Source organism: Ciceribacter thiooxidans (genome assembly GCF_014126615.1).
Classification (GTDB): domain Bacteria; phylum Pseudomonadota; class Alphaproteobacteria; order Rhizobiales; family Rhizobiaceae; genus Allorhizobium; species Allorhizobium thiooxidans.
Genome location: NZ_CP059897.1, coordinates 1,090,996 through 1,201,458, shown reverse-complemented (window position 1 = coordinate 1,201,458; position 110,463 = coordinate 1,090,996). Strand labels below are relative to the sequence as shown.

Annotated in this window: 117 protein-coding genes and 6 pseudogenes (1 of these 123 only partly in view); 69 read left to right on the top strand and 54 right to left on the bottom strand. The window is 64.0% G+C overall.

All coding sequences use genetic code 11. From position 1 onward, the window contains the following. Together H4I97_RS23690 and H4I97_RS23685 are read left to right on the top strand one after the other, a co-directional pair. Window positions 1-762: the 3' portion of an IS30 family transposase gene (locus H4I97_RS23690; RefSeq protein WP_182308134.1), read on the top strand. 243 nt of this gene lie to the left of the window's left edge; the window shows 762 of its 1,005 coding nt (coding positions 244-1,005); its start codon lies beyond the left edge, outside the window; its stop codon occupies window positions 760-762. A gap of 124 nt (window positions 763-886) precedes the next feature. After that, entirely contained in the window at window positions 887-2,257 is a 1,371-nt protein-coding gene (locus H4I97_RS23685) for an ISNCY family transposase (protein WP_182309056.1), read from the top strand. Window positions 2,258-2,536: 279 nt separating this feature from the next. Here the strand turns inward: H4I97_RS23685 and H4I97_RS23680 are convergent, their stop codons facing one another. The 11 genes and pseudogenes from H4I97_RS23680 to H4I97_RS23630 all read right to left on the bottom strand — a co-directional run bounded on the left by H4I97_RS23680 (window position 2,537) and on the right by H4I97_RS23630 (window position 11,458). Beyond that, a complete protein-coding gene (locus H4I97_RS23680; RefSeq protein WP_182308133.1) occupies window positions 2,537-2,875 on the bottom strand; it encodes a hypothetical protein in 339 nt (112 codons plus the stop codon). 90 nt (window positions 2,876-2,965) lie between these two features. Beyond that, window positions 2,966-3,630, bottom strand: a pseudogene (locus tag H4I97_RS23675) (L,D-transpeptidase). Window positions 3,631-3,657: 27 nt separating this feature from the next. Further along, on the bottom strand, window positions 3,658-4,695 hold the full coding sequence (locus H4I97_RS23670) for an EscU/YscU/HrcU family type III secretion system export apparatus switch protein (protein WP_182308132.1): 1,038 nt from the start codon (window positions 4,693-4,695) through the stop codon (window positions 3,658-3,660). Continuing rightward, complete coding sequence (locus tag H4I97_RS23665; protein WP_182308131.1) at window positions 4,692-5,540, bottom strand: tetratricopeptide repeat protein; 849 nt, start codon at window positions 5,538-5,540, stop codon at window positions 4,692-4,694. Before H4I97_RS23665 ends, H4I97_RS23670 begins: the two co-directional genes overlap by 4 nt. Next, a complete protein-coding gene (locus H4I97_RS23660; protein ID WP_182308130.1) occupies window positions 5,537-5,977 on the bottom strand; it encodes a hypothetical protein in 441 nt (146 codons plus the stop codon). Before H4I97_RS23660 ends, H4I97_RS23665 begins: the two co-directional genes overlap by 4 nt. Next, window positions 5,967-7,309 (bottom strand): annotated as a pseudogene (locus H4I97_RS24950) (type II and III secretion system protein family protein). Before H4I97_RS24950 ends, H4I97_RS23660 begins: the two are co-directional and overlap by 11 nt. Before the next feature lie 81 nt (window positions 7,310-7,390). Next, window positions 7,391-9,544, bottom strand: coding sequence for a type III secretion system export apparatus subunit SctV (sctV, locus tag H4I97_RS23650; protein ID WP_182308129.1), 2,154 nt, complete (start codon window positions 9,542-9,544; stop codon window positions 7,391-7,393). Further along, window positions 9,541-9,876 (bottom strand): type III secretion protein, encoded by a 336-nt coding sequence (locus H4I97_RS23645; protein WP_182308128.1) that lies wholly within the window; start codon window positions 9,874-9,876, stop codon window positions 9,541-9,543. Before H4I97_RS23645 ends, sctV begins: the two co-directional genes overlap by 4 nt. Then, a complete protein-coding gene (locus H4I97_RS23640) occupies window positions 9,873-10,247 on the bottom strand; it encodes a hypothetical protein (RefSeq protein ID WP_182308127.1) in 375 nt (124 codons plus the stop codon). Before H4I97_RS23640 ends, H4I97_RS23645 begins: the two co-directional genes overlap by 4 nt. A 24-nt stretch (window positions 10,248-10,271) precedes the next feature. Then, a complete protein-coding gene (locus H4I97_RS23635; RefSeq protein ID WP_182308126.1) occupies window positions 10,272-11,174 on the bottom strand; it encodes a SctD/MshK family protein in 903 nt (300 codons plus the stop codon). 122 nt (window positions 11,175-11,296) lie between these two features. Further along, window positions 11,297-11,458 (bottom strand): hypothetical protein, encoded by a 162-nt coding sequence (locus H4I97_RS23630; RefSeq protein WP_165351027.1) that lies wholly within the window; start codon window positions 11,456-11,458, stop codon window positions 11,297-11,299. 404 nt (window positions 11,459-11,862) lie between these two features. Here H4I97_RS23630 and H4I97_RS23625 point away from each other — a divergent pair, with 404 nt between their 5' ends. The 13 genes from H4I97_RS23625 to H4I97_RS23565 all read left to right on the top strand — a co-directional run bounded on the left by H4I97_RS23625 (window position 11,863) and on the right by H4I97_RS23565 (window position 23,130). Next, window positions 11,863-12,483 carry a type III secretion protein gene (locus H4I97_RS23625; RefSeq protein WP_182308125.1) on the top strand — a complete coding sequence of 207 codons (621 nt, stop codon included), beginning with the start codon at window positions 11,863-11,865 and terminating at the stop codon, window positions 12,481-12,483. Beyond that, on the top strand, window positions 12,484-12,669 hold the full coding sequence (locus H4I97_RS23620; RefSeq protein ID WP_182308124.1) for a hypothetical protein: 186 nt from the start codon (window positions 12,484-12,486) through the stop codon (window positions 12,667-12,669). 29 nt (window positions 12,670-12,698) lie between these two features. Beyond that, complete coding sequence (locus H4I97_RS23615; protein WP_182308123.1) at window positions 12,699-13,130, top strand: hypothetical protein; 432 nt, start codon at window positions 12,699-12,701, stop codon at window positions 13,128-13,130. Next, window positions 13,127-13,927: a type III secretion system inner membrane ring lipoprotein SctJ gene (sctJ, locus tag H4I97_RS23610; RefSeq protein WP_182308122.1), complete on the top strand. Its 801-nt coding sequence runs from the start codon at window positions 13,127-13,129 to the stop codon at window positions 13,925-13,927. Before H4I97_RS23615 ends, sctJ begins: the two co-directional genes overlap by 4 nt. After that, the gene (locus tag H4I97_RS23605; protein WP_182308121.1) at window positions 13,924-14,595 is read left to right on the top strand and encodes a type III secretion protein; all 672 of its coding nucleotides are present in this window, start codon (window positions 13,924-13,926) and stop codon (window positions 14,593-14,595) included. Before sctJ ends, H4I97_RS23605 begins: the two co-directional genes overlap by 4 nt. After that, on the top strand, window positions 14,592-15,197 hold the full coding sequence (gene sctL / locus H4I97_RS23600; RefSeq protein WP_182308120.1) for a type III secretion system stator protein SctL: 606 nt from the start codon (window positions 14,592-14,594) through the stop codon (window positions 15,195-15,197). The genes H4I97_RS23605 and sctL overlap by 4 nt, the downstream gene beginning before the upstream one ends. Continuing rightward, window positions 15,194-16,540, top strand: coding sequence for a FliI/YscN family ATPase (locus tag H4I97_RS23595; protein ID WP_182308119.1), 1,347 nt, complete (start codon window positions 15,194-15,196; stop codon window positions 16,538-16,540). The genes sctL and H4I97_RS23595 overlap by 4 nt, the downstream gene beginning before the upstream one ends. Continuing rightward, entirely contained in the window at window positions 16,537-17,019 is a 483-nt protein-coding gene (gene sctO / locus H4I97_RS23590; protein ID WP_182308118.1) for a type III secretion system stalk subunit SctO, read from the top strand. The genes H4I97_RS23595 and sctO overlap by 4 nt, the downstream gene beginning before the upstream one ends. A 1-nt stretch (window position 17,020) precedes the next feature. Further along, complete coding sequence (gene sctQ, locus H4I97_RS23585; protein ID WP_182308117.1) at window positions 17,021-18,073, top strand: type III secretion system cytoplasmic ring protein SctQ; 1,053 nt, start codon at window positions 17,021-17,023, stop codon at window positions 18,071-18,073. Further along, window positions 18,066-18,719, top strand: coding sequence for a type III secretion system export apparatus subunit SctR (gene sctR, locus H4I97_RS23580; protein ID WP_182308116.1), 654 nt, complete (start codon window positions 18,066-18,068; stop codon window positions 18,717-18,719). The genes sctQ and sctR overlap by 8 nt, the downstream gene beginning before the upstream one ends. Before the next feature lie 5 nt (window positions 18,720-18,724). Beyond that, window positions 18,725-18,994, top strand: coding sequence for an EscS/YscS/HrcS family type III secretion system export apparatus protein (locus tag H4I97_RS23575; RefSeq protein WP_182308115.1), 270 nt, complete (start codon window positions 18,725-18,727; stop codon window positions 18,992-18,994). Window positions 18,995-19,002: 8 nt separating this feature from the next. Next, a complete protein-coding gene (gene sctT, locus H4I97_RS23570; RefSeq protein ID WP_182308114.1) occupies window positions 19,003-19,824 on the top strand; it encodes a type III secretion system export apparatus subunit SctT in 822 nt (273 codons plus the stop codon). Window positions 19,825-20,010: 186 nt separating this feature from the next. Beyond that, on the top strand, window positions 20,011-23,130 hold the full coding sequence (locus H4I97_RS23565; RefSeq protein ID WP_182308113.1) for a LysM peptidoglycan-binding domain-containing protein: 3,120 nt from the start codon (window positions 20,011-20,013) through the stop codon (window positions 23,128-23,130). Window positions 23,131-23,196: 66 nt separating this feature from the next. Here the strand turns inward: H4I97_RS23565 and H4I97_RS23560 are convergent, their stop codons facing one another. The 7 genes and pseudogenes from H4I97_RS23560 to H4I97_RS23530 form a co-directional block, all read right to left on the bottom strand. Continuing rightward, window positions 23,197-26,784, bottom strand: a complete 3,588-nt coding sequence (locus H4I97_RS23560) for a hypothetical protein (protein ID WP_182308112.1) — start codon at window positions 26,782-26,784, stop codon at window positions 23,197-23,199. A gap of 113 nt (window positions 26,785-26,897) precedes the next feature. Beyond that, a complete protein-coding gene (locus tag H4I97_RS23555) occupies window positions 26,898-27,608 on the bottom strand; it encodes a hypothetical protein (protein WP_182308111.1) in 711 nt (236 codons plus the stop codon). 360 nt (window positions 27,609-27,968) lie between these two features. Beyond that, window positions 27,969-28,166, bottom strand: a pseudogene (locus H4I97_RS23550) (tyrosine-type recombinase/integrase); the annotation flags it as partial. A gap of 309 nt (window positions 28,167-28,475) precedes the next feature. After that, window positions 28,476-29,027, bottom strand: a complete 552-nt coding sequence (locus tag H4I97_RS23545) for an iron transporter (RefSeq protein WP_182308110.1) — start codon at window positions 29,025-29,027, stop codon at window positions 28,476-28,478. Window positions 29,028-29,167: 140 nt separating this feature from the next. After that, window positions 29,168-30,016, bottom strand: a complete 849-nt coding sequence (locus H4I97_RS23540) for a YihY/virulence factor BrkB family protein (protein WP_182308109.1) — start codon at window positions 30,014-30,016, stop codon at window positions 29,168-29,170. 262 nt (window positions 30,017-30,278) lie between these two features. Next, window positions 30,279-30,914: an NrsF family protein gene (locus H4I97_RS23535; protein ID WP_182308108.1), complete on the bottom strand. Its 636-nt coding sequence runs from the start codon at window positions 30,912-30,914 to the stop codon at window positions 30,279-30,281. Next, window positions 30,901-31,467, bottom strand: coding sequence for a sigma-70 family RNA polymerase sigma factor (locus tag H4I97_RS23530; RefSeq protein WP_182308107.1), 567 nt, complete (start codon window positions 31,465-31,467; stop codon window positions 30,901-30,903). The genes H4I97_RS23535 and H4I97_RS23530 overlap by 14 nt, the downstream gene beginning before the upstream one ends. A 216-nt stretch (window positions 31,468-31,683) precedes the next feature. Between H4I97_RS23530 and H4I97_RS23525 the strand changes: the two genes are divergently transcribed. The 5 genes from H4I97_RS23525 to H4I97_RS23505 all read left to right on the top strand — a co-directional run bounded on the left by H4I97_RS23525 (window position 31,684) and on the right by H4I97_RS23505 (window position 34,481). Then, entirely contained in the window at window positions 31,684-31,950 is a 267-nt protein-coding gene (locus H4I97_RS23525) for a BufA1 family periplasmic bufferin-type metallophore (protein ID WP_182308106.1), read from the top strand. A 46-nt stretch (window positions 31,951-31,996) separates the two neighbouring features. Next, on the top strand, window positions 31,997-32,278 hold the full coding sequence (locus H4I97_RS23520; RefSeq protein WP_182308105.1) for a BufA1 family periplasmic bufferin-type metallophore: 282 nt from the start codon (window positions 31,997-31,999) through the stop codon (window positions 32,276-32,278). A gap of 82 nt (window positions 32,279-32,360) precedes the next feature. Further along, window positions 32,361-33,215: an MNIO family bufferin maturase gene (gene bufB / locus H4I97_RS23515; protein WP_182308104.1), complete on the top strand. Its 855-nt coding sequence runs from the start codon at window positions 32,361-32,363 to the stop codon at window positions 33,213-33,215. 7 nt (window positions 33,216-33,222) lie between these two features. After that, window positions 33,223-33,987: an HvfC/BufC N-terminal domain-containing protein gene (locus H4I97_RS23510; RefSeq protein WP_182308103.1), complete on the top strand. Its 765-nt coding sequence runs from the start codon at window positions 33,223-33,225 to the stop codon at window positions 33,985-33,987. Continuing rightward, window positions 33,984-34,481 carry a DoxX family protein gene (locus H4I97_RS23505; protein WP_182308101.1) on the top strand — a complete coding sequence of 166 codons (498 nt, stop codon included), beginning with the start codon at window positions 33,984-33,986 and terminating at the stop codon, window positions 34,479-34,481. The genes H4I97_RS23510 and H4I97_RS23505 overlap by 4 nt, the downstream gene beginning before the upstream one ends. A gap of 32 nt (window positions 34,482-34,513) precedes the next feature. On the opposite strand, the pseudogene H4I97_RS23500 reads toward H4I97_RS23505, so the two are convergent. The 7 genes and pseudogenes from H4I97_RS23500 to H4I97_RS23470 all read right to left on the bottom strand — a co-directional run bounded on the left by H4I97_RS23500 (window position 34,514) and on the right by H4I97_RS23470 (window position 38,925). Further along, a pseudogene (locus H4I97_RS23500) lies at window positions 34,514-35,337 on the bottom strand (DUF2182 domain-containing protein). Then, window positions 35,334-35,969 (bottom strand): DUF1326 domain-containing protein, encoded by a 636-nt coding sequence (locus H4I97_RS23495; protein WP_182308100.1) that lies wholly within the window; start codon window positions 35,967-35,969, stop codon window positions 35,334-35,336. Before H4I97_RS23495 ends, H4I97_RS23500 begins: the two are co-directional and overlap by 4 nt. Before the next feature lie 20 nt (window positions 35,970-35,989). After that, on the bottom strand, window positions 35,990-36,628 hold the full coding sequence (locus H4I97_RS23490) for a DUF1326 domain-containing protein (RefSeq protein WP_182308099.1): 639 nt from the start codon (window positions 36,626-36,628) through the stop codon (window positions 35,990-35,992). Window positions 36,629-36,793: 165 nt separating this feature from the next. Continuing rightward, a complete protein-coding gene (locus tag H4I97_RS23485; protein ID WP_182308098.1) occupies window positions 36,794-37,420 on the bottom strand; it encodes a hypothetical protein in 627 nt (208 codons plus the stop codon). 84 nt (window positions 37,421-37,504) lie between these two features. Beyond that, window positions 37,505-38,059 carry a cupin domain-containing protein gene (locus tag H4I97_RS24710; protein WP_244658844.1) on the bottom strand — a complete coding sequence of 185 codons (555 nt, stop codon included), beginning with the start codon at window positions 38,057-38,059 and terminating at the stop codon, window positions 37,505-37,507. A 38-nt stretch (window positions 38,060-38,097) separates the two neighbouring features. After that, window positions 38,098-38,556, bottom strand: a complete 459-nt coding sequence (locus H4I97_RS23475) for an RrF2 family transcriptional regulator (RefSeq protein ID WP_182308097.1) — start codon at window positions 38,554-38,556, stop codon at window positions 38,098-38,100. Between the two features lie 93 nt (window positions 38,557-38,649). After that, a complete protein-coding gene (locus H4I97_RS23470) occupies window positions 38,650-38,925 on the bottom strand; it encodes a hypothetical protein (protein WP_244658843.1) in 276 nt (91 codons plus the stop codon). Between the two features lie 439 nt (window positions 38,926-39,364). Here H4I97_RS23470 and H4I97_RS23465 point away from each other — a divergent pair, with 439 nt between their 5' ends. The 3 genes from H4I97_RS23465 to H4I97_RS23455 all read left to right on the top strand — a co-directional run bounded on the left by H4I97_RS23465 (window position 39,365) and on the right by H4I97_RS23455 (window position 41,343). Then, on the top strand, window positions 39,365-39,922 hold the full coding sequence (locus tag H4I97_RS23465) for a CBS domain-containing protein (protein ID WP_182308096.1): 558 nt from the start codon (window positions 39,365-39,367) through the stop codon (window positions 39,920-39,922). A 301-nt stretch (window positions 39,923-40,223) separates the two neighbouring features. After that, window positions 40,224-40,649: a nucleoside diphosphate kinase regulator gene (gene rnk / locus H4I97_RS23460; protein ID WP_182308095.1), complete on the top strand. Its 426-nt coding sequence runs from the start codon at window positions 40,224-40,226 to the stop codon at window positions 40,647-40,649. Between the two features lie 163 nt (window positions 40,650-40,812). After that, complete coding sequence (locus H4I97_RS23455; RefSeq protein ID WP_182308094.1) at window positions 40,813-41,343, top strand: GreA/GreB family elongation factor; 531 nt, start codon at window positions 40,813-40,815, stop codon at window positions 41,341-41,343. Window positions 41,344-41,355: 12 nt separating this feature from the next. Here the strand turns inward: H4I97_RS23455 and H4I97_RS23450 are convergent, their stop codons facing one another. From H4I97_RS23450 to H4I97_RS23435, 4 genes are all read right to left on the bottom strand, one after another. Beyond that, complete coding sequence (locus H4I97_RS23450) at window positions 41,356-41,685, bottom strand: DUF982 domain-containing protein (RefSeq protein WP_182308093.1); 330 nt, start codon at window positions 41,683-41,685, stop codon at window positions 41,356-41,358. 102 nt (window positions 41,686-41,787) lie between these two features. Next, window positions 41,788-42,471 carry a PfkB family carbohydrate kinase gene (locus H4I97_RS23445; RefSeq protein ID WP_182308092.1) on the bottom strand — a complete coding sequence of 228 codons (684 nt, stop codon included), beginning with the start codon at window positions 42,469-42,471 and terminating at the stop codon, window positions 41,788-41,790. Between the two features lie 17 nt (window positions 42,472-42,488). Next, window positions 42,489-42,629, bottom strand: coding sequence for a hypothetical protein (locus H4I97_RS23440; protein ID WP_182308091.1), 141 nt, complete (start codon window positions 42,627-42,629; stop codon window positions 42,489-42,491). Next, complete coding sequence (locus H4I97_RS23435; protein WP_182308090.1) at window positions 42,629-43,645, bottom strand: substrate-binding domain-containing protein; 1,017 nt, start codon at window positions 43,643-43,645, stop codon at window positions 42,629-42,631. Before H4I97_RS23435 ends, H4I97_RS23440 begins: the two co-directional genes overlap by 1 nt. A 363-nt stretch (window positions 43,646-44,008) precedes the next feature. Here H4I97_RS23435 and H4I97_RS23430 point away from each other — a divergent pair, with 363 nt between their 5' ends. The 16 genes from H4I97_RS23430 (at window position 44,009) to H4I97_RS23355 (ending at window position 60,066) form a co-directional block, all read left to right on the top strand. Continuing rightward, the gene (locus H4I97_RS23430) at window positions 44,009-45,268 is read left to right on the top strand and encodes an ABC transporter substrate-binding protein (RefSeq protein WP_182308089.1); all 1,260 of its coding nucleotides are present in this window, start codon (window positions 44,009-44,011) and stop codon (window positions 45,266-45,268) included. A gap of 63 nt (window positions 45,269-45,331) precedes the next feature. After that, the gene (locus tag H4I97_RS23425; protein ID WP_182308088.1) at window positions 45,332-46,318 is read left to right on the top strand and encodes a carbohydrate ABC transporter permease; all 987 of its coding nucleotides are present in this window, start codon (window positions 45,332-45,334) and stop codon (window positions 46,316-46,318) included. Then, a complete protein-coding gene (locus tag H4I97_RS23420) occupies window positions 46,318-47,145 on the top strand; it encodes a carbohydrate ABC transporter permease (RefSeq protein WP_182308087.1) in 828 nt (275 codons plus the stop codon). Before H4I97_RS23425 ends, H4I97_RS23420 begins: the two co-directional genes overlap by 1 nt. An 11-nt stretch (window positions 47,146-47,156) precedes the next feature. Further along, a complete protein-coding gene (locus tag H4I97_RS23415; protein WP_182308086.1) occupies window positions 47,157-48,182 on the top strand; it encodes an ABC transporter ATP-binding protein in 1,026 nt (341 codons plus the stop codon). 59 nt (window positions 48,183-48,241) lie between these two features. Beyond that, window positions 48,242-49,027 (top strand): ThuA domain-containing protein, encoded by a 786-nt coding sequence (locus tag H4I97_RS23410; RefSeq protein ID WP_182308085.1) that lies wholly within the window; start codon window positions 48,242-48,244, stop codon window positions 49,025-49,027. Next, window positions 49,027-50,079 (top strand): Gfo/Idh/MocA family protein, encoded by a 1,053-nt coding sequence (locus H4I97_RS23405; protein WP_182308084.1) that lies wholly within the window; start codon window positions 49,027-49,029, stop codon window positions 50,077-50,079. The genes H4I97_RS23410 and H4I97_RS23405 overlap by 1 nt, the downstream gene beginning before the upstream one ends. A 190-nt stretch (window positions 50,080-50,269) precedes the next feature. Then, a complete protein-coding gene (locus H4I97_RS23400) occupies window positions 50,270-50,467 on the top strand; it encodes a hypothetical protein (RefSeq protein ID WP_182308083.1) in 198 nt (65 codons plus the stop codon). 3 nt (window positions 50,468-50,470) lie between these two features. Next, window positions 50,471-51,058 carry a Fic/DOC family protein gene (locus H4I97_RS23395; RefSeq protein WP_244658842.1) on the top strand — a complete coding sequence of 196 codons (588 nt, stop codon included), beginning with the start codon at window positions 50,471-50,473 and terminating at the stop codon, window positions 51,056-51,058. 232 nt (window positions 51,059-51,290) lie between these two features. Beyond that, window positions 51,291-52,604, top strand: a complete 1,314-nt coding sequence (locus H4I97_RS23390) for an ABC transporter substrate-binding protein (RefSeq protein ID WP_182308082.1) — start codon at window positions 51,291-51,293, stop codon at window positions 52,602-52,604. Window positions 52,605-52,762: 158 nt separating this feature from the next. Continuing rightward, the gene (locus tag H4I97_RS23385; RefSeq protein WP_182308081.1) at window positions 52,763-53,635 is read left to right on the top strand and encodes a carbohydrate ABC transporter permease; all 873 of its coding nucleotides are present in this window, start codon (window positions 52,763-52,765) and stop codon (window positions 53,633-53,635) included. 10 nt (window positions 53,636-53,645) lie between these two features. Continuing rightward, window positions 53,646-54,470 carry a carbohydrate ABC transporter permease gene (locus H4I97_RS23380; protein ID WP_182308080.1) on the top strand — a complete coding sequence of 275 codons (825 nt, stop codon included), beginning with the start codon at window positions 53,646-53,648 and terminating at the stop codon, window positions 54,468-54,470. A gap of 12 nt (window positions 54,471-54,482) precedes the next feature. Further along, window positions 54,483-55,481 (top strand): ABC transporter ATP-binding protein, encoded by a 999-nt coding sequence (locus H4I97_RS23375; protein ID WP_182308079.1) that lies wholly within the window; start codon window positions 54,483-54,485, stop codon window positions 55,479-55,481. Continuing rightward, window positions 55,478-56,254, top strand: a complete 777-nt coding sequence (locus tag H4I97_RS23370) for an L-iditol 2-dehydrogenase (protein ID WP_182308078.1) — start codon at window positions 55,478-55,480, stop codon at window positions 56,252-56,254. Before H4I97_RS23375 ends, H4I97_RS23370 begins: the two co-directional genes overlap by 4 nt. Before the next feature lie 35 nt (window positions 56,255-56,289). Further along, on the top strand, window positions 56,290-57,771 hold the full coding sequence (locus H4I97_RS23365; RefSeq protein WP_182308077.1) for a mannitol dehydrogenase family protein: 1,482 nt from the start codon (window positions 56,290-56,292) through the stop codon (window positions 57,769-57,771). An 18-nt stretch (window positions 57,772-57,789) separates the two neighbouring features. Then, complete coding sequence (locus H4I97_RS23360; protein WP_182308076.1) at window positions 57,790-58,467, top strand: HAD family hydrolase; 678 nt, start codon at window positions 57,790-57,792, stop codon at window positions 58,465-58,467. An 18-nt stretch (window positions 58,468-58,485) separates the two neighbouring features. Beyond that, window positions 58,486-60,066 carry an FGGY-family carbohydrate kinase gene (locus H4I97_RS23355; protein WP_182308075.1) on the top strand — a complete coding sequence of 527 codons (1,581 nt, stop codon included), beginning with the start codon at window positions 58,486-58,488 and terminating at the stop codon, window positions 60,064-60,066. A 27-nt stretch (window positions 60,067-60,093) separates the two neighbouring features. On the opposite strand, the gene H4I97_RS23350 is transcribed toward H4I97_RS23355, so the two are convergent. Continuing rightward, entirely contained in the window at window positions 60,094-60,285 is a 192-nt protein-coding gene (locus H4I97_RS23350) for a hypothetical protein (RefSeq protein ID WP_182308074.1), read from the bottom strand. Window positions 60,286-60,515: 230 nt separating this feature from the next. Between H4I97_RS23350 and H4I97_RS23345 the strand changes: the two genes are divergently transcribed. Continuing rightward, window positions 60,516-61,298: an SDR family oxidoreductase gene (locus H4I97_RS23345; protein ID WP_378143839.1), complete on the top strand. Its 783-nt coding sequence runs from the start codon at window positions 60,516-60,518 to the stop codon at window positions 61,296-61,298. A gap of 75 nt (window positions 61,299-61,373) precedes the next feature. On the opposite strand, the gene H4I97_RS23340 is transcribed toward H4I97_RS23345, so the two are convergent. From H4I97_RS23340 to H4I97_RS23325, 4 genes are all read right to left on the bottom strand, one after another. After that, window positions 61,374-61,655, bottom strand: coding sequence for a type II toxin-antitoxin system RelE/ParE family toxin (locus H4I97_RS23340; RefSeq protein ID WP_182308072.1), 282 nt, complete (start codon window positions 61,653-61,655; stop codon window positions 61,374-61,376). After that, window positions 61,652-62,113, bottom strand: a complete 462-nt coding sequence (locus H4I97_RS23335; protein ID WP_182308071.1) for a hypothetical protein — start codon at window positions 62,111-62,113, stop codon at window positions 61,652-61,654. Before H4I97_RS23335 ends, H4I97_RS23340 begins: the two co-directional genes overlap by 4 nt. 172 nt (window positions 62,114-62,285) lie before the next feature. Then, entirely contained in the window at window positions 62,286-63,623 is a 1,338-nt protein-coding gene (locus tag H4I97_RS23330; protein ID WP_182308070.1) for an ATP-binding protein, read from the bottom strand. Further along, window positions 63,620-64,279 (bottom strand): response regulator transcription factor, encoded by a 660-nt coding sequence (locus tag H4I97_RS23325; RefSeq protein WP_182308069.1) that lies wholly within the window; start codon window positions 64,277-64,279, stop codon window positions 63,620-63,622. The genes H4I97_RS23330 and H4I97_RS23325 overlap by 4 nt, the downstream gene beginning before the upstream one ends. Window positions 64,280-64,429: 150 nt before the next feature. Here H4I97_RS23325 and H4I97_RS24890 point away from each other — a divergent pair, with 150 nt between their 5' ends. The 4 genes from H4I97_RS24890 (at window position 64,430) to H4I97_RS23305 (ending at window position 68,650) form a co-directional block, all read left to right on the top strand. Further along, on the top strand, window positions 64,430-64,870 hold the full coding sequence (locus tag H4I97_RS24890; protein ID WP_182308068.1) for a PepSY domain-containing protein: 441 nt from the start codon (window positions 64,430-64,432) through the stop codon (window positions 64,868-64,870). Between the two features lie 125 nt (window positions 64,871-64,995). Further along, on the top strand, window positions 64,996-65,466 hold the full coding sequence (locus tag H4I97_RS23315) for a DUF2271 domain-containing protein (protein WP_182308067.1): 471 nt from the start codon (window positions 64,996-64,998) through the stop codon (window positions 65,464-65,466). 18 nt (window positions 65,467-65,484) lie between these two features. After that, window positions 65,485-67,701 (top strand): PepSY domain-containing protein, encoded by a 2,217-nt coding sequence (locus tag H4I97_RS23310; protein ID WP_182308066.1) that lies wholly within the window; start codon window positions 65,485-65,487, stop codon window positions 67,699-67,701. Next, entirely contained in the window at window positions 67,682-68,650 is a 969-nt protein-coding gene (locus tag H4I97_RS23305) for an FAD:protein FMN transferase (protein WP_182308065.1), read from the top strand. The genes H4I97_RS23310 and H4I97_RS23305 overlap by 20 nt, the downstream gene beginning before the upstream one ends. 19 nt (window positions 68,651-68,669) lie before the next feature. On the opposite strand, the gene H4I97_RS23300 is transcribed toward H4I97_RS23305, so the two are convergent. Further along, window positions 68,670-69,137 (bottom strand): YbhB/YbcL family Raf kinase inhibitor-like protein, encoded by a 468-nt coding sequence (locus H4I97_RS23300; RefSeq protein ID WP_182308064.1) that lies wholly within the window; start codon window positions 69,135-69,137, stop codon window positions 68,670-68,672. 132 nt (window positions 69,138-69,269) lie between these two features. After that, window positions 69,270-69,554 carry a hypothetical protein gene (locus H4I97_RS23295; RefSeq protein WP_182308063.1) on the bottom strand — a complete coding sequence of 95 codons (285 nt, stop codon included), beginning with the start codon at window positions 69,552-69,554 and terminating at the stop codon, window positions 69,270-69,272. Window positions 69,555-69,724: 170 nt separating this feature from the next. On the opposite strand from H4I97_RS23295, the gene H4I97_RS23290 reads away from it, so the two are divergent. Next, window positions 69,725-70,222, top strand: a complete 498-nt coding sequence (locus tag H4I97_RS23290; RefSeq protein ID WP_182308062.1) for a DUF4142 domain-containing protein — start codon at window positions 69,725-69,727, stop codon at window positions 70,220-70,222. A 175-nt stretch (window positions 70,223-70,397) separates the two neighbouring features. On the opposite strand, the gene H4I97_RS23285 is transcribed toward H4I97_RS23290, so the two are convergent. The 5 genes from H4I97_RS23285 to H4I97_RS23265 are packed head-to-tail and all read right to left on the bottom strand — an operon-like array spanning window position 70,398 to window position 75,767. Beyond that, on the bottom strand, window positions 70,398-71,357 hold the full coding sequence (locus tag H4I97_RS23285) for a glycoside hydrolase family 26 protein (RefSeq protein WP_182308061.1): 960 nt from the start codon (window positions 71,355-71,357) through the stop codon (window positions 70,398-70,400). 18 nt (window positions 71,358-71,375) lie between these two features. Next, entirely contained in the window at window positions 71,376-71,882 is a 507-nt protein-coding gene (locus H4I97_RS23280; protein WP_182308060.1) for a DUF995 domain-containing protein, read from the bottom strand. Between the two features lie 45 nt (window positions 71,883-71,927). Then, window positions 71,928-73,742, bottom strand: coding sequence for a glycosyltransferase (locus H4I97_RS23275; protein WP_378143833.1), 1,815 nt, complete (start codon window positions 73,740-73,742; stop codon window positions 71,928-71,930). Between the two features lie 47 nt (window positions 73,743-73,789). After that, window positions 73,790-74,773 carry a UDP-glucose 4-epimerase GalE gene (gene galE, locus H4I97_RS23270; protein WP_182308058.1) on the bottom strand — a complete coding sequence of 328 codons (984 nt, stop codon included), beginning with the start codon at window positions 74,771-74,773 and terminating at the stop codon, window positions 73,790-73,792. A 1-nt stretch (window position 74,774) separates the two neighbouring features. Further along, complete coding sequence (locus tag H4I97_RS23265) at window positions 74,775-75,767, bottom strand: UDP-glucuronic acid decarboxylase family protein (RefSeq protein WP_244658913.1); 993 nt, start codon at window positions 75,765-75,767, stop codon at window positions 74,775-74,777. Window positions 75,768-76,176: 409 nt separating this feature from the next. On the opposite strand from H4I97_RS23265, the gene H4I97_RS23260 reads away from it, so the two are divergent. Beyond that, window positions 76,177-76,515 carry a hypothetical protein gene (locus H4I97_RS23260; RefSeq protein ID WP_182309067.1) on the top strand — a complete coding sequence of 113 codons (339 nt, stop codon included), beginning with the start codon at window positions 76,177-76,179 and terminating at the stop codon, window positions 76,513-76,515. Between the two features lie 16 nt (window positions 76,516-76,531). Here the strand turns inward: H4I97_RS23260 and H4I97_RS23255 are convergent, their stop codons facing one another. Beyond that, window positions 76,532-77,224 (bottom strand): helix-turn-helix transcriptional regulator, encoded by a 693-nt coding sequence (locus H4I97_RS23255; protein ID WP_182308056.1) that lies wholly within the window; start codon window positions 77,222-77,224, stop codon window positions 76,532-76,534. An 882-nt stretch (window positions 77,225-78,106) separates the two neighbouring features. On the opposite strand from H4I97_RS23255, the gene H4I97_RS23250 reads away from it, so the two are divergent. The 4 genes from H4I97_RS23250 (at window position 78,107) to H4I97_RS23235 (ending at window position 82,411) form a co-directional block, all read left to right on the top strand. Continuing rightward, window positions 78,107-78,259: a hypothetical protein gene (locus H4I97_RS23250; protein WP_182308055.1), complete on the top strand. Its 153-nt coding sequence runs from the start codon at window positions 78,107-78,109 to the stop codon at window positions 78,257-78,259. A gap of 446 nt (window positions 78,260-78,705) precedes the next feature. After that, complete coding sequence (gene glgA / locus H4I97_RS23245) at window positions 78,706-80,214, top strand: glycogen synthase GlgA (protein ID WP_182308054.1); 1,509 nt, start codon at window positions 78,706-78,708, stop codon at window positions 80,212-80,214. A 59-nt stretch (window positions 80,215-80,273) separates the two neighbouring features. Beyond that, the gene (gene treZ, locus H4I97_RS23240; protein WP_182308053.1) at window positions 80,274-82,148 is read left to right on the top strand and encodes a malto-oligosyltrehalose trehalohydrolase; all 1,875 of its coding nucleotides are present in this window, start codon (window positions 80,274-80,276) and stop codon (window positions 82,146-82,148) included. A gap of 29 nt (window positions 82,149-82,177) precedes the next feature. Then, a complete protein-coding gene (locus tag H4I97_RS23235; protein ID WP_182308052.1) occupies window positions 82,178-82,411 on the top strand; it encodes a hypothetical protein in 234 nt (77 codons plus the stop codon). Window positions 82,412-82,420: 9 nt separating this feature from the next. Here H4I97_RS23235 and H4I97_RS23230 read toward each other — a convergent pair whose 3' ends face one another. Further along, window positions 82,421-82,588 carry a hypothetical protein gene (locus H4I97_RS23230; RefSeq protein WP_182308051.1) on the bottom strand — a complete coding sequence of 56 codons (168 nt, stop codon included), beginning with the start codon at window positions 82,586-82,588 and terminating at the stop codon, window positions 82,421-82,423. 228 nt (window positions 82,589-82,816) lie between these two features. Here H4I97_RS23230 and H4I97_RS23225 point away from each other — a divergent pair, with 228 nt between their 5' ends. Then, window positions 82,817-83,338 carry a sigma-70 family RNA polymerase sigma factor gene (locus H4I97_RS23225; protein ID WP_244658841.1) on the top strand — a complete coding sequence of 174 codons (522 nt, stop codon included), beginning with the start codon at window positions 82,817-82,819 and terminating at the stop codon, window positions 83,336-83,338. A 10-nt stretch (window positions 83,339-83,348) separates the two neighbouring features. On the opposite strand, the gene H4I97_RS23220 is transcribed toward H4I97_RS23225, so the two are convergent. Both H4I97_RS23220 and H4I97_RS23215 read right to left on the bottom strand, forming a co-directional pair. Next, window positions 83,349-84,371 (bottom strand): Gfo/Idh/MocA family protein, encoded by a 1,023-nt coding sequence (locus H4I97_RS23220; protein WP_244658840.1) that lies wholly within the window; start codon window positions 84,369-84,371, stop codon window positions 83,349-83,351. Window positions 84,372-84,373: 2 nt separating this feature from the next. Further along, window positions 84,374-85,357, bottom strand: coding sequence for an MDR/zinc-dependent alcohol dehydrogenase-like family protein (locus H4I97_RS23215; RefSeq protein ID WP_182308050.1), 984 nt, complete (start codon window positions 85,355-85,357; stop codon window positions 84,374-84,376). Window positions 85,358-85,534: 177 nt separating this feature from the next. Between H4I97_RS23215 and H4I97_RS23210 the strand changes: the two genes are divergently transcribed. From H4I97_RS23210 to H4I97_RS23175, 8 genes and pseudogenes are all read left to right on the top strand, one after another. Continuing rightward, window positions 85,535-86,641 (top strand): NAD-dependent epimerase/dehydratase family protein, encoded by a 1,107-nt coding sequence (locus H4I97_RS23210; RefSeq protein WP_182308049.1) that lies wholly within the window; start codon window positions 85,535-85,537, stop codon window positions 86,639-86,641. Between the two features lie 50 nt (window positions 86,642-86,691). Beyond that, window positions 86,692-87,771, top strand: a pseudogene (locus H4I97_RS23205) (NAD-dependent epimerase/dehydratase family protein); the annotation flags it as partial. Further along, entirely contained in the window at window positions 87,768-88,898 is a 1,131-nt protein-coding gene (locus tag H4I97_RS23200) for a glycosyltransferase family 4 protein (RefSeq protein ID WP_244658839.1), read from the top strand. The pseudogene H4I97_RS23205 and the gene H4I97_RS23200, both read left to right, overlap by 4 nt. Next, the gene (locus H4I97_RS23195; protein ID WP_182308047.1) at window positions 88,895-90,004 is read left to right on the top strand and encodes a CgeB family protein; all 1,110 of its coding nucleotides are present in this window, start codon (window positions 88,895-88,897) and stop codon (window positions 90,002-90,004) included. Before H4I97_RS23200 ends, H4I97_RS23195 begins: the two co-directional genes overlap by 4 nt. Window positions 90,005-90,018: 14 nt before the next feature. After that, window positions 90,019-91,125 carry a CgeB family protein gene (locus H4I97_RS23190; protein ID WP_182308046.1) on the top strand — a complete coding sequence of 369 codons (1,107 nt, stop codon included), beginning with the start codon at window positions 90,019-90,021 and terminating at the stop codon, window positions 91,123-91,125. Next, complete coding sequence (locus H4I97_RS23185; protein WP_182308045.1) at window positions 91,122-92,270, top strand: CgeB family protein; 1,149 nt, start codon at window positions 91,122-91,124, stop codon at window positions 92,268-92,270. The genes H4I97_RS23190 and H4I97_RS23185 overlap by 4 nt, the downstream gene beginning before the upstream one ends. Continuing rightward, on the top strand, window positions 92,258-93,283 hold the full coding sequence (locus tag H4I97_RS23180; RefSeq protein ID WP_182308044.1) for a UDP-glucuronic acid decarboxylase family protein: 1,026 nt from the start codon (window positions 92,258-92,260) through the stop codon (window positions 93,281-93,283). The genes H4I97_RS23185 and H4I97_RS23180 overlap by 13 nt, the downstream gene beginning before the upstream one ends. 4 nt (window positions 93,284-93,287) lie before the next feature. Beyond that, complete coding sequence (locus H4I97_RS23175; RefSeq protein ID WP_182308043.1) at window positions 93,288-94,055, top strand: TIGR04290 family methyltransferase; 768 nt, start codon at window positions 93,288-93,290, stop codon at window positions 94,053-94,055. Between the two features lie 60 nt (window positions 94,056-94,115). Here the strand turns inward: H4I97_RS23175 and H4I97_RS23170 are convergent, their stop codons facing one another. Then, window positions 94,116-94,541 (bottom strand): CBS domain-containing protein, encoded by a 426-nt coding sequence (locus tag H4I97_RS23170; protein WP_182308042.1) that lies wholly within the window; start codon window positions 94,539-94,541, stop codon window positions 94,116-94,118. A 176-nt stretch (window positions 94,542-94,717) separates the two neighbouring features. Here H4I97_RS23170 and H4I97_RS23165 point away from each other — a divergent pair, with 176 nt between their 5' ends. The 3 genes from H4I97_RS23165 (at window position 94,718) to H4I97_RS23155 (ending at window position 96,359) form a co-directional block, all read left to right on the top strand. Further along, window positions 94,718-95,401 carry a UdgX family uracil-DNA binding protein gene (locus H4I97_RS23165; protein WP_182308041.1) on the top strand — a complete coding sequence of 228 codons (684 nt, stop codon included), beginning with the start codon at window positions 94,718-94,720 and terminating at the stop codon, window positions 95,399-95,401. A 71-nt stretch (window positions 95,402-95,472) separates the two neighbouring features. After that, a complete protein-coding gene (locus tag H4I97_RS23160) occupies window positions 95,473-95,979 on the top strand; it encodes a ferritin-like domain-containing protein (RefSeq protein WP_182308040.1) in 507 nt (168 codons plus the stop codon). A gap of 23 nt (window positions 95,980-96,002) precedes the next feature. Then, complete coding sequence (locus H4I97_RS23155) at window positions 96,003-96,359, top strand: hypothetical protein (RefSeq protein ID WP_182308039.1); 357 nt, start codon at window positions 96,003-96,005, stop codon at window positions 96,357-96,359. Between the two features lie 106 nt (window positions 96,360-96,465). Here H4I97_RS23155 and H4I97_RS23150 read toward each other — a convergent pair whose 3' ends face one another. Continuing rightward, the gene (locus H4I97_RS23150; RefSeq protein ID WP_244658838.1) at window positions 96,466-96,837 is read right to left on the bottom strand and encodes a nuclear transport factor 2 family protein; all 372 of its coding nucleotides are present in this window, start codon (window positions 96,835-96,837) and stop codon (window positions 96,466-96,468) included. An 825-nt stretch (window positions 96,838-97,662) separates the two neighbouring features. Further along, entirely contained in the window at window positions 97,663-98,583 is a 921-nt protein-coding gene (locus H4I97_RS23145) for a choline sulfate utilization transcriptional regulator (RefSeq protein WP_182308038.1), read from the bottom strand. 95 nt (window positions 98,584-98,678) lie between these two features. On the opposite strand from H4I97_RS23145, the gene H4I97_RS23140 reads away from it, so the two are divergent. The 4 genes and pseudogenes from H4I97_RS23140 (at window position 98,679) to H4I97_RS23125 (ending at window position 102,308) form a co-directional block, all read left to right on the top strand. After that, window positions 98,679-99,629 (top strand): choline ABC transporter substrate-binding protein, encoded by a 951-nt coding sequence (locus H4I97_RS23140; RefSeq protein WP_182308037.1) that lies wholly within the window; start codon window positions 98,679-98,681, stop codon window positions 99,627-99,629. Between the two features lie 14 nt (window positions 99,630-99,643). Beyond that, window positions 99,644-101,160 (top strand): annotated as a pseudogene (gene betC / locus H4I97_RS23135) (choline-sulfatase). Between the two features lie 114 nt (window positions 101,161-101,274). Next, window positions 101,275-101,499: a hypothetical protein gene (locus H4I97_RS23130; protein WP_182308036.1), complete on the top strand. Its 225-nt coding sequence runs from the start codon at window positions 101,275-101,277 to the stop codon at window positions 101,497-101,499. 65 nt (window positions 101,500-101,564) lie between these two features. Next, the gene (locus tag H4I97_RS23125; protein ID WP_182308035.1) at window positions 101,565-102,308 is read left to right on the top strand and encodes a nucleotidyl transferase AbiEii/AbiGii toxin family protein; all 744 of its coding nucleotides are present in this window, start codon (window positions 101,565-101,567) and stop codon (window positions 102,306-102,308) included. A 102-nt stretch (window positions 102,309-102,410) separates the two neighbouring features. Here the strand turns inward: H4I97_RS23125 and H4I97_RS23120 are convergent, their stop codons facing one another. Next, a complete protein-coding gene (locus tag H4I97_RS23120; protein ID WP_182308034.1) occupies window positions 102,411-103,448 on the bottom strand; it encodes an aldo/keto reductase in 1,038 nt (345 codons plus the stop codon). Between the two features lie 30 nt (window positions 103,449-103,478). After that, a complete protein-coding gene (locus tag H4I97_RS23115) occupies window positions 103,479-104,642 on the bottom strand; it encodes an MFS transporter (RefSeq protein WP_182308033.1) in 1,164 nt (387 codons plus the stop codon). A 100-nt stretch (window positions 104,643-104,742) separates the two neighbouring features. On the opposite strand from H4I97_RS23115, the gene H4I97_RS23110 reads away from it, so the two are divergent. Further along, window positions 104,743-105,648, top strand: a complete 906-nt coding sequence (locus tag H4I97_RS23110; RefSeq protein ID WP_182308032.1) for a LysR family transcriptional regulator — start codon at window positions 104,743-104,745, stop codon at window positions 105,646-105,648. 39 nt (window positions 105,649-105,687) lie between these two features. Here H4I97_RS23110 and H4I97_RS23105 read toward each other — a convergent pair whose 3' ends face one another. The 3 genes from H4I97_RS23105 to H4I97_RS23095 all read right to left on the bottom strand — a co-directional run bounded on the left by H4I97_RS23105 (window position 105,688) and on the right by H4I97_RS23095 (window position 108,588). Beyond that, window positions 105,688-106,134 (bottom strand): hypothetical protein, encoded by a 447-nt coding sequence (locus H4I97_RS23105; RefSeq protein ID WP_182308031.1) that lies wholly within the window; start codon window positions 106,132-106,134, stop codon window positions 105,688-105,690. A 93-nt stretch (window positions 106,135-106,227) separates the two neighbouring features. Beyond that, the gene (gene glgX / locus H4I97_RS23100) at window positions 106,228-108,306 is read right to left on the bottom strand and encodes a glycogen debranching protein GlgX (protein ID WP_182308030.1); all 2,079 of its coding nucleotides are present in this window, start codon (window positions 108,304-108,306) and stop codon (window positions 106,228-106,230) included. 66 nt (window positions 108,307-108,372) lie between these two features. Next, entirely contained in the window at window positions 108,373-108,588 is a 216-nt protein-coding gene (locus H4I97_RS23095) for a hypothetical protein (RefSeq protein WP_182308029.1), read from the bottom strand. A 113-nt stretch (window positions 108,589-108,701) separates the two neighbouring features. On the opposite strand from H4I97_RS23095, the gene H4I97_RS23090 reads away from it, so the two are divergent. Beyond that, complete coding sequence (locus H4I97_RS23090; RefSeq protein WP_182308028.1) at window positions 108,702-109,187, top strand: hypothetical protein; 486 nt, start codon at window positions 108,702-108,704, stop codon at window positions 109,185-109,187. 8 nt (window positions 109,188-109,195) lie between these two features. Further along, the gene (locus H4I97_RS23085) at window positions 109,196-109,636 is read left to right on the top strand and encodes a DUF421 domain-containing protein (protein ID WP_182308027.1); all 441 of its coding nucleotides are present in this window, start codon (window positions 109,196-109,198) and stop codon (window positions 109,634-109,636) included. A 26-nt stretch (window positions 109,637-109,662) separates the two neighbouring features. Here the strand turns inward: H4I97_RS23085 and H4I97_RS23080 are convergent, their stop codons facing one another. Next, complete coding sequence (locus H4I97_RS23080; RefSeq protein WP_182308026.1) at window positions 109,663-110,373, bottom strand: GntR family transcriptional regulator; 711 nt, start codon at window positions 110,371-110,373, stop codon at window positions 109,663-109,665. Window positions 110,374-110,463 lie beyond the last annotated feature (90 nt).

Below are 110,463 nucleotides of genomic sequence, written 5' to 3'. Positions count from 1 at the left end.
GATCCTGCCCTGTGCGCTGCCGTTGTCGACAGGCTGAAGAATGGCTGGTCACCTGAGCAGATTTCCGGACGCCTGAAGCTTGCCAGTGGTTCGTCTGCCGGGCTGAGCCATGAGACGATCTACCAATATATCTACTCGCAGGAAGGCCAGGATCAACAACTGGCCCGCTATTTGCCGGAGCGGCGACGCAAACGGCGACCACGATACGCACGCAAACCCAGAAGCCTTGTCTTTCCAATGGAGTGCGCCATTCGCAATCGGCCGGAAGCCATCAATTCGCGAAGCGAATTCGGTCACTGGGAGGCAGATCTGATGATCTTCAGGAAAGAACATGGATCTGCCAACATCGCGACCGTCGTCGAGCGAAAGAGCCGCTACACTGTCCTGTTCCGCAACAACGACCGACGATCAAAGCCGATCATGAGCCAGTTGATCCGTCATCTGGCACCCCTGCCCGCGTCGGCTCGTCAGAGCCTCACATTCGATCGAGGCTTGGAGTTCGTCTCATGGCGAGAACTGGAAAAAGGCATGGGAACAGTGGCCTGGTTCTGTGACCCGCAGGCGCCATGGCAGAAAGGCACGGTTGAGAACACCAACAAGCGCGTCCGGCGATATCTCCCATCCGAGACCATCGTGCTGGATGTCACACACCAGGAAATCCGTGCCCTGTGTGATCGGCTCAACGAAACGCCGCGCAAGTGCCTGGGGTTTCAGACACCCAAGGAGATGTTTAGTCGCCACCTGTTGGCTCTCGAACGATGACGCGTGTAGATTTCCAGCCAGCGTTGCATTCAATCTGGAACCAGCACGCAAAGTTAAAGTGTCCTGTTTCTGCAAAGTTGGAATGTCACACTCCTCGGCTCTGAACGGACCTGGGAGATTGCGGATGGGACTGATTGCGATGAGCGAGCGTGACCTGCAGCGGATTGAGGTTTTGTCGAAGGTGATCGACGGCCGCATGGCGATGGTGTCAGCGGCGCATGTCCTGGGCTTAAGCACGCGCCAGGTTCGTCGGCTCTTGGAGCGGATCCGGACGGATGGTGCGGCATCGATCCGGCACAGAGCGATCGGGCGGCGGTCGAACAATCGGATTTGCGACGGCGTGCGCGACTATGCCATGGCGATCGTGCGCGAGCGCTATGCCGATTTCGGCCCGACGCTGGCCGCCGAGAAGCTCGCCGAGCGCGACGGCCTGACGGTGTCGCGCGAGACCTTGCGCAAATGGATGTCGGAGGCCGGCCTGTGGCTGTCGCGCAAGCAGCGCCGCACGTTTCATCAGCCGCGGCTGCGCCGAGAAGCCTACGGCGAGCTGGTGCAGATCGATGGATCCGAGCATCGTTGGTTCGAGGATCGCGGTGATTCCTGTTCGCTGCTGGTGTTCATCGACGATGCGACCGGCAAGCTGATGCAGTTGCGCTTCGTACGGTCGGAAAGTGCGTTTACGTATTTCGAGGCGCTGGAGCTCTATCTGAAGGCGCATGGTGCGCCGGTCGCCTTCTATTCCGACAAGCATTCGGTGTTCCGAGTGGCGAAGAAGGACGCCAAGGGCGGCCAGGGCATGACCCAGTTCGGGCGTGCGCTCTCAGAGCTAAACATCGAGATTCTTTGCGCAAATTCGAGCCAGGCGAAGGGCCGAGTCGAGCGGATGAACCGAACGCTACAGGATCGGTTGATTAAGGATCTGCGCCTGGAGGGCATCTGTGGGATGGACGACGGCAACGCTTTCCTGCCTCGGTTCATGGAGCGCTATAACCGGCAGTTTGCCATTACCCCTGTCCGACCTGATGATCTGCATCGGTCGCTGAATCTTGCCCCGGATCGGCTGCGCGACGTCCTGTGCAAACGTGAGCAGCGGTATGTCGGCGCGCAACTGACGTTCTCCTACGAGCGTCAGCGGATCATGCTGGAAGAGACCGAGGTGACGCGCGGACTGGTCGGCCGCTATGTCGAGACCTACGCTTATGCCGATGGTCGGCTGGATGTGCGCTGGAAGGGGCATTCCCTGCCCTACCGGGTGTTCGACAAGGACCAGCGGGTGACGCATGCGGCAATCACTGAGAACAAGCGGCTCGGTGAACTCCTAGCCTACATCAAGGAGCGCCAGGAGCAGCAGGACAAACCGGTCGTCAAAACCAACAGTGACAAGAACGGCTATAAGCCGAGAGGTCGCAAACCTGGTCGCCGCACAGATTACATGAACGATCCGGCGGTGATTGCCCGGCGAGAGAAAGCGCTGTCGAGACCTGCGGCGAAATGATCGTTCGAATAGCCTCAAAGCTAAAGCCGAAGAGGTGTGTTTACCACCCGCCCCGATCTGATCTTGCAAGCGGGTTCAGCCGCTCAGATCGGGGCTGGTCGATGTGCCGTGCGGCGACCAGTCGGACATTTCTACTTTGCAAACCGGCGGACATTTCAACCCTGCCGCCACATTGGATGTAGCCGGGTACATCCTCTTCTCAAACGCAACAGTGCAGACGTCCGCCCCTCCCGAGCAAACCTAAAGGCAGGCGGTGGCGAATGATGTCGCCAAAGGATTTCAAGTCAGAAAAGGCATGATATCTACGCCGTCACCCGGAAATACGGTGAAGTGCGGATGGTCCTGGAACAGCCGCGCTGCGGCATCAGCGGTCTCCGCCTCGACGACCAGATAGCCGCAGAACGGATTCACGGCTTCGGTGACGCCGTCCTTTGTCACACGTGTGGTCTTCCCAACCATACCACCGCGATCGACGATGAACGCGGCATTGCGCTGCTCCCACTCCACCCACTTCGGTATGCCCACGGCATCGAGTTCATCCTGCTTGGCCTTGGGCAGGCTTCGAAACGACGCGAGGTCTTCGGGCTTCATCGTGTAAACCGCGAGAAATCGGGGCACCGGCGTTACCTCCACTGGCTTGGATGCTTGTCAGTTTACATGACGCAGCGGATCGATGGTTTTTCGAAGGCGGTGTTCTGCCGGCGACAACTAAAGCACGATCACCTTGGCGCCGACCCTCACCCGCTCGTAGAGGTCGATGACGTCGTCGTTGGTCATGCGAAAGCATCCCGATGACGAAGAGCGACCGACGCTCTCCGGCTCGTTCGAACCGTGGATCCGATAGAGCGTGTTGCCGAGGTAGATGGCGCGCGCGCCAAGCGGATTGTCGGGGCCGCCGGCCATGTGGGCCGGGAGGTCGGGTCGCCTTGCGCGCATGTCGGCCGGAGGACGCCATTCGGGCCAGGCGCGCTTGCCGCTCACCGCTTCTGTTCCGTGCCAGCCATAGCCTTCGCGACCGACGCCGACGCTGTAGCGGAGCGCCTGGCCGCCGGGCATGACGTAGTAAAGGGCATACCGGTTCGGATCGATGACGATCGTTCCGGGCGCCTCCTGCGTGCTGTATTCCACCAGTTGCCGCGGCAGGTATGCCCCGCATCCGGGACGACCAGCACTCCCGGAGCTTGCGGTGGCGGGTATGCGGGCGGCGACATCAGGAACTCGATATAGCCACTATCGATCCAGATCTGGCCGGTCGCCTCGTCGAGGATCGGCGGAAACGGTTCCTCCGCCCTCGCCTGCGTCATCGGTGATGCAAGAAGCAGGGTAACGAGCACCAACCCAGACCATTGTTTCCGCAGCGGCAATTCTGGCATGTGAAGCTTCCTCCGGCGCTCTCGCGTTCAAATCAGACCATTTGCGACAAGGGCGTTCGCCACGTCCTGGAACAGTCGATCGGGAACCGGCGTTCCCACCGGTGTCCGGGCGAGTGCTTTGGCGAGGTCGGGTTCTGTCACGATGGGAATACCCCGACTTCGGGCCTGCGCGTTCATCGAGCCGGCTGCCGGGCCGGTCGCGCGGCAAACGACGATGGGTACGGGCGTTTCGCCACGGACATAGCGGATGCCGACGGATCCTGACCCCTCCTCGCCGATCAGCAGCACGGCGCTTGAGAGGCCGGTCTTCGTGGTTCCGAAGAGCCGCGCCAGCTTGCGGCGCTCCTGGCGGATCAGCGGATCGCCTTCCGTGTCCTTGTGCTCGCGCTTGCTCTCCGAGCGCGTCATGCGCATTTCGCGCAGGAACAGCCAGCGCTGGAGGAAGACGTCGACGACGCCCATCACGATGAAGGCTGCGAGTGCGATCGACGCGATGGTCTTCAGGATGGAGAGCGAGGTTTCGTGCAGGCAGGCAAATCCGCAAGCCGGCGCCTGGAACAGCGCTCTCAGTCCCGTATGGAAGACCAGGGCGAACGTCACGGAGAGAGCAGCAACCTTGAACAAAGCCTTCCCGAAGTCGACGACACTCTTCAGTGAGAAAATCCGCTTCAGCCCCGATGCGGGATTGATGCGGGCAAAGTCCGGCTCTAGCGGCTTGACGGAAAAGACGAAGCCCCTGGTTATGGCGACATTGGTTGCAAGGATGGCGGCGATCGTGATGCAGAGGATGGGCAATACCGTCGTCAGAAGCGCATCGGCGGCAATCGTGCTCAGGCGGTACCAGAGGTCGGCGAACGGTCGCGTGTAGATTTGAGCCGCCTCGTCGAGAAGCCTGTCGGTTTTTACTTGCAGGTCGGGTGCGATGTAGAAGAGGAAGAGAGTGGAAAACAGGACCACGATGCCCGAAACCATGTCGGGACTGTGCAGCACCTGGCCCTTCTTGCGCGCGTCCCGGATCTTCTTTTCCGAAGCGGGAAGCGTTTTCTCTTCGCTCGTTTCGTTCATGTGACACCATCACCCGAGGATGACAGCAGGCCGATCGCCTGGGCGCGTCTGCCGGCGTCAGGAATGGAACGCAGCTTCGCCGCTTTTGCAAGAATCTGGTTTTTCTGCTTCGCCGACATGTCCGGCACGGCGACCGAACGAGCCTTGCCGCCCTCGCCGGCCATCGTCAAAACGATCAGGTAGTTGATGAAATGCCGTCTTTCGGCGAGGGGTGAACTGACAACGCCCGTCATATGCGTGACCGCTTGGGTCATGTTGTTCGACAGTGCTTCCGCAAGCGCGAGGTTTGTCGCCGTGTCGAGATTGTTGGGTTGCAGCGACAGGGCTTTCGAAAAGGCGCCCTCCGCCGCCTGTCCATTGCCGCTGAAGACGAGCGCCGTTCCCAGACGGTTGTAGGCGACGACCGAATTCAGTGCTTCTGCGGCCGGTGCGAGGCTTCGCGCGGCCGATTCCGCCTCGCCCTTCTGCAACTGAGCAGTGCCCAGTCCGAGCAAGGCGGTGGCATTTCCGGGTTCGATCTCGAGTGCGGCCCGGAAGGCCTCCTCCGCCGCCTCGGCGTCGCCGGCCTTGAGCCGCGCATTGCCGAGGCGAACGCGCATCGATACATCATGCGGGGCATTGGCGGCGGCGCGCTCATAGAGCGCCAACGCCGTCCCACTTTCGCCCTTCGCCTCGATGCTCTCGGCGACGCTCAGAAGCTTCGTTTGGGCGTTCGCCTGTTTGCCCTTCTCGTTTTCGGTGGGGATCGTCGTACAGGCGGAAAGGGTCAGAAGTGCAACAAGCACAGCGGCTCCCTGGCTGACAGGATGCCGGCCGTGGCCGGAAGACGAATTTGCCTCCGTCATTGTGCGATCCCCGTCTCGTTCGTTGCGGTGCCCGGCGGGATCACCTGGTCGCCGGTTCCCTCGATATAGTCCTTTGCCGCGCGTGCGACCGGGGCCGCCATCGCAGGCCCCATCTCGCGCCCTTCAAGCAGCTGTCGCTGGTCTGCCGCCATGAACTGCAAGTTCAGATTGTTCGCGCAGCCGGGCGGGAGATAGAGCGGCTGATCGGCCGTGTCCGGCGTGATGCAGGCGTCGGGTACCAGCACCTGGCTTGTGGTTGGATCGTAGCCCTTGCGAACGACCTTTCCCTTCGCCGGTAGGGCACCGGAGGTCGAAAGGTATCTGTAGTTCGGTGAATAGGGCTGCGGTTGGGAACCGTTGCAGCCCGCCAGGGCGACGAGGCAGGCGAGCAGTGCTGCTGCGGGGATTACGGCTCCCGGAAGGCGATCATTCGACATAGAAGCCATATCCCTTGTTGGCCGCGGGTCTTGCCTTCTTGCGCGGCGAGGAAATCGCACCGGCCGGGCTGTCCAGTGGCGTCTTCATGTTCCGCTCCGAGGTTGGCGTCACCAGATAGGGCGTTATCAAGATGACGAGCTCGGTCTCGTTGCGCTGGAAGCGCTTGGACTTGAACAATTCGCCGAGGATCGGCACGTCGCCGATGACGGGCGTCTTGTTCAGCGTCTGGGACTCCTGCCGCTGGAACAATCCGGCGATCGCAAAGGTCTGGCCGCTGCCGACTTCGACTGTCGTGTCCGCACGGCGTATACGCAGCGACGGCACGACCAGCCCGCCGATCGAGACGACACTGTCCTGCGAAACGCTGCTGACCTCGGGCCGCACCTGCAAGGCGATGCGGTTGTTCGGCAGCAGCGTCGGCGTGAATTGCAGCGAGACGCCGAACTGCTTGTATTCGATGCCGACCTGGCCATTGTCCGTCGGCACCGGCACGGGTATCTCCCCCCTGCGAGGAAACTGGCGGTCTGGCCGGTGACGGCGGTGATGTTGGGCTCGGCGAGGATCGTCAGGATGCCATTTGCCTGCAGGGCATCGAGCAGGACGTTGACGTTGACGTGGTCGCCGCGGGCACCGATCGCGATCCCGCTATCGTCTTCGTTGCTGGCACCACCGGTGCGAACGAGGCCGAAGGAGAAAGAGCCGCTGTTGACGAAGAGGCTCCAGTCAATGCCGAAGCGGGTCAGTTCGTTGCGGGCGACTTCGGCGAACCGGACACGAATGTTGACCTGGTTGGAGCCGGCGAACGTCGTGTTGTTGAGTGCGGGCTTCTCTGGCGTCGAATAGCTCTGCAGGACGCTTTCCATGTCCATTGCCTCGCCGACATTCCGCGTCGGTCCGGTTCCGACAACCTGTCCGCCGAACAGGCTGATATCGACGCGGGTGTTCGGCTGCAGCGCAAGCGCCGACTCTTGCGCAGGTCTCGGATTGCCGGAAACATGAACCTGGACGGTTCCGCGCGTCGTCTGGTCGGCACTGAGAGCGATCAGATTGGTGTCGCCTGTCTTGGTCGCATAGATATAGACCACGCCGGGCGAGACGACGCGCACGTCGGCAATCGCGGTGTCGGCGAGAAACACCGACTCGACCGGTTCGTCAAAACGAAGGATCGTGCCCTCGCCGACGTTGAGGTCCAGGACCTGACCGTTGATGGCGTCCACCTTCACCTGGGCGCTGGCCGAAGACACCGCCCAATGGACCGCGAACGCGGTCAGAAAGACAAATCGAAAGAGTCCCCTCGTCGCCAAGAAGCGAAGGCTTCGCAAAACTCGCATCCCACTCCCTATTTGTTCCCCTCCCGCGCTCCTCCGCGCGGGCGAGACATGTTCTCTAATTTATGGTTTCGATCGACGGCCTCATGCGCGCTCTTCGCTTCCGAGTTCCTGCGTTCCAGACACCGGAAGCGCGATGTAGCCGAGGCACTGGACGCTGAACTCTGCGGCGATCTCCTGGTACGACAGCACTGGGATCTGGAGGTCGTGGCGCATCAGGAGATTTCGGATGTGCCGGCGGACATCCATGGAAGCAAGAATCGTTGGCTGTGGAAGCCGTCCCGGTGTCTGTTCCCGCCTCGCCTTCAGCTCCGCCACGATCTGCGCCGCCAACCGGTCCGGGACGGTAGCGGCCGGGCCGCCGTTTCCTTCGACCGCAGCTCTCAGTTCGTCCTCGAAAGGCCGTGTCAGAAGATAGGAGGAAACGATCCGGTTGCGGTCGGCGAGCCGGAAGCATATCTGACGGCCGAGGCTCGCCCGCACATGGTCGGCCAACGCCTGCAGGTTCTGGATCTGCGACCCCCTCTCGGCAACCGTCTGGAGAATGATGCGCATGTTGGTGATCGGAACGTCTTCCTCGACGAGTCTGCGCAGCAGCTCGGCAAGCTTCTGCACGGACACCACCTCGCGGACTTCCCTGATCAGATCGCCGAAGGGCTCCTCCAGCCGGGCGAGAAGCGCACGCACCTCCTGCGCATCGATGAAATCGGGCGCATAGCGGCGCAGGACGCGTTCGATCAGCGTCATCACCACGTCCTCGGGTTCGCAGTATCCGACACCGGCGGCATCGAGTGCTGCCGCATGGGACCGGTCGACCCAGACGAGCTTCAGCCCCATCAGGTCGGACTGGGTCACGTAGGGGATGGACATGATGTCGAGGTCGGCAGCCTCCTCCCAGACCATCAGGTGATCAAGCAGGAGAACACCGTCGACCACGGGAACAGCCTCGAAATCGATGCGAAACTCCGACGATGCAAGGCGCGGATCCAGCTGCCGCCCGACCGCCGGGACCACGATGCCGAGATCCTCCAGAATGGTTGCCGCAAGCCCCGCCGTCCTTTCGGCGAACAACAGTTGCGGAAGGCGTTCGGCGAGCCCCTCGCCCATCGTGAGGATCAGCCTTTGCGCCGCTCCCGCCGCTTGTCCGCCGCCCGGCAGGGTTCCCGCTATATGATCGACGACACGTCCGCCGGAGGAAACGGTGCGCGTCACCTCCCGTCGCGGCGGATCGAGGTCCGCAGGCTCTGCGGAGCCGTGCTGGCGTCTGCGCGCCACATAGGCGAGCAGGCCGGCCAGGCCCGCCAATGCCCAGAAGACGGCAAGTGGAAAGCCGGGGACGAGTCCGAAGCCGAAGAGGATCGCCGCGGCCAGTGCCAGTGCGCGGTCGCTCGCGGCGAGTTGCCCGAGAATCTCGGACCCGAGGTCCTGCGGGTGCTGGGCTGACGGTACCCGCGTGACGACGGCCCCCGCCGCCACGGCCATCATCAGTGCCGGGATCTGGGAGATGAGGCCGTCGCCGACCGTCAGAAGCGAATAGGTGTGTGCCGCCTCACCGACCGTCAGGCCGCGCTGGAAGGAGCCAATCGTCAGCCCGCCGGTGAGGTTGATCGCGATGATGATCAATCCCGCCACGGCGTCGCCCTTGACGAATTTCATCGCGCCGTCCATCGCGCCGTAGAACTGGCTCTCCCGCTCGAGGTCGTCACGTCTGCGGCGTGCCTCCTGCTGGTCGATGTCTCCACTGCGCGCCTCGTTGTCGATGCTCATCTGCTTGCCCGGCATCGCATCGAGCGCGAAGCGTGCACCCACCTCGGCGACGCGTTCCGCGCCCTTGGTGATGACGACGAACTGCGCGATCGTGATGATCAGGAAGACGATGAGCCCGACGAGCACGTCACCGCCGACGACGAAGGATCCGAAGGCCTCGACGATCTGCCCGGCATCCGCCTGGGTCAGGATCAGCCGTGTCGTGGTGATCGCGAGAGCGAGCCGGAAGAGCGTTCCGAGCAGGATGATAGAAGGCAGGGAAGAGAATTGTGCTGGGGTCGATATATAGAGGGCGCCGACGAGGATAAGCAGGCTGTAGAAGAAGTTGAAGCCAATCAGCACGTCGACGAGCATCGTCGGCATCGGGACGATCATCATGGTGATCGCCAGCATCACCACCGCCGCGACAACGATGTCGGACCGTCGTGATGCCGCCCGGGCGAACTGGTTGACTGTTGCAAGCGCGCTCATTCTGCCGCCCTCGCCTGAAGATAGGCCTCAAAGGCGTCTCGGGCCTCGTCCTTCTCGCCGCGCTCCCATCGCGCATGGCTCTTCAGCCGCAGAATGGCGGGGTCGATGTCATCGGAGATGTCTTCGATTCGTTCGATGGCTGCGAGCGCACGCGGCACGGCGCCGGTCGCGACGAACGCCTGCGCCAGCGAGTGCAGCACGGCGACGTCGTCCGGCGCCATTCTCGCGGCCAGCAGAAGAAACACCAGTCCGCGCTTGTGGTGCCCGGCCCGACAGTAGAGCGAACCGAGTGCATGGAGGAATTCGAGGCTGTCCGCGCGGCGTTGCGTCAACTGCGTTGTGCCTGCATGAGTCGATGCTGGAGATCGCGTCTGCTTTCGATCTCGTCCGTCAGCATCGATACTGTGAGTTTGGCGATGTCCTCCTCGAGGTCCAGTCCGGGCACCACCTCCCGGACGATGTAGGTCAGCAGTTCCTGGGAACGCGACAGGTCGAACAGCGTCGCGCTCGAAAGCCTCGCCTGCTCGCTCGCCTCTGCGCCGATCTTGCCGGAGGTTGTCTTTCGACGCGCCTGTCGGATCGACTGCAGGAGCCGCGCGTCGAATTCCTCCGACTGGGCGCGGCCGGCTGCTTCCGGCCGCAACGACACCGCCTGCGCCTGGCCGCGGTTGCGATTGTCGTGTCGGCGGACCTCGATGCTCATCTTGCTGCCCCTCTCGCCGTGGCTCTAGAAGCGCAGGACGAATTCTTCACCTTGTCGGGCCGCCGTCAGGCTGCCGTCCCGGATATCCTTGATGTACCAACCGTCTTCCAGCGCTGCGCCCTTGTAGAGGCGCGCGCCGTCAGCGCCGATCGCATACGGGGTCTCCCCGAACCAGATCGCCTGCAGGTGAAACTTCGGGGCGCTCTGCGGCGCCGCCTCGCCGACCAGGCTGGTGAGGACGAAGCTGGTGCCGTAGGAGCGATCGAACCATGTCTGGACCTCGCCCCAGTTCTTGCGCGCGTCGTCGCCGATGGCGCCGGATACCGACAGCCGTGTGCCGTCGGCCTCGATCTTCAGATCCGGCAAGCCGGCCTCGCGCAGTTTAGCAGCGAGCGCCGCCGAGACCTCCTGCGACGAAGGCGCCTGCGACGCGATCGCCCCTGTCGTCACCGCGTTCTCGCTCAACCGGGCGATCGCCGGCTCGTGATCGAGTTTGGCGACACCCGCCTGCACGGCGGCTATGGTGAGAATCGAAAAGGCTGCGACGCTCCCCAGCATCCAGCCGTACGAAGACCCTGCCGCTCGTGCGACCGGTTCCCGCACAGGCCGAGAGAGATTGAGGTGTGCACTGCCGAGCGAAACGGATACGGGGAGTGGCACCTGAAGACCGTGCCCGACGGGCACGTTGGTGTCATCCACCATGAGATCGGCACCGATTGCCTCGATCATCACCTCGTTTCCGGCGAACTGCAGGCGCATGTGATTCGCCGACACGTCGCGGTCGCTGAGCGTCAGATCGCAATCGGTTGCGGAGCCGACCAGATAGGTGCCCCGCTCCAGGGGCAGAGAGACGCCGCTGTGGACGCCCTTCAGCACATCGAGCGTCAGGGATGGGGCTGAATTCCTGAGGATCAGACTGGATGCCATGGACCTGTCACCTCGCTCGCCGGATAGCCGAAACTCCGACGCTGCGCTGAGCGCGCCGCCGGTCTAGCTCGTATCTTTGCAACGGGGATGAGGGGCGGCCCGAAGCCGCCCCTCGCGCTTCGTCAGCCGTTCGGACGCTGCTTCGCTGCGTCGAGGGCGACCTTCTTCTCGGTCGTGATCTTCGTGATTTCTGCGGACTTCGCGATAGCCTTGTCGAAGGCATCCGTCATGGTCTTGATCGAATTGTCCGAGGTTTGCGTACCGCCTACACCGGAAACAGCCATTCTCTTCTCCTTGACAAGTTGAGGCCGGTTCCAGGCAATGCCAGGCGCCGGCATGCAGTCCCTATCTAAACGAACACCCATTCCAGGGTGTATTAATGGTTAAAGTCGAACCTGGCGAATGACAATTTGCATACTCATCACATAATGTTGCACAATGAAATTATGCGTGACATAAACCGATTTAAATTGCGTTTTGGCAAGGGTGCGGGGCAGTCTTTGACCGCGATGACCACCTTGTATTGAAAGGGTTTTCGATCCTTGCGCGCCCCGCGTGTAACGGTCCCCTGCATTTTTACTGAACCTCGAGTTGCACCTCTCGATCCAGTGTTATAGCTTTGGTCGGCTTGATGCGAACAATCGGAGCGCTTGACATGAAGACCGTCATGCTCAGCGGGAGGTTCTGCATGTTTGCCATCACACTGTTTGCGGCGACGTGCCCGGCCAACGCCGGAGTCCCGGGCTGGTTCGACAGCCGGTACAGCTATGTCCTGATCGACCAGGACGTTCGCGACGCGCTGCAGGAGTTCGGCCGGAACCTCTCCGTTCCGGTGCTTCTGTCGGACAAGATTCGCGGCCAGGTGCGCGGCGACGTCCGCGCCGACACAGCGGGCGGGTTTCTCGACAAGCTGACACGGGCGAACGGTCTCGTCTGGTATTTCGACGGCTCGGTCCTCCACGTAAACACGAATGATGAAGTCTCGACGCAGATCATCAACATCGGCAGGGCGAACGGCGACGCCGTGATCGCCGAGATCCACCGGCTCGACCTCATGGACGACCGCTTTTCCGTGCGCGCCACGGCGAACGCGCCGGTGCTTCGGGTATCCGGCCCTCCCCCTTTCATTGCCATGGTCAAGCAGGTGGCCGCCTCTGTCCAGCCGTCCCCGAGTGCTCGGATGGACGACCCGCGCGTGCGCATTTTCCGTGGCGGCCAACACGAGGAGGTCGCCGACGACCTGACCGACAAGGCGGCGACGACGACCGCCAACGCCCGGACAAACCAAACAGCAGCAGGAGAGCAGTAGATGACCGGTTCGGTAACCGCGACCACGCAGGCATCCACCCAGACCCCGACTGTCGACCCCGCCCAGGCACAGTTCGAAGAGGCATTGCAGCAAGCGGTTTCAAGCGGCGGCAGCCAGTTGATCGGGCAGGAAATGATGAAGATCGCACAGGAAGTGCTGAACGAGGCCTTGTCCGACGAAGAGTAATTTCGCTTTTCTCAACAGGAGACGGAATCATGACGATTGTTCCGCCGGTAGAGACGTCCACCCTGCCGATAGCCCCTGCCCTGCAGGACACGACCGCGCCCGCTTCGCAGAACCTTTTCGAGCATTCGGCGCTAAACGCCACGACGCTGCCTCACGGCGCAAGTCCGGCCGATCTCGGCCGGACGATCATCGACAACCTAGAGGGCTTCGTCGAACGTGCCGGCAAGTTCGCCGCCAGCACCGCGTTCCCCGCCTCCTCCGGTCCGGCGCCGGCAACGACATCCTTCGCGCCGGGTGGGCTTCCTGCCGAGGCGGGCGCCACGCGCACCCCGGAGAGCGACGCGGGACGACTCGTCGAGTCGCTCGGGCGGATCTTCGACCACGCGATCGAGACGCAGATGGTCGTCCGGGCGCCGACGCAGTTCACCAGCGCGACGATGACGCTCACCAAGGGTCAATGAAGACCTTGCGGCACTTCCCGGCAGTGGGACGCGGGCTGGCGCTCGCGTTGATGGTCCTGGCGTTGCAGGCCTGCAGCGTCGATCTCTACACGAACCTCGATGAGCGCGAGGCCAACGAAATGGTCGCCATCCTGATTTCGAAGGGCATACCGGCGAGCCGCGTCTTGCAGAAGGACGGCAAGCTGACCGTCACCGTCGACGAGGATCAGTTCGCGCAGGCGGTATCCGCACTCAACGCGGCAGGCCTCCCCAAGGAGAAGTTTGCCACTCTCGGCACCGTGTTCAAGCAGGAGGGGCTCGTCGCCTCGCCCGTGCAGGAGCGCGCGCAGATGATCTATGCCCTCAGCGAAGAACTTTCGCGCACCGTCTCCGAAATCGACGGGGTGCTCTCTGCACGCGTTCATGTCGTTCTGCCCGATAACGACCCGCTGCAGCGCAACGCCATACCCGCCTCGGCTTCGGTGTTCATCCGGCACGAAGCCGATCTGGACGTCAATCCGCTCATCCCTCGGATCAAGACGTTGGTGGCGAATAGCATTTCAGGCCTCTCCTACGAGAAGGTCTCTGTCGTGGCGGTTGCCAGCCAGCGGTCGAGCGAGCCGCCCCCGGCGACCGAACTGACGTCGTTCCTCGGAATCTGGATGCTGCCGTCGAGCGTCGCCAAGGCCCGGCTGATCTTCGGCGGGCTCGTCGGCGGCCTTGCTGCCGCGGTCGGCGGCCTCGGTTATCTCTTCTGGCGCCGGCAGAGCCGGCGCCGGAAAATCTATCCCCTGCAACCCTATGGTCCTGCCAAATGACCGGTGCTTCGCTCTCAGAGGGCTCCCCGGGCGGTGGCCCCGATGACATCTGGACGGTTTTCCAGACTGCGCCGGCGCGCCTCGTGCACCCGCGCTACATCGTGCAGGCCTATGACGAGGCGATCTCGACCGAGACCGCGTTGCGGCTGCAGCAGTCGAGTCGTGTCCAGCGGCCGCTTGCTCGTCTGCTCTGCGAACGCTATCGGCTTCCGCCCGCCTCGTCCTGCGCCCGCCCGTCCGAGGAAGACCTCGAGCTCCTCGCCTTGCCGCGAGAACAAACGGACCATTACTGTCGCGCGGCGGGTGCGGTGTTCTGGGGCGAGGTCCTCGCCGGCGAAATCCGCAGCCGCGAGGTCGCGGAGATGAAGTCAAGGATCGGCGAGGACGCCTTTCGTCTCGCCATCCATAATCGCGATCTCGCCTCCAGCCGTCCGCCGCCGGACAATCTCTATGAGTTAGTGCAAGCGATCGAGGCCGACGGCCGAAAGTGCTGGGTGAGCTGGCAGGCCGCTCTGCCCGCGCCCCTGGCCGCGTGGTTGCGGCTTCGGCAGGAGACGGCGGAGGACGCCGGATTTTCCAAACCGGACGACGCAGATCGGGGGGCCGCGATCGTCAGACGCCTCGCGCGGGAGACGTTCACCGGCGCCGCTGCGAAGGAGGTCGCATGAACGATTTGCCTTCAAGGCCGACCGCGAAGATCCTGCGGCAGGCTCAAGCGGAGCATTGGCTCGAAGGTTTCGCTTTTCTGGACGCCGCAAGGGCAGAGGCCGAGCGGCAGCGCGCCGAGATGCGCGAGATCGTCGAGAATGGCAGGCGGGAGGGTTACGAGGCGGGCCGGCTTGCCGGAGAACGCCAGGCCGCTGCCCTGCTCGTCAAGACCACCGCCGACGTCAACGCATACATGGCAGGACTTGACCGGCAGATCGCAGAACTCAGTCTGGCGATCATCGAGAAGCTGCTCGGCGGCTTCGATCAGGCCGAACTCGTGGCGAGACTCGCACAGCAGGCGCTCCAGTCGTTTCAGCACGAGCGCGACGTCACGATTACCGTCGCACCCGCGATTGCCGAACGCGTCTCCGAGCTCGTGCGCCAGCGCCACACCAATCACGCGTTGAAGATTACCGTTCTTGCAGATCCGCGGCTTGACGGCAGCAAATGCGTTCTCGCCAACTCCATCGCCGTGGTCGATGCCGGACTCGACACCCAGCTCTCGGTCATTCGCGACGCCCTGGTCGGCGCTCGGCCTGCACGTCCGGATGCGCCCGCATGAACGAACACCTGCTGACCGACCCCGGCGACATCGTCCGAAGGCTGCGCGAGCGGGCACTCGGCAGCGAGACGCGGCCGGTGCATGGCCGTGTCCGCCGCATCACCGGGATCATCGTTCACGCAACCGCACCGATGGTGCGGATCGGTGAGCTTTGTCATCTGCGCGATCCCGTTTCCGGTGCGACGGTACCGGCCGAGGTTGTCGGATTCGAGGACGAGGAGGCTGTCTTGACGCCAATCGGTGATCTCGCCGGCATGTCGACGCGCGCCGAAGTCATCGCCACCGGCAAGACCCTGCAAATCCCCGTCTGCGACGATCTCCTCGGCCGTGTCCTCAACCCCCTCGGCGAAATTCTCGACTTTTCCCGGGAGGGCGTGGCTCCGGTCATCACCGACACCTATTACCCCACGCACCGGCCGCCGCCGCATGCATTGCAACGCGACTTGATCAGTGAGCCGCTGCAACTCGGCATCCGCGCGATCGACGGATTGCTGACGGTCGCGCGCGGCCAGCGTGTCGGCATTTTCGGGGAACCGGGAGTGGGCAAATCCTCTCTGCTTTCAGCCATCGTCCGCGGGACCAGGGCAGATGTCATCGTCATCGGGTTGATCGGCGAACGCGGACGTGAAGTGCGCGAATTCATCGAGGGCCAGTTGGGTGAAGCAGGGCTCCGGCGTTCCGTGGTCGTGGTTGCAACCTCGGACCGGCCGGCGATCGAACGGGTCAAGGCCGCCTATGCCGCGACGGCGATCGCCGAGTATTTTCGAGACCAGGGCCGCCACGTCCTGCTCCTCATGGACAGTGTTACGCGCTTCGCCCGCGCGCAGCGCGAGATCGGACTTGCGGCCGGCGAGCCGCCGACGCGCCGCGGCTATCCCCCGTCGCTCTTCGCCGCCCTGCCCCGCCTGCTCGAGCGCGCCGGGCCGGGGCATGGTGGTTCGATCACCGCCCTTTATACCGTGCTGACCGAGGGCGACGGAACGCTGGACCCGGTTGCCGAAGAAACCAAGGCCATCCTCGACGGGCACATCGTGCTCAGTTCCGATCTTGCCGAGCGGAACTTTTTCCCGGCAATCGACGTCCTGAAAAGCCGCAGCCGGCTGATGGAAACCGTCGCCGGCAGGGCGCATCGGGATGATGCGGCCCATGTCCGGACATTGCTTGCCCGCTACCAGGAGATCGAACTCCTCCTGCGGGTCGGGGAATATGAGCGCGGCGCGGACGTTCGCTTGGACGAGGCGATCGACAAGCGTGACGCCATCGAAGCGTTCCTGAGGCAGACGGGCGACGAATTCTCGACCTTCGAGGCCACCATCGAACAACTGAGGGGACTGGCTGCGTGACACGAAAAGGCAATCTTCGACAACTCGTCGAACTGAGAGCGCTGCGAATGCGGCGGGCTGACGAGAAGGCCCAGCGCCAGCACAACCGGCATGTCCAGACTGTCCGCGCATTGGAAGGCGCAAAGGCTGAAAGCATCGCGCATGAGGTGCAGCGACGGCAGGAAGAAGAGGCTCTCTACACCGATCTCGCGCAAGGCCCGGTCGGTCAGCGGGATCTCGAACGATTTCGCGACGCTCTGCTGGGCCTGGACCACCGCGCCCGCGCGCTGGAGGAGCAGGTCCATGAGGCCAAGCACCGGGAAAGTCGGGAAGCTGAAAAGAGGGCAGAGCTTGCAGCCGAATACCGGCTCAAACACAGGCATTACGAACGGATACGATCCCTCGCCGCCGAAAAACAGCGAAAGGACGAAAAGCGCGCCGCCCTCCTCGACGAAATCGAGGACGAGGAGGCGATCCGTCCGAGGAGCAGGAAACGGTAGGATGAGGTCGACCGCGCAGGCAAGTTCAGCAACTGCCGAACTCCGCTCGCATGCGGAGGACTGCTCGTGGCTTCCGGACGTGAATCCGGCGCATGTCGATCTCATCAACCGGCTCGTGGGCGTTCGTGTCGCCTTCCGCCTCTCGCTGCCGCCGGCCGAACTCGCCTTCGAGGTGGCTGACGGAACGGCACTTCCGAACAACCCGATAGAAATCGCCTTCCTCATCGGCACTGCGCCGGGCCGTTGGTTGATGCCTGCCGCAACACTCGACGGGCTTTCTGCCGCGCTCGGAGTACAGGGTGATGTCTCGGCGCTGACGGCCTTGCAACGCAACATCCTCCTGGAGGAGGCCCTCGCCCCTTCTCTCGAAGCCCTGGAAACGCACCTCGGCGAACCGCTGCGGCTCGGACCTCCCGAGACTGTCGAGGATTATCCCATCAAGCTCGCGTGGTTCGTCTACGGTGGCGACTTTCCGCTCCCGGCAGAGCTCCATCTGAGCGTCGCGGCGGCGTCGAAAATCGGAACATCATTGGGCACGCGCCGACGCTTCCCGACCGACTTCACCGGCAGCCTCGTCCAGCGTCTCCAGATCCGGGCCGGCACACAGCAATTGAGTCTTGCAGAGTTGAAAACTCTGCGCCCGGGCGATGTCGTCCAGGTCGAGCGGTCCGGGACCCACGACGCCTTCGTAACGCTCGGCAATCACCTTGTCGCAGCGCTTGATCGCCGCGACGACGGCTTCGTCTTCGCCTCCGGCTGGAAGCCATTCACAACAAGTTGGGAATTTTCCGCGATGACCCAGGAGACACCTTCGTCCGAGGAACTCGAACCGCTCGCCGATCTGCCGATCGAACTCGTCTTCGAGGTCGGCCGGGCCGAGTTCCCTCTGAACGAAATCGCCGCGATGAGCGAGGGAACGGTGCTTCACGCCAATCCGAGTCTTGCCAGCCCGGTCAACATTCTAGCGAACGGACGGCTCATCGGAAAGGGAGAGCTGATCCGTATCGGCGAAGGCCTCGGCGTGCGCGTGGTGCGGCTCTCGACCGATGGGTGAGACGACCACCAATCTCATTCCGATCATCGTCATCGTCTCGACGATCGGGCTCATCCCGCTCGCCGTAGTGACGATGACAGGTTTCCTGAAGATCTCTATCGTCCTCTTCCTGATCCGCAATGCGCTCGGCATCCAGCAATCGCCGCCCAATCTGGTCCTCTACGGCGTTGCGCTGATCCTCACCGTCTATGTAACGACGCCGCTCGTCGGCGAAATGTACCGCACGCTTTCGAGCGAGCAGATCGACGTGCAGTCGATGGACAGCATGATGCGGGCCGCCGACCAGGTGCGGGCGCCGCTCCAGGCGCACCTCACCCGCTACACGGACGAGAACGAGCGTCAGTTCTTCCTTCAGGCGACGGAGCGGATCTGGTCGGAGGAGGCGAGAGCCGCCGTCAAGAGCGACAGTCTGTTGATCCTCGTTCCCGCCTTTGTGAGTTCGGAGCTCACCCGCGCCTTCGAGATCGGATTTCTGCTTTACCTGCCGTTCCTCGTCATCGATCTGATCGTCTCGATGGTGCTGATGGCGATGGGGATGATGATGGTCTCGCCGACACTGATCTCGATACCGCTGAAGATATTTCTCTTCGTCGCCGTCAACGGCTGGTCGCGGCTGATGCACGGCCTGATCCTCAGCTACGGATAGCGTCCATGGACCAAACAGCCTTCCTCGCCCAGACGCAGAAAGCAATGCTGACCGTGCTGATTGCCTCGGGCCCGCCGCTCGCCATCGCGATCATCATCGGGATCAGCGTCGGCCTCATCCAGGCACTCACGCAGATCCAGGACCAGACGCTCCCGCAGGCGGTCAAGCTGGTTGCCGTCATGCTGGCTCTGATCGTGCTGGGGCCGACGCTTGCGGTGCAGGTCGCAGACTTCGCCAGCAATACGCTCGACGTCTTTCCGGCCCTGACGCGGTAGGGCGCGAGGTGGACATTCTCTCAGCTATCTCCTCGCTCGCCGATATCATCTATCCGGTGCTCGCTGCAGCGGCGATCGCGATGGCCCGCGCGCTGGGCATGATCGTGATCACGCCGGCCTTCGTCAGGCTCGGGCTTACGGGCCTGATCCGTTCCGGCGTCGCCATCGCCATCGCGTTACCGCTGATACCGGGATTCATGGCGACCTTCGCGGAAGGAGAGAGCTTCTCGAGCCTGGTCGTGACCGGTCTCGTCTTCAAGGAACTCATTCTCGGCGTCGTGCTCGGCGTGGTGCTCGGCATTCCCTTCTGGGCGGCTGAAATGGCAGGCGATCTCGTCGACCTGCAGCGCGGCTCGACCTCGGCACAGCTCGTTGATCCCCTTCAGGCAACCGAGACCAGTATTGCCGGCACGTTCTTCGTCCTGGCACTGGTCGCGCTCTTCTTCAAGTCAGGCGGTTTTTCGCTGCTCGCAGACACCTATTATCGCAGCTACGAGATCTGGCCCGTCACCAGCTTTTCGCCGGCGCTCGGCTCCGGAGCGGGTTTTGCCGTGCTCGGGATTCTCGACCGCGTCATGCAGATCGGGGTACTCCTGATCGCCCCGATTGTCCTTGCCCTGCTCATCGCCGATCTGATGCTTGCCTATCTCTCGCGCATGGCGCCGCAGTTTCATGTTTTCGACCTGTCGCTGGCCGTCAAGAACCTCATCTTTGCGATCCTGATCGTGCTCTATCTCACCTATCTCCTGCAATACATGGTTGCGGAGCTCGCTCTCTTCAAAGATGCACCGGCCGTACTGCGCAGCCTCCGAGATCCGGCTTCCAACTGATATCCGGATCGCCGGGCGTTGATCCCGCTCCTGTCATCAAACCATTAACAAGGTCCGCCATAGTGGTTCCCGCGCCCACGCGCGACCGCCTAGCACCTTGAATTGATGTCTCGTTCTTCGCTTTCCATTTCGCAGCACGGAATGGGCGGCATCGAATGCTGCGCAGAGCCAGGGAGATCCAGGCCCATGTCCTACCGCATCGACCTCGACGGCAAGAGCCGCCACGATCCAAGCGGCCGCACCATCGCCGTTTCCGACGAACAGCGCCGGTTCTTCATCGAACAAATCAACCAGGCCGTGCGCGAGAGAGCCGCAGCAGGCGGTCCGAAGGTGATCGACCCGATGACGGAAAAAGCCTTCGTCGTCGAGAGAGGCGACAGCCTCTGGGAGATTGCCAGGGAGAACCATGTCAGCCTCGATGATCTTGCCGCATCGAACCGCATAGCGCTGCCCGCCGACGGAACCGTCCTGCCGAACGACGTCGTGATCGTGCCCCTCGCCTCCCCCGCGCTCGTCGCCAACGGTCCCGTCGACGGCGGGGGAGTGCCGACGGGTGAAGCGGCGTTCCTCGACGATCTCTATGACCGCGGCAACAAACTCGCCTATGCCGCCAACCCCTCCGGCATCGACTATGCCGCCGAAGGCAGGGACCTGCAGCGTGACGTCGGTACCTATCTCGACAGCCTGCTGCCCGCCGAACGACAGGCTGCAGCCCTCCGGCTGATGAACAAGGGCTGGCTCGATGCCGGCCCCGCCGGAAGCGCCGTCAAGGCGGCAATCCTGCAGCGCGGCCTGAAGACCGACGGCGAAGCCGTCCTCGCCGACGAGATTTATGATCGCGGCAACCGTATCCAGTATTCCGACGACCCGAAGATCGACCATCGAGCGTCGACCGCCGGAATTTCCGCCGATGTCCGGGCCCATGTCGAGGCACTGCCGGAAAGGCAGCGATCCGCGGTGCTGCAGCGCCTTTACGACCGCGATTGGACGGATGCGGCGCCCGCTCGGATGGCGATCGAAGATGCGGCGAAAGCGCTGAATACCGAACTGCGTCCGTCGACCCATGCGGGCGTCGACGTCGAGGCGAAGGCGCGCACGATCATTGACGGCGCAAATGCCTCGCGGAGCCCGGAAGAGGCTTTCCGCAAGCTCTCCTCGGCCTTTGCTTCGGCTGCGCCAGAGATCCAGCACGTTCTTCTGCATTCCGCGGACGCGCAGGCTCTCATCTTCAAGGCAGCGAACCGGGCATCCAAACCCCTTGCCGACTATCGGCCGGAGCACGCATTCAGCGAACAGGGCGATGCCGCAACGACAATGCGCAATCTCGAGCAGCTGACGGACGGTGCCGATCCGCGGCTCGCCACTAAGCTCCTCTCTTCCGCCATGCCGGTGATCGAGGCGGCAAACAGCCGGAAGCAGGAGAAGATCGGTGGCGACCTGATCGGAATGAACGGCCAGACAGATATGATGAGGATTATCGACCGCATAAGCGGCAGTCCGGGTGCCGATGCGATCACCGAGCGCTTCGCCAGACTCGGTGGCTACGGCCCGAACTCGATACCGATGGCGATCGCCAATGGCTCCCGTCTCGACTATCCGATCGCCGTGGCCGTCGAAAGTGCCCCGGCCTCTTCCGATTTCGTCGTCCGGAACATCGTTCCGCAGGTCAAGCAGTATGCGTCCGCCGAGGTCAACCAGGACGTGATCGCCTATTCGGAGCATATGCAGGAACTGCAGTGGCTGATTTCGAACCACGGCGGCACCATGAGCCCGGACCAGCTCACGAAAGCGATTGACGATTACAAGAAGGAGAAGGGTCCGGAATGGACTGCAACGGAGCAGCGCCTCGAAGGCAATATTGCCGCAAGCGGCGAAAAACTGCTGCGGCAGCTGACATCACTCGGTAACCTGCCGCCGGAGCTGGCGTCTCAACGACAGGCCGTCGACGACGAAATCGGCAAGATCCTCTCGGATGAAAAGACCGCAATGGCGGTCGAGATCGCGATGAAGAAGAACCCGGCTCTGCTCGACAGTCCGGCTGTGGTCAGGCTCATGGGTTATCAGGCCCGCCTCACCGACCGCGGCCGGAAGCTCGCCGAAGAGGCAACGACGCAGATCATCCGCCACCGGGTGCTTCCGTCCTTCACCGATCTGCAAACCGGGGATCCGGCCGCCCTCGGCAAGGCAAAGGCCAGCCTGCAAGGGCTGAAAGACGGCGGCCTTTCACGAATGCTCGGCATTCCCGAAGCCGACCTGAACCGGGCGATAGACGCGGTCGACAAGTCCCTGCCGGAGCCCGGAGAGACGATCGAGCAGGCCCGGGCGAAGATGGCAGCCCTCGACGGCGATCTGAACGGGCTGAAGAGCTCGAGCGGCGTCCGCTCCTTCGCGAACACGACCGGTCCCGGCCAGATGCTCCGGCTGATCGGCCTTGCCGCGACGGGAGCGAGTGTGGCCAACTCCGCGAACGCAGCGCAGAACAGCCCGAGCCTCAGAAGCAATCTCAAAGTGGTGATCGATGCAGTGGGGCTCGGCCAGCGGACAACGGAGCTCCTCGGCGGAATGGACCTGCTTCGCTCCGACTCAACCGCCGTCAAGCACTTCGGCAGCAGCAGCCGGCCGGCGGTCAAGTTCCTCGGGGCGCTGAGCGGCGGCTTCGACGCCTGGATCGCCTTCGACTATTTCAAGGGCGGCGACCCGCTGATGGGAAGCCTCTCGGCTGCGGCGGCGGGCGGAACGATCATGGCTGCCCTCGGCACCGGCACGATGTTCGGCCCGGCGGGCCTCGTCATCGTCGGCGCCGCGGTGATCGGCCAGATGATAGTCGCCGACACTCGCGAATCGAACCGGTACATGACGGAGACCTCCAGGCGCTTCCTTGCCCATTCAGGCCTGAGCGAGACGGCGGCCGGCGTTCTCGTCGACCAGAGCGGCGACGGATACAGCCCCGTGCCGATCCTCGCCAGATATGCCGAACTCAGGGGTTACCGGCTCGACCAGCCGGCCGCCCGCCAGCAGTTCATCGACTGGCTGAACGGCATTCCGAAGGAAGGGCTGGAGAAGCTGCGCGACAATCTGCATCACACGCTCGACGAGATCGGCGGCGATCTCACCCGGCTGCCGGCGAGTGCCGGTTCGGACGAACGCTATACCGACGCGCAACGTCTGAATGAGCGCTATATCGGCGGTCAGGTCTACATTCCGAGCCTCGCGGACCAGATCCGGAACGGCGACGCCGCTCCTGCCTCGATCCGTCAGATCGACGTCGTCCTTGCCGAATTGGGCATCGCGATCCCGGTGGCGTGATCCTGCCGGCACGCTGCCGGACCGCAGGGCGCCCGTCGGCAGGCCGACGGGCGCATCGGATCGAACCTATTCCAGATAACCCCTTCGTCTCAGCCAGGCCTTCAACCCTTCGGTGCTGCGCGGCTGGACGTAGGAGGCGTAGGCGTTTTCATGCATCAGCGTCCCGTCTGAGGGACGGTACCACAGGGGATCATCGCTCGGCAGCATCGCCTCGTCGGCGGAGACCTTCTTCTGCGGCATCCACCACTGGTTACCGTCCCAGTACATCGTCGTCTCCGAATCCTCGTAGCGCTTCTGCTCGGCGTTGTACTTGACCGTCGGATATTTGGTCAGATCAACCTTTGCGGGGTCTTCGGGGAGCTTGAGATATTTCAGATCCTCTTGGGTTTTCGGGACCTTTCCGTCCTTGTCCGCCGTCATGTCGCGAATGGTCTCGGACAATTCGGTCGCCTGGTCCGGCGTCATGCGGTTGAAGACCTGGCCGAGGCGCGCCCGCGTATAGCCCTCGGCTCCGTAGGTGCCCGTCAGAACAGCGTCGGCGCTGCGGGTCCCCTTGTCACCCCCCATCAGATGCTCGTCTCCGGGGAATACCGTTTGCAGGATGCCCATGACGCCTTCGTCGAGGAGGTCGTTGTGCTCTGCCAGTGCTTCGGCGACCTTGCGATCCTTGACTCCGAACATAACCTGGATGGCGTCTGCATCGGCCTTGTCGTAGGTGTGGGCGGCGTTGTAGGCACTCCGTCCCTGGACGATGCCGGCGCCGGCAACCTGCAGGACCGCCGCGACACCCGACACCTTCAGCGGACCCAGCCGGCTCATCAGGCGAACCAGGCCATTGTTCGCCATTTTCGCCTCCAGCGCACCGGCCCCGCCCGCGGCCGCGAACATCGCGTCACTGACGGTTGCGATACTGTATCCGGTCGCTTTTACCCCGTCAGCCTTGTCTCCGACGATCCAGCCGGTGCCCTGCATGATGGCATTGCTGAGGTCTGCGCCGACATAGAGGGCATCGATGCCGCCGCCGCGGAGGAAGTGCCCCGAATTCAGGGCTCCGCTCCAGAGCTTCTTTTCGCTTGCTGAGAGGCTGCTGCTGGCGCTGACGCGCTCCTTGAGCGCATCGATCTTTGCTTCCGTGGTCGTCGGCCTCTTCGGCCCGTCGATGAGCACGTCGGCCGGCAACGGTCTCAGCGCGGTCTTGGCCGCCGACATCATCATGATCGTGTGCGGCACGTAGTAGACCATGTCGTCGCCGGTCGTGCCGAGCGCATCGAGGTTGCGACCGAAGAGGATCGCGCTTCCGCCGCCGGAGAGCCGTCCGATTGCGTTCGTACCGACTTTGAGCCGCTTCATCTGCTGTATCTGGGTTCTCTCGGCATCCGTCGGCTGCACCCGTCCGGCCACGATATCCTTTAGGCGTGCCTCGCCGATCTTTTCGGTCACGTCCTTCACGAACTTGTTGAGTTCCGGATTTCTCTGGTCGGCGATCCCTTCGATGCACTTCACAACGGCGTCGACCTCTGCCCTGCTCAGTCCGGCCCCGCCGTTCAGGAAAGCGGACTGGACGCGGTTTTCTGCAAGCGCCTTCTGGATGTCCCCGACGCGGCCCTTGAGGCTTTCGGTGACGGCGAAGGTTGCCAGTGCGCGCGCCGAGCGCTGGACCCAGATCGTACCGGTCGCATTCGGGTTGGTGCCCTTCTCGACATTGGCGTAGGGATCCGGCCCCTCGGTCTTCGGCATATCCGGCAGACCCTTCATTGCTTCGCTGATCGACTTCGACTTCGTCATCATGATGCCGGTGCCGAACAGCGAGGGAATCGGGGCTTCCGTCTTGAGGCCGTCGACCTTGCCGAGGGGATCCTCGTAAATCCTCAGGGCGAGATCGATGCTCTCCTGCTGTTCCCAGAGTCGCTGGCGGTTCTGCCCTTCCTTCACGAGATCCTGGGATTTCTGCTTGTTTTCGGGGCTTAGGTTGTCGATCGCCTCCATGTCGCGGGCGAGCTGCGTGGCGCTCGAGACCGGATCGTCGAGCTTGGTGCCGTTCCAGCCGGAAAGGCCATGGTAGAGTTCGTTGTAGAGTGTGGTGATCTTCTCGTCCTGCGCCTTCGAGACATTGCCGAAATTCTCGATGCTGCGGCGGACAGCCCACTGGGCGTCGGAGTTTTGCGCCAGATAGGCATTGTAACCGAGCTCGCCCTCGGCCTTAAGTTCCTCACGCTTCTGGCTGCCGAGCTCCGCCGTGCGAGCCGCCATCGCGGTCAGCAGCGCCGTGCCGCCACCCTTCACATCCTCGCTGCTCAGGATGCTGAATATCCGCTGGTGCGACAGGACATTCAGCCCCGGCAGCTCTGTGTTCATCTTTTCGACGAGGCGATTGGCGACGTGGTCGACAAACTCCTTGCCCGGCCCGGCCTTCTTGCCGTCGCCGTAGAGAATGTTCTGCGAAGCGACCCCGAGATCCTGTATCGCCTTGATCTTTGCCTTGGTGTCTCCCTTGCTTCCGGAGGCGCCAATGTCGTCGATCGACTGATCGACCATCTTGCGGACCCGGGGATCCGATGCGATCAGTGCACCAGTCGACTGGTCGAGCAGTTTCTTGATATCCCCGCTCGCCTTGCCGGACGTGTCGAAGCTCGGAAGCGCGTGAGCCGGGTCGGTCTGCTCCTTCAGCTTGGCAAGGAACTTCTCGGCGCCCTCGACGCCTCCCTCTCCGTAAGCCGCCTCGAGATCGCGAACGTGGCGGTCGACCCGCACTTCCTTCAGGGCGTCCTCGATCCCTGCCTTCAGGGCATCGCCGTACTTTTCCGGATCTCCGGCCGTGTAGCCGGCATAGATCGACGCGCGGTTCGTCAGTGCGGTGATCTGCGCACCCTCCTCGCTACCGGCGGCGAGCGCGATGTCGACCAGTTGCTTCTTGGTTTCCCTGGTGACCCCTTCGTAATCCTTCTTGTCGCCGAGGCTGGCGATGCGCCCGAGCTGGTCGTCGGTCCTGCCGTCCGCCATCCATTCCTTCTCCTTCATGTCACGCACCTGATTGAGCGCATCCATGAAGACGGGGTCGTCCGGTGCCCGTTCGGCGATGGGGCGGACGAGATCGCTCACCTCGCCGGCATCAAGCTTCTTGTCGCCATTCTTGTCGACACCGAACTTCGGCGTACCGAGGCTTTCCGAAGCGAGATCGACCTCCTTGGCGATGGCCACGACGAGATCGTCCTTGGCCTTGTCACGTTCACTCTCGGTCTTCGTCTTGTCATTGGCCGTGGCGAGCGCCGTTCGCTGCTTTTCGAGAAGATCGAGCCGTTCGGGGCTCAGGACGAAGACGGCGTCCCCGTTCTCGAGTGCCTTGTCTGCTTCCGCTGCTGCAGACGGCCTGTTGCCGAAGGGCTTCCGGTCGAGCTCGGGCGTCGCTGCCAGCTGCTCGTTGAGCGCCTTGTTGTCCTTGGGGTCGACGCCAGCCTTTTCGTAGATGCGGAAGGGCCAGAGTCCCGGTTCCACCTGCTTCTCGACAATACCAGATGGCCCCCCGTTCCAAGGCAGGGCCGGCGGCGGTTCGTTCTTCTTGCTGTTCTTCTTCGACTGGTCGATGACCTGCTCGAACGGCTTGGTCGTGTCCGAGCGTTCGGAACGGTTGCGTGCGAAGAAATTGACCAATGACATCAGCTACTCCCTGCTCCGTCTTTCGAGATTTTAAGCCGGCAAGATTGCCGCGGAATGCAAAGCGAGAGGCGGCGACGCCGCCCTTCGTGAGTGTCAGAATTGAGGAACCGGCCCTAATGAATGCCGTAGGCGGTGCGGGCATGCCCGCTGATCAGCGCGGCGACCTTTTGGCCGTCGAGACCCTGGCCGTCGTGCGATGACCACGAATGCTGCTTGAGCGCGCCGACGATGCTTCTGCGCGTCGCCTCGTCTTCATAGGGCTCCACGAGGACGTCCATGATCTCTTTCAGACGAACCTCCTGCATGTCGGGCGAACCGAAATCGGCGCGCGAGTCCATCAGTGAGACGGCGGCGTTCGTGCGTTCTTCGACGTTGCCGGAATGCTGGCCGAGATAAGTTTTCACCGCGGCCTTGCGATGGTCTGCTGTCGACGCTGGCGCCTTGAGCGCATCGATCGCCGCGGGTGCGCCTGCCGGCTTCATGGTTGGGACGAGCACGAAGTCCGGATGAAGGCTTCCCTGATGATAGGCATTGATGAGGTCAGGATTGGAGAACTGGACATTGCCGCCGATCATCAGCATTGTGTCGGCGTCGCTCAGCTTGTTGTCCTTGCCGATCTTGAACTGCGAGTCGCCCGCCTCCGGAACGGCGACCTTCACGTTCTCCAGCAATTCCTTGGAATTCTTGAGTCCCTGTTCGCGGGCGCGCCGATCGAGGATCTCTTGCCAGGCCTTTGCCTGTGCCGGCGACACGTCAAATTCCCGCTTGTTGTCAGCGCTTTTCAGCCGAAACCCTTTGCCGACAACCTCTAAAGTCAACGCCATGCCTACCTCCCTGCGTGTTATCGTCGGTGGTGGAGTCGCGCCTCCTCAAAGGCATTCAGTCTGCTCGGCAAGTCGCTTTCGTCATCCTCCATGCGAAAGGGCTGCCGAGGTACAAGGATGTCATCCTCATACTAGAGATTGCAAAAACCCGCAAACATTCATTTAGCGCTCCCTAAGATTGACCGGTGCTTGTTTGGTCGCTGCATGTGCGCCCACGCGCGACCGTGCAGATCGTCATATGGGACGAGGTGATTTGACCGCCGGGAAGAGCCCAAGTGATGCCTTGATGACGCGCGCGCGATCTCGACGCCACTCTCCGCAATCCTTACAGGCCTCGACATGTCCGCCCAATGCAACGGTGTGTCCGAGCAGAACCTGAATGACGCGGATGTCGGTACCATCCTCCACAAGATGGGTGGCAAAGCTGTGCCTCAAGATGTGGGGGCTGACGCGCTTGTGGATGCCGGCAACATCGGCAGCTTCCTGAGCCGCGCGATGCGGTTGTCGCGACGAGATCGGATCAGTGCGGCTACGCCCCGGAAACAGCCAGCCATTCGGCGAGAATGTCGCCGAGCGTGCAGCCGCTGCCACCGCTTGCTCGGCATCTCCTCGCCCTGCCGCTTGGCCTGCGTTACCCGTCTCTCGGTTGCGAGCTTGCCGTAGGTGCGGTAGCCCGCCAGTGCGAACAGGCCTGCGAAGAGGGCAGTAATCGGCCAGACCACGTTCATGATCCACATGTGCTGCGGGTCACCCACGATATCGGCGAGAATGATGGCTGCGCACACGAAACCGAGCGCCAGCGAGGCCGTCGCCAGGAGATGAAGCCAGGTCGGACTCATCTGGCCTCTCCGGAAATCCGGCCAGGCATCAGCTGCGCCCCGTCCTGATCTCGACGCCGCGGAAATATGCCTGTACCGGCTTGGCGTAGCGACGCCCGTTCACCTGGTCGTGACGGGGGAAGTCGGGCGCGGCGACATCGATCCTGAGATCGTATTTGCCGTCGCCCGGTAGCGCCCAGTTGCGACCATAGTGATAGAGGCCCGGGTGCCAGAGGAATGGCATGGTCTCGCTTCCGATTTCATTGCCGTCGGCATCGATCACGGTCAGGGTCACATCGAGGCAGGGGATGAAGCGGTGATCCGCCGCATCGATCACCGTCACCTCGAAGTGGCAGTTCTCGTCTTCGGCCGGTTCTTCCCAGACAAGTTGCTCGTCCCGAAGCCGATAGAGCCCTTCGGCCTTCTCCTGAGCGAAGCCGATGAGGACGTCGCCGCAATGCTGCATGTTGCCGTTGTCGGCGACATCCGAGACCATGTGGCGGAGCGACTTGAGGTAGGCGTTGCCCTCTTCGCGCGCGAACATCAGCTGGGTCTGGTCGGCCTCTTCCGAAGGCGAGGCGGGCGGCATTCGGTCATTCATGTCGTTCATCTCCTCTCGTCACGAGATCCTCGGATGGCGCCGCCGGCATGCCGCATCGGAAGCGGTCCATGGTGAAGTCACCCGTCGGGCCGGCGAACGCGCGTCGACAGTGCAACCGTTCGCGGCGGAGGAAGTTCCGCTTAGGTGCTGTCCGCCGCCGTCCATCGCCCGCACGCACGGCCGAATTCGGCGCCAAAAAGCAGGATCTGGGAGGAATAGTAGACCCACAGCATGATCGTCATGATGCTGGCGGAAGCGCCGTAGGCGGATGTCGCACCACTGCGTGCAATCACCATGCCGATGACGAACTTGCCGAACGTGAAAAGGACGCCGCTGAGCAACGCACCGGCGACAATCTCCGTCCAGGTCGGCCGGACACTCGGCAGGATCGCGAAGACAAGGGCGAAGAACAGCACGGAAAAAGCGAGGCCGAGTGCAGAATTGACGACGAGCCACAAGAGCCGCGCGCCCGGAAAGGCGCCGAGCATGTAGTTGGACGCGGCGGCAAGACCGGCGTCTAGCATCAGTGACACGAGGAGCAGAAATCCAATGCTGGCAATCAGCGCAAAGCTCAGAAGCCGGCTCTTGGCAAAGCCCAGCAGCCCGTCCATCGTCGAAGGCTGCTCCGCCTTCCAGATGATGTTGAGCGCACTCTGGATCTCGACCAGCGCTCCGGTGGCGATGACGAGAAAAGAGCCCAGACCGACCAGCGTGCCGATGATTCCGGATCCTATATCGCTGGCGCTGGCGATCATCCGCTCGACCAGCGCCGCGCCGTCGTGTCCGATCAATTTGGCCAGTTCGCCAACCACGGCGACCTGGGCCGCGTCTCGCCCGAAAACGAGCCCGGCCACGGCGATGACCAGCAACAGCATGGGTGCGAGCGAGAACGCCGTATAGTAAGCGATTGCCGCACCGAGGCTCAAGGCACGATCGGACCACCATCCGGCGACGGCGTCCTTCCCGATATCGCTGACGAACTTGAACATCGAACCATCCCCGCGGAGCTTGTCGACATCAACGACAGGTGCAGGAATGGTGTTCCCGGGCCGTGGCCGGCCTCGATCGGTATTCGCCCGAGAAGCCTTCATCTCCCGTTCCGGTCGCCGGACATGAATGCGGTCCTCCGCGGGCCGTGTACTCGATGACGCCCACGTACAACGGGCTGTTCAGCCGTCCTGTGTCGAAGGATGTGCTAGAAAGGCTCCCCGACGGCTTCCTGCTTGCGAATTGACCGATACGGTTTCCGTCCTACCAGCGCAGCAGCCGCCGGCCGAGAAGTGCGCCTGCAAGGATAACGATCGCGATTGCCAGCATGTACCACGTCGCGCCGAAGAGCGGGCTGTCGTCCGGGCAGTGCCAAGCATAGATCGCCGCTGCGATCGAGCCGGAGGCGAGACCTGCCGCAGCGCCTGCGAAGGTCGGATTGTCGGGCGCGCCCCGCTTGAGTGCGGCCATCAGGCCGACCATCGGAGCGGCAGAAAGCACCGGGATGAAGAAGAGGCAGAAGGCGGCGTTCTCACCGATCAGTTTCCGGCCCCAGGTGCTCGCCGGGGAAACGTAGAGCTCGGCGCCGACGGCGCCTGCGAGCAGCAGCAGGGGCAGAAGCAACGCCGACAACTGCACGCCGAGCGATGCGCCCGGCCGTCCGACGCGGAAGACGAGCACGGTCGAAAGGACAGCGAGCAGAAAGGTCATGCCGATCTTGAAGGCGACCCGCGCGCTCTCGATCGCGGTTGCAATATCGTCGCGGAGACCGATCGTTGCGAGCATCAGCAGAAGCGAGACGCATATCCCCGCGGCGACGGCCAACCCCACGGCGCGGCCGAGCGGCCGGACGCTCGGCGCGTCGGCTGCGATCAGGGAAATCAACTCACTCGTTTTCATCGACATCACTCCGGTATAACTTCGCCAGTGTCTTGAGCGCCCGGTGCAGGGCGACACGCACGGCCCCTTCCGACATGTCGAGCTTGCCCGCCATCTCGCGGGCATCCTTCCCCTGGAGCGACAGCCGGACGATCTCGTCCTGCGGCGGCCGCAACCGCGCGATCAGGCGTTCCGCATCGCCGAGATCGGTCGTCCCGTCGGCGGTCTCCTCGGCCGTCAGAGTGTCCATCACGTCCTCGATCGGCACATTCGTTCGCCTGCCCCGCCGCCTCATGGCGTCGATCAGCTTGTTGCGGACGATCGCCGAAAGCCACGGACCGATCGGCCGGTCCGGGTCCCATGTTCCGCGCTTCAGGTGAACGGCGAGCAGCACTTCCTGCACCACGTCCTCCGCGTCGCCTTTCGGAGCGCCGAACCGGTCGCATCCGTTGAGCGCCAACCCCCGCAGATGCGGGGTGACGCCCGTCAGGAATGACTGGTAGGCGCGGCTGTCGCCCGCGATCGCCGCCCGCATCCACTCCGCCCATTGCTCTTCTCGCGCTCTCGCTGACAAGCCTTCTCATTCCCCTACGCACCGGCCCGCGCCTTTATTACAGGCAGAAAGAAAAAATTCGTCAAATTTCCTCTCCCTCCGGTCAATTTCTCGTGCATCTGCGAAAAATACGCCCGGACAACAAAAAAATCTCGGCACCTGTAACAAAGCGACGGACGGTTCCGTAGTCCCTTTCGTAGCCGACCCTCGGCCAGCACACTCAAAGGAGACAGAACCATGAAGAAGTCTATCGCAACACTTGCACTGACCGGCGCCATTGCTTCGGCCCTCGCATCGATTTCCGTACCGGCCTTCGCCGCCGAGAACACGGAAAAGTGCTACGGCATTGCGCTCAAGGGCCAGAACGACTGCGCCGCCGGCAAGCACGATTGCGCCGGCCACCAGACGATCGACTACGACAAGGCGTCCTTCAAGCTCGTGCCGGCCGGCACCTGCACGACAATCAAGACGCCTGACGGCATGGGTTCGGTCACCCCGGCCTGATCGGCCGTCGGTAAGTCAGAATACGCACCAACAAGGACGATCCGAAATGAAACTGCTCACCCCCACGCTTCTCGCAGCCTCCGTCGCCGCCGCCATCACCACCGCCGTGGCGGCTCCGGCATTTGCCGCCGACGCGAAGGAGAAATGCTACGGCGTCGCCCTCAAGGGCCAGAACGACTGTGCGGCCGGTCCGGGAACCACCTGTGCCGGCACGTCCAAGGTCGACTACCAGCAGAACGCCTGGAAGCTCGTGCCTGCCGGAACCTGCGAGGCGATGAAGACGCCCAATGGTCACGGCACGCTGATCCAGGGCCCTGCACCCGTCTGAGCCGAGCCTCCCTGTCCCTCGCCGTCATGCACGAAGGCACCGGCGAGGGACGGGTACCGTCGCCACAAAAGGAGACTGACCGATGCGAGCCTCACGACTGCCGCCCCAACCCGGCGTCGGCTTCAAGCCGGAGCACTTTCACGACATCGACGCCGCCCCGCAGCCTCTGGGCTTCTTTGAGGTCCATGCCGAGAACTACATGGGCGACGGCGGGCCGCCGCATGCCCGCCTTGCGAAGCTCAGGGCCGATTACGCCCTGTCGATCCATGGTGTGGGCCTGTCGATCGGTGCGATGCAACCGCTCGACCGCGATCACCTCGCGCGACTCAGGGCGCTCTGCGACCGCTACGAGCCGGAGAGTTTCTCCGAACATCTCGCCTGGTCGGGCCATGGCGAGAATTTCTACAACGATCTCCTTCCCCTCCCCTACACGGACGCGACGCTCGCAATTGTCGCCGAACACGTCTCGCAGGTCCAGGAAGCACTCGGGCGCCAGATGCTGCTCGAAAACCCGGCGACCTATCTCCTGTTCGAGGAGAGCACGATCGAGGAGACGGCATTCCTCGCCGAAGTGGTCCGCCGCACGGGTTGCGGTCTCCTGCTCGACATCAACAACGTCTTCGTCGCCGCGACCAACCACAATCTCGACGCTCGCGACTACCTCGACCGCTTTCCGCTCGCCCATGTGCGTGAGATTCATCTGAGCGGCCATTCCGCGACCGTGGATGACCATGGCGCCCCGCTGTTGATCGACAGCCACGACACGCCGGTCCACGATCCGGTCTGGGCTCTCTACGCGCGGACGATCGCCCGCACCGGACCGGTCGCAACCCTCATCGAATGGGACAATGACGTGCCCGACTGGGTGACCCTACGCCGCGAGGCGGAAGCGGCAGGGCGCATCCTCGATCGCGCCGTACTCGCCAGAGCGTCGTGAGGTTGCCATGACGTCACAAGCCATCTTCTCGACCGCGCTGGTCTCGGCCGACCCCTCCCCTCCCGAGGGGCTGACGGCGTGGAACGGCGCGCCGGACCGGCGCTTCGGCGTCTACCGCAACAATGTCATGGTCGGACTGACGGCGGCCCTGCAGAGCCGTTTCCCGGTTGTGGAAAAGCTCGTCGGCGCGGACTTCTTCGCCGCCATGGCACGCGCGTTCATCGTCGCCCATCCGCCCCTGAGCCCGCTGCTGCTCGCCTACGGCGATGATCTGCCGGCCTTCATCGAAGATTTCGAACCCGCGGCGTCGCTGCCTTATCTCGCCGATGTCGCGCGGCTGGAGATTGCCCGCTCCCGCGCCTATCACGCGGCGAATGCCGAGCCTCTCGATCCAGCAACACTGGCCGCAGTCCCGCCGGAAAGGCTGGTGTCATTGCGTTTCCGGCCTCACCCGTCGCTCGCGATCCTGCGCTCGCCCCATCCAGTCGTCACCATCTGGACGATGAACGCGGGAGAGGCCAAACCTGCGCCGATCACCGTCTGGCGTGGCGAGGATGCCGTCGTCGTCCGGCCGGAAATGCTCGTCGAAGTCCGGCGATTGCCGCACGGCGGCGCCGTCTTCCTGCAGAGCCTTGCCGACGGCGCCCCGCTCGGCGAAGCGGCAGCCCAGGCACTGGGGGCAACCGATGACTTCGATCTTTCCGCCAATCTCGCCGGCATTCTGGAAGCCGGTCTTTTCACGGCCATAGAGGCCCCGGAGGAATTGCCATGACATTCGTCGCATCTGCCGTCGCGCTCCATACGCGGGCGGTCTCGATCGCCGAGATGATCCCCCACTCGTTCCTTGCCCTCCTCGCCCGGGTCTCGATCGCTGCGGTCTTCTGGCAATCGGGTCAGACCAAGGTCGACGGCTGGATGGTCACCGACAGCGCCGTCTATCTCTTCGAGAACGAATACCGGCTGCCGCTGATCGACCCCTGGCTCGCCGCCCATCTCGCGGCGGCGGCGGAGCATTTCTTTCCTTTGCTGCTGGTGGTCGGCTTCTTGAGCCGGCTCTCGGCGCTCGCGCTCCTCGCGATGACGGCGGTCATCCAGATCTTCGTCTATCCGGGCGCCTGGCCGACGCACGGAACATGGGCGGTCTGCCTGCTGGTGATCATCATCCGCGGCGCGGGCGTCGTTTCGCTGGACCACTTGCTCGGGCGATGGTGGCACGGAACCGCCGTGCCGCTGGCGATGGCAGGCAATCGGCCTCACGCGCGCTGAGCGCCAACGAACGCGAGAAATGGATCGCCAGCTCACATGACGAGCAGGCGCAGGCCTGCCGCCAGCAGGCCGATCCCCGCCACCCGCGAGAGCAGGCGCCCCGCCGGCATGAGCTTTTCCGCGAGGGCGAAGACGGCAAGTGCGGCGATCCAAACGAGATTCATCACGCCGCCAACGAAGAGGAGAGCCATCAGCGCCCAGCAGCAGCCGAGGCAATAGGCGCCGTGCGTGGCGCCCATCCTGAAAGCTCCGACCGCACCACGGCGAAAGCCGCCGAGGCGTTGAATGAACAGCACCGGAGACTGGCATTGTGAAAGGCAGGCCTGCTTCAGTGGCAGCCACTGGTAAAGCCCGGCGGCGACCAGGATCACGCCCCCAGAACGTTGTTCGTGCTCGCCATCTCCGGACTGAGCAGCGCCAGCCGTTCAAGCGCCCATTGGGCCGTCGTCGCAACGAGAGCAAACCCGCTCCACACAGCCAGGTATCCGCTCGCAAACCAGCCGGTCGCCGCAAAGGGCTTGGCGGACGCGGCGGCCATCCTGCCCGAGCGTGCGTAGATCAGGATCATCGGCGCCGCCGACGGCACCATCATGCCGATCATCATCACCGCCCACATGACGAACATCATGACGAAATCGCCGGCCGTCCAAGCCTGCTGCGCGGGCGCCATCGCCATTTCGAAGCCGTTCGAGATCATCCGATAGCCCATCATGTCCATGCCGCCCATGGTCATGCCCGCGGCGAGCCGCAGGATATAGGCCCATGCGAGCACGGTGAGGGCGGCGATGGACGTCACGATGATCAGTCCATCGCGCCGCAGCACGGCTTCGAGCGGTGTATCCGTCGCCGTGTTCAATGGACGACACCGCTTTCGGTCATGTTCAACCGCGAGAAGTGCGCGTGCGAGTCCTTCAGCGAAAGCACCAGCGGTCCCTGTGTATCACCCCAGCCTCGCCCGACTTCGCAGACATCGTACTCGAAGCCTTGCGGCAGGTTGATCCGCGCACGATGCGCATCACCTGTGACAGGGTTGCGGATCGGCTCTCCGCGCGCCTCGACCCAGCCCGGAACGGCTACTTTTGCGGTGCGACCGTCGACGTCGATCTCGAAATCGATCTTCGCGAAGACCGGTTCGTGGACCTTTTCGAAAGTCGCCGAAAAGACCTGGAAAAAGGTGGCGCCGGGCTCCGTGTCGAGACCGCTCATGATGCGCAACAGCGATTCACGCTGTTCGGGCGATGCGCGCTCGTCGACGATCGGCACCACCTGCCCCCTGCCCTCGTGAATGGCGCCGGGCCAGGAAGCAATGATGCCGATGGTCAGTCCGCCGAGCTTCGTATCCCCGTGATATCCCTCTTCGATATCGACAAAGCCGACAGCGTCACAGCCGCCTTTGGTGGGACGAGAATTGAACTGGCACGGACAGCCGTAATCACAGTTGCAGTGGATGAATTCGCGACCTTTGATCGCCCATTTCGTCTCGGTCATTGTCTCCTCCCTTTCTCGATTTACATGTACTGCCGGACCACGCCCCTGCCGGTATGGTGTATGGCGTTGAACTGGCCATACGTGTCCTCCAGATCCAGCAGGATCGGATCGGACGCCTTCGTCGATGCGCTGGCGATTTCCGCAACGGCGAACTCTATGCCCGCCGGGAGATCGATGCGAATGCGATGCGGCTCCCCCGTCGCGGGGCTGATGATCGGCCGCGCGACCGACTCCAGCATCCCGGCGATCGCGACCCGTGCGGTTCTGGCGTCGAGATCGGCTTCGAATTCGATCGGCTTGAAGGTTGTCTCGTGGATCTTGTTCGACATTGCACGGAAGACCCACCAGTGGGTCACGGCCTCACGGGTCTCTCCGCCGTGGAGCACCGTCTCCAGCGCCCGGCGCTGCCTCTCGTCGGCGCGCTCCTCGACGACGGCCTGCATCGTCCCGTTTCCCTCGAAGATGGCTCCCGGCCATTCGTAGAGGATCGCCCAATGAAGTCCGTCGAGAATGACGTCACCGAAGTGCCCGCGCTCGATCCGGCCCACCTCGAATCCGCGGCAGTCGCCGTGGGTGGGACGCAGTTCGAACTGGCAGGGGCAATTGTACGCACAGTTGCAACTGCTGAACGCCAGAGCGTCAATTCTCCACTCGATCATGGTGCCCTCCCAAACCGCTCTTCGCGGTTACTGGACCCACCCATGCTGGCTGGCCGCGTTCGGCCACAATGGAGAAATCTACACCTTTTACCGAGGTCGCAGAAGTCGCCCGAAAGTACTAGCTAATGTACGTCGCGGTCGATCCGAGGACCTGTGGATCGCCGCTCACGCTGCAGCTTTCCACTCCCTGACCCGGACAAGTGCAGGGTCTTCGGCATGCTGGATCAACATTCTCTCGACCCGGGACTGCCATAGTTCGGCAAATTGTGCCCGTTCGACGTCTTCGGCCTGCTCCGCCAATATGCGCGGGAGCAGCTCCTGCATCTCGCGGTCCGGCGGCACAACCGATGTATCGACATCGAGCAGCACGCCACGCCCGTTGTCGCGCCGTCGCAAGGCCATGAGGGTTGCGATTGGTGCGTCGAAATGCAGGAGGTCGCGGCGCCCAAACAGCCGGGCGGGGCCGATGCCACCGAACCCGGTTTCTGGCGCAGCACCGGTAAGGAGCGTTGCCACAGAGGCGATAACACCGGTGGTGCCTTGATCGCGCGGGTCGCGCAGGTGGACTTCCAGGCCGCCGCGCTCCGGCATGTCATCCCCGTAGAGATGCTTGAGCCCACGCCATACCATCAGATAGGCAGACGCGACCGTCGGGCAGGAATGTCCTGCAAGTTTCACCGCGTCGGCATAGGTGTAGGTTATCACCCCGAGCTTCGATGCGCCGAGGAAGACTGCCAGGGGATCGCGCAAGGAAAGAGTGGGGGCATCAGCAAAGAAGTCGGGAAAGTCCATCCTATGTCTCCGGATCGTGGAAACCGCGTTCTCGCGGGGAATTCGAATTCTGCCTCGCGATCTTGCCGGATCTCTCGAGGCTCCTCATGTCCTGCGATCACGGGTCGCTGCCCCTTGAGACGTCTTGTCTTCGGGAGCGTTGTGGTCGGTGCTTCCAACGTGTCCCAAGGGGTTGCTTACGGCGACCGGGTCACTGGCGGGGAAAGTCTCCTCCAATCCTTCTTCAAGCAGCATGTCCAGCTCCTCTTCGGTCTGGTGTTCCCGTCCAGTTGCGGGCAGATGCTTTCCGACAGGCGCTGTCTCGTTCGCCTTTGCCGCAAAGACGATCGTCAAGAGCAGCGACGAATCCTCGATCGCCTTGATCGAGTGAGGAACGCCGCCCTCGAGATAGATCCAATTGGCTGCGAACAGCTCCAATGACTTGCCGGGAACGTTGACCTGCACTCGACCTTCCAGGCAATGGAGCGTGATCGGGCCGTCTACCTTGTGGGCCTTGATGTCCGCGCCGGCGTGGGCGACGAGACGTACGGCTTCGAAGGCATCTGTCTTGACGATGGCCCTTGTACGAGCGGCCTTCAATTCGGAGGTCAGCGGCGCCAGATCAATAATCTCGCCGGATGCTGCGTGGTGCTTCGCCATGACTGTCACCTCTCGTTCCGTTGTGTCTGATCTGAATTCTACTCTATCTTCGGGCCTCGGATCACCTGGCTGATATCGTCACGTGGCGAAAAATCACGAACTGCAAGGGGCAAATCCGCGAGCGTGTAGCGATCGAAGACACTGACGAAGGCAGAAAGCGCTTCATTCAGGACATTGGGCAAACGACAATCGCGACTGATGACGCATTTGTTGTCGCGGCCAAAGCACTCGACAAGTGCAAAATCCGGTTCGGTCGCGCGTACGACGGCGCCAAGGTCGATTTCCTCCGGTGGTCGTGCGAGCATAAATCCCCCGGCGCGTCCGCGGACACCACGAATGAACCCTGCTCGGGTCAGGATGTTCACCACCTTCATCAAGTGACCACGCGATATGTTGTAGAACTCGGCGGTCTCTTCGATCGTGATCAGCCGGTCTTTGTGCGCGGCAGCGTACATCAGCGCGCGCAAGGCATAGTCGGAGAAGGTCGTCAGTCGCATGTGATCGTCCGAGGTTGCGAGAGCGCGTTGCCTGAGCCGACGGCCCTCTCATGTGTTCACCAAGGCGGCGGGAGTACCCTACCCGAGATGGCCTCAAGCCACCTTTGGTGGAGGGGTGGCGGCCTGGCGCTTGTCGCGCTCTGCGGCTCTCGATGCCGCGATCGCCATCCACTCCCGGAGCAGACCCAAGTCTTCTTTCGAAAAGCGTGCCCGGTGCTTGAGATCGCCGAAGGTTTCGCCAGGATGGCAACGTTCGTAATCAGCCTTCACGAGCGACTCGTGATAGGCCCATTCCCGGTCCTCAACGGGTCCGACGCACGTCGTAAGTCCATTCAATCCTATATGGAACTGGTTTGTGGCGGAAGTCATACAACCCTCCTTCGAGGCGAACGGCCTCTTTCGAAGATGTCGATTGCGGCGACGAGGCTGGTCACGCATTCGCAGGATACGTCACCCGTGGCTGGGCAGCAGATGATTTCGAGAAGTTCGTCGCGTGAGCGTGGCCATTCCTCCGCGTTCGACGGAGCGTCAGCTCGCGGCCCCGCGAACCTCTCGATGGAAGCTCTTTCCATAGTGTGCATCATGTTCAACTCCTGATCCGATGCCTCTACCTTGTAAAAGATATAGATTGTGTATATCTTTTACAAGGTGAGATTTTCGAGGCGCCGACCTTGTGGCGAACGAGCCGGTCGCAAGCGATGGCATGGCGGGCCTTGGCAACGCGCAACCGTCGACCTTGTGGACAGGCGAGGACTGTCTCGTCCCTCGCGGTCAATGAAACCTGTTGGACAGAAACTGGAGGTGACCGATGGAAAACACGCACCGCATCGAGGAGACGACCAGTAGAGACCTGTCGCTGGCGCTCCCGAGCAACGGCCGGCACGATGATGACCGGGCAGGATCAAGCAAAGGGCTCGGCATCCAGCGCGTGGAACAGCTCCTGCACAGGGCGCGGGATCGTCTCGTTGCCATTGCGGCCTTCGAGCCGCTGACCAAGGTCGCGGAATTGCTCTTCGAACCGACACGTCGGATGGTCGTCGTGCACAATTCCGAAGGCTTGATGATCGGTGTCGTGACTCGAACCGACATCGTCCGTCAGATCCGCCACTGCCATGGATGTTCCTGCGTCACGGCATGCAGCGATGTCATGACTGGTACGGTGATCTCCTGCCGTATCGAGGACCGTCTCGACGACGTCTGGAGGCTCATGACGGAACGAGGGCTGCACAATATTCCGGTGGTGGACCGGCAACGAAGGCCGATCGGCGTTCTTTCTGCGCGCGATGTTCTCGAGGCCCGTCTCGCCTCGGTCGAGTATGAGGAAGACCTGCTGAAGGACTACGTCATGTGCGTTGGATATCGCTGACGCATGTCGCTGCCCGGCAGACCCCTTTGCACGGCCCGCGCCTTGACTTCCCGAGGGACGCTCCCCATCATAAAGCCATCATGGCAACGAACGACCTCGCCCGATTTCTGAAACGGCTGTTTCCTCTCGCAGGATACTGACCCCCGGCCCGGTCGCGTCGCGCCCCGGCCGTGGGGCGATTGCGGTACCCTCTCCTGACGGGAACCGCGCTATACCGAAGCGCGACATCATCCACGAAATCCCTTTTCCCGGTTCTGCGTGTGTCGTTCGGCTCGCGGACCGCTGTCCTCGTGAGGATCCCATGACTGTCAACACCAAGAGCGGTCGCCTGCCGGCCATTGTCATTTCCCGCAGTGAACACGAGCGCCTGTCGAAACTTGCGGACATGCTCGAAGAGCGCGACCCGCATGCCGCCGGGCAGCTTGCAGCCGAGCTCGATCGCGCGCGCGTCGTCGATGATTCGAAGATGGTGCCGGGCGTCGTCCACATCGGCTCGGTTACGGACTTCCAGATCGACGGTGAGCCGCCACAGAAGGCCGAGCTTGTGTTCCCGGCCGACGCCGATATCTCACGCCAGCGCATCTCCGTCCTGACGCCAGTCGGGGCCGCTCTTCTCGGGCTTTCTGCCGGACAGACTATCGAGTGGACGGCCCGCGATGGCCGGACGCGGCGCCTGACTGTCCTCGCCGTTCAAAATGGCGCGGCGGGCATAAGCCGCTCCTCGTGACGGATCAGACGCCGTGAAATTCCTGTCCTTCGCACAGTCCGGACACACTGGAGGTTGCCTCATCGCAGGATCGTGACCCCCTGTGCCTCGTGCGGCCAGGGGGCTTCTCCACCATGGAAATTTGAAGGCCCGGAGGAAAGCACGGGCAGGATGGAGAATCACGATGGGACAGAATCCCGGGATGCTCGCAATGCGAGATCGCTATGTTCTGGAAAAGCTGCTGCAGGACCGGCCTCCGGCAGAGAAGGAATGGCTGGCGCTACTTCGCCGCAAGCTTGCCACGCGCTGCCTGCCGGAGGGGGCGCCGATACCGGCAGGCCTGGCGACAATCGACTCTCGCGTGTCGTTTCGCGCGGCGAACGGATTTGCCGGCACGCGCACGCTCTGCCTCGCCGGCACCTATGCACCCGGCAGCGCATTCCTGCCGGTCACGACTTTGTACGGGCTAGCACTGCTCGGGCTTCGGGAAGGTGAAGTCATGGGTTTCGACCGCCCGGATGGTGGACATGACTGGATCATGCTGGAAAGGCTGCACTTCCGGCCGGCTGCCACCCGGGAACCCGCAAAGAAGCTCCGGCCGTCCCCAGCGCTCGCCTTGCGTCTCGCGCCAACCGGCCTTTCCGAGCGTGTCTTCTCGCCCGCCAACCAGAACGGAGGGGGACCGGACGATGGCCCGGGCCCCGGCGTCGCGTGAGGTTTGTCGGGGCTACTGCCGCACCCGCTGCCTGGTGCCCGGGCCGCTCGCGAAAGTGACTGCCGCAGTACCGCAGTGTCCGTGTATTCGCGCGCCGGGAACGAGCATTCCGGCCTCACGGGCCGCGGTCATGAAGGAGCATCGGGCGAGACCCGCCAGCTGCTCCGTCTCGAGCGACTGGCCGCACCAGAGGACGGCACGGCGGTAGGCCGCGCCATGCCGTGTGGGCCATTCGGACTCGAGGAAGTCGAGCGCGTCATAGGGATGGCGGAAACTTCGCGTCAGCCCGCACTGCATTCTGATTTCGACGGGCTTCGTCCAGTAGAGATCGTAGATGCTCATCTTGTCCTCCGGTTCGCGGGAACCGTCGTGGAGGCAAAGGCGAGTCGTTGCTTTGACCGCGATCAATCACATGCAGCCGCGAAGAGGTCCCTGCATCGCCCATCAGGACTCGACGCCTGCAATTCCGGCACTTTCTGCGCGCACTGCGTCACGCCGCCGCAACCATTCGGCAGTCGCTTCGGCGGCTTCGGCGGCGGCGTCACGCGTCGAGCGCCCGAGCAGCAGATAATGCAGGAGCGCCCCGCTGAAACTGTCGCCTGCGCCGATGGTGTCTCCGGTTCTGACGGCATCGGCGAGATGGACCTTGGTCGTCTGGCGCCGGTCGTGAATGGTGATGCTGTTCGGACCGTCCGTCAGAAGAAGACAGTTCAGACGGTTACCGGCAATCTCCTGTGCCCGCTCCCAGACCGCGTCGAGGCGCTCGCCGGGAAAATCGGCAATCGAGCCGACGAGGACGTCGGCGGGACGCGGCGTCACCGAGCGCAGCGGAAACTGCGATACGACCAGCGGCGCCCGCGCGAGTGCCGTGACCAGCGCCTCCGGCAATTGCGTGCCGTTGACGTAGAAAGCGTCTCCCGAGACCGGTGCGGAGAGTTCGACCGCGCGTGTGGCCTTGTGGATGCTCCCGAGAATCGTGCGTTCACCCGCCGGATCGAGGAGGATCTCGGCGAACTCCGTCCTACCCTCCGTCAGCGTCACGTGATCGGTGACGAAGCCGAGCGATGAGAGCTCCCGTAATGCGTCGAGCCCATGCGCGTCGCCTGCCAGCGAGGCGACCAGCGTCACCCGGTGGCCGAACTCGATCAGACGCCGCCCGGTATAGTAGCCGCCGCCCCGAGGCGCAGGCTGCGTTCGCTGAAGCTGATGCGGCCGCCGGGTCGCAGCGGCTCGGTGATCCGCCAGATGTGATCGTGGTTCACGTGGCCGACGACGACGATGTCCATCACGCGGTCCTCGGCCGGGTCGATTCCCGCAGGATGAGCTCGACCGGCCAGAGCTCGTGGATGTCGGTCGGGTCGCGCCCGCCGAGCACCTGGAGCAGAAGATCGGCGACCCGTGTGCCCGCCGCCCGGATCGACGAGCGGGTGGTCGAAAGCGACGGCGACATGTTGTCGGCGGTCAGATAGGGAAAGACGTCGTCATGGGCGATGACGGAGATGTCCTCGCCGACCTTCAGGTTCAGCGACCGCGCCGCGCGGTAAACGCCGAGCGCCGTCATCATCGAGCCAGCCACGAAAGCGGTCGGGCGCGGCGTCTGCTCGAGGGCGGAACGGGCGAAACGGAAGCCCACCTCGTCCGTGAAGATGCCGTGCGACACGAGCCTGGGATCGAGGGCGATTCCCCGCGCCTCGAGCGCCTTGCGGTAGCCGGCGTCGCGGTGGAGGGTAAAGGTGAGGCCCTCGCGGCCGTTGATCATGGCGATCCGCCGGTGCCCGAGGTCGAGCAGATGCTCAGTCGCCCGGCGCACCGCACCCTCGTTGTCGATGTCGAGCCAGGCGTGCGGCACGGTCGTTTCCGACCGGCCATGCACGATGAAGGGCATCTGCATCTTGTGCAAGAGGGCGATGCGCTCGTCCTTCGGCCGTGGCGCGTGGACGATCACCGCATCGACGCGCCGGCTTTCGGCAAGCCGTCGGAAGACCTGCAACTCGCTCTGCAGGTCCTGTTCGGCCATCGGGGTCACGAGAATGTCGATATCTTCGTCGCTCAGCCGTTCCGCAATCCCGCTCATGAATTCGGTGAACTGGTATTCGCCGGTCTTGCTCATTACCACGCCGATCGCGCCCACCCTGCCCGTGGCGAGCCGGACGGCGTTGATGTTGGGGCGATAACCGAGCCGGGCGGCCTCCTCGATGACGCGTGCGCGGGTCTCCGCGTTCACCTCCGGGTAGCCGCCGAGCGCCCGGCTGACGGTGGTCGGCGAAAGCCCTATGTGTTCGGCAAATTCCTTGAGCTTCATCCTGCGGCGGGTTCCTCCGGAGACATTGCGTCGGTGCCGTTCGTATCGGCGTCGGTCAAACGGCTTATCCCATGCTCGCGCGGCCACTTGCAAGGTGGCGCCTTCGGGAATCGAAAGCGGTTACAAAACCCCACACAAATTGGCGGGCCAAAGCCTCTGTAGCGGATCGATGCGGAAGGCCTCCATCTTCGTGGAAGTGAGAAATGGCGTTCTACTTCAATAGGATATTTCCTGGCACTTCATTTCGCCACTCTCGTCGTTTGACACCCATCATGTTTTTTGCCACAGTCGCGGAACAAAAGCGCTTTCAATTTTATTGCGAGGGCAGCCTTGGGGTTCTGGTTTTTCTGGGAGGAGAGACGCATGAAGAAGCTGTTGAGTGCCGCCATGGTCGCCACCATGGCCCTGTGTGGTTCCGCGCAGGCGGCCGAGATTTCCATGGCCGCGAATTCCACCGGCAAGAATCTCGACTTTCTGCGCAAGATGTTCGGGGAGTTCGAAAAAGAGACCGGCAACAAGGTCACACTCGTGACCATGCCGCCGTCGAGTACGGAACAATTCGCACAGTACCGGCTCTGGCTCGCCGCCGGCAATTCCGATGTCGACGTCTACCAGACCGACGTGATCTGGGCACCGCAGCTCGCCGACCAGTTCGTCGACCTCAAGGAGGCTGCAAGCGACGTCGTCGACCAGTTCTTCCCCTCGATCATCGCCTCGCAAACCGTCGACGGCCGACTCGTCGCCATGCCGATGTTCACCGATGCGCCGGCGCTTTACTATCGCAAGGACCTGCTGGAGAAGTACGGCAAGGCCGTCCCGAAGACCTGGGAGGAACTCGCCGCCACCGCGAAGGAAATTCAGGACAAGGAACGCACGGCGGGCCAGAAGGACATGTGGGGCTTCGTCTTCCAGGCGAATGCCTATGAAGGCCTCACCTGCGACGCACTCGAATGGATCAAGTCCTCCGGCGGTGGCCAGATCGTCGAGCCGGACGGCACGATTTCCGTCAACAACGAGAAGGCGGCCGCCGCGCTCGAACAGGCAAAATCGTGGATCGGCACGATTTCGCCGCCCGGTGTTCTTTCCTATCAGGAGGAGGAGTCCCGGGGTGTCTGGCAGACCGGCAATGCGGTCTTCATGCGCAACTGGCCCTACGCCTATTCGCTCGGCAACGGCGACGACAGCGCGGTAAAGGGCAAGTTCGACGTCGCTCCGCTGCCGGTGGCGGCCGTCGGCGACAAGCCTTCCTCCACGCTCGGCGGCTGGAATCTCGCGGTCTCGAAATATTCCGAGGAACAGGAGGCTGCGATCGCGCTCGTCAAGTTCCTGACATCGGCGGATGTGCAGAAACGCCGCGCGATCGAGAACTCCAATCTTCCGACCCTGCAGGCACTCTACGACGATCCGGACATTGCTGCCGCCCAGCCTTTCATGCCGCGCTGGAAACCGATCTTCCAGGATGCCGTGCCGCGGCCGTCGGCCGTCACCAAGGTGAAATACAACGAAGTGTCCTCGCGGTTCTGGAGCGCGGTCCACAACACGCTCTCGGGATCGGGCTCGGCGGCTGAAAATCTCGAACTGCTCGAGGCTGAACTGACGGAACTGAAAGGCAGTTCCTGGTGATCCGCGGACCGGGCGGCCGTCCACGCCGCCCGGTCTGACTCTGGCTGTTCCCGAGGATCGCTCATGACCAATCTCACGCTTGACCGCCCCGTCTCGCATCGGCCCGCCAAGGCTGCCGCCGGCTCCGATCTCAGCGCCCAGCGCATCCGTTCCGCCTGGACCTTTCTTGCGCCGACCCTTCTGGTGCTCGCCCTCGTCGCCGGCTGGCCACTGATCCGCACGATTTCCTTCAGTTTCACCAACGCCACCCTCACCAACCTGGGCGCGGCGGAATTCATCGGCTTCGACAATTACCTGAGCTGGATCACGCTGAAGAGCGGCCGCACCATCTATCGCGGACTGCTCGTCGATCCCGCCTGGTGGGGGGCGGTCTGGAACACGCTGCGCTTCACGCTGATCTCCGTCACCGTCGAAACGGTGCTCGGTCTCGTCGTCGCCCTGGTGCTCAATGCGCGCTTTCCGGGACGCGGTATCGTCCGCGCGGCCATTCTCGTCCCCTGGGCGATCCCCACGATCGTCTCGGCGAAGATGTGGGCGTGGATGCTCAACGACCAGTTCGGCATCCTCAACGAAATCTTCCTGAACCTCGGACTGATCAGCCAGAAAATCGCCTGGACCGCTGATCCGCAGACGGCGATGACGGCAGTGCTGATCGTCGATGTCTGGAAGACGACGCCGTTCATGGCGCTTCTCATCCTCGCCGGCCTGCAGATGGTGCCGCAGGACATCTACGAGGCGGCGAAGATCGACGGCGTCCATCCTGTCAAGGTCTTCTGGCGCATCACGCTGCCGCTCATCCGGCCGGCGCTGATGGTCGCTGTCATCTTCCGCATGCTCGACGCGATGCGGGTCTTCGACCTCATCTACGTGCTGACGCCGAACAACGCCCGCACCAAGACCATGTCGGTCATGGCGCGCGAGAACCTCTTCGAGTTCGACAAGTTCGCCTATGGGGCCGCCGCATCGACCATGCTCTTCCTGATCATCGCGACGATCACGGTCCTCTATATCCGCTTCGGCCGCGTAAACCTGTCGGGAGGTGAACGCTGATGCCCGTGATCGTCCGGCAATCCGCCTTCTACCTTCTCGTCACCGTCATCGTCGTGGTCGCGGCCTTCCCGTTCTACTATGCCGTCATCACCAGCCTCAAACCCGGCAGTGCCCTCTTCGACGTCGACTACTGGCCGCGATCGGTCACGTTTTCCAATTATGTCGCCGTGCTGTCGCGGGGCACCTTCCTGCGCAATCTCGGCAATTCGCTGCTGATCTCGACGCTGGTGGTGATGATCTCGCTGCTGCTCGCGATAACCGCGGCCTACGCGCTTGCGAGGGTCCGGTTCCGCGGGCGCGGCCTGCTGCTGCTGACCATCCTCAGCGTCTCGATGTTCCCGCAGATCGCGGTGCTCGCCGGTCTCTTCGAGCTCATTCGCTGGTTCGGGGTGTTCAACACGCCGATCGCGCTCATCTTCTCCTACATGATCTTCACCCTCCCCTTCACGGTCTGGGTGCTGACCACCTTCATGCGCGAACTGCCGATCGAGATCGAGGAAGCGGCGATCGTCGACGGCGCCTCTTCATGGGTGATCGTCAGCCAGGTCTTCATGCCGCTGATGTGGCCGGCGCTGGTGACCACCGGGCTCCTTGCATTCATCGCGGCCTGGAACGAATTCCTGTTCGCGCTCACCTTCACCTCGTCCGACAGCCAGCGCACCGTGCCGGTCGCCATCGCGCTGCTGTCGGGCGACAGTCAGTTCGAAATTCCCTGGGGCACCATCATGGCCGCCTCGGTCATCGTCACCCTGCCGTTGGTCGTGCTCGTGCTGATCTTCCAGCGGCGGATCATTTCCGGCCTCACCGCCGGCGGCGTCAAGGGATAGGAGGAGAACCCATGGCCCACATCCAGCTTGCCGATGTCCGCAAGTCATTTGGCGCGCTCGAAGTCATCAAAGGTGTCGACCTGGAGGTCCGCTCCGGCGAGTTCATGGTCTTCGTCGGCCCGTCCGGTTGCGGCAAGTCCACGCTGCTGCGCCTGATCGCCGGGCTCGAGGACATCAGCTCGGGCACGCTCGCCTTCGACAGCGAGGTGATGAACCGCCTGCCGCCAGCCAGGCGCGGCATTGCCATGGTCTTCCAGTCCTACGCGCTCTATCCGCACATGACCGTCTTCGACAACATGGCCTTCGGCATGAAGCTCGCCGGCCAGGACAAGGCCGAGCGGGACCGGCGGGTGCGTGACGCCGCCGAGATGCTCCAGCTCACCCCCTATCTCGAGCGTCTGCCGCGACAGCTTTCCGGCGGCCAGCGGCAGCGTGTGGCAATCGGCCGGGCGATCGTGCGCGATCCCCGCGTCTTCCTGTTCGACGAGCCGCTCTCCAATCTCGACGCGGCCTTGCGTGTGGCGACCCGCCTCGAAATCGCAAAACTCCATCGCAGCATGCACGGCACGACGATGATCTACGTGACCCACGACCAGGTGGAGGCGATGACGCTCGCCGACCGCATCTGCGTACTGCGCGACGGCGTGGTCGAGCAGATCGGCACCCCGCTCGAGCTCTACGAAAGACCGAACTCGCTCTTCGTCGCGGGCTTTATCGGATCGCCGCAGATGAACTTCCTTTCCGGGCGTTTCTCGGAGGATTTCGGCGCGCACACGATCGGCATCCGCGCGGAGCACATGGCGCTAGGTCAGGAAGGTCGCTGGCGGGGATCGGTCGTCCATTCGGAAATGCTCGGATCGGACAGCTATGTCTATGTCGATATCGGCGCGGCCGAGCCCCTGGTGGTGCGCCAGGAGGGCACCGCCACCCCAAAACCGGGCGAGACCGTCGCCATCGCCCCGCAGGAAAGCGAGTTGCACCGGTTCGATGCGAATGGCCGTGCGCTCCATCGGAACTTGATGAAGGGCGCCGCCTGAACGGTAAGGAGAACCACGCCGGACACCACGGCGGCGTTCGCGAAACAAGGAGAAGTCACGTGACGATCAGGACAGTAGTCTGGGGAGAGAATATCCATGAGCGCGTCAACGAGGTGGTGCGCTCGATCTACCCGGACGGAATGCATACGACCATTGCCGCGGCGCTGAACACGGATGACGCGATCACGGCGTCCACGGCAACGCTCCAGGAGCCGGAGCACGGGCTCAGCGAAGCCCGGCTCAAGGAAACCGACGTGCTCGTCTGGTGGGGCCACAAGGATCACGGCGCGGTCGAGGACGAAGTGGTTGAGCGCGTCGCGAGGCGGGTGTGGGAAGGCATGGGCCTCATCGTCCTGCATTCCGGCCATTTCTCAAAGCCGTTCAAGCGGCTGATGGGAACGCCCTGCGCGCTGAAATGGCGCGAGGCGGGCGAGCGCGAGCGCGTCTGGACGGTCAATCCGGGCCATCCGATTGCCGCCGGCATTCCGGAAAACTTCGTGCTGGAGAACGAGGAGATGTACGGCGAGTTCTTCTCCGTACCGGAGCCGCTGGAAACGGTGTTCATCTCATGGTTCGCCGGCGGCGAGGTCTTCCGCTCGGGTCTCACCTGGCGGCGCGGGGCCGGAAACATCTTCTACTTCCGGCCCGGTCACGAGACCTACCCCACCTATCACGACGCGACCGTGCAGAAGGTGATTCAGAACGCCGTGCGTTGGTCCTACAATCCGCAGCCGGCCTTCGCCGCTGTGCACGAGGCACCGAACGTGCCGGTCGACAAGGCGCTCGAACCGATCACCGAGCGCGGCCCGCGACTGCATAAGGCCGGAGAGGAGGGATACCGCTGATGACTCCCGTTCGTCTCCTCATTCTCGGCACGGGCGGCATGGCCAACACCCACGCCATGAACTTCGCCACGATTCCGGACGTCCAGCTCGTCGCGGCCGTCGACGTCGATATCGCGAAGGCGCGCGCCTTTGCCGCCCGCCACGATATCCCGAACACGTTCACTTCGCTCGACGAGGTCCTGGCCTGGGGTGAATTCGATGCGGTGACCAATGTCACGCCGGATCGCGCCCACCACCCGACGACGCTTCCCCTGATTGCCGCCGGCAGGCACGTGATGTGCGAGAAACCGCTCGCCGAGACCTACGGCAAGGCCGACGAGATGGCGACGGCCGCCGAACGCGCCGGTATCGTCAATGTCGTGAACCTCACCTACCGCAATGTCGCGCAGGTGCAGAAGGCACGCCAGATGGTGCTCGCCGGCGAGATCGGCAAGGTGCGCCACATCGAGGCTTCCTATCTCCAGAGCTGGCTCGTCTCCAAGGCCTGGGGCGACTGGTCGACGGAGAGCCAGTGGCTCTGGCGTCTCTCGACGAAGCACGGCTCCAACGGCGTGCTGGGCGACGTCGGCATCCACATCCTCGATTTCGCCGGCTATGGTGCGGCGACCGACATCGACCACATCTTCGCGCGGCTGAAGACCTTCGAGAAGGCGCCCGGCAACAGGATCGGCGAATACGATCTCGACGCCAATGACAGCTTCACGATGACGGCCGAGTTCACCAACGGTGCGATGGGCGTCATCCATGCGAGCCGCTGGGCGACGGGCCACCTGAACGAATTGAGGCTGCGTATCCATGGTGACAAGGGCGCACTCGAAGTGATCCACCGTCCGGACCGTTCGGTCCTGAGGGCGTGTCTGCAGGAGGATGTCGAACTCGCGGTCTGGAAAGAGATCGAGGTCGACCCGGTCGCGACGAACTACCAGAAGTTCATCGCCGCGATCCGGGAAGGACGGGGCCAGGAGCCGAATTTCCGGCATGCCGCCAACCTGCAGAAGATACTCGATCTCGCGATGGTGACCGAGCTCGAACGGCGCGAACTCAGCGTGTGAATTCGGTTCCTCCAGGTCGCGGCACTCCCCTGAGCCGCGAGACCTGTGGAGCGAGGCCCCGCGGCGTCTCCCCCGCGGGGTCTCTTTCTGTGTCATGAGCGGTTACACGGGCTCCGCGAGCGCCGTGGTACGCGGCGCCGGCGTCGGAAACCCGTTGGTCCCTCACGTAAAGATGTGATAGGCTTGCACCATGAAGAACCGGTCTGCCAACTCCATGATGAAGCTCAAGCCAGCCCGCTTGACCCGCGAACGCGCAGAGAAGATCAACGCGGTTGAGGGGCTGGCGCTCACCCCGCGCATGAAGCGGATTCTTGACGCAGCGGCTGGCAAGACCGCCGACGAGCAAAGAGCGCTGGTCCGCGCCCAGTTCGCAAAAGAATCAGCCTAGCCCTTGGTCTACACCGCCGAATTCGACCCGCTGTGTTATCCGGGAACGACCGTTCTCCGTAACCTGATGGACCTTCAAGAGCAGGAAGACCTGGACGAGTTCGAGGTCGCCATGTTCGTCATTCGCTCGGACGAACCTTGGCCGGAGGGGAATCTTGACTACGCCCACTACCGCGCCCTTCACCGCCATCTCTTCCAGGATGTGTATGCCTGGGCCGGGGAGATCCGCAACATTCGGATCGGAAAGGGCGGCAATTGGTTCTGCTATCCCGAGTACATCGACAAGGAGATGAACCGAATATTTGCCGATCTGGCGGCCCGGGACCATCTACAGGGTCTTTCCCCTGTCGCTTTTGCAACCGACGCCGCCCACATTCTTGCCGAAATCAATGCGGTTCATCCCTTTCGTGAAGGGAATGGCCGTACGCAATTGGCATTCATGACTCTTCTGGCCGAGAACGCAGCATTACCGTTCAATCCGGACGTCTTGGAGCGTGACCGCGTTCTTGGCGCGATGATCGAAAGCTTTAGCGGTCACGAAACACCTCTGACTGAACTTATCCTCGACATCGTGAGTGCAGAACCCAAATAGGAAAAGCGCCGTTGGGAGCGGTGCACACCGGCTTTGCCCCACCAAGCAGCCGGACGGGTATGTCCGCGCTTTTGCCCCGTTCCCCTCTGTCTCTGCGGCGATTTCATCGTTTTTAAACAACGTCGTAGCCGATCCGTGCGGCACTGCAGCATGGAATCTGCATTGACTTTTCTCGTCGCCAAAGTGAGTATTTGCCCATCAACAGCGCAAATGCTCATTTTGGGAGGAAGACATGACATTGAAGACCTTGTTGCTGGGCGCCTGCTCGGCCCTTGCGCTCGCCGGGATCGCCTCGGCCGAGACGCTGACGATCGCGACCGTGAACAATGGCGACATGATCCGCATGCAGGGACTGACCGAGGATTTCACCAGCAAGAACCCCGACATTAAGGTCGAGTGGGTCACGCTCGAGGAAAACGTCCTGCGCGAGCGCGTGACGACAGACATCGCCACCAAGGGCGGCCAGTACGACATCATGACCATCGGCACCTACGAGGTTCCGATCTGGGCCAAGCAGGGCTGGCTGCTGCCGCTCGACAATCTCGGCGCCGACTATGACGTCAACGACCTGCTGCCGGCGATCCGCTCGGGTCTCACCGGCGACGACGGCAAGCTCTATGCTGCGCCCTTCTACGGCGAAAGCTCGATGGTGATGTACCGCAAGGACCTTATGGAAAAGGCCGGCCTCACCATGCCCGACGCGCCGACCTGGGACTTCGTGGCCGATGCGGCACGCAAGATGACCGACCGTGAGAACGGCATCAACGGCATCTGCCTGCGCGGCAAGGCCGGCTGGGGCGAGAACATGGCCTTCCTGACGGCGACGGCCAACGCCTTCGGTGCCCGCTGGTTCGACGAGAACTGGAAGCCGCAGTTCGATCAGCCGGAATGGAAGAACACGCTCGACTTCTACGTCAAGCTGATGAACGACGCCGGCCCGCAGGGTGCGTCCTCCAACGGCTTCAACGAGAACCTCGCCCTCTTCCAGCAGGGCAAGTGCGGTATGTGGATCGATGCCACGGTGGCTGCCTCCTTCGTCACCAACCCGAAGGATTCGACCGTCGCCGACAAGGTCGGCTTCGCCCTCGCCCCCGATACCGGGCTCGGCAAGCGCGGCAACTGGCTCTGGGCCTGGAACCTCGCGATCCCGGCGGGCTCTCAGAAGGCGGAAGCCGCGGAAAAGTTCATCGCCTGGGCGACCGGCAAGGGCTATCTCGATCTCGTCGCTTCCAAGGAAGGCTGGGCGAACGTTCCTCCCGGCACCCGCACCTCGCTCTACGAGAACCCGGAATACCAGAAGGCGGCGCCCTTCGCGAAGATGACGCTCGACTCCATCAACGCGGCCGACCCGAAGAACCCGAGCGTCAAGCCGGTGCCTTATGTCGGCGTCCAGTTCGTGGCGATCCCCGAGTTCCAGAGCCTCGGCACTTCGGTCGGACAGCTCTTCTCGGCAGCACTCGCCGGCCAGATGTCGGTGGATGACGCGCTCGCTCAGGCGCAGAGCCTCACCGAACGCGAAATGACCCGCGCCGGATACATCAAGTAATTCGACCTCCCGAGAGCAACGCCGCCCGGATCGCGGTCCGGGCGGTGCGGACATCGGCACCGTTCTCCCCCGCCCGCGGGGGAGAACAGCCCGATGGAGGATCAACGAACCGATGAACAGGGTGAGCCCGGTCCGTCGGAACTCGAGGTAACAACGCCATGGCAACAGAAAACACACGGGGACTGGCGCGCATGATGATGGCGCCGTCGGTCGGGCTCCTGCTCATCTGGATGATCGTGCCGCTGGCGATGACGCTCTGGTTCTCGTTCCAGAACTACAATCTCCTGAATCCGGCGAATGTCAGCTTCGCGGGCCTGTTCAACTACCGCTATTTCTACACCGATCCGGCCTTCTTCCAGTCACTCTGGAACACGCTTCTGATCGTCGGCGGTGTGCTCCTTGTCACCGTCGTCGGCGGGATAGCGGTCGCGCTCCTGCTCGACCAGCCGATTTTCGGCCAGGGCCTGGTGCGGATCATGGTCATCTCGCCGTTCTTCGTGATGCCGCCGGTCGCCGCCCTCGTCTGGAAGAACATGATCATGCATCCGGGCTACGGCGTGCTCGCCGACATGAGCCGGGCGCTCGGGCTCACGCCGATCGACTGGTTCGCGCAGTATCCGCTGGTGTCGATCATCATCATCGTCGCCTGGCAGTGGTTGCCGTTTGCCACCCTCATTCTGCTCACCGCGCTCCAGTCGATGGATGCGGAGCAGATGGAGGCCGCCGAAATGGACGGCGCCAATGCGCTCAACCAGTTCATCTATCTCACACTGCCGCACCTCGCCCGCGCGATCACCGTCGTCATCCTGATCCAGACGATCTTCCTGCTCGGCGTCTATGCGGAAATCCTAGTCACCACCAACGGCGGGCCGGGCTACGCTTCCACCAATCTCGCCTTCCTGATCTACCGCACGGCGCTCCTCGGCTACGACGTCGGCGGCGCCTCGGCCGGGGGCATCATCGCCGTCGTGCTCGCCAACGTCGTCGCCTTCTTCCTGATGCGCGCCGTCGGCAGAAACCTGGACCGCTGAGGAGACGACCATGGCACGCAGTATCACCACCCGCCGCAAGATCGCCGTCACCGCCCTCGCCTGGGTCGTCGCGCTGCTGATCTTCTTCCCGATCCTCTACACGATCATCACAAGCCTGAAGACCGAGACCGAGGCGATCCAGGGTTTCAACCTCGTGCCCTCCTTCACGCTGGAAAGCTACGTGACGGTCCAGACCCAGCGCGACTATCTGAAACCCTTCATGAACTCGGTCGTGCTCTCGGTCGGCTCGACGGTGCTTGCGCTTCTCGTCGGCATTCCCGCCGCCTGGGCGATGGCCTTCTCCCCGACGAAGCGGACCAAGGACATCCTGATGTGGATGCTCTCCACAAAGATGATGCCGGCGGTTGCCGTCCTCGTCCCGATCTATCTTCTCTTCCGCGATTTCGGCCTGCTCGACACCCGCATCGGCCTCACCGTCATGCTGATGCTCATCAACCTGCCGATCGTCGTCTGGATGCTCTACACCTATTTCCGGGAGATCCCCGGCGAGATCCTCGAAGCCGCCCGCATGGACGGGGCGACGCTCTTCGGCGAGATTGTCTACGTGCTGACGCCGATGGCGGTTCCCGGCATCGCCTCGACGCTCCTCCTCAACATCATTCTCGCCTGGAACGAGTCCTTCTGGACAATCCGGCTGACCACCACCAACGCCGCGCCGCTCACCGCCTTCATCGCCACCTTCTCGAGTCCGCAAGGCCTGTTCTGGGCCAAGCTTTCGGCCGCCTCGACGCTCGCCATCGCGCCGATCGTCATTCTCGGCTGGTTCAGTCAAAGGCAGCTGGTGCGCGGGCTCACCTTCGGCGCCGTCAAGTAAGGAACGACCATCATGGGAAGCATTAGGCTCGAACAGCTCTCCAAATCTTTCGGCGAGCACGCGGTCATCCCCTCGATCGACCTCGAAATCAATGACGGCGAGTTCGTCGTCTTCGTCGGCCCTTCGGGCTGCGGCAAGTCCACGCTGCTGCGGCTGATCGCCGGGCTCGAGGATGCAAGCGGCGGCAGGATCATCATCGACGGCAAGGACGAGACGGCAACGGCGCCGGCGCGGCGCGGGCTCGCCATGGTCTTCCAGTCCTATGCCCTTTATCCGCATATGAGCGTGCGCTCCAATATCGGCTTCCCGCTGAAGATGGCGAATGTCGACAAGGCCGAGATCGACCGCAAGGTCGAGGAGGCCGCCCGCATCCTCAATCTCGGCGACTATCTCGACCGCAAGCCCCGCGCCCTTTCCGGCGGCCAGCGCCAGCGCGTCGCGATCGGCCGGGCGATCGTCCGCTCGCCCCGCTGCTTCCTCTTCGACGAGCCGCTATCCAATCTCGATGCGGCGCTGCGCGTCGCCATGCGCCTCGAAATCACCGAACTCCACCACAAGCTCGGTGCCACGTCGATCTACGTCACGCACGACCAGGTCGAGGCGATGACCATGGCCGACAAGATCGTCGTGCTCAACAAGGGCCGCATCGAGCAGGTCGGCTCTCCGCTCGATCTCTACCGCCGCCCCGCCAACATCTTCGTCGCCGGCTTCATCGGCTCTCCGAAAATGAACCTCATTTCGGGCCGGACGGCGACCGACGAAGGCGCCCATACGGTCGGCATCCGTCCGGAACACCTCACGCTTTCGACCGAAACAGGCCGCTGGAAGGGCAAGGTCACGGTGGCCGAACATCTCGGCTCCGACACCTTCCTCCATGTCGAAGTTCCGGGCATCGGTACGCTCACGACCCGCACCGGCGGCGATGTGCCGGTCCGCCATGGTGACGAGGTCTTCGTCACCCCCGAGCCCGGCCATCTCCACAAGTTCGACGCGAAGGGACTCGCCCTATGACGGGACGACTTCAAGGCAAATCGGCGCTGATCACCGGTTCGGCACGCGGCATCGGCCGCGCCTTCGCGGAAGCCTATGTCCGCGAAGGGGCAACGGTCGCGATTGCCGACATCGATCTCGATCGGGCGACGCGCACCGCCGAAGAGATTGGCCCCGCGGCCTATGCCGTTCGTCTCGACGTCACCGACCAGGCCTCCATCGATGCCGCGGTGAAGGCCGTCGAGGAACGCACCGGCGGGCTCGACATTCTCGTCAACAACGCCGCCCTCTTCGACCTCGCGCCGATCGTTGAGATCAGCCGGGAGAGCTTCGACCGGCTCTTCTCGATCAATGTCGCAGGTACGCTCTTCATGCTGCAGGCCGCGGCGAAGTCGATGATCGCGAAGGGCAAGGGCGGCAAGATCATCAACATGGCGAGCCAGGCGGGCCGTCGCGGCGAGGCGCTCGTGGCCGTCTATTGCGCCAGTAAGGCAGCGGTCATCTCGCTCACGCAGTCGGCCGGGCTCGACCTCGTCAGGCACGGCATCAATGTCAATGCGATCGCCCCCGGCGTGGTCGACGGCGAGCACTGGGACGGCGTCGACGCGCTCTTTGCGAAATACGAGAACCGCCCGCTCGGCGAGAAGAAGAAGCTGGTCGGGGAAGCCGTGCCTTTCGGACGGATGGGACGCGCCGATGACCTGACCGGCATGGCGATCTTCCTCGCCACGCCAGAGGCCGACTACATCGTCGCCCAGACCTACAATGTCGACGGTGGCAACTGGATGAGCTGAGCGATCGGCCGGCACGACAATTCGAGGACCTCCCCATGACCTTCAAACTCTCGCTCGCCAACCTGCCCGCCATTGCCGCGAGGGCCTCCGTTCCCGCCTATGACAGGGCGAGCCTCAAGGCCGGCATCCTGCATTTCGGGGTGGGCAATTTTCACCGCGCCCACATGGCCGTCTATCTGCACGAGCTCTTCAATCGCGGACGCGATCTCGACTGGGCGATCATCGGCGCCGGCGTGATGCCGTCGGACCAGAAAATGCGGGACACTTTGAAGGCGCAGGACTATTTGACCACCGTCGTCGAACAGGATGTCGCCCGTTCGGCCGCCACCGTCACCGGCCCGATGGTCGACATCATCACGGCGCCCGACTTTGAGCGGATTATCGCGACGCTCGCCGATCCGGCGATCCGTATCGTCTCGATGACGATCACCGAGGGCGGCTACTTCATCGACCCCGCGACCGGCAGGTTCGACCCCACCCATCCTGCGATCGTCGCCGATGCTGCCGATCCCGACCATCCGAAGACCGTGTTCGGCCTCATCATCGCCGGGCTGAAAGCCCGCCGTGCGGCAGCTCTCCCGCCATTCACCGTCATGTGCTGTGACAACATTCCCGGCAATGGCGAGGTGACGGAGGCGACCGTCTGCGGGCTCGCCGAGCTCTCCGATCCCGCCTTTGCCCACTGGATCCACGAAAACGTCGCCTTCCCCAATGCAATGGTCGACCGGATCACGCCGGCGACCGGCGAGCGGGAGATTGCGATCGCCCGCGACACCTACGGTATCGAGGACGGCTGGCCGGTCTTCTGCGAGGAGTTCAAGCAGTGGGTGCTGGAGGACAAATTCCCGCTCGGGCGCCCGGCGCTCGACGAGGTGGGTGTCACCTTCGTGCCGGATGTCGCCCCTTACGAGCTGATGAAGCTTCGCATCCTGAACGGCGGACACGCGGCGATCGCCTATCCGGCCGCGCTCATGGACATCCATTACGTCCACGAGGCGATGGAAAATCCGCTGATCCGCGGATTCCTCGCAAAGCTCGAGAACGAGGAGATCATCCCGGTCGTACCCCCGGTACCGGGCACCAGCCTTGCGGAGTACTACGCGCTGATCGAGCGCCGCTTCGCCAATCCGAAGATCGGCGACACGATCCCGCGGCTCGCCCAGGATGGATCGAACCGCCAGCCGAAATTCATTCTGCCTTCGACCGCCGACCGGCTGGCGAAGGGGCTCGATGTCGTCGGGCTCGCCCTCGTCTCGGCGCTCTGGTGCCGATATTTCGAGGGTTTGTCCGACAGCGGCAAGGCGGTCGCCTTCAACGATGTCAATGCCGAGCGGCTTCAGAAGGCAGCCCTCGCGTCGCGGCAGGACCCGAAAGCCTTCCTCGCGCTCGGCGACATCTTCGGCGGTGTCGGGACGAATCCGCGTTTCGTGCTGCGCTTCACCGGCGCGCTTGCCAGCCTCCGGGAAAACGGAACCGCTGCAACCCTCCAGAAATATCTCGACGGTAAGCTCGCCTGAAACGAAAGAGGAGACCCGATGGCCCCGGAAAAGAGGCTCGTCATCTTCGATTGCGACGGCGTTCTCGTCGACAGCGAGCCGATTTCAATCGAGGTGCTCGTCGCCTCCTTCGCACGCGCCGGCGTGTTGATCGACGAGGCCGGCGCCTATCGCCGCTTTCTCGGGCGGAGCCTCTCGACCGTGATCGCCGCCGCCCGCGAGGAGTTCGGGCTCGACATGGACGAGGCCTTCTTGGAACGCCTGCGCCAGGACCTCTTTGCCCGCTTCCGGGCTGATCTTCGCCCGATCCCCGGTATCATCGAGGCACTGGAGGCACTGGAAGCCCACGGCATCGGCTGGTGCGTCGCCTCCTCGAGCCACATGGAGCGCATCCGGCTGTCGCTCACCGTCACCGGGCTGATCGACCGCTTCGACCCGAACATCTTCAGTGCGGCGATGGTCGCCCGCGGCAAGCCTGCTCCCGACCTTTTCCTCCATGCCGCCGAGCGGATGGGCCGCACGTCCTCTGACTGCATCGTCATCGAGGACAGCCCGGCGGGCATTGAGGCGGCCAAGGCGGCCGGCATGACGGTCTTTGCCTTCACCGGCGGATCGCACACGCATTTCGCATCTCACCGCGCCGCTCTCGACGCCCTGGCACCCGACGCGACGTTTGACGCCATGGCCGATTTGATCCACCTTGTCGCAAAAGAATAGGGACGGAAGCGGGCCAGAATGCGCGATCACGTGATTGCGGTCGATGTGGGGACCGCCAGTGCACGGGCCGGCGTCTTCGATGCTGCGGGAAACCTGCTGGCGCGGTGCGAACATCCGATCCTGCTCCGCCGACCGGGCGCCGAGCGCGGCGAACACGATTCCGAGGACATCTGGCAGGCAAGCTGCAAGGCCGTGCGCGAGGCGCTCGCCGCCTCCGGCATAGCGGCCGGACAGGTCGCGGCGCTCGGCTTCGACGCCACCTGCTCGCTGGTGCTGCGCGCGGAAAACGGTTCGAAGATCGCTCTCGCCGAGGAAGACGGCACCACCTTCGACACGATGTCCTGGCTCGATCACAGGGCGTCGGCCGAGGCGGAGGAATGCACCCGGACCGGCCATCCGGTGCTCGCCCATTGCGGCGAGGTCATGTCCCCCGAGATGCAGCTTCCGAAGCTGATGTGGCTGAAACGGCAGAGGCCCGATCTCTGGGCGGCGGCGGGGCTCTTCTTCGACCTCGCGGACTTCCTTACATGGCGTGCAACCGGTTCGACCGGCCGCTCGCTCTGTACTCTCACGGCGAAATGGAACTACCTCGCCCATGAGGGCAACGGCTGGCAGCCGGACTTCCTCTCGGCGATCGGCCTCGATGATCTGATTGTCCGCGGCGGACTGCCGGAATACGGCTTTGCCGTCGGCCGTCCGGTCGGGGTACTGTCACCTTGGGCCGCCACGGAAATGGGCGTCTACCCCGGCATCCCGGTCGCGGCCGGCATGGTGGATGCCTATGCCGGAGCCCTCGGTGTTCTCGGTCCGGTGGCGGCGGATTCCGGCGAGTTTTCGCGACAGGCCGCGCTGATCGCCGGCACGTCGAGCTGCCTTGTCGGCTTTGCGCCGGCGCCGCTGTTCGGGCGGAGCATTTGGGGTCCCTATTTCGAGGCAATCTTCCCGGGCCAGTGGCTGATCGAGGCGGGGCAGTCGGCGACCGGCGGGCTCCTCGGGCACCTGCTGCTCTCCCATGCTCAAGGAGGCGGAGCAACGGCTGCGGCACACCAGCGAGTGATCGGGCGGATCATGGAGATGCGGGCGGAGGAAGGTGCTGCCTTCGGCGAGCGGATCAGCATTCTTCCCGACTTTCACGGCAACCGATCGCCCTTTGCAGACGACCGGCTGACGGGAACGATCGCCGGGCTCACCCTCGATGCGTCTTTCGATGGGCTTTGCAGGATCTACTGGCGTGCCTGTGTCGCGATCGCTCTCGGCCTGCGCCAGGTGCTAGAGAGACTGCGGACGAGCGGCTTCCAGCCGGAACGTCTGCATCTGACCGGCGGGCATGTCAGAAACCCGCTTCTCGTCGAACTCTACGCTGACGTTACCCGCCTCGAGATCGCGGTTACCGAAAGCGAGGACGCCGTCCTCCTCGGGACGGCGATGAATGCCGCGGCGGCCGGAGGTCTGTTCGCGACGCTGCCGGATGCGGGCGCTGCGATGGCCCGTCCCTTCACGGCGCTTCGTCCCAACCCCGCAACCCGCACGCTCTACGATCGGGACTTCGCCCGATTCTGCGCCATGCAACGGCACCGCGCCGAACTCGATGCGCTCTGAGACGTGTCGGGCACGAGGCGCTTCAGCTCACCGGTATTTTGGTGGACGTGCCACGGCGTTCATCGAAAGCTCATGATGGGTTGCGAACTGACCGAGCGCCTTCATCAGCTTGCGCGCCTCTGACTTGTCGATACCGTTGCGCCGGCAATAGTCGGAAACGTCATAGACTGGCTTCTTGCCGGGTTCGCGCACCTGGCGATTGTCAACGTGATGGGTCATCTGCTCCTCCCGCATATGAAGGTTAAACGACACTGGCTCACGAAAGGTCCGAGCTATTTTAGCGTAGCCTGAAATTGCAGGGAGGACAATCTCGGGAAACCACCTGGCACCGGGCCTGAGCCGTCCGCGAGGAACCTTGCGCGGGTATTCCGGGTTCAGTCATCGCCCTCGCCCGGCCACCACACGCCGGCGAAGCGACGCGGAACGGCGGAACCGGCAGGAGGATGGCCATGAACTTCCAGGGAAAGACTGTTCTGGTGACTGGTGCGGGCTCCGGTATCGGCCGGGCGACAGGGGTGCAATTCGCCGCGCTCGGGGCATCCGTCGGCCTCCTCGGCCGGACCAGGGACGAGCTCGAGGACGTGCAGGAGGAAATCGAACGAGGTGGCGGGCGTGCGGCGGTGCTCGTCGCCGACGTTTCGGACGAGGACCAGATGCGCGCGGCGGTGCGGGATCTCGTCGAGCGGTTCGGGCCACCGGACGTGGTCGTTGCCAATGCCGGCATCAACGGCGTCTGGGCTCCGATCGACGAACTGCAACCGCCGGAATTCGACCGCACGATCGCCGTAAACCTCCGAGGAACCTATCTGACCCTGCATTTCTGCGTGCCGCATATGAAGGCGAACGGTGGCGGCGCGATCGTCGTGGTTTCCTCGATCAACGGCACACGCACTTTCAGCTCGCCGGGTGCCTCGGCCTATACCGCCACCAAGGCGGCCCAGGTCGCCATCGTCCAGCAGACGGCGCTCGAGCTTGCGCGCCATCACATCCGGGTGAACGTCGTCTGCCCCGGCGCCATTGCGACCAGCATCGAGGAGAACACCTCGATACGCCATCCGGAAGAGACCGCATTTCCCGTCGAATATCCCGAGGGCAAGGTGCCGCTGAGCGAAGGCCGGCCGGGCACCAGCGGAGACGTCGCTGACGCGATCATCTTCCTGTCGTCGGACAGGGCGCGCCACATCACCGGCACGCCGCTCTGGATCGACGGGGCACAGGGCCTCTTGCTGTGAGCTTGGCCATTGCACAACGTCCGCGTCGCCGGGCACCCTTCTCAGGACTGGCGCGATATCCGAGCGTCCGCTCGGTCATGGCCATTTCTGCGCACCATGGAGAAGGCGAAGCACCTCGACGCGCCTCGCTCTCGCCCGCACGCGGTAGACAAGAATGAAAGACGTGCGGCTTATGACCAGTTCGCGCGTTCCGCGTCGGCGTCCGGCCCGTCCGATCTCCGGATGATCTGCCAGTATGTCGCTCTGCTGTTCAATCTCCCGGAGTTGGCCGAGTGCGGCGCTGGGATTTTGCTCCGCGATGTAGTCTATGGCGTGAGCGAGCCCGGCCTGTGCCTTCGGCAACCAGACGATGTTCACGCGTTATCGCCGTTGATCCGCGCCAGCAGTCTAGCCCGCTGGCGAGCAATGCCCTGTCTGACTTCTTCATGAGACACCCATTCGGTATTCGGGTCGTCGGCTTCACTTATCGCTTCCTCGACCTGCGCACGAAACCACTGGTCGTGACCCGCCGCCTCGTGTGCGCGACGCATTGCTTCGGCCCTATCCGGCCGCAACCTTCCGCCCTCGACCGCATAGTCAGCTGCGTCGACGTCGAAGCGTTCAATTCCTAAATCTTGAAGATAGGAAACGAGGGTCTCCATACGCCGAAAAATACGCACCTGTCGGCTGCGCTGTGCGGCTAGCGCACGCTCCGCCGCGCCGTATTTCACCCTCAGCGACCAGCCGCCTGGTTGCCCGACAACATGCGCGGTGCGGACTGCTCCTGCCGCAACCAATTCGGCCAGCATTCCGTGGTCTATAGTCTCTGCTGCCATGTTTCGAATTCCTGCAATTAACTGTTCTTAGTCTATGCATTTTATTATAATTTGCAAGTCGAGAGAGCAGCGACAGAGGTCCGTGTCGATTGCGCATCGTGATGGCCGCGATAACTGGCCGCAGCTTGGCATATGCGGGCCCGCGCCAGGCGCCTCGGCTCGGTCAAGGAACCTATGCCTGGCCCGCGTCAAGATAGACCCTCGCCTCGAACCCGTCCTCCCGGCCGCTCGCCGGCGAGAGCAGTTCGAGCCGCGCGCCGGCGCCGGCGGAAATCGATTCCGCGATCGCCAGCCCGAGCCCCGTTCCGTCGGTGGAGGTCTCGCCACGCGCGAAACGCCGCGTCAGCGTCTTCAGCACTTCCGGGGCGACCGACGACCCGGCATTGCTGACGGAAAACACCCGTTCCGACGTCAGCGACACCGCGACGCGAGTTCCGGCGGGGGCGTGTTTCAGGCCGTTTTCGATGAGGTTGCGTGCAAGGATCGCGAAGACATCCGCATCCATGCGCGACATCACCGGCTCCTTCGGCAAACTGAGATCGAGCCGGTCGGCGGTCGCCGCCGTCCGCGTGAAATCGTTGGCGACGAGCGAGAGGATGGGCACCAGGTTGTGGGGCTTGGCGGCGATAAGGCCGCCGCCCTCCGCCTTGGCGAGCTGCATCAGCTTCTCCCCGAGGCGCGCGAGCGAGTGCAACGCCCCTTCGATGTCCCGCGCGCGGTCCTGCAACGGGCCGCGCGGCGCCTCGGCCACGAGCCGCTGGGTCTGTGCGAGTGCGGCGGCGATCGGCGTGCGCAATTCGTGTGCGCTGTTTGCGGTAAAGGTCCGCTCCGCCTCGAGCGCCCGCCGCAACCGCTCCATCAGCCGGTTGACGCCGTCCGCGATGGGAGTGATCTCGCGCGGCAGCGAGGCCGTGTCGACGGGGGTTAGATCGCCGCTGCCGCGCCGTTCGATCTGGTCGCCGAAGACATGAACGGGCCGCATGCTGCGCCGGACCAGCCACCATACGCCGACGAAGCTTGCCGGAATCAGGGCGCCGAGCGGCAGGGCGAGCGCCATGGCCGCATCGAGCGTCGCCTTGCGCCGGTCGCCGAGCGGCTCGGCGATGGTGATGGTGACGGTACCGCGCACCGCGGCTTCGGAGTAGAGGCGGTGCGTCTCGGTGGTCGCGAAGCCGGTCTTCTCGAAGGGCGGGAAGATCGCGAGCTCCGCGTCGTGGGAGCGCATCAGGACGTTGCCCTTCTCGTCGCGCACGACGTAGTTCAGGTGTTCGTCGTGCTTGCGGATCGTGAGAATGCGCTGCGGCGGGCGTTCCTCGCCCTGGCTGATGATATCGATCACCGCGAGCGGCAGGATCCGCTGGGCGGTTTCCTGCATTGCGCTGTCGAAAACCTCGTCGAGCTCCGCACGCACGATGAGCGCGGCCGCCGCCGTCGCCGCGATCCACATCACACTCACGCCGATCGCGAGTCCGAGCGAGAGATGCCGTTGAAGGCTCGCCCTCTTCCTCATGACTGACGCAACCGGTAGCCCATGCCGCGCACGGTCTCGATCACGTCATGCCCGAGCTTGCGCCGCAGACGGCTCACATAGACCTCGATCGCATTGCTTTCGATCTCGTCGTCGAAGGAATAGAGACGCTCCTCGAGCTGCGGCTTGGAGAGCAGCATGCCGGGATGCTGGAGGAAGGCCTCGAAGAGCACCCACTCGCGGGCCGTCAGCGGCACGGGCTTGCCGTTGCGGGTCACGCTGCGGGCGGCGAGATCCACTTGCAGCTCACCGATGGTGACGAGCGGATTGGGGTTTCCAGTATAGCGGCGCGCCACCGCCTTCACGCGCGCCGAGAGCTCGCTGAGGTCGAAGGGTTTCACCAGATAGTCGTCGGCGCCGGCATCCAGTCCTTCAATACGGTCCGAAATCTGGTCGAGTGCGGTCAGGATGATGACCGGCGTCACGTCGCCCCCGCCCCGCCGTGCGCGCAGGAAGGGAATGCCCCGGCCGTCCGGCAGCATCAGGTCGAGCAGGATGAGGTCGTAGCCGGTCGTGCGCAGGTAGTCCTCCGCGAGATCGAGGCGCCGCGCCCAGTCGACGACATGTCCGTCCGCGGCAATCTGGTCGCGCACAGCAGCCCCCAACCCACCATCATCCTCCACCAGCAGCACGCGCACGATTCCCGGCCCTTTTCCATCTTGATATTTACATGAACGCGCTATCAGCCAAAGCTGACAACAAGCTGAAAGAAAATCTTTCCGCCTTTCAGGTCGCTGTCAGGATCACCATGCATGGTCCAGCCAGACAATAGTCAGAGGACACCGAGAATGAAATATCAAGCCCTTGCAGCCGCCCTGCTCTATGCCGGTCTCGGCGGCATCGCGCTCGCAGACGACGACTGCGATGTGCCCATGGCCGACTGGCAGCCGCGCAACGTCATCCAGAAGATGGCGGAAGAGCGCGGCTGGACCGTTCGCAAGATCCGCACCGACGACGGTTGCTACCAGATCTTCGCAACTGACGCTTCCGGCCGGCAGATCGAGGTGAAGGTCAATCCCTCGACGCTGGAAATCGTGGAAATGGAAGACGAGAGCTTCCGCGACCACAAACGCGAGCGCCATGACGGCGATCGCGAAGAAGAGGACGACGATCACGATAACCGGCGCGGAACGGCAGCCAGTGACGTCGCTCCGATGCCGATCAAGGCGACGCCCCCGGCGAACGGGCTCTTCAAGAACGGCGCAAGACCGAAGGTCATCATCCAGTAACGAACCCGCTTCCTATGCGACGTCTTCGGCCGGCGGGCCACTTCGGTGGCCCGCGGTACGGGTGCCCCTGCCCGCGGCTATCCGACGCCAATAGCAACTTTACGATCCATCATTGGAGACAGGACATGAACAAGATTGCATCTGCGCTCGCGCTCGCCACCGTCGTCGCGGCTCCCGCCATGGCGGAGGCCCGCCAGGTCACCTTCAAGACCCAACTCGCCAATTACGGCGGCGACGGCGCCTATGTCGTCATCTACGTGACCGACGCCTCCGGGCAATATGCCGGCACGCTGTGGATGGCCGGCGGCAAGTCCAAATACTACCGCCACCTGACCGACTGGCGCCGGCTGAGCGGCGGCAACCGCTCCGAGATCGACGGCATCACCGGCGCGAGCGTCGGCAGCGGCCAGACGCTCGGGATCACGCTCGATCTCGCCGACACGCTGATCGATGCCGGCTACGAGATCCACATCGACACTGCCGTCGAGGACATGCGCGAAAATCCCTCCGACGTGACCGTACCGCTGACCTCAGCCGGAGCCGGCAAGCCCGTCAAGGGCCGCGGCTACGTGAAAGCCTTCACCTACGACATGTAACAGACTGGAAGTCCCGCAATGCTCCGCCACCTCCATTCCCTTCCGGGCCTGATCGTCACCCTCCTCGTCACCGTCATCGCGGCGACAGGCGCGATGCTGGCCGTCCTTCCCGCATGGGAGCAAGCCCGGTCTGCCGGCGCACCGGCCGGGATCAGCGTCGCCGGTCTCGCCGAGGCGGTGGCGGAGAAATATCCGGGCGTCGAGCGCATCGAACGCAAGCCCTCCGGCGCGGTCGTCGTCTATTATTTCAATGGCGATGTCCCGGGCGCCGATGTCGTCGACCCGAAGACCGGCGACAAGATCGGGCCCTACGCGCCGTCGGATTTCGCGCGGACCGTGACCCAGCTGCACCGCAGCTTCTTTGCCGGCAATGCCGGCCGCGTGGCCGCCGGCGTCGGTGCCGCGGCGATGCTCCTCCTGAGCCTCACCGGCATCATGCTTCTTGCAAGCCGCCTCGGCGGCTGGCGCAAGCTCTTTTCCCCGATCCGCGGCGACGGCATCCGGCGCTGGCATGCCGAGCTCGGCCGCCTCGCCCTCCCCGGCCTCGCCGTGTCGGCCCTGACCGGCCTCTATATGTCGCTCGCGACCTTCGGCATGATCCCCGACGGTTCCGACGCGGAACCGGATTTCCCCGACGCCGTCGCCGGCGCGCAAGCCATGGCGATCGGCGACATCGCACCCTTCAAGGCGACCAGCATCGCCGATCTGCGGGAGCTGCGCTTTCCCTATCAGGGAGACCTGAACGACGCCTTCACGCTGACGACGTCCGCCGGCAAGGGCTATGTCGACCAGGCGACCGGCGAACTCCTGAACTACATGCCGAACGGCATGGTGAAGACTGTCTCCGAGACCATTTTCATGCTGCACACGGGTCAGGGCCTGTGGTGGTTCGCCCTGCTCCTCGGCCCCTCGGCGCTCGCCGTTCCCTTCTTCGCCGCGACGGGCGTTCTGATCTGGTGGCGGCGGCGTGCCGCAAGCCCGAAGATCGCCCATAATCACAGCGCACAGTCGGCCGATACGGTGATCCTGGTCGGCAGCGAGGGCAACACCACCTGGGGCTTCGCCAAGACCCTGCACGAGGCGCTCACCGCCGCCGGCCACAAGGTCCACACCGGCGCGATGAACGACCTTGCCAAGACCTACAAACACGCAGAGCGGATGTTCGTTCTCGCCGCCACCTATGGCGATGGTGCAGCACCCGCCTCGGCCCGCCAGTTCCTCGACAAGCTCGAGGCGATCCCGACGGCTCCGGCGTTTCCCGTCGCCGTTCTCGGCTTCGGCGACCGCCAGTTCCCCAGCTTCTGCGGTTTCGCCCGCGCGGTCGAGGAAGCGCTCGTCGCCAAAGGCTGGCGTCAGCTTGCGCCGTTCGCCACGATCGATCGCCAGTCGGCGCAGGAATTCGCCCGCTGGGGCGAGGAGATCGGCCAGCGCGTCGGCACCCCGCTCTCGCTCGTCCATGTCGCCGCCCGCCCGAAGACGGCGCGCCTGATGCTCGTCGACCGTATCGACTACGGCACCGAAGTGCAGGCACCGACATCCGTTCTCCGCTTTGCCGCAGCCGAGGGAAAGAGAAAAGGGCTTCTCGCCCGCCTCCTCCGCCCGTCTCTGCCGCGCTTCCATGCCGGCGACCTGGTCGGCATCCTCCCGCCCGGAAGCGATCTGCCGCGCTTCTATTCGCTCGCGAGTTCGGCGCGGGACGGCGTCTTGGAGATCTGCGTGCGCAAGCAGCCCGGCGGCCTCTGCTCCGGCTACCTGCATGGCCTGAGGCCCGGCGATGCCATCGAAGCCTTCGTCAAGCCGAACCCCGCCTTCCGCCCGCGCCGCGGCAAGGAGCCGCTGATCCTGATCGGCGCCGGCACCGGCATCGGTCCGCTGACCGGCTTCATCCGCAACAACAGCGGCCGGCGTCCAATCCACCTCTACTTCGGCGGACGCAACCCGAATTCCGACTTCCTCTACCGCGAGGATCTGCGGGCCTGGCTCACCGACCGCCGTCTCTCCGGTGTCCGGACCGCCTTCTCCCGCAGCGAGGAGCGCGCCTATGTCCAGCACAAGCTCGCGGCAGATGCCGACGTGCTGCGCCACATGATCTCCCGCGGTGCGCAGGTCATGGTCTGTGGCGGTCGCGACATGGCCCAGGGTGTCGTCGTGGCGCTGGAAAAGGTACTCCACCCCCTCGGACTCGATGTCGGGACCCTCAAGGAGCAAGGCCTCTATGTCGAAGATGTCTACTGACACGGTCGCGGCGAACGCACCGCGCCGCCATGTCCTGAACGGCACGACCATGGGAACGCGGTATTCGGCGATCTTCTACGGTCCGGACCGCATTGACCCGGCCTTGCCCGCATCGCTGTTTTCGGCGGTCGATGCCGTCGACCGGCAAATGTCGAACTGGAAGTCGGACTCCGACCTCTCGCGCCTCAACCGCGCAGCGGTCGGCGAATGGGTCGAGGTGCCGTCCGAGATGTTCGAGGTCCTGAAGATGGCGCTGCATATCGGCAAGCTCTCCGGCGGCGCCTTCGACATCGGCGTCGGCGACGCCGTCAACGCCTGGGGCTTCGGCCCCGACGGACGGCAGGCAACCGATGCGGTCTCGGCACCAGCCTCCGGCCAGCGGCCGGACGTCGGCGAGGTACTGGAGCTCGATGCCGCTGGCTCGCGTGTGCGCAAGCTCGTGCCGGCCACGCTCGATCTCTGCGGTATCGCCAAGGGCTTCTGCGTCGACGAGATGGCGCGCTGCCTCGATCGCTTCGGTATCACCTCCTATCTCGTCGGCATCGACGGCGAGATGCGGGCGCGCGGCGAAAAGCCGGGGCGCGAATCCTGGTCGGTCGCCGTCGAACGGCCCGACCGGCAAAACCGCGATATCCTCGGCGTGATGACGCTGGAAAATGGCGCGATAGCGACCTCAGGCGACTACCGTCACTTCGCCGAGGTGAACGGCGAGACGGTCTCGCACACCATCGATCCGTCGAAGGGCCGGCCGGTGACGAGCCCCGTTGCCTCCGTCACCGTGCTCGCCCGCACCTGCATGGAAGCCGATGCGCTGGCGACTGCGCTGATGGTGCTCGGCGAGAAGAAGGGCGTCGCATTCGCCCTTTCCCGTCAGCTCGACGCACTCTTCGTGCTGCGCAAGGACGGCAAACTCTCCGAGATCGGCCTCGGCCGTTTCGGCGGCGCCTGACGAAAGAAGACCACCGGCCTCAGCCGGCCGTCTCATAGGTGCCCATCAGGCTCGCCTCGGCGAGCGCGTGCTTCTTGGCCTCCCGCCAGAGATCGCCGACCTTCACGGTGCTCAACGGCGAGAGCGTCGGGATGTCGAGCGCTGCCAGCCGGAAGAAATAGCGATGGACACCGTGGCCTGCCGGCGGCTGCGGCCCGTCATAGCGGGCATGGCCGAAGTCGTTGGCGACGAAGCGCGGCCTGCCGCCGGGTGCGGTGTCGGCGCTCTCCTGCAGGGAAACCCAGTCAGCCGGAATGTTGAACATGCCAAGATGATGGAAGGTGCCGCTCGGGGCATCCGGGTCTTCGATGATCAGTACAAAGCCGCGCGTTCCTTCCGGCACCCCGCTCCATTTCAGCGGCGGCATGATGTTTTCGCCGCGGCGGGCATGTTTGTCGGGGATTCTCTCGCCGTCGGCAAAGGCAGGACTGATCAGGGTGAGAGGCATACGGACACTCCTTTCCACTGGTTGCGCGGCACGGCGGTCCGCTCGGGGCGGACGAGCGACCGTCGGTACCCATCCGGCCGAACAACGAGCGTCCGGCCATGTTCCCGCTATTGGAAGCCGGTCCTGGGCTCTTCAGCCACCGCGACCGATCTGGCGGGCGAGGTCGTGAAAGCTCGGCACCTCCCCGCGCGCGGTGCATTTGCTTGCGAGAAGTAGAAAATGGATCGGAAACGCGATCGCCTTGCGGCGAGATTCGGTATCCCCGTCGACATGGCTTCCGGCGACGGCGGTGCGTTCCGCCTTGGTCAGTGCTTCGTGCAGCTCATCGCGTTCGACCAGCCCCTTTTCGACCAAGAGGTCGCAAAGCGCCGACAAGGCGAGATAAAGGCCTTCGAGTTGTGGATTGGCGGTGTTCATCCTGTTTCCCCTTCGGTCCTGGCGACGGGCGGCGACCGGTCCCGTCAATCCTGAAAGACAGACGACAAATGCGGCTCCGGTTCTTCCGGTTCCGCCGCAGCCGGTGCCTTCTGCGGCCGCGGAACAATGGCCCGCAGCGTCTGTTCGGTCCGCGGAAGGAGAACTATATCATGAAAACACCAACTCTGATCTTCGCATTGCTTCTGTGCGGCAACGCCGCGCTGGCCCAGGACAACACCGTCGAGCAGTCGACCGAGACCTTCGTATCCAAGGCGGCCACGGCCAACCTCTTCGAGGTCGAGGCCGGCAAGCTTGCGCTCCAACGCGGCAAGGATCCGAAGGCACAGGAATTCGCCCAGCAGATGGTCACCGACCACCAGGCGGCGGGTTCGAAACTGCAGGAGGTCGCGACCGCCGACGGCGTCACGCTTCCACAGGAGCTCGACGACGAACACAAAAAGAAGCTCGACGCATTGAAAACGGCATCGGACGCCGACTTCGACCAGGCCTATCTCTCGACCCAACTGACCGGTCACCAGCAGACGGTAGCGCTCTTCGACGACTATGCGCAGCACGGTCCGAAGGGAGAGGTCCGCGATACCGCGGAAGCACTGCTGCCGACGTTGCGCATGCATCTGTCACACATCGAGGAGCTCACGGACAAGTAGCCGACGAAGACGGGCAGCGACCGGAGGTCGGCCTGCGCTCGGGCGACGGGGCATTCACCCGAAACGTAAGGCCGCCTCCAGTCGCCGGACGGAAGCCGGGGCCGAAGGTGGGGAAGGCCACCGGCTTCCGCTGGACCTCGTCTGCTTGGCAAGACGAGGCCAGTTCGCGACACGCCTAGTTGACGGTCGGCTCGCGCACGACACGCCAGTTCGGACGTCCGAGTTCGTACGGCCAGGGATGAACTTCCTTGTCGTTGAAGTAGACGACCGCCTCGAGCTTCGGGAACTCCGGACGCTTGACCGTCACATCCTGCATCCAAGAGCGCAGATAGCTGTCTCCGCCCTCATAGCCGAGCTCGGCGACCCAGACCGGCTTTCCATAGCCCTGGACGAGGTCGTAACCCTGCTGCAAGCGCTGCGTGAAGGACTGCGGGGCGCCGTATTCGCGTTCGTCATATCCCTCCAGCCCGAAGACGGAGAGCCCTACGTAGTCGGCATAGTCGTCACCCGGATAGTAGCTTTTCAGGTTGGGCAAGCCCTTCGGCGACCACATGAGTTTCGCCTGCGGCGCTTCCTTGCGGACGATGTCCATCATCCGGTGATAGGCGGTGAGATAGGACTGCGGGTCCCACCCGGCCCAGGAGAAGCGACCGGAGGTATCTTCCATTTCCTGTCCCCAGCGGACAATTACCGGACTCTTCATCTCTCCGATGATCGCGGCGATGGTGCGCATGTTGGTGTCATACTCGCCGTTGAGGATCTTGGTACGCAGCTGGCCAGAGGTCAGTCGCCAGTTGACGTCCCAGGACCACGGTTCGATGGTGATCAGCAGCGTGCGACCTCTCGCCAGCGCATAGCCGTCAGCCGCCCTCAGCGATTCGAGATCGACGTCTTCCCAGGGCAGGAAGAGGCCTTCGATGCCGAGATCCTTCTGTTCGGCGAAGTCGCCGTGGGGATCGTAGGCGCCGAAGGTCAGCCCATTGGGATGAACGATCGGCCGCTTGTCCATGATGGACTGCACGGCATTTCCTACCATCCCGCCGGCGTTCTGGGCCTGGCTTATCGGAACGGATGCGCCGACCAGCAGCAGCACCATGGCGGTTGCTGCGAGTGCTTTCTGTTTCAGCGTTTTCATCGTTTTGTCCTTTCTAACTCATTTCGTCGCGACGAGAGTCTTCTTCAGCCGGGCGGCCTTGGCCCCGACCATATCTGCCTCGACCAGCTTGTTGATTTCGTCGCTCGCCCGCAGCTTGGCGTGGCGGAAGACGTACCAGTGGCCGAACGGGTGGCGGCGCTGGTAGATGGTGTTGCCGACCTTGGCGTGGCCGAAGCAGGTGGCAGCGCGCCCGGCGCCGTCGGCAGCCGTCCACTTGGCGAAGATGCAGAGCTTGCCGTTGTCGTCGACGGCCCAGCGGCCTTCGCCGAAGGACGGCTTGTTCTTTTCGTTCGTCCACGCGACGAAGCCGTGACGCTTGCCGTTGAAGCGGCCGCCGCCGGTGTTCCAGACCCAGGTCTTGTCTCCGTAGATCTGGGTAAGTTCGCGTGCGGTCACCGGCTCGACCTTCATCTTCGGCGCGCGCTCGCCCGCCGACACGGCGAAAGGCGAGACGAGGCCGAGCAACAGACACGCGACCGTTGCGGTTTTGATGAATTCTTTCATTGCACCCTCCTTTGAACACGACACACGGAGCGGCATTGCCCGGTGCTACACATCGGATTTCTCGGCGCCGGCAGCGCGCACGGGTTCGAAGCCGTGCCAGCGGATGCGCAAGCGCGTTACGGTTGACTTGCCGCCGAAGCCGGCCCCGGCGACGGTGAAACGGGTTTCCGTGAAGCTGACGACGTCCTGCCCGCTGGCAAGCGCCTCGATCGAGCCGACGCCGTGCCGGCCGAGCTCCGCACCGCCGACAAAGACGGCGAACACGGTGCTCGCGAGTGTCACGGCAAGCCCGCGGGAAACGGGGATGGCTGCAAGCCCGTTCTCGATTGCGTGGCGCACCACGACCATCAGTCCAAGCAGCGCGTAGAGCGCGACGTTGATCCCGACGAAGAGATAGAAGCCCGCGGCGGAATTCTGCTGTGGCGCAAGTGCGATCGCCGCTGCCGACGCTACCGTCAGCATGGCATACGGCGTAATGACACGGACCGGCAGCAGGGCGCGCTCCTGCTTTCCCTTCGGCGTGATGCGGAAATCGACGAAGCTCCTGGCGACCGCGTCGCGCACGGCGGCGATGACGCCCGCCAGCGACCACGGCCAGCGCAGAAGGATGAAGGCGATCCCCTCCCAGCCGAACAGTTTGGCGTCGTGCGGGCGGTAGGTCTCGGTCCGCCTCCAGAAGAAGGCGAGCACGATCAGCACCAGCGACAGCGGCGCGAAATGCAGCAGGAAGTCCGGGTAGCTGACGTTGACGAAGACGCGGCCATCGACGAGCGCGACGAGCGGCAGCAGGAACATCAGCGCCATCATGCCGGAGAAGAGCGGATACCAGAGCTGCGAGAACAGGAACTGGAATTTGAGCCGCAGCGGCAGGCTCCGGACGAGCGGCCTGGAGTATTGCAGCAGGATGGTGACAAGGCTTCGCGACCACTGGAATTCCTGGACGGCAAGGTCGGCAAAGGTCGCCGGCCCGTCGCCATGTGCGATCGCGTCGAGCGCATGCACGCCGCGCCAGCCAGAGGCATTCATCATCAGAGTGGTCGAATGGTCTTCGGCGAGTTCCGGGCCTAGGCCGCCGATCTCCTTCAGCGCGGCCGTGCGCACCGCATAGTGGGAGCCGATGCAGAGCGGCGCCCAGCCGTTGTTGTAACCGGCCTGCAGCGAGCCGTGCAGGCTGGCCTCGGCATAGAGGCGCCCGCGTGCCGCCCAGCTTTGCGCGGCATTGGCGTCGCAGATGCTCGGCGCCGAGACATAGCCGACCCGCGGATCGATGAAGGGGCGGATCACCTCCCGCAGGTAGGTGAGGTCGGGAACGTGGTCGGCATCGAACTGGGCGACGAAATCGTAGCCGTCATATCCGTACTGATCGTAGAAATAGGCGAGATTGCCCTCCTTGCAGCGCGTACGGCGCGGCCACTCGCTGCGGTGGTAAGCTTCGACGCCCTTGCGGGTCGAGATGCGGATTCCGTGTTCCGCGCACCAGCGTCGGGTTTCGTCGTCGGGATCCTCGTCGGCAAGCCAGACGTCGAAGGAAAGGCCCTCCTGTGCCAGCATGGCAAGCAGGGTCTTCTGGACGACGTCGAAGGGCTCGGAGGGCGCCTTGGTGGCGACCATCGCCACCCGCCCTTGCGGCAACGGCGCCGTCCGGCTCACCCGTCTGGCGCCGAGAAAGATGAAGATGAAATAGGCCGGCAGCAGCGTCACCCAGGCGACGACCAGAGTCACGACGAGCCAGGAGCCCCATCCGATTACATGGGCGGGATCGAGCCACCATGTCCAGAAGAAGCCGAGCGCGGCGAGCCAGGCGAGAATGCCCATCCAGTAGCCGAAGCGGCGTCGGCCGGAGAAGATCGGCTCCAGCATCGCGGACCCCCCAGGCGGCACCATCCCGGCTCTCGTCAGGCCCTCGATCATATCCGCGCCTCCAGGCCGAAACTCGGACAGGCGGTCCGTATGATCGTGTCGATATCGGAGAGCTGCGGCCGGAAGCCGAGGCGTTCGCTCGCACGGCCGGTCCCGGCAAAAAGGACCGGCGGATCGCCCGGACGGCGCGGTCCGTACTCGACCGGCACGTTGCGTCCGGTGATGCGGCCGATCGCCTCGATGATCTCGCCGACCGAGGTGCCCCGGCCGGAACCGAGGTTGAGGCGCAGCGTCTCTCCCCCGAAGAGCAGGTGATCCACCGCCGCGACATGGGCCTCGGCGAGATCGCTCACATGGATGAAGTCGCGCACGCAGGTGCCGTCGGCGGTCGGGTAGTCGCGGCCGAAGACCTCGAAATGCGGGAGACGTCCGACGGCCGCGAGCAGAGCCCGCGGGATGATGTGGGTTTCGGGCTCGTGGCGCTCGCAGAGCTCGCCGTCCGGGTCGGCGCCGGCGGCATTGAAGTAGCGGAGCGCGACGAAGCGGAGGCCGTGCGCGGCGGCGAAGTCCTCGAGCATCATCTCGAAGATGAGCTTCGTGCGACCGTAGGGATTGATCGGAACCTGCGGGCTTTCCTCGTCGATCGGGAGGCGCGCGGGCACGCCGTAGGTTGCGCAGCTGCTCGAGAAGACGATGTTCGTCAGGCCCATATCGAGTGCGGTCTCGAGCAGGGTGAGACCGCCTCCGACATTGTTTGCGTAGTATTTGCGCGGGTTCTCGACGGACTCGCCGACATAGGCATTGGCCGCGCAATGGACGATGCAGGCCGGGGCGAATTCCTCGATCGCCCGGCGCAGCGTTATGGCGTCGGCGACGTCGCCGAGCACCAGGGGGCCCCATCTGACCGCATCGGCATGACCGGTGGAGAGATTGTCGTAGACCACGGGCTGGTAGGCGGCCCTGAAGAGCGCCTTGCTGATATGGCTGCCGATGAAGCCAGCCCCTCCGGTGACGAGAACGGTGCGCGACATGTCAGACGGCCTCCATCGCCTTTCGGGCGTCCGCTTCGGTGCGCGAGAGCAGCGCGTCGAAGTAGCGGATCGTCTTGGCGAGCCCGGCCGTCAGCGGCACGCGCGGTGCCCAGCCGAGTTCTTCCGCCGCGCGGCTGATGTCGGGGCGCCGCTGCTTCGGATCATCGACGACGGCCGGCAGGTGAACGATCCGCGACCGCGATCCGGTGAGTTCACGCACCAGCTCCGCCAGATGGATGACCGGGATTTCCGCCGGATTGCCGAGATTGATCGGGCCGGTCGAGCGGCCGTCGGCGCGGGCGAACCGCATGAAGGCCTCGACGAGATCGTCGACATAGCAGAGCGAGCGTGTCTGCTGTCCGTCGCCGTAGACGGTCATGTCCTTGTTCTGCAGCGCCTGGACGATGAAGTTCGAGACCACCCGGCCGTCATCGAGACGCATGCGCGGGCCGTAGGTGTTGAAGATGCGGCCGACGCGGATGTCGACGCCGTATTTGCGGTGATAGTCGAAGAAGAGTGTCTCGGCGCAACGTTTGCCTTCGTCATAGCAGCCGCGCGGGCCGATCGGGTTGACGTTGCCGAGATAGCTCTCCCGCTGCGGATGCTGGAGTGGATCGCCATAGACCTCGGAAGTCGACGACTGCACGACGGTCGCGCCGGTGCGGCGTGCGAGATCTAGGGCATTGACCGCGCCGATGACGCTGGTGAGCAGCGTCCCGACCGGATCGCGCTGGTAGTCCGGCGGCGAAGCCGGCGAGGCGAAATTGAAGATCAGCGAGACGTCGAAATCATAAGGATTGCGCACGTCCTGCTCGACCATGCGGAAACGGCTGTCGCCGGTCAGGTGCGCAACGTTCTCGCGGCGGCCGGTCAGGAAGTTGTCGGCACAAATCACGGTGTCGCCGGCAGCGAGCAGGCGCTCGCAGAGATGAGACCCCAGGAAACCGGCCCCACCATTGACCAGGACGACCCGCGGAACGGCTCCGGAGGCCATGTCGAGCGCCGGAGAAATACTCGGAAACAATTTGCGCATTGCACATACTCCCACCGTCTGCGCTCTCGATGAGAGAGCAGCTTCAAAACAACATCTTTGGAAAGGAAAGGGATTGGCGGAACTCTGCAAGGTGAGCATCTGTCGCTCACGCAAAACTCTTCTGGCCACCTCTCGTTTCGTAGCAATTACGCGCTGCTTTTAATAAATCGTCAATCTTTTTTAAGAATAAAGTACGAATTGATTAGGGGTATTACTTAGGGGTTATACTTTGTCACTAACCCATCTAATCCCGACCACCCCCTGGCGACGTGGGGGGTTATCCACAGCCATTCCTAATATAGCCATATTTGGTAACCTTTGGATGGCATAGTTAGTTCGAAAGGGACATCATCAGCGTCGGAGGAATGAGGTGACGACGAATTTCTGGACCAGCCTGAAGCGCCGCAGCCGCGGCACAGGGCTCATTGCAACGGTGCTCGCGAGCGTGACCTTGCCGACATCCTGCGCCTTTGTGGCGGAAGATGAGGCCCCGCGCGCACCCCTGGCGCAGCGCGGAGTAACCCCCGGAGTAACGCCGGTGGTGAAGGCAAGCTATGGCTATGCTGAAACCGTTCCCATCGGGCGGACGGCCGAAATGCCGAGAAAACCTGCTCCGGCCAAGGCCCGGATGACCAGCTATCTCGGTTCCGCTCCCTATATCTGTTCGGCGAGCGGTTTCGGGCAGAAGTCTCGTTGCTTTACGCGATAGGAAGCTGATTTTCCGACTAGTTTTGTCGGGATGCGGCACCGGAACGGGCGGTTCCGAAGAAGTATGATGCGGCTTCCGTGCGGTTGCGGACCTTCATCTTCTTGTAGATGTTGCGAATGTGGACTTTCACGGTGTTTTCGGAGAGCCCGAGGCGATCGGCGATGATCTTGTTTTGCCTGCCGTCGCAGATGAGATCGAGGATCTGCACCTCCCGGGTGGTGAGAGCCGAGGTGTCGCCTGCCGCAGTCGCCTGATGGATAGGCTGGGCGCTGGCGACCAGCGGACCGTCGAAGGACACGCCGGCAGACTGGGGCTCGCTGCTCAGCAGATGCAGCAGCGCCGAAGGGAAATGTTCTCCCCCCTTCACCAGCAGGTCGACAGCCGCGACGAACACATCCAGCCGCAGATTGGCCGGCAAAATCCCCGAGATCTCGTGGGATTCTGCGAGCGTCGCGAGCTGGCACTCCAGCCGGCTGATCGATTCCACCACGATCCCGACCGATGTGTCCGCATTCCTGATCTTCAGGCGCTGCAGGACCGCCCTGATGTCGTCGACCGGAAGCCGATAGAGAAGGATCAGCGTCGCACAATTCTCGACATCCTTCGTGACCGGTTCGTCCCGCTCATGAATAACGACATCATAGGTCGGAAATTTCTTCGAAAGAACTTCCGCCAGACATTCGGACAGAAGGTCCTTCTTGGCTATCATGAGTATCGTCCGAGGACGAAGATCACTCTTTGGGATATGCGCGGAGTGAACTGCGCGCGTCTCCATTATCTGCATTTTCTTGCTCCCGCTTTACACAGAACTCGGAACTCGCGGGCTGTAGGGAAGGCGGACCGGCCCCTCAGCGCTCTTATATTAGAAATGAACAATAATATGAATCCTTCCTAAAGGAAACGACTATAATGGGTTATATATTCGTTGGAGCTAATCCCCTTGGGTGAGCCGAATACTGCATTCGAGGCCCCGTCTGATCTCGGCAGAGACAGCACAGCAACGAAATCCCCCAAAAGCGCAGGGGCGAATTATACCTCTTTCGACGGAAATTCGCCTGAAATAACCTAAAATGGGCTATCTTTCGCTCGACCGTGGGAAAGCAGAACGGTGGGGCTGCATCGGCCTTCCCCAGTAGTGCGCCCTGAATTTTTAGGGGATTATTGCTCAAACGGTCCGCCGAGGCAACGTTGCCGATTGTCTTGGGCGCTCCGGAAAAGCCGCGTTTACTGCCTCAGATCGGAACAAGAACCTCACCGGAGTCACGGCTGAGTTTCGGCCGGACCGGCCGCAATTGGAAATGAGCGAAATATTACCGGTTATACTTTGAAAGAACTCCGGCAAGACCGTCCGGTCCATGAACGCGACACGGCATCCCGCAACGGCCCCTCGGGTGCCGCGCAGCGCGGCCTCGGGCGCTGCCGGTTCGCCCAACCTCGGCATGGGTCGGCACGTCCGTCCCGCAATCTGGGCCGGACACGATCACATCCGCGTGAAGGAACAAGCCACCGCCGGGATTGTTTGAGGATCGCCGGGTCCGAGGCCGTGCAAGAGTACCGCCGTCCCGCCATCGAGGTGACTGCAGGAGGAATGATGACTTCAGGGACGAAACGCACGCGCACGGTCATCGGCCTTGCCATCGCCGCCCTCGCAGTGCTGGTTCTGGCCTGGCTTTTCGTCGGCGAGGAAAGTAACACGACCAGGAGCGACCAGGGTAGCTATCCTCCACACGCGATCGAGCAGTAGTTCCGTTCCGGTCCGCGGCACACCACTCCGCACTCCGCCGGTCTTCCGCCGCCAACGGGCAGCGGCGGCTGCCGCGTATCCGTCAAGACTCTCCCGCTCTTCGATGCAGTCTGCACCAGGCCGGGCGAAAAAGTTTTCGACACGAAGGAAACTTCCGTCACATCCCAGTGTTGTGGGATTGCCGGCGCGGATACGCAACGCCCGGTTCGATCCTCCCAGGGCCCCGTCGCCGCCAGGCGACGGGGCTTTGGCGTCGAGGAAAGAAACATCGTCGATGCGGCTCCGGGGCTGGAACTTTTGTCACACGCTTACATTATTCCTCGCATCCGGGGCACAGCGTCCGTCGTCTCGGCGGACATCCGGAGTATCCCCAAAACACAGCATCAGGTAGCCGACAAACATCGATCTTTGTCCGACGCGAACCGGAGAAGGCACGGGAACTCGCAATGAAGGTTCTGGCGGTAACCTCTGAGTTCTTCCCCTTCGCGAAAACCGGGGGGCTTGCGGATGTGACCGGTGCGTTACCGAAGGCGCTTTCCAATCTCGGCGTGTCCACCACGACCCTCATTCCCGGCTACACGACCGCTCTGGAGCGGCTGGCCGGCCTGCTCGTCCCCGTCGCCGAGATGACCCTTCTCAGCGAACCGGTCATGCTCAGGAGAGCGAGAACCGGAGCCGGAGAGATCCTCGTTCTCGATGCGCCGTCGCTGTTTCATCGTGCCGGCGGCCCTTACAGCGACGAGAACGGACAGGATTTCGGCGACAACTGGAAGCGGTTCGCGGTGCTGTCGCTCGCAGGCGCGGAAATCGCCCGCGGAGCCCTGCCCGGCGGGCGACCGGACGTCGTCCATGTCCACGACTGGCAGGCGGCACTGACGCCCGTCTACATGAGACACCGAGGCTGCAGCGTGCCGACGGTGCTCACAATCCACAACCTCGCCTTCCAGGGACAGTTCGATGCGAGCCTCCTGCCGTTCCTCGATCTGCCGGCCTCCCATTACCGCACCGAGCTCATGGAGTATTACGGTGGCATCAGCTACCTGAAGGGCGGCCTCGTCCACGCCGATGCGATCACCACCGTCAGCCCGACCTATGCCCGCGAAATCCTGACCGCGCGCTTCGGCATGGGGATGGAAGGCGTTCTGCGCACGCGGCGCAACGATCTCCTCGGAATCGTCAACGGGGTCGACGAGGAGGTGTGGGACCCGACGACCGATCCCTACCTTCCCTACAATTACGGGGCGACCAACCCGCGGCAAAAGGAGAAGAACAAGAAGATCTTGCTGCAGCGTCTCGGGCTCGACACCGATCCGGGACCGCTGTTCGGCGTCGTGAGCCGGCTCACCTGGCAGAAGGGTATGGACCTGCTCGCAGCCGCGGCGGACGATTTCCTGTCGAAAGGAGGAAAACTCGTCATCTGCGGCCGTGGCGACCGAGCCATTGAGCAGCAGCTGGAGGCGCTCGCGCACGCCCATCCCGGCCGGATGTCGGTCTATGTCGGGTACGAGGAGCATCTGGCGCATCTCATCCACGGCAGTGCGGACGCGATTATCCAGCCGTCGCGCTTCGAACCGTGCGGACTGACCCAACTCTATGCATTGCGTTATGGCTCCGTTCCAATCGTCTCCCGCACCGGCGGGCTCTCCGAAACGGTCATCGACGCCAATGTCGCGGCACTCTCCGCGCGGGTCGCGACCGGCTTCCAGTTCCACCCGGTCACCGTTGATGCGCTTCGCCATGCCCTCAGTCGTGCACTCCACGCCTACCACGACGGCAATCACTGGGCACGCCTGCGCGGCCAGGCGATGAAGGCCCGCTTCTCGTGGGATCGGAGCGCCAGGGAGTATGCATCGCTCTACGGACGGTTGTCGGGAGTGACCATCGGACAGTCGACGGAGGTCGGATTTACCGAGCCCTCGGCCGGCCGTCGTTCCGTTCGTCGGATGGTGCGCTGAGGCGGAACCTTTTCGACAGACGTGCTGTTACTGGCACACCAAAAGCGAAGGGGCAAAACATGGAGGGGCGGCACCAGAACGCGCGGCAGGCGAAGGCAGAGGCCTTTCCTGGCGACAAGCGTTCTTTTCGGAAAAGCTGGGGCGCGGAGATCATCTCACAAGGCGAGGTCCGCTTTCGTATCTGGGCACCGTCGTCGGCCGGCATGCGCCTCCGGATCGAAGGGCGTGACGACCGGCAGATGACGCCTGCCGGCGACGGCTGGTTCGAGCTCGTCGTGCATGGGGTCTACCCGGGAGCCCGCTATTCCTTCGTGCTCCCCGACCAAAAGACGGTGCCGGACCCGGCGTCGCGTGCCCAGGTTTCGGGAACCGAAAGTCCGTCGCTCGTCGTGGACCCCTTGGCCTATGCCTGGAAGAACAGTGGCTGGCGCGGCCGCCCGTGGCACGAGGCGGTGTTCTATGAATTGCACGTGGGAACGTTCACCGCCGAAGGGACTTTCAGGGCCGCAGCCGAACGACTGCAAGAACTCGCGGAACTCGGCATCACCGCCATCGAACTGATGCCGGTCGCCGCCTTCTACGGCGAGCGCGGCTGGGGCTATGACGGCGTGCTGCAATATGCGCCCCACACGGCCTACGGCGATCCGGACGACATGAAACACTTCATCGACACTGCCCACGGCCTCGGAATGATGGTGGTGCTCGACGTCGTCTACAATCACTTCGGCATCTACGGGAACTACCTCACCCATTACGCGCCGGACTTCTTCGATCCGGAGAGGGGGACCCCGTGGGGACCGGCACCCGACTTCGGCAGGCAGCCCACCCGCGATTTCGTGCTCGAGAACGCGCTCTACTGGCTGGAGGAATTCTTCATCGACGGCCTTCGCCTCGATGCCATCGACCATTTCGTCGACAAGCCGGGCAGGACGCCTCTGCTGACGGAACTCGGAACCCGCGTCGCGGCGAGCTTTCCCGGCCGCGAGATCCACCTGATCATAGAGGATGCCCGCAACGTCACCGGGCCGATGGAGCTGCAGTCCGACGGAACGAGACGCTTCGTCGCCAAGTGGAACGACGATTTCCATCACGTGGCCCATGTGATCGCCACCGGCGAGACGGCGGGCTATTATCTCGACTTCTCGGCCGATCCTTTCCGCCTGCTCCGGCGCTCACTCGCCGAAGGCTTCGTTTATCAGGGAGAGCCTCGCCCCACGCTCGACGGCAAGACGGTCGGCGAGCCGAGCGGGCACTTGCCACCGAGCGCCTTCGTCAACTTCCTGCAGAACCACGACCAGATCGGCAATCGCGCCTTCGGGGAGCGGCTGCGGTCCACCGCCGATCCGCGGCTCGTCGACGCCCTGATGGCGGTGCTTCTGCTTTCGCCGCAGATCCCGCTCCTCTTCATGGGCGAGGAATTCGCCTGCGAACAGCCTTTCGTCTTCTTCTGCGATCACCCGCGAGAGGTTCACGAGGCCGATTACCAGGGCAGGCTCCGCGAGGCGCGCAATTTTGGCCATGGATCGGAGCACGCGGTCGACATCGAGGGACTGCCGGACCCGAACGACCGGAAAACGTTCGAAACGTCCAAACTCGACTGGGCGGCCGCCGTGACACCGAAAGGCCGGGCGTACCGGGCCTTCGTCGGCGATCTCGTCGAGGCGCGACGACGATTTGTCTGGCCGCTCACCGCCCGCGCGACGGAGATGGGCGGCAGGATCCTGACGCAGAAGGACGGGCTCATCGCCATCGACTGGGTATTTGATGAAGGAAAACTGGAACTGCGGGCCAACCTGACCGGTTCATCATCAGAAGTGCCGGCCGTAGACGGCCGGATCGTCCACCGATGGCCGAAGGATGCAACGATGGCACGGACCGGCGCGCTCGAGCTTGCGCCTTATGCCGTCTGCCTCGCTGCGGGTCGGCACGGCTGAAGTCGGAAAAGACACGGGAGAAGAGGAAAATGGAACAGGAATTTCTGGATATCGTACCGCATTCGAACGGCTGGTGCTTCGTCGGGCACGGCCTGCGCTCGCCGGCATATTCGAGCTATCACCTGGCGCTCGCCGCGGCGAAAAAACTCCGCTCGGAGCGCAAAACCGGCAACGCGCCTGTGCTGCGTCATCTCGACCTCAAAGGTCGCCTGCTGCCGATCGACGACCGCTTGGTTTTTGCCGAGCCACACTTCGCCGGTTGAGACGCAGAGCTAGTTCTTGTCCGCCATCCGGTCGAGCGCGACCTGCAGTTCCTCGGCGAGCTCCTGAATGCGCGGGGGAACGGGGCAGCTCTCGATCTCGGCCAGAAGCTGTCGCAGCTTCGCGTCGACGGCCCTGTCGGCCGTCCTGCGGCCCTTTCGCTCTTGGGTTTCGGTCAATCCTGGTCCCCGGAGATTGCCGCGCGTTCACAAGGGCGAAGCGCACGATGGAATGTGGTGAGGGAAATTCCTCTCCTCAAACTGAGAATATGACGCGGCGCGGTCCTTTTCAATGCATTCGGCGCGGAGGGGCGTCGGCAACTTGACGTAGAAGTCTTGGAACCTGTACCGGACTGTCGCGTTGATCGGGAACACCCGCACTGCTGCCAACCGAGAGGATTACCGGTCGTGACCACGTATCCGCAAGGAACTGTTGCGCATCACGAGATCGTCGACCTCATACCGGCCCTGCGAGCCTTTGCCAGATCTTTGTGCCGACAACCGGACGAAGCCGACGATCTCGTGCAGGAAACGTTGATGAAGGCACTCGGCAATCTCGACAAGTTCGAGCGCGGCACACGTCTCAAGTCCTGGCTCTTCACGATCATGCGCAACACCTTTCTCACCCGCAGGCGAACCGCCGGTCGCGAGCCGGTGGGCATCGAGGAGTGCGTCTCGCAGATGCCGCAGATTGCCGCCGACCAGGAAGGCACCCTGCGTGTCTCCGACGTGAAGCGCGCCCTTGCGCGCCTGCCGCAGCACCACCGCGAGATCATCGTCCTGGTGGTGATGCTGGGCGAGCGCTACGAGGACGCCGCCGTCATCTGCGGTTGCGCGGTCGGAACGGTGAAGAGCCGCCTTTTCCGTGCCCGCCAGCGGCTGCAGGCCGAGCTCGGCGAGCCCACCGAGATCGCCAACTCCCGGCCCTGAGTCCCGGTCTTCAGGTGCTGAGATAGATGCGGTCGAGCGTTTCTGCGACCTGCGCCATATGCTCGATTTCCGGATCATAGCCCGGATCGGCCGCAAGCTGCGTCAGCCACAGACGGGCCGCCCGACCGCCCCATTCGTCCGGCGGAGCGACGAGACGTTCCTGCGAGGTGCCGCGGAGAAGGACGGTCTCGAAATCGTAGAACGAACCCGCGAGATTGCGGAAGGAGGCGGATGCCTCGGTGCCGTGGAAGCTCGCCTCGATCACGGCGTCGCATCCGGCATTGAGTTTCCACGAGCAGGCGAGCCGGACGTTCACACCGTTCGCAAGCGAGATCGTCGCACTGGCGAAATCCTCGGTCACCTCGCGGGCGCCCGTCAAACGCCGTCCTTCGGCGAACAGGGCGCCGCGGACCTCGCCGACCTCGGGCCAGTCGAGCACGTCGAGCGCGAGATCGACGAGGTGAATGCCGAGATCCATCAGGCATCCGCCGCCGGAGAGCGTCTTGTCGTAGAACCACGCCTTGTCGGGGCCGTAGGCGTTGTGAAACACCAGCTCGACGTCGAATATCCGGCCGAGCTGCCCGCCCCTGACGCGGTCGCGCAGAACGCGGACCCCTTCGGCATGGCGATAGGAGAGGTCGACGCCGAGCAGCACGTTCCTTGCCTTAGCCGCCGCGATGACGGTCCGCACCTCGTCGGCCGTGCGTGCGAGTGGCTTCTGGCAGAATACCGCGAGACCCCGGTCGATCGCCCGCAGCGCCTGCTCCGCATGGACGGCGCTCGGCGTGGCGATCACGACGCCGTCGAGGTCGCGATCGAGCAGGGCGTCGAAGCTCGAAACGCATTCCGCCGCAGGGGCGGCCCGGCAAGCTTCGGCGATCCGCTCGTCCGACGGGTCACAAAGCACGACCTTGCGGCACAGACCGGTATCGACCATCGCCTGCAGGCGCGAGAGGCCGATCCAGCCGACGCCAAGAAAGGCGATCCGCCTGCCGATCTCCTGCGGTACCGGTCGGGTTATCGGATAGGCCACGCTCACAGCACCACCACCGCTTTGAGAAAACCGTCGGGACGATCGCGCGTCGCGTTCAGCGCCTCTCCGAGTTCGGAGAGATCGAAGCGATGCGTCAACAGCCTCCCCGGGTCGATCCTGCCGCTCGCCACCGCATAGACGGCCTTGCGGATACCGCTCACATAGACGGCCGGGTCCCGCTCATGTGCGTTGATCACGTCCAGGCCGCGCCAGTTCCACATCTGCATGTTGACCTGTCGCGGTCCGTCCTGGTGGTAGCCGGCGATCACCAGCCGGCCGCGCTCACCGGTGAGTTCCGAGGCAAGATCGAGCGAAGACTGTTTGCCGACGGCCTCAATCACGACGTCGCAGAGCGCCCGGTCGGTCAAGGACCTGACCTCGTCGAGAACCGCGCCGCTGTCGTTCCAGGCCAGCGTCGTTTGAGCGCCCGCACGGCGACCGACCTCCAGCGCGAACGGTCGCCGGGAGATGCCGATCACGGTCGCGCCCGCATCGACGCAGAGCTGGGTCAGAAGCGCACCCAGAAAGCCGAGGCCCACGATCGCGACGGTCTGGCCTTCCTCGACGCCGCTGCGCTCGAAGATATTCATCGCACATCCGAGGGGCTCCCCCGGAAACGGCTGGCCCGCAAGCGAATCCGGAAGCTTCACGACGGCATCTGCCGCCGCCACGTCGTATTCGGCATAGGCGTGATAGGAGAGCGCGGCAACACGGTCGCCGGGCTGCAGGTCGTCGACGCCCGGACCGACGGCATCGATCCAGCCCCAGCCCTCGTGTCCGAGCCCGCCGTTCTCGGTCGGAAACGTCATCCAGTCCGGCCCCGACCACGGCCCGAGGTTGGAGGCGCAGACACCGCAACCCTCGAGACGGATACGAACCTCCCCGGCCTTCGGTTCGGGCAGCGGCGCCTGCCGCACCTCCATCCGTCCCGCCCCGGTGATCACCGCTGCACGCATCATCGCTTCGGTCGGCAACATTGCCTCCATCTTCTCGTCTCCTTCGCAGACTCCGGCCCTCAACAACAGGCGCGAGGACCCTTTTGTTCCGGTCGCAAGGGGCCGCGCGAGAGCAGCAAAGAAAATGACATTGATGATGAACCGAGGGGGGAACAATGCTTTGCCCGCATTGTTGGGCCGGGTGTCTTAAACAGTCAGGCGGTGGCCATGTCGAAAATTCTTGTTACTGGTGGTTGTGGTTTCATCGGGCGCCACGTTGTCGCGGAACTCCTTGCAAAAGGGCACGACGTGCGCGTCCTCGATTCTCTCGTCGAGCAGGTCCACACCGACGAGGCGATCGATCTTCCCGCGGAGGTTGAGGTTATATATGCCGACATCCGGAACCGTGACGCGGTCAGAAACGCCCTCGTCGGTATCGAGGCGGTGGTTCACCTCGCCGCGGAAGTCGGCGTCGGGCAGTCGATGTACGAGATCGTCCGGTATGTCGGTGGAAACGATCTCGCAACCGCCGTCCTCCTGGAAGAACTGATCGACACTCCCGTCAGCAAGATCGTCGTCGCCTCGTCGATGAGCATTTACGGCGAGGGTCTCTATGTCGACGAGCAAGGGCGCCGGCACGACCGTATCCAGCGCTCCGCCGAAGCGATGCGCCTCGGGCACTGGGAACCGACGGGTCCCGACGGGCAACCGCTCACGCCGGTGCCGACGGACGAAGAGAAGTCCGCAAGCCTCGCCTCGATCTACGCGCTCACCAAGTATTTCCAGGAGCAGGCGGTACTGATCTTCGGCCGTGCCTACGGGATCGACGCCACGGCGCTGCGCCTGTTCAACGTCTTCGGCGCCGGCCAGGCACTCTCCAATCCCTATACCGGCGTCCTCGTCAACTTCGCCGCACGGCTCGCCAACGGTCAACCGCCGGTGATTTTCGAGGACGGTCTGCAGCGCCGCGATTTCGTGCATGTGAAGGATGTCGCCCGCGCCTTCCGCCTTGCTCTCGAAAAGCCCGCAGCCGCGGGACACGTCTTCAACATCGGCAGCGGCAATGCCTATGCCATCGCCGACGTCGCCGCCATGCTCGCATCCGCGATGGGGGTCCCCGAAACCACGCCAGAGATCCTGGGACGGGCTCGGGCCGGCGATATCCGTCATTGCTTCGCCGACATTTCCAAGGCGCAGGAACTCCTCGGTTTCGAGCCACGGCTCAAGTTGGAGAATGCCCTCGAACCGTTCGTCGAATGGGTTCGCGGCAGCAGTGCCGTCGATCGCAGCCAGGAGATGCAGCGCCAGTTGCAGGAGAAGGGGCTGGTATCATGACGGGCGAAAACCCGAACGCGACGACAAGACAGGCCGACGTCCACGGTCGCGCGGCACCGTCTCTCGGCGGCCGCATCCGGCCTGTGGTAATCACCGGCGGCAGCGGCTTCATCGGCTCGAATCTCGCCGCAAGCTTCCTCGACGAGGGCCGTGACGTCGTCATTGTCGACAATCTGAGCCGGCCGGGCGTCGACCGCAATCTCGAGGATCTGAGCGACCGCTACGGCCGGCGCGTGCACACCGCGCTTTGCGACGTCCGCGACCTCGACGCGCTGATGCCGGTGATCGCCGAGGCGGGCGCCGTCTTTCATTTCGCCGCGCAGACCGCCGTGACGACGAGCCTCGCCGATCCGCTCGAAGATTTCGAGGTGAACGGCCGCGGTACGATCAACGTGCTCGAGGCCGTGCGCAGAGCCGGACGGAAGGCGCCGGTCGTCTTCGCGAGCACGAACAAGGTTTACGGCTCGCTCTCGGATCTCGCGACCGTTCCGATCCAGGGCCGCCATCTGCCGGACAATCCGTCCGTGCGGGAGCGCGGGATCGGCGAGGACCGGCCGCTCGACTTCTGCACCCCCTACGGCTGCTCGAAAGGTGTGGCGGACCAGTACGTACTCGACTACGCGCGATCCTTCGCCATCCCGGCGGCCGTGCTGCGGATGAGCTGCATCTACGGCCCGCGGCAGCTCGGCACCGAAGACCAGGGCTGGGTCGCGCATTTCCTGCTCTGCGCCCTCTCCGGCCGACCGGTCACCATCTACGGCGACGGGCGCCAGGTTCGCGACGTGCTCTATGTCGACGATGCGGTGGCCGCCTACCGTATGGTCCATGCCCGCATCGATGACGTCCACGGCCGCGCGTTCAATCTCGGTGGCGGCCCCCGCAACGCGGTCAGCATCCTGGAACTGCTGCGCGAGGTCGAGGCGGTGACCGGGCAACCGGTCGAAACCGAGTTCCACGACTGGAGACCCGGCGACCAGCTCTACTTCGTCGCCGACACCGGCGCCCTCGCCCGGGAGCTCGGCTGGCAGGCCCGCGTCACCTGGCGCGCGGGGCTTCACCGGCTCGCGGAATGGTTCCTCGCCCATCCTCCGGTCGAACGACCCCAGGCCGCCAAGCGGAGGACCGCATGACGTTTCGGAATTTCGGAACCCCGCCGCCACGGCGCATTCTGATGACCGTGGACGCGGTCGGCGGCGTGTGGCGCTATGCGCTCAATCTCGTCCGCGGACTGCGACGTCACGGCGTCGACGTCGTCCTCGTCGGCTGCGGGCCCCAGCCCGACGAACGGCAGGTCGCCGAGGCGCACGACGCGCATGCACTCGTCTGGCTCGACCAGCCCCTGGACTGGATGGCCGACCGGCCCGAGGAACTCGCCGGCCTCACTGCCCTGCTTGCCGGGCTCGGAGACGAATATGACGTCGACCTTCTGCATCTGAATCTGCCGACCCAGGCGGCGGGGATCGAGACCGAGCGGCCGGTTCTCGTCGTTTCCCACTCCTGCGTCGTCAGCTGGTTCGCCACCGTCCGCAACTCTCCCCTTCCGGCCGACTGGGACTGGCTCGAAAGACTGAACCGTTCAGGCTTCGATCGCGCCGATGCGGTTGTCGTCCCGAGCGCCGCGCACGGCGACCTCCTCACCGCCTGCTACGGTCGCCTTCCGGGCCTCGTCACGATCCACAACGGCGACGACCCCGTCGTCGCTGGCGCCGCCAGGGAGGCCTATGTCTTCAGCGCCGGGCGCTGGTGGGACGAGGGAAAGAACGGCGGGGTCCTCGATCGCGCCGCGGCCGCGGTGAGCTGGCCCGTCATTACCGCCGGTGCGAACATCGGACCGTCCGGTGACGGCATGGTGTTCGAAAACACCCGTCATCTCGGACGGCTTTCTCCCGGCGAAACGCTGGCGCTCGCCGACCGGGCGGCGGTCTTCGTCTCGCCGTCGCTGTATGAACCCTTCGGGCTCGCCGTCCTCGAGGCCGCAGCGCGCGGCGCCGCGCTCGTTCTTTCCGATATCCCGACCTTTCGCGAACTCTGGGACGGGGCCGCGCTCTTTGCAGACCCGGCCGACGCCGGAAGCTTCGCCGACGCGATGGAGCGGCTCGTGCGGGACGGTGACCTGCGTCGGACCCTCGCGGACGAAGCGGGACGCCGCGCCGGCGCGTTGACTCTCGAGCGGCAGGCCGCACGAACGGTCGAGCTCTATCGGCGGCTCGCACCCTCGGTCAGCGAGCCGGTGAGAATGGCAGGAGGTGCCGCGTGAAATTCGTCTTCTACACCCACTCTCTGCTCTCCGACTGGAACCACGGCAACGCACATTTCCTGCGCGGCGTCATGCGCAACCTCGTCTCGCGGGGGCATGAGGCGCTGGCGCTCGAACCGGCCGATTCCTGGAGCCGGCAGAACCTGATGGACGAGCAGGGCGAAGCGGGCACCCGGAGCTTCCGGCGCGCCTATCCCGAGCTGCGCGTGGTGATCTACGGGAGCGCTTTCGACCATGCCGCCGTGCTCGCCGATGCCGACGTGGTCGTCGTCCATGAATGGAACGATCCGGCGCTGGTTTCGGAAATCGGCCGCCTTCGCCACGATCATGACTTCCTGCTCTTCTTCCACGACACCCATCATCGCGCCGTCTCGGCCCGCAGGGAGATCGCAGCGCTTCGCCTCGATGATTACGACGGGGTGCTCGCCTTCGGCGAAACGCTCTCCGAGCAGTACCGCGGCGCCGGCTGGGGCGACCGGGTCTTCACCTGGCACGAGGCCGCCGACGACACGCTCTTCAGGCCCTTGCCGGATGTCGAAAAGGCGGGCGACCTCGTCTGGGTGGGCAACTGGGGCGACGACGAACGCTCCGCTGAAATCAGCGAGTTCCTCGTCCGGCCGGTGCAGCGCACAGGGGTCGCCGCGACCGTCCACGGCGTGCGCTACCCGCCGGATGCCCTGCGCCGCCTTTCGGAAACCGGGATCGCCTTCGGCGGCTGGATCGCCAATGCCGACGTGCCGGCGGCCTTCGCCCGACACCGGCTGACGGTGCATATTCCGCGCCGGCCCTATGTCGAGAGCCTCCCCGGCATCCCGACGATCCGGGTGTTCGAGGCGCTCGCCTGCGGCATTCCGCTGATCTCCGCGCCCTGGCCGGACAGTGAAAATCTCTTCCGTCCCGGAGAGGATTTCCTCGTGGCGCGCAACGGCACCGAGATGACCCGGCTGATGCGGGCCGTCCTGAACGACGAGGATCTGCGGACCTCACTCGTCGAGAACGGGCTCGAAGCCATCCGCACCCGCCACACCTGCCGCCATCGCGTCGATGAACTGCTTGCCACCGTCGCCGCGTTCGGACGTTCCTCCGCCGGACGTCTCATCGCCTGAAGGGAGCCTGACGAATGAAGATCGCATTCTACGGATCGAGCCTGCTGTCTGCCTATTGGAACGGCGCCGCGACCTATTATCGCGGCCTCCTCCGGGCGCTCAGTGAACGCGGCTACGACATCACCTTCTATGAACCGGACGCCTATTCGCGGCAGGACCATCGCGACATCGACCCGCCCGACTGGTGCACCTCCGTCGTCTATCCGGCGACTCGCGAGGGCCTGCTCGGGGCGGTCGCGGAAGCCCGGAACGCCGACATCGTCGTCAAGGCGAGCGGCGTCGGCTACGAGGACGACGCGCTCGCCGCCCTCCTTCTCGAAAAGGCCGCGCCGGATGCGCTGACGGTCTACTGGGACGTCGACGCGCCCGCCACACTCGCCGAGCTCGCCGCCGCGCCCGATCATCCGCTGAACCGCATGATCGGCCGCTTCGATCTCGTCCTCACCTATGGCGGCGGACCGCCGGTGGTCGACGCCTATCGCGCCGCCGGCGCCCGCGACTGCGTGCCGATCTACAACGCACTCGACCCGGCGACCCATCACCCCGTGCCGCCGGACCCGCGCTTTGCGGCCGATATCGCCTTTCTCGGCAATCGCCTGCCGGACCGGGAAAGGCGCGTGGAAAGTTTCTTCCTCGAACCGGCCGCAAGTGTGCCCCGGGCGCGTTTCCTGCTCGGCGGTGCAGGCTGGGACGGCAAGCCGATGAGCGACAATGTCCGCTACGTTGGGCATGTCGGCACTGCCGACCACAACGCCTTCAATACATCGCCGAAGGCCGTTCTCAACATCTCGCGCGAGTCGATGGCGAGAACCGGCTTTTCCCCCGCGACGCGCGTCTTCGAGGCAGCCGGTGCCGGCGCCTGCCTCATCACCGATGCGTGGGAAGGGATCGAGCTCTTCCTCGTGCCCGGCGAGGAGGTTCTCGTCGCCCGCGACGGGCAGGATGTCGCCGAGATCCTGCAGGACCTCACGCCCGCGCGGGCCGAGGCGATCGGAAAGGCCGCCCTCGCCCGCGTGCTCGCCGAACATACCTACGCCCAGCGCGCGGTGATCGCAGACAATCTCTTCCACGATCAGCACAGCCTTCGCCGCCGCGCCACCATGAGGGAGCGTGCCGTATGACCAGACCGCTGAACATCGTCTTCATCGGCCTCACGCTCTCCTCCTCCTGGGGCAACGGCCACGCGACCACCTATCGCTCGCTGCTGCGCGGCCTGCACGGCGAGGGACACGAGGTCCTGTTCCTCGAATGCGATGTGCCCTGGTATGCGAACCGGCGCGATCTGGCCGAGCCGGATTTCTGCACGCTGCGCTTCTACCGCGATGTCGATGAACTGCTGTCCACCTATTCCGGACGCCTGAGGCAGGCGGATGCGGTCATCGTCGGCTCCTATCTGCCGGACGGGGTGGAGGTGATCGACGCCCTTCTCGATATGCAGCTCCAGGCGCTCTGCTTCTACGACATCGATACGCCGGTGACGCTCGCCGGCATCGAACGGGGCAGCGAGGATTATCTGGCCCGCAGGCAGATCCCGCGCTTCGACGTCTATTTCTCCTTTTCGGGCGGCGAGGTCCTCCACCGACTGGAGGACCGGTATGGCGCACGGCGGGCCGAAGCGCTCTACTGCTCGGCCGATCCTGCACGGTACCGGCCGACCGAGGAGGCTCCCCTCTGGGATCTCGGCTATATGGGAACCTACAGCGCGGACCGGCAGCCGGCGCTCGAAGCGCTGCTCCTTTCCCCTGCCCGGGAGCTTCCGCAGATGCGCTTCGTCGTCGCCGGCGCGCAGTATCCCGACGACATCGACTGGCCGGCCAATGTCGAGCGGATCGAACATCTGCCACCGGCCGAGCACGCCACGTTTTATGGTCGCCAGCGGTTCACGCTCAATCTCACCCGCGCAGACATGGTGGCCCTCGGCTGGTCGCCGAGCGTCCGGCTGTTCGAGGCGGGCGCCTGCGCGACGCCCGTCATCAGCGATCGCTGGCAAGGGATCGAGGAGCTCTTTCCCGACGGCGAGGCGATCCTGCTTGCGCAATCCGGCCGCGACGTCGTGTGCTTCCTCTCGGAAACCGGCGAAGCGGCCCGGCGGGCGATCGGCGCACGGGCCCATGACATCGTGCTGCGGGACCATTCCGCCGCTGCGCGGGCACGGCAAATCACCGGGGTTCTCCGGAGCCTCGAACGCAACAGCCGGCGGCAGCGGGCGGCCCTGTCCGCCACCGCCGGCACGACCCCAACGGAGGGAATGAGATGCGACGTATAGCCGAACAGAAAACGGTCAAGTCGATCATCGTCGCCGGCGGCGCCGGCTTCCTTGGTTCCCATCTCTGCGACGCCCTGCTCGCCAGGGGCCATCGGGTGCTCTGCATCGACAACTTCCTGACAGGCTCCTTCGCGAATGTGGCACCGCTCTGCAATCATCCGCGTTTCTCGCTCCTCGAGCGGGACATCTGCGAGCCACTCGCCGTCGACGGCCGGTATGACGAGGTCTACAATCTCGCCTGCCCCGCCTCGCCGCCGAGCTACCAGGCGGACCCGGTCCACACGATGATGACCAATGTGAGCGGGACGGCGAACCTGCTCGCACTCGCCGAGCGCAGCAAGGCGCGCTTCCTGCAGGCCTCCACCAGCGAGGTCTACGGCGATCCGGAGGTACATCCGCAGGTGGAGACCTATTGCGGACATGTGAGCTGCACCGGGCCGCGGGCCTGCTACGACGAAGGCAAGCGCGCCGCCGAGGCGCTTTGCTTCGACTACCAGCGCATGAAGCGTATCGACACCCGTGTCGCCCGCATCTTCAACACCTACGGGCCGCGCATGCAGCCGGACGACGGCCGGGTGATCTCCAATCTGGTGGTGCAGGCGCTGACCGGCCGCAAGCTCACCGTCTACGGCAAGGGCGACCAGACCCGCTCCTTCTGCTACGTCTCGGACCTGGTCCGCGGGCTGATCGCGCTCATGGAGGTCGCCGAGAACCCGGAAGTGCCGGTCAATCTCGGCAATCCGCGCGAATGCTCGATCGCCGAGATCGCCGAGCTCGTGCGGTCGATGACGGCGCGGCGGGTCGAGATCGTCAATGCACCGCTGCCCGTCGACGATCCGAAGCGCCGCCGCCCGGACATCGCGCGTGCGCGCTCGCTGCTGCGATGGGCGCCTGAAGTGCCGCTGGAGGAAGGCCTTCGCCGGACGATCGACTGGTTCGAGCAGACGGTCGCCGACGGAACCGAACGGCGGCCGGCGCGCGCCGCCGGGAACCTGGCAAACGTCTGGAGCTGATGTTATGGCCGTCCCCGAACGAAAACTGTCCGAGACCGAACGGCGCATCGACGAACTCGGCCCGTGGTTCCACAATCTGCGCATCGAAGGGATCGAGACCGCGCCCGACCATTTCCTCGGCGACTATCCGGCCTTCAAGTGGAAGCACTTCCGCCACGTCGTCCCGGACGATCTCGAAGGCCGCAGCGTCCTGGACATCGGCTGCAATGCCGGTTTCTACTCGCTGCAGATGAAGGAACGCAATGCCGGCCGCGTGGTCGCGATCGACAGCGATCCGCGCTATCTCGATCAGGCGCGTTTCGCCGCCGAGAAGGCGGGGCATGGCGACATCGAATTCCGGCAGATGTCGGTCTACGATGTCGGGAGCCTCGGCAATCGTTTCGACCTCGTGATCTTCATGGGCGTTCTCTATCACCTGCGCCATCCGCTGCTGGCGCTCGACCTTCTCCATGAACATGCCGTCGGTGACCTCCTCCTCTTCCAGTCGATGCAGCGCGGCCCCGACCGGGTCACGGCGGTGGCGGAGGATCACGATTTTTCCGAATGGGACATCTTCGAGGATGCGGCCTTTCCGCGTCTCTCCTTCGTGGAAAACCGCTACGCCGCCGATCCGACAAACTGGTTCATCCCCAACCGGGCGGCGGCCGAGGCGATGCTGCGAAGCGCCGGCTTCGTCATCGAGGAACATCCCGAGCGGGAGGTCTATCTCTGCCGTCGGGGGACGCGGCCGGAGGCCGTCGAGCCGCCCCCGAGGATCGCTCCGGCCAACTGACGGACACGAAAAAGCCGGCGCGGAACGGTTCCCGCGCCGGCCTTGGTCGATGCATGGCTTCTAGTGCGCGTGCGCACCGCCCGGCCGGGCGACCTTGCTGAGGCCCGAACCGGCTGCCTGCGCATCTCCGAGTGCGGCATCGCCGATCGACACGACGCCGGTCAGCTGCTTGTCGCGGTTCACCACCGGCAGGCGGCGGACCTTGATCTTGCCCATGTTGCGGGTCACCTCGTTGATATCCTCGTCTTCGAAGCAGTATTTGACGTCGCGTGTCATCACCTCGCGAACCTTGGCATCGGTGCCGAGGCCGTCGGCGAGTGCACGAGTGACGAGGTCACGGTCGGTGACGGTCCCGATCAGGCGGTCATCCTCGCCGACCGGCATAAAGCCAATCTCCCGCTCGGCCATGATCTTGGCGATCTCGGCGACGCTCTGGTGCGGATTTGCGACCTGAACGTCGCGCGACATGATGTCGGAAACTTTCATGGCATTGCTCCTTTCATGGTGGAGAATACGCCGGGATCTGCGAGAGGCCGGGCGGCTTGCGGCCGCCATGACGCTCTCGGGCGGATACGGCGCTCATCTGCCAAACCGGGGCACGGGTAAAAGGTTCCCGAAATGGTCCCGCCGGAACAAGCAAGGCACGGGGTCGTTCGGGTGAAATGGAAGCCGACAGCAGAATACGCTCGACTGCGGCGCGGCAGAGCCGACACCCCGCGGCCGGACCCGCCCTCACCGCCGACCACGCGAATGCGCCATCCCTGGCGGCGCTCGGCGAGGAAGCCTCGGGCTGTAAACGATGTGACCTCTACCGCGATGCGACCCGGCTCGTCTTTGGCGAAGGCCCGAGGGATGCGCGTGTCGTGCTCGTCGGCGAACAGCCGGGCGACCGGGAGGACATCGCCGGACGACCCTTCGTCGGCCCGGCCGGACGCGTGCTCGACGAGTGCCTCGCCGAGGCCGGCGTCGACCGCAACATTTGCTACGTCACCAATGCGGTCAAGCATTTCAAGTTCACCCAGCGTGGCAAGCGACGGCTGCATTCCCGTCCCAATGCCGGCGAGGTCCGGGCCTGCGCCTGGTGGCTCGGAGCCGAACTCGACGTGCTGCGGCCGACGCTCGTGGTCGCCCTCGGCGCGACAGCGGCCTATGCGCTCCTCGGCAACGGCATCAAGGTCACCGCGGCGCGCGGGCAGGTGTTTGTTCCGCCTTCCGGTCCGCCGGTGCTGGTGACCATCCACCCCTCCTACCTGTTGCGGGTCCGCGGCCATGCCGATGTCGCCGCCGCGCGAGACGCATTCGTCGAGGACTTGCGACACATCGCCGAACATGCAGGGAACCCTTGAGGACCTCCGGGGGTTCTTCCCCACTCGACAGATCGATACGCCTCCCCGAAACAGACCGGAGAAATGAGACCATGAGCGAACTGCGCGACAATTACATCGGCTGGATCCGCGATGCCCACGCAATGGAGGAGCAAGCGCTCACGATGCTGAGCTCGCAAGCCGAACGGCTCGACAACTACCCGGAACTGCGGACCCGCATCGAGCACCACATCGAGGAGACCCGCGGCCAGTCGCAGGCGCTCGAACGGGTTCTCGATCGCCTCGACGACGACACGTCCATGCTGAAGGTCGCCGCCGGCAAGTTCTCTGCGACCATGCAGGGCCTGGGCGGCATGTTTGCAAGCGACGAGGTCGTCAAAGGTACCCTCGCCGGCTACACCTTCGAGCACATGGAAATCGAGAGCTACCGCGTGTTGATTGCCGCCGCCGAGGCCATGGGCGATACCGAATCCAAGGCGGTCTTCGAAACCATCCTGCAGCAGGAGGAGGCGATGGCGAACTGGCTTGCCGCCAATACCGGCAAGACGGTGAAGACCTTCCTCGCCCGCGACGAGGCCGATCTCGAGGCGAGCCACTGACGGTTCGGAGCGAGGAGAGCACGATGACGGATTCCCGACACCGGCGCAGCGACGATACCGCCGCCCAGGTCCGCGGTGACATCCAGCAGGGGCTGACCGGAGACAAGCGACGCGGCTTTGATCCGGCCGCAGCGCCGCTGGAGACCGACGGCGAGGCCGCCGGAACGCCCATGACCGCCGAGGAGGCGCGTCTCGCGCGTGCCGGCGAACGTGCGGGCACGCGCGTCGACCGCTCCGAAAACTTCGACACGGCGATGCGCGGCGACGAGGCGGCGGTGCCCCGGTCGCTTCGCAGCCGTCACATCGCGCTCGCCATCCTGCTGGCATTGGTCGTGGCCACCTTGTTGATCACCATCGCCGGCCTCGGCCTGCTGTGGTGAGGGAGAAATCTCCACGAAATGACAGAGGGGGCGCGCACCCGGGCGCCGCAATCAAGGGTTTTTCTCCGGGACTACGGAGCAAAGCGAACGAGGGCAAAGGCGGACATCAAGACCTGATTGTACCCTGGTGAAAGAGCATTTGCCACCTGAGGCCGTCATGCTTCCAGACGGAGCTGCGAAGCACACACCTCCTTGAACCATCCCGATACGAGCGCTCCGTCTCGTACGTCAGAAGCACAGCGTCGTTCGAGATGGGTCTCAGGACGTAGTTCGCCGTCCGGAGCTCGCCTTCGGTACCGCTCTCCTGCATGAGAAGATCGAGGACGGCGGCTCGGTCGTACACAGTCCCGGATGCTCCAAATTCCACAAAACCTTCAGCGAGCAACGCCCCGACGGCCTCCCTGGACCGCCTTGTTTCCGGGCGGTGAAGGGCTTCTTCCAGAGATTGGATTTCCTCAAGGCTGGGAATGCTGTTCAAGGCCCGTACCTCGTTCGACACTGTTTCAGTGTACCTGTGATCTCACGCCACGCAACGCCGTACCCGTCCCCTCGTCCGGCGTCGCTTAAAATTCCCCAACAAAATCAATCGCCACCCCTCGATTTCATTCATCCCCTTCCGACCTATCGTAGAATTACCCCGTTCCGCCGTCGGATACACCGGACCATGCGAAGTCTGGCGAGGCGGGATCGGCGCCGGGGTCGACGACTGTCGCAGGTCGAAAGCCCCGGCCGCTGCAACGGTCTCCCCCCGCGGGAGGCGGAAGGCGAGCCGGTCCGGACCGGCTCGCCGTCACCGCCGCTAACGCGGACGTGCCTCAGAGGCACACAGACAGGCGCCCTGGGAGCTTGAAAAAGCCCCCCGGTGAAAAAGACGGCGGGGTGAGCCCGAGGATCGTGAATGATCCCGGCTCGTCTGCCGGCGAGGGTCAGGCCGGACGGTACCATCCGGCGGGATCTTCCCGGGCCACCGGCCAGGCGTCAGCGAAGGTCCGTCACCGCACGGATGCGCGCTCGACGCCGATCCGCGCCGGCCGATGTCGAGACTTCAAGGTTTCGGCAAAGGCGCCGCCTTGCCAGAGAGACGCATGCAGCGGGACAGAACGCCGAACGGGGCGCCGAGAGGTGCCATAAAAAATAACTTACGAGGCAGCTTTCAGCGCCCCGTCCAATCCCCGCGTCCGAAAGGACAGAAGGGGAAACCGAAATGCCAAATGCCACGGCGGGAGACCGCGCGTGAACGCATCAGCGTGCCCGGGCGGCAGGCAGCCGAACGCAGGAGGCAAGCATGCAATTGCGACTGATGTCAAACGCCCGCAGACCAGCCGTTGTCCTTCGCCTCGCTCGCCAGCCACTTCGCCAGCCATTCGACGTGGCGGCCTGGTTGGTCCGGCGCCACCAGCCAGTAGCCGCGTCCCTTTGCCTGCAGCGTCGGACCGATGGCGCGGAGAATGCCGGACGCCATAGGCGCGTCGATGAGCCCTTCCCATCCGATCGCAATTCCCTGTCCCGTCAGCGCCGCCTGCACGACGAGAGAATAGGTGTTGAAGGTGAGGTCGACGTGGCCGGCCTGCGCCTCTCTCTTCGCGCCGAAGTGCGACAGATAGGTCGTCCATTCGAACCATGGCGCCTGCGAGGGACTGTCGAGGTGGATCAGCGTCGACCCGGCAAGCGCGGACAGGTCGTCGAACGGCCCGTTCTTTTCGGCGAATGCGGGTGTGCATACCGGCGTCACGACCTCCGGCACGAGCAGGCTGGCGTCCGCCTTCACGTCGCTCTTGGCACCGAAGACGACGGCAATTTCGTTGTCGCCGAGGCGGGCTTGCTGGAACCGCTGTGTCGCAACGATCTGGATGTCCAGTTCGGGATGGAGGCGCCGCACGGCGTGCATTCTCGGCATCAGCCAGAGCGCGGAGAAGGCATAGTCCGTCAGCAGCCGGACCGTCGCGCGGTCGCGCTCGGCATGGAACCCGCGCACGGCGTCGTCGATGTCCCCGACCGCCCTCCGGGCGATCTCGAACAGCGCCCGCCCCGCCGGGGTGAGCTCGACGCCGCGGTGGACGCGCTCGAAGAGCGCGACGCCGACCTCCTCCTCGGCGCGGCGGATATGGTAGCTGATCGCCGGTTGCGACATGTTCAGCACGTTTGCCGCCGCCGTCAGGCTGCCCTGTCTCGTCGCCTCGACGAAGACACGCATCCAGCCGAGGTCAACCGGTCGCTCTCGCATCGAAAATCCTTATGGCAAACATCGAGAAAACCCGTCTTCACAGGGAGAGAAAATAGACCGACGAATACGGAAATCAAATAACAAGGGGAATGAAAATGAGGAAGAATCCTGCTACCGCCGGCATCACCCTGGCGATCCTTCTTTCGGTTTCCGTCGCAGGAACGGCCCGCGCCGGCGAAGACGCGGCGTGCAAGACCATCCGGATGTCCGATCCCGGCTGGACCGACATCACCGCGACCAACGGCGTCGCCGGCGTCCTGCTTTCCGCGCTCGGCTACGAAGCCGACGTCAAGACGCTCTCGGTACCGATCGGCTACGAGGCGATGAAGAACAAGGAGATCGACGTCTTTCTCGGCAACTGGATGCCGGCGCAGAACGCTTTCATCGAGGACCTGAAGAAGGCCGACGCCATCGAAGTCATCGGCCGGAACCTCGAAGGTGCGAAGTTCACGCTTGCCGTGCCGTCCTACGTCGCCGACGAGGGTGTAAAGGACTTTTCCGACCTTCAGAAGCATGCCGACGAATTCGACCACTCCATCTACGGGATCGAGCCCGGCGCGCCAGCCAACGGCAGCATCCAGAAGATGATCGACGCGGGCGAGTTCGGCCTCGGCGAATGGAAGCTCGTCGAATCGAGCGAACAGGCGATGCTGGCCCAGGTGCAGCGAGCGTCCGAGAAGAAGGCGGCGATCGTCTTCCTCGCCTGGGCGCCGCATCCGATGAACAATCAGTTCGAGCTCACCTATCTCTCCGGCGGGGACGCCTACTTCGGGCCGAACTACGGAGGTGCCGAGGTCTACACGCTCGCCCGGAAGGGCTGGACGGAGATGTGCCCCAACTCGGCACGCTTCTTCAAGCAGCTCACCTTCGACATCGGCATGGAAAATACCCTGATGGGGAAGATCCTCGGCGGCGAGGAGCCGAAGGCGGCAGCGGCCGCCTGGCTGAAGGAGAACCCGCAGTCCCTCGGGCCCTGGCTCGAGGGTGTGACGACGTTTGACGGCGCGCCGGGCCTTGAGGCCGTCAAGGCGTCCCTCGGGCTCTGAGCAGGAAAGACGTCATGGCGCGACCCAATATTCTCGTCCTGATGGTGGATCAGCTGAACGGAACCCTGTTTCCCGACGGCCCCGCCGACTTCCTGCACGCGCCGAACCTGAAGGCGCTGGCGGAGCGCTCTGTGCGCTTCGCCAACACCTACACGGCAAGCCCGCTCTGCGCGCCGGCAAGGGCATCGTTCATGTCGGGCCAGTTGCCCAGTCGCACACGCGTCTACGACAACGCCGCCGAGTTCGCTTCCGACATCCCGACCTATGCCCATCATCTCAGGGCGGCCGGCTACCAGACCTGCCTCTCGGGGAAGATGCATTTCGTTGGACCCGACCAGTTGCACGGCTTCGAGGAAAGGCTGACGACGGACATCTACCCGGCCGATTTCGGCTGGACACCCGACTATCGCAAGCCCGGCGAGCGGATCGACTGGTGGTATCACAATCTCGGCTCGGTGACCGGGGCCGGCACGGCCGAGATCACCAACCAAATGGAATATGACGACGAGGTCGCCTATCATGCGACGCGCAAGCTCTACGATCTCGCGCGCGGCAACGATGACCGGCCTTGGTGCCTGACGGTCAGCTTCACCCACCCGCACGACCCTTATGTCGCCCGTAAATGCTTCTGGGACCTCTATGCGGACTGCCCCGCGCTCGACCCGAAGGTCGGCGTGATCCCGTTCGAGGAGCAGGATCCCCATTCGCAGCGCCTGCTCGTTGCCTGCGACCACGACGCGTTCGAGATCACCCAGGAGGACGTGCGGCGGGCGCGGCGCGGCTATTTCGCCAACATCTCCTATGTCGACGAGAAGATCGGCGAAATCATCGACGTGCTGGAGCGGACCGGCATGCGTGAGGATACCGTGATCCTCTTTGTTTCCGATCACGGCGACATGCTTGGTGAACGCGGGCTCTGGTTCAAGATGTGCTTCTTCGAAGGCTCGGCACGCGTGCCGCTGATGATTTCGGCCGCCGGCTGGAAACCCGGGCTCGTCGACGCGCCCGTCTCGACACTCGACGTCACGCCGACGATCGCGGCCATGGCCGGTATCGACATCGCTTCCGTACGCCCCTGGACCGACGGCGAGGATCTCGGTCCCGTCGTCCGGGGGAAGACAACCGTGGGCCCGTGCCGATGGAATATGCCGCAGAGGGCTCCGAGGCGCCGCTCGTCGGGCTCAGGGCCGGCCCGTACAAGCTGACGCTCTGTGAGAAGGACCCTCCGCTTCTCTTCGATGTAGAGGCTGATCCCGACGAGTTGCAGAACCTCGCCGGAGACCGGCGTCACGGAGACGATCTCGCCAGCCTTACCGCCGAATGTCAGAAGCGCTGGAACCTTCAGGCCTTCGACGCCGCCGTCCGGGAAAGCCAGGCGCGGCGCTGGGTCGTCTATACCGCCCTGCGCAACGGCTCCTACTATCCGTGGGACTACCAGCCACTGCAGAAGGCTTCGGAGCGCTACATGCGCAACCACATGGACCTCAACGTGCTCGAGGAAAGGCAAAGGTTCCCGCACACGTCGGCGTAAGCGCTCTGCGGCGGCGAGACGGCGCGCCTACTGCCATGAGCGCGCCGACGATCAGCGGTGCTGGTCTGTCGAACTATTTGATTGTTCCGCGTTTTTCTGCTAGGAACTGCGACGATGAAGACGCATTTTGGATCGATGATCGTGCCTGCGGAATTCCCGGAGCTTGGGGCTCTCGTCTGGAACCGTGATCCTGCGCGTCCGATACCTGCGCGAGATGTATTCTTTCTCTATGAACGCAACTGGCGCTTTGTGGACCGTGAACACCTTACCGACAAGGAACGCCTTCTCATCGAGGAACTTACCGAAGAGTTCGGCAACGGCCGGATGCTGACCGCCTGATCGCGCAGGTCTTGCACGCGGCACCGAAATGAACGCGTTCTGCTGTGACCACGGTAGGGAATTTCATGACCTTCTATCGTCCCCAACATGAGAACATCGCAGAACTCCTCCGCTCGGCGAACCGTGACCTCTTGATGGGCAGCAGGTGCTTCTTCGGCGGAGGAACTGCAATCGTCCTGAAGAACGGCGAATACCGCCAGTCGCTCGATCTCGACTTCCTGTGCGCCGACGTCGACGGGTATCGAAAGCTCCGCAATGCTCTCCTGGAACAGGGTGTAGGCGTGATCTTTCCGGTGCCGGTGAAATCTCTCCGGGAGATCCATGCAGACGGCTACGGAATCCGAACTCTCCTCGAGTACAAGGGACAGCGCATCAGGTTCGAGATCGTACGAGAAGCCCGCATCGAACTGCACGGGGCTATCGACCCTGTTCTACTCGTACCCGTCCTGAGCATTGAAGACATGTTCGCTGAGAAACTGCTCGCCAACTCCGACAGGTGTTTCGACCGGGCAGTATGCTATCGTGATGCCATCGATCTTGGTCGGCTGGTCGAGGCGCACCACCACATTCCCGCAGCAGCAGTGGAAAAAGCCGAGAGAGCCTACGGTGCTGACATTGCCCGCAAGATGTCGGGTGTGCTGAACCTCCTGCTGAACCGAGGACTGGTCGAGACAGTCGCACGTGAACTCGACATGAGTGACGATGGTGCAATTTCGGCCGTTTCGAACCTGCGATTGGAAGCTATACGCATCTGGCCGCATGCGGGTATCCAGACCGAACAGAGCCCGGACGAGCGGAACAACCTCTGACACTCGTAAACGATCTGATGTGACGATATCTCCCTCGGTTTAGAGGTTGCCGTCGCGCCCGTTGGGATACGACGGCGAGATTTCTTTGCACACTCCTCTGCGTCACCCCGCAATCGGCGGGGCGAGGCGGGCGAAGCCTTCCTGGCGGCGGTAGGGAAAATGCGGATAAGGTGCCGTGATGGCGCTTGCCGCGTCGAGCTTCGCGACCTGGTCGTCCGTGAGCGTCCAGCCGACCGCGCCGAGGTTCTGGCGAAGCTGCTCCTCGTTGCGGGCACCGATGATCACGGAAGCGACAGTCGGCCGGCGGGTCAGCCAGTTAAGCGCCACCTGCGGTACGGTCTTGCCGGTCTCCTCGGCGATCGTCTCCAGCGCATCCACGACGCGGTAAAGGTGCTCGTCCTCCACCGGCGGACCAAAACTTGCCGTTTCATGCAGCCGACTGCCCTCGGGCAGGGCCACGCCGCGGCGAATCTTGCCCGTCAGCCGTCCCCAGCCAAGCGGGCTCCACACCAGCGCACCGAGCCCCTGGTCCGCGCCGAGCGGCATCAGGTCCCACTCGTAATCGCGGCCGACCAGCGAGTAATAGACCTGGTTTGCCACATAGCGCGGCCAGCCGTACCGGTCGGCGACGGCGAGCGCCTTCATGATCTGCCAGCCGGAGAAGTTCGACACGCCGACGTAGCGGACCTTGCCGGCACGTACGAGCGTGTCGAGCGTGGACAGGACCTCCTCGACCGGTGTTGCCGCATCGAAGGCGTGCAGCTGCAGGATATCGATGTAGTCGGTGTCGAGCCGTCTTAGCGCGTCCTCCACGGCGCGGATCAGCCTGAAGCGCGACGTGCCGGCATCGTTCGGCCCCTCGCCCATCGGCAGGCCGGTCTTCGTCGAAAACAGCGCCCGGTCGCGGCGTCCCTTAAGCGCCGCGCCGAGCACGGTCTCGGACGCGCCGTCCGAATAGACGTCTGCCGTGTCGAAGAGATTGACGCCGGCCTCGAGGCAGATGTCGACGAGGCGGCGGGCCTCCTTGTCGTCGGTATTGCCCCAGGCACCGAAGAGCGGCCCCGAGCCGCCGAAGGTGCCGGCGCCGAAACTCAAGACCGGAACCTTGAGGCCGGAGCGTCCGAGAAAGCGATAGTCCATGGCGTTGTCCTTTCAAACGCTGGAGAAAAGTCAGACGGCGGAAACGGAGCGCTGGTCGATCGCGGCGGCGGTGAGCGCGACGACGACCGCGGCCGCGGGGAAGAGTGCGGCGGCGAGCGGCACGAAGGCGAGACCGGGCCCATGATCGATAACCACGCCGCCGGCCCAAGCGCCGATGGCGTTGCCGAGGTTGAAGGCAGCGATGTTGAAGGAGGAGGCGAGGCTCTGGCCCGCGCCATCCGCCCGCGACAGGACCCACATCTGCAGCGGCGCGACGGTCGCGAAGCCGGCGGCTCCCAGTGCGCCTGCCAGGACGACGGCCGTGACGGGCGAACCGAAACCCACGAATATCAGGGCGAGCACCAGGGCGAGCACGACAAGCGTCCCGAAGACGGTCGCGAGAAGGTTGCGGTCTGCGAGACGTCCGCCGACCAGATTGCCGATCACCAGTCCGCCGCCGAAGACCAGCAGGATCGGCGACACGGCCGCGGCCCCAAAGCCGGAGATCCGGGTCAGCATCGGGGCTATGTAGGTGAATACTGCAAAGACACCGGCATAGCCGAGGACCGTGGTGACGAGCCCGAGGAGCACGGAGACGCGGAGAATTGCCGCGAGATCGCTCCGCCAGTCGCCGGCGTCGGCCGGACGCTCGTCGCGCGGCACGAGAACCGCGATAATCATCAGTGCGACAAGTCCGACGAGCGTGACGGCGAGGAACGTCGCGCGCCAGCCAAAGTGCTGGCCGATCCAGGTGCCGAGCGGCACGCCGAGGATATTGGCGGCGGTCAGGCCGGTGAACATGACGGCGATCGCCGAGGCCTTTCGATCCTCGGAAACCAGCCCGGTCGCGACCACCGAACCCACGCCGAAGAAGGTGCCGTGGGCAAGGGCCGTGAGCACGCGGGCGGCCATGAGAATGTTGTAGTCGGGGGCGAAGGCGCAGGCGGCATTGCCGGCAATGAAGACCGCCATCAGTGCCATAAGGACCATCTTGCGCGGCCAGCGTGCGGTCAGCGCGGTCAGAACCGGGGCGCCGACGACGACGCCGAGGGCATAGCCGGAAATGAGCAGGCCGGCCGCGGCGATCGACACGCCGAAGTCGGCGCTTACGTCGAGCAGCAGTCCCATGATGACGAATTCGGTGACGCCGATGCCGAAAGCACCGGCCGTCAGTGCATAGAGAGCGAGCGGCATGATTTCTCCTGTGATGGTGACGCCCGGTACAGGAGATAGATCTCACGGGAGAGATGCGATAGTATGCTGATTGGCACATCATTTATGAATTGAAAGACCAATGGCACGAACGGAAGTCAATCGTTCCGGCGAAATGGAAGTATTCGTCAGGATCGTCGAGCAAGGCGGCTTCTCGGCGGCGGCACGAGCCTGCCGCATGACGCCGTCGGCGGTCAGCAAGCTTGTCACCCGGCTCGAGACGCGGCTCGGCAATCGGCTCGTCAATCGTTCGACCCGCGCCTTCCAGCTCACCCCGGAGGGCTGCGCCTTCTACGAGCGGGCGACACGCATCCTCGCCGACATCGAGGACGCCGAGCGCGCCGCCGGTGCCGGCGAGCAGCCTGTCGGCCGCATCCGGCTCAACACCAGCGCATCGTATGCAACCCACATTCTGGCGCCAATCCTTCCCGATTTCCTCGAACGCTATCCCGAAATCACACTCGATCTGGTGCAGACCGACATGATCGTGGATCTGCTTGCCGAACGGACCGACGTCGCGGTGCGGGCCGGCCCGATGCGCAATTCCAGCCTCGTTGCCCGCAAGCTCGGCGAAACGAGGATGGCCGTCGTAGCGTCACCCGCCTATCTTGCACGCTTCGGCACGCCTGAGACGATCGAGGATCTCGACCGGCACAGCCGGCTCGGCTTCGGCTATGTTCGGGCGGTCGACGGCTGGCCTATGCTGAAGGACGGCGAGACCGTCGTCATTCCGGCGGTCGGCCGCCTACAGGCGAGCGACGGCGAGGCATTGCGCCGGCTCGCGCTGGAGGGGAACGGCCTGGCGCGGCTTGCGAGCTTCACGGTCCGAGAGGACATCGCGCAGGGCCATTTGGTGCCGGTGCTGGAGAATATCAATCCCGGCGACCGGGAGGCGTTCCACGCCATCCACATCGGCCAGGGCGGGCCGCTTCCCTCGCGGGTGCGCGCCCTCCTCGACTTTCTCGCGGCGCGGGGAAGGGTTTCGTAGGCCACCGGCTCCACCGAGGCCCGGCGATCATCCGCGGGGTCATTCGAGCCCGACCGCCCGCAGGATCGTCGAGAGGTCACGTTTCATGCTGCCCGACATGACAAAGTCGCCGCGCAGCGCCTTGAGGGCATAGCGCTCCCGCTCGATCTCGGCCGTCGTCCGGAAGCCGAGCCTCCGCAGGACCGGGAGCGGCGGGCACCAGCCCTGGACCGCATGCTGAAGGAGGAATGCTGCGACCAGCGCCGAGAACCCGTAGAACCGCCTGTCCACCCGCGAGCCGAGGGCAAGCCCGAGAAGGGAGAACGTCGCCGCGTTCGCTTCGAGCACCCGTTCGACATCCCATTCCTCGTCGAGGGTCCTGAGGCGCGCGTCGATATACTGCGGCATGTTGGCGAAGAAGCGTATCCGCTCGCGCAGTTCGTCGTCGATCCTGCGATTGATCTCCGGAGCGGTCCTTTCGCGGACGCGGCTTGCCGTCACGGTCATGGGTGGCCTCCTGCGCAAGATGGTTGCGGACCCGAACATCCGCGGCCGATCTTTGTTCCGCCTCGGGAGGCCCGAGAGATGAAGCCGAATGGCTCAGGGGCGACGAAACAGCGCCATCGACCGGGCGGGGATCACCCGCGTCTGCCCTTCCTTCGTGGTCTCTCCGGTCTGACCGTCACTCGTCGTGAGTTCGAGCACCCACCCCGCACCACCGGTCTTCGGCAACCGGCATTGAAGGTCGCGGTTCTCCGGATTGAAGATCAGCAGAATATCGCTCCAGACACCTGCCTGCTGTTGGAGGTCGGACCGGTGCAGCCGAAGGGTCAGGGCGTTGCCGCCGAGCCAGTGCTCGGGACGCTGCGGACCGCCCTTGTGGTTGAACCAGTCGATCAGCGTGCCATCGCGCCAGTTCGACCGCCGCAGGAGCGGCTGGGCGCGGCGAAGCGCGATCACCTTGCGGGCAAACTCGCGCAGCTGGTGACAGCCTTCCGGCAGGTTCTCCCAGTGCAGCCAGCTGACTTCGTTGTCCTGGCAATAGGCGTTGTTGTTGCCCATCTGGGAGCGGCCGAATTCATCGCCGGCCACCAGCATCGGCGTGCCGTGGGAGAAGAACAGCGTGGCGAGGAAGTTCCGCCGCTGCCGCTCACGGACCGCATTGATCGCCGGGTCGTCGGTCGGACCCTCCGCGCCGTAGCCGTGGCTCCGGTTGTGATTGTGGCCGTCGTTGTTGCCTTCCTGATTGGCCTCGTTGTGCTTGTGGTCGTAGGACACCAGATCGTTGAGCGTGAAGCCGTCATGGGCGGTAATGAAATTGACGCTCGTCCACGGGCGCCGCCCGGAAAAGTCGAAGATATCGCCGGAGCCGAGGAGACGCGCCGCAAAGTCGGGGGCGCAATTGTCCGCATCGAGCCAGTAGTCGCGGCAGGAATCGCGATACTTGTCGTTCCATTCCGCCCAGCCCGGCGGAAAGCCGCCCACCTGGTAGCCGCCCGGCCCGATGTCCCACGGCTCACCGATCAACTTTCTGGTCGCGAGCACCGGGTCCTGGGTGACGGCGTCGAAGAAGCCGCCGCGCCGGTCGAAGCCCTGCGGTTCGCGCCCGAGGATCGTGCCGAGGTCGAAACGGAAACCGTCGACCTCGAATTCCTCCGCCCAATAGCGAAGCGAATCCATCACCATCTGCAGCACCCGCGGGTGGGATGTATTCACCGTATTGCCGGTTCCGGTGTCGTTGACGTAGTAGCGGTGCGTGTCCGCCATGGTGCGGTAATAGGCGAAATTGTCGATACCCTTCATCGAGAGCGTCGGACCGAGTTCGTTGCCTTCCGCCGTGTGGTTGTAAACAACGTCGAGAATGACCTCGATGCCGGCGTCGTGAAAGGCCCGGATCATAGCCTTCAAGCCGACTGCACCCCGGGGCCCGAAATAGCGCGCAGCCGGTGCGAAGAAGGCGATCGTATTATAGCCCCAGTAGTTGCGCAGCCCCTTGTCGAGCAGGTGGTTGTCGTCGAAGAAGGCCTGGATCGGCATGAGCTCGACGGAGGTCACGCCGAGGCTGCGGATGTAGTCCACCGAAGCCGGATGACCGAGGCCTTCGAACGTGCCCCGCAGATCCTCCGGAACCGCAGGGTTGAGTTTGGTGAAGCCGCGAACGTGGGTCTCGTAAACGATGGTTTGCGCCCACGGCACCCGGAAGTCCATGCGTTCCTTGTCGCTCGGCCGGCTGGCGCCGAGAATCCGGCATTTCGGGACATAGGCGGCATTGTCGAGCGTACTGAAGGAGAGGTCCTTTTCGGGACTATCGATCTCATAACCGAAATTCGCCTTCGAAGGCTTGATCTCACCCACGAGCTCGCGGGCATAGGGATCGACGAGCAGCTTGTTCGGATTGAACCGGTGACCGTTCTCCGGATCGTACGGCCCATGAACCCGATAGCCGTAGAGCGCGCCCGGCTTCACGCCCGGCACATAGCCGTGCCAGACTTCGTTGGTATATTCCGGGAGGGCCAGTCGGGCGACCTCCATCTGGCCGGTCTCGTCGAAAAGGCAGAGCTCCACCTTCTCCGCATGGGACGAGAAGAGCGCGAAGTTCGTCCCCTCGCCGTCGGAGGTCGCGCCGAGAGCGTGGCCATAGCCGGCGACGATCTCGAGGCCGGCGCTGCGATTGTCCATGAAAGTCCCCTTGCGCGGATGGATACCGCACCTCAATCCGCCGGCCTATGTTTTGTTCCCGTCACGTCAATTGCGGTCGTCGAAGTAGAGCGCCGTCGAAAGGTAACCGAGGCTGAACGGTGCTCCGAAGGCGTAAAGCAGCAGAACTGCGCCGAGCGGGTCGCTTGTGAAGTCGCCGCCGGGCATGAGACCTGCCCGCAGGACGACGAACACACCCACAGCGACGCCGATCAGGAAGCCGGTTGCAAGATTGACGAGGACGAAGGGAATCAGACCCTGCATTTGCGTGTCTCCTCACCGCGACAACATCTGGAACGAAGAAGGGTTCCCCGCTCCGGCCGGAACGCCTGGCCCGGATTGCGCGTTTACGGCGCGACAAGAAGGAACGAATAGAAATGACCAACGACCGGGAGAGCCTCCAGTTGAAGGAGCATCGCGCCTTTCAGGCGAAGTTCTGGCGCCTCGAGCGGGTTGCATGGATATTCTTCGCGCTCATCCTCGTGGCGGTCGGCCTCGGCCTGAGCGGGTCCGGCGGTCCGCTTTCGCGATCGACGCTGGTGGCCGACCGCTCCGTTGCCGATGTGCCCCGATTCTCGCGGTGGGAGGCGCCTGACGAGATCCGCATCACGCTCGCACCGTCGAGCGACCAGAACCTGACGCTCGCAGCGGCATTCTTTTCGAAGTTCCAAATCGAAACCATGCAGCCTCCCCCTGCCCGCACCGATCCGGGGCAGTCTTCGACGGTCTATCATTTCGGTTCATCGGCGACGAAGCCGCTCCTGGTGTCGATCAACCTGAGACCGCTTCATCCGGGGCAGGTTGCCTATCCGCTCGGCCTCAACGGCAAGTCCGTCTCGGCCGAGACCTTCGTCTGGCCATAGGAGCGAGCATGGATTCGGTCATCCGCGGCTTTGCCATCTACTTCGTGCTGCTCATCGCCATCCGCTTCTCCGGACGGCGAACGATCGCACAGATGACGGCTTTCGATTTCGTGCTGCTGCTGATCATCGCCGAGACCACGCAGCAAGCGATGCTGGGAGACGATTTCTCCATCGCAAATGCCGCGATCCTCATCCTCACCCTGTTCGGCATCGATATCGCGCTCTCCTACGTCAAGAAATGGCTGCCGACGCTTGCGGTCATGGTCGACGGCACACCAACGGTTCTCGTCCGCGAGGGCGAAGTGGATACGAGCGCGCTCCGCTGGGCACGCCTGGACGAGGAAGACCTGCTTGCCGCCGGCCGCCGGCAGGGTCTCACCAGCCTCGACCAGATCCGCTTCGCAATCCTCGAGGCGAGCGGCGGGATCAGCATCATTCCGAAGAAATGAAGGTCGGGACCGAACCCTCCCCTGATTCAGATGCCGAGCGCGTCGCGCAGCGCAAGACCCTCCGCCGCGCGGAAATCGAGATCGGCCTCGATGTGGTCGATGTGATGCAGCATCAGATGCGCCGCCCTGTTCCCATCGCGCTGTTCCAGGGCATCGAGGATGTCAGCGTGCTCGTTGTTGCCGCAGCTCGAAACGCCGGTGCGGCCGTAGAGTGCGATCGCCAGCGATGACCGTGCGATCAGTTCTTCCATGAAGCGCTTGAGAACCTGGTTGCCGGAGATGGAGGCCACCATCAGGTGAAAGTCACCGGAGGCCTTGATCTCGGCGCGGCGTGCGGCGGGACCACGCTCGTTCATGTGCGCCGCCTCTTCGTCGAGATGGCGCCGGAAGGCCGCGACTTCGGCCGCCGTGATGCGGTCAGCGGCAGCGATCGCGATTCCCGGTTCGATCAGCCGGCGCGACGCGAAGACCTGACGGGCCTCTTCCGGTGACGGGCTGGAGACGAAGGCGCCGCGGTTGCGCTCCATCCTCACAAGCCCCTCGAATGCGAGCATCTGCAGCGCGGCCCGCGCCACCGTCCGGCTCGCGTCGAACAGTGCACCGACTTCGCTCTCGGTCAGCTTGGTGCCGGGGGCGAGGCGCCGGTCGACGATCGCGCTCCTCAGCGACTCGCGGATCGCTGCAGACCGGTCGTCCTGCAAGCTCTCGATCGCGCCCGCCTTTTCCGTTACATCCATGGCCTGTGTCCCGCTTCGCATTTCGCGCAGACTAGCCGATGTGGCGATGAATGCAAAGATGCTGGGAGATTGTGTACAATCTGCCCATAA

Coding starts and splice junctions, on each gene's coding strand:
- H4I97_RS23215 (WP_182308050.1), bottom strand. CDS start 85,357: ATGGAGGCAATGTTGCCGACCGAAGCGATGATGCGTGCAGCGGTGATC.
- H4I97_RS23345 (WP_378143839.1), top strand. CDS start 60,516: ATGAACTTCCAGGGAAAGACTGTTCTGGTGACTGGTGCGGGCTCCGGT.
- H4I97_RS23200 (WP_244658839.1), top strand. CDS start 87,768: ATGACGTTTCGGAATTTCGGAACCCCGCCGCCACGGCGCATTCTGATG.
- H4I97_RS23425 (WP_182308088.1), top strand. CDS start 45,332: ATGACCAATCTCACGCTTGACCGCCCCGTCTCGCATCGGCCCGCCAAG.
- H4I97_RS24890 (WP_182308068.1), top strand. CDS start 64,430: ATGAAATATCAAGCCCTTGCAGCCGCCCTGCTCTATGCCGGTCTCGGC.
- H4I97_RS23155 (WP_182308039.1), top strand. CDS start 96,003: ATGACGGATTCCCGACACCGGCGCAGCGACGATACCGCCGCCCAGGTC.
- H4I97_RS23475 (WP_182308097.1), bottom strand. CDS start 38,556: ATGCGACTGACGACCTTCTCCGACTATGCCTTGCGCGCGCTGATGTAC.
- H4I97_RS23120 (WP_182308034.1), bottom strand. CDS start 103,448: ATGGACTATCGCTTTCTCGGACGCTCCGGCCTCAAGGTTCCGGTCTTG.
- H4I97_RS23485 (WP_182308098.1), bottom strand. CDS start 37,420: ATGGACTTTCCCGACTTCTTTGCTGATGCCCCCACTCTTTCCTTGCGC.
- H4I97_RS23350 (WP_182308074.1), bottom strand. CDS start 60,285: ATGACCCATCACGTTGACAATCGCCAGGTGCGCGAACCCGGCAAGAAG.
- H4I97_RS23660 (WP_182308130.1), bottom strand. CDS start 5,977: ATGTCGAATGATCGCCTTCCGGGAGCCGTAATCCCCGCAGCAGCACTG.
- H4I97_RS23315 (WP_182308067.1), top strand. CDS start 64,996: ATGAACAAGATTGCATCTGCGCTCGCGCTCGCCACCGTCGTCGCGGCT.
- H4I97_RS23365 (WP_182308077.1), top strand. CDS start 56,290: ATGACCTTCAAACTCTCGCTCGCCAACCTGCCCGCCATTGCCGCGAGG.
- H4I97_RS23140 (WP_182308037.1), top strand. CDS start 98,679: ATGAGGAAGAATCCTGCTACCGCCGGCATCACCCTGGCGATCCTTCTT.
- H4I97_RS23280 (WP_182308060.1), bottom strand. CDS start 71,882: ATGAAAGAATTCATCAAAACCGCAACGGTCGCGTGTCTGTTGCTCGGC.
- H4I97_RS23595 (WP_182308119.1), top strand. CDS start 15,194: ATGAACGAACACCTGCTGACCGACCCCGGCGACATCGTCCGAAGGCTG.
- H4I97_RS23335 (WP_182308071.1), bottom strand. CDS start 62,113: ATGGCAGCAGAGACTATAGACCACGGAATGCTGGCCGAATTGGTTGCG.
- H4I97_RS23620 (WP_182308124.1), top strand. CDS start 12,484: ATGACCGGTTCGGTAACCGCGACCACGCAGGCATCCACCCAGACCCCG.
- H4I97_RS23255 (WP_182308056.1), bottom strand. CDS start 77,224: ATGATAGCCAAGAAGGACCTTCTGTCCGAATGTCTGGCGGAAGTTCTT.
- H4I97_RS23090 (WP_182308028.1), top strand. CDS start 108,702: ATGACCAACGACCGGGAGAGCCTCCAGTTGAAGGAGCATCGCGCCTTT.
- H4I97_RS23275 (WP_378143833.1), bottom strand. CDS start 73,742: ATGCTGGAGCCGATCTTCTCCGGCCGACGCCGCTTCGGCTACTGGATG.
- H4I97_RS23095 (WP_182308029.1), bottom strand. CDS start 108,588: ATGCAGGGTCTGATTCCCTTCGTCCTCGTCAATCTTGCAACCGGCTTC.
- H4I97_RS23380 (WP_182308080.1), top strand. CDS start 53,646: ATGGCACGCAGTATCACCACCCGCCGCAAGATCGCCGTCACCGCCCTC.
- H4I97_RS23185 (WP_182308045.1), top strand. CDS start 91,122: ATGACCAGACCGCTGAACATCGTCTTCATCGGCCTCACGCTCTCCTCC.
- H4I97_RS23565 (WP_182308113.1), top strand. CDS start 20,011: ATGTCCTACCGCATCGACCTCGACGGCAAGAGCCGCCACGATCCAAGC.
- H4I97_RS23560 (WP_182308112.1), bottom strand. CDS start 26,784: ATGTCATTGGTCAATTTCTTCGCACGCAACCGTTCCGAACGCTCGGAC.
- H4I97_RS23450 (WP_182308093.1), bottom strand. CDS start 41,685: ATGAGCATCTACGATCTCTACTGGACGAAGCCCGTCGAAATCAGAATG.
- H4I97_RS23505 (WP_182308101.1), top strand. CDS start 33,984: ATGACATTCGTCGCATCTGCCGTCGCGCTCCATACGCGGGCGGTCTCG.
- H4I97_RS23670 (WP_182308132.1), bottom strand. CDS start 4,695: ATGAACGAAACGAGCGAAGAGAAAACGCTTCCCGCTTCGGAAAAGAAG.
- sctQ (WP_182308117.1), top strand. CDS start 17,021: ATGAGGTCGACCGCGCAGGCAAGTTCAGCAACTGCCGAACTCCGCTCG.
- glgX (WP_182308030.1), bottom strand. CDS start 108,306: ATGGACAATCGCAGCGCCGGCCTCGAGATCGTCGCCGGCTATGGCCAC.
- H4I97_RS23640 (WP_182308127.1), bottom strand. CDS start 10,247: ATGAGCATCGAGGTCCGCCGACACGACAATCGCAACCGCGGCCAGGCG.
- H4I97_RS23440 (WP_182308091.1), bottom strand. CDS start 42,629: ATGGACATCGTCGTCGTCGGCCACGTGAACCACGATCACATCTGGCGG.
- H4I97_RS23105 (WP_182308031.1), bottom strand. CDS start 106,134: ATGACCGTGACGGCAAGCCGCGTCCGCGAAAGGACCGCTCCGGAGATC.
- H4I97_RS23160 (WP_182308040.1), top strand. CDS start 95,473: ATGAGCGAACTGCGCGACAATTACATCGGCTGGATCCGCGATGCCCAC.
- H4I97_RS23305 (WP_182308065.1), top strand. CDS start 67,682: ATGTCGAAGATGTCTACTGACACGGTCGCGGCGAACGCACCGCGCCGC.
- H4I97_RS23555 (WP_182308111.1), bottom strand. CDS start 27,608: ATGGCGTTGACTTTAGAGGTTGTCGGCAAAGGGTTTCGGCTGAAAAGC.
- H4I97_RS23575 (WP_182308115.1), top strand. CDS start 18,725: ATGGACCAAACAGCCTTCCTCGCCCAGACGCAGAAAGCAATGCTGACC.
- H4I97_RS23295 (WP_182308063.1), bottom strand. CDS start 69,554: ATGAACACCGCCAATCCACAACTCGAAGGCCTTTATCTCGCCTTGTCG.
- sctL (WP_182308120.1), top strand. CDS start 14,592: ATGAACGATTTGCCTTCAAGGCCGACCGCGAAGATCCTGCGGCAGGCT.
- galE (WP_182308058.1), bottom strand. CDS start 74,773: ATGTCGCGCACCGTTCTCGTCACCGGAGGGGCTGGCTTCATCGGCAGC.
- H4I97_RS23525 (WP_182308106.1), top strand. CDS start 31,684: ATGAAGAAGTCTATCGCAACACTTGCACTGACCGGCGCCATTGCTTCG.
- sctV (WP_182308129.1), bottom strand. CDS start 9,544: ATGAGCGCGCTTGCAACAGTCAACCAGTTCGCCCGGGCGGCATCACGA.
- H4I97_RS23510 (WP_182308103.1), top strand. CDS start 33,223: ATGACGTCACAAGCCATCTTCTCGACCGCGCTGGTCTCGGCCGACCCC.
- H4I97_RS23400 (WP_182308083.1), top strand. CDS start 50,270: ATGAAGAACCGGTCTGCCAACTCCATGATGAAGCTCAAGCCAGCCCGC.
- H4I97_RS23165 (WP_182308041.1), top strand. CDS start 94,718: ATGGAAGCCGACAGCAGAATACGCTCGACTGCGGCGCGGCAGAGCCGA.
- H4I97_RS23235 (WP_182308052.1), top strand. CDS start 82,178: ATGGAACAGGAATTTCTGGATATCGTACCGCATTCGAACGGCTGGTGC.
- H4I97_RS23290 (WP_182308062.1), top strand. CDS start 69,725: ATGAAAACACCAACTCTGATCTTCGCATTGCTTCTGTGCGGCAACGCC.
- H4I97_RS23415 (WP_182308086.1), top strand. CDS start 47,157: ATGGCCCACATCCAGCTTGCCGATGTCCGCAAGTCATTTGGCGCGCTC.
- H4I97_RS23390 (WP_182308082.1), top strand. CDS start 51,291: ATGACATTGAAGACCTTGTTGCTGGGCGCCTGCTCGGCCCTTGCGCTC.
- H4I97_RS23285 (WP_182308061.1), bottom strand. CDS start 71,357: ATGAAAACGCTGAAACAGAAAGCACTCGCAGCAACCGCCATGGTGCTG.
- H4I97_RS23180 (WP_182308044.1), top strand. CDS start 92,258: ATGCGACGTATAGCCGAACAGAAAACGGTCAAGTCGATCATCGTCGCC.
- H4I97_RS23455 (WP_182308094.1), top strand. CDS start 40,813: ATGGGACAGAATCCCGGGATGCTCGCAATGCGAGATCGCTATGTTCTG.
- H4I97_RS23370 (WP_182308078.1), top strand. CDS start 55,478: ATGACGGGACGACTTCAAGGCAAATCGGCGCTGATCACCGGTTCGGCA.
- H4I97_RS23145 (WP_182308038.1), bottom strand. CDS start 98,583: ATGCGAGAGCGACCGGTTGACCTCGGCTGGATGCGTGTCTTCGTCGAG.
- H4I97_RS23540 (WP_182308109.1), bottom strand. CDS start 30,016: ATGTTCAAGTTCGTCAGCGATATCGGGAAGGACGCCGTCGCCGGATGG.
- H4I97_RS23615 (WP_182308123.1), top strand. CDS start 12,699: ATGACGATTGTTCCGCCGGTAGAGACGTCCACCCTGCCGATAGCCCCT.
- H4I97_RS23635 (WP_182308126.1), bottom strand. CDS start 11,174: ATGGCATCCAGTCTGATCCTCAGGAATTCAGCCCCATCCCTGACGCTC.
- rnk (WP_182308095.1), top strand. CDS start 40,224: ATGACTGTCAACACCAAGAGCGGTCGCCTGCCGGCCATTGTCATTTCC.
- H4I97_RS23310 (WP_182308066.1), top strand. CDS start 65,485: ATGCTCCGCCACCTCCATTCCCTTCCGGGCCTGATCGTCACCCTCCTC.
- H4I97_RS23665 (WP_182308131.1), bottom strand. CDS start 5,540: ATGACGGAGGCAAATTCGTCTTCCGGCCACGGCCGGCATCCTGTCAGC.
- H4I97_RS23250 (WP_182308055.1), top strand. CDS start 78,107: ATGACTTCAGGGACGAAACGCACGCGCACGGTCATCGGCCTTGCCATC.
- H4I97_RS23405 (WP_182308084.1), top strand. CDS start 49,027: ATGACTCCCGTTCGTCTCCTCATTCTCGGCACGGGCGGCATGGCCAAC.
- H4I97_RS23535 (WP_182308108.1), bottom strand. CDS start 30,914: ATGAAAACGAGTGAGTTGATTTCCCTGATCGCAGCCGACGCGCCGAGC.
- H4I97_RS23085 (WP_182308027.1), top strand. CDS start 109,196: ATGGATTCGGTCATCCGCGGCTTTGCCATCTACTTCGTGCTGCTCATC.
- H4I97_RS23355 (WP_182308075.1), top strand. CDS start 58,486: ATGCGCGATCACGTGATTGCGGTCGATGTGGGGACCGCCAGTGCACGG.
- H4I97_RS23130 (WP_182308036.1), top strand. CDS start 101,275: ATGAAGACGCATTTTGGATCGATGATCGTGCCTGCGGAATTCCCGGAG.
- H4I97_RS23300 (WP_182308064.1), bottom strand. CDS start 69,137: ATGCCTCTCACCCTGATCAGTCCTGCCTTTGCCGACGGCGAGAGAATC.
- glgA (WP_182308054.1), top strand. CDS start 78,706: ATGAAGGTTCTGGCGGTAACCTCTGAGTTCTTCCCCTTCGCGAAAACC.
- H4I97_RS23435 (WP_182308090.1), bottom strand. CDS start 43,645: ATGAAGCTCAAGGAATTTGCCGAACACATAGGGCTTTCGCCGACCACC.
- H4I97_RS23360 (WP_182308076.1), top strand. CDS start 57,790: ATGGCCCCGGAAAAGAGGCTCGTCATCTTCGATTGCGACGGCGTTCTC.
- bufB (WP_182308104.1), top strand. CDS start 32,361: ATGCGAGCCTCACGACTGCCGCCCCAACCCGGCGTCGGCTTCAAGCCG.
- H4I97_RS23170 (WP_182308042.1), bottom strand. CDS start 94,541: ATGAAAGTTTCCGACATCATGTCGCGCGACGTTCAGGTCGCAAATCCG.
- H4I97_RS23115 (WP_182308033.1), bottom strand. CDS start 104,642: ATGCCGCTCGCTCTCTATGCACTGACGGCCGGTGCTTTCGGCATCGGC.
- H4I97_RS23190 (WP_182308046.1), top strand. CDS start 90,019: ATGAAGATCGCATTCTACGGATCGAGCCTGCTGTCTGCCTATTGGAAC.
- H4I97_RS23430 (WP_182308089.1), top strand. CDS start 44,009: ATGAAGAAGCTGTTGAGTGCCGCCATGGTCGCCACCATGGCCCTGTGT.
- H4I97_RS23420 (WP_182308087.1), top strand. CDS start 46,318: ATGCCCGTGATCGTCCGGCAATCCGCCTTCTACCTTCTCGTCACCGTC.
- H4I97_RS23080 (WP_182308026.1), bottom strand. CDS start 110,373: ATGGATGTAACGGAAAAGGCGGGCGCGATCGAGAGCTTGCAGGACGAC.
- H4I97_RS23175 (WP_182308043.1), top strand. CDS start 93,288: ATGGCCGTCCCCGAACGAAAACTGTCCGAGACCGAACGGCGCATCGAC.
- H4I97_RS23265 (WP_244658913.1), bottom strand. CDS start 75,767: ATGGCCTCCGGAGCCGTTCCGCGGGTCGTCCTGGTCAATGGTGGGGCC.
- H4I97_RS23125 (WP_182308035.1), top strand. CDS start 101,565: ATGACCTTCTATCGTCCCCAACATGAGAACATCGCAGAACTCCTCCGC.
- H4I97_RS23110 (WP_182308032.1), top strand. CDS start 104,743: ATGGCACGAACGGAAGTCAATCGTTCCGGCGAAATGGAAGTATTCGTC.
- H4I97_RS23465 (WP_182308096.1), top strand. CDS start 39,365: ATGGAAAACACGCACCGCATCGAGGAGACGACCAGTAGAGACCTGTCG.
- H4I97_RS23470 (WP_244658843.1), bottom strand. CDS start 38,925: ATGACTTCCGCCACAAACCAGTTCCATATAGGATTGAATGGACTTACG.
- H4I97_RS23385 (WP_182308081.1), top strand. CDS start 52,763: ATGGCAACAGAAAACACACGGGGACTGGCGCGCATGATGATGGCGCCG.
- H4I97_RS23495 (WP_182308100.1), bottom strand. CDS start 35,969: ATGACCGAGACGAAATGGGCGATCAAAGGTCGCGAATTCATCCACTGC.
- H4I97_RS24710 (WP_244658844.1), bottom strand. CDS start 38,059: ATGGCGAAGCACCACGCAGCATCCGGCGAGATTATTGATCTGGCGCCG.
- H4I97_RS23545 (WP_182308110.1), bottom strand. CDS start 29,027: ATGAATGACCGAATGCCGCCCGCCTCGCCTTCGGAAGAGGCCGACCAG.
- H4I97_RS23685 (WP_182309056.1), top strand. CDS start 887: ATGGGACTGATTGCGATGAGCGAGCGTGACCTGCAGCGGATTGAGGTT.
- H4I97_RS23210 (WP_182308049.1), top strand. CDS start 85,535: ATGTCGAAAATTCTTGTTACTGGTGGTTGTGGTTTCATCGGGCGCCAC.
- H4I97_RS23490 (WP_182308099.1), bottom strand. CDS start 36,628: ATGATCGAGTGGAGAATTGACGCTCTGGCGTTCAGCAGTTGCAACTGT.
- sctJ (WP_182308122.1), top strand. CDS start 13,127: ATGAAGACCTTGCGGCACTTCCCGGCAGTGGGACGCGGGCTGGCGCTC.
- H4I97_RS23330 (WP_182308070.1), bottom strand. CDS start 63,623: ATGAGGAAGAGGGCGAGCCTTCAACGGCATCTCTCGCTCGGACTCGCG.
- H4I97_RS23630 (WP_165351027.1), bottom strand. CDS start 11,458: ATGGCTGTTTCCGGTGTAGGCGGTACGCAAACCTCGGACAATTCGATC.
- sctR (WP_182308116.1), top strand. CDS start 18,066: ATGGGTGAGACGACCACCAATCTCATTCCGATCATCGTCATCGTCTCG.
- H4I97_RS23625 (WP_182308125.1), top strand. CDS start 11,863: ATGTTTGCCATCACACTGTTTGCGGCGACGTGCCCGGCCAACGCCGGA.
- treZ (WP_182308053.1), top strand. CDS start 80,274: ATGGAGGGGCGGCACCAGAACGCGCGGCAGGCGAAGGCAGAGGCCTTT.
- H4I97_RS23605 (WP_182308121.1), top strand. CDS start 13,924: ATGACCGGTGCTTCGCTCTCAGAGGGCTCCCCGGGCGGTGGCCCCGAT.
- H4I97_RS23375 (WP_182308079.1), top strand. CDS start 54,483: ATGGGAAGCATTAGGCTCGAACAGCTCTCCAAATCTTTCGGCGAGCAC.
- H4I97_RS23520 (WP_182308105.1), top strand. CDS start 31,997: ATGAAACTGCTCACCCCCACGCTTCTCGCAGCCTCCGTCGCCGCCGCC.